This is a genomic window from Kitasatospora sp. NPDC034533 (genome assembly GCF_055575155.1).
Genome location: NZ_JBVITE010000007.1, coordinates 1 through 114592, shown reverse-complemented (window position 1 = coordinate 114592; position 114592 = coordinate 1). Strand labels below are relative to the sequence as shown.

Sequence of the window (114592 nt, the reverse complement as noted above, 5' to 3'; positions counted from 1 at the left end):
CGCCGGCCAGTACTCCAAGCCACGCTCCAAGTCGACCGAGACCCGCGACGGCGTGACCCTGCCGGTCTACCGGGGCGACTCGGTCAACGGCTTCGAGTTCACCCCCGAGTCCCGCATCCCGGACCCGGAGCGCCTGAAGCGGATGTACAACGCGTCCGCCGCGACGCTCAACCTGGTGCGCGCCTTCACCACCGGTGGTTACGCGGACCTGCGCCAGGTGCACGCCTGGAACCAGGACTTCGTCCGCAACTCGCCGGCCGGCCAGCGCTACGAGCAGCTCGCCCGGGAGATCGACAACGCCCTGGCGTTCATGAGCGCCTGCGGCGTGGAGCCGGAGGAGTTCAAGGCCGTCGAGTTCTTCTCCTCGCACGAGGCGCTGGTGCTCGACTACGAGACCGCGCTGACCCGCGTGGACTCGCGCACCGGCGAGCTGTACGACGTCTCCGGCCACATGGTGTGGATCGGTGAGCGCACCCGGCAGCTGGACCACGCGCACATCGAGTTCGCCTCGAAGATCCGCAACCCGATCGGCGTCAAGCTCGGCCCGACCACCTCGGTGGACGACGCGCTCGCCCTGATCGAGAAGCTGGACCCGGAGCGCGAGCCCGGCCGCCTGACCTTCATCACCCGGATGGGCGCGGGTAAGATCCGCGACCACCTGCCCACCCTGGTGGAGAAGGTCACCGCCTCCGGCGCCAAGCCGGTGTGGATCTGCGACCCGATGCACGGCAACACCTTCGAGGCCTCCAGCGGGCACAAGACCCGCCGCTTCGACGACGTCCTGGACGAGGTCAAGGGCTTCTTCGAGGTGCACCGCGCGCTCGGCACCCACCCGGGCGGCATCCACGTGGAGCTGACCGGCGACGACGTCACCGAGTGCGTCGGCGGCGGCGACGAGGTCCTGGTGGACGACCTCCACCAGCGCTACGAGACGGCCTGCGACCCGCGGCTCAACCGCAGCCAGTCGCTGGACCTGGCGTTCCTGGTGGCGGAGATGTACCGGGGGCAGTGAGCCCCGGCGCGCACCGGATGTGACGAAGGCCCCTCCGGATTCGGGATTCCCGAACCCGGAGGGGCTTCTTCGTGCCCGGATCGCCGGGTAAGGTGAGGCTTAGTGAACTAAGGCAAGCCTTAGTCAAGATCCACTCCGCTTCACCCCCGGGAGAGTCCGCGATGTACGTGTGCGTGTGCCATGCGGTCACCGAGGACCAGGTGAAGCGGGAGATCGACGGCGGTGCCAGCACCCCGCGCCAGATCGCCAAGGGCTGCAAGGCCGGCACCGACTGCGGGTCCTGCGTGCGCCGGATCCAGGCGATGCTCGGCGAGCACGGCGCCCGGCCCTGCCCGACCGCCCGGCTGGCCGCGAAGCTCGGCCTCGCGGACCCGGAGGTCCCGGTCCGGCAGGCCCCGGCCGCGGGGGCCGCTCCGGTGGTCCCGCTGCGGGCGGCCTGAGCCCTGGGCCGTGGCCCCGGGATGCCGGGCCCCTCAGGAGTCCGGCTGCTCGATGACCTGGGCCAGGTAGAGCGCCTCGCCGAGCTTCTCCAGCAGCTCCAGCTGGGTGTCGAGGTAGTCGATGTGGTGCTCCTCGTCGGCCAGGATGTCCTCGAAGATGTTCGCCGAGGTGACGTCGTTCTTGGCCCGCATCACCACGATCCCGCGCTTCAGCCGGTCGATCGCCTCGACCTCGATCTGGCGGTCCGCCTCGAACATCTCCTTGACCGTCTGGCCGACCCGGACGTGGAAGAGCCGCTGGTAGTTGGGCAGCCCGTCCAGGAACAGGATCCGATCGGTGAGGGTCTCGGCGTGCTTCATCTCGTCGAAGGACTCGTGCCGGGTGTACTTGGCGAGCTTCGTCCAGCCGAGGTTCTCCTGCATCTTGGCGTGCAGGAAGTACTGGTTGATCGCGGTCAGCTCGGCGGTGAGCTGCTCGTTGAGGAACTCGATGACCTCGGGATCGCCCTGCATGGTGATGCCTCCTGCACTCGTCCGGCCGTGGGTCCTGCGTCGGGTCCTGCGTTGGGGGTCCTGCGTCTGGGCATCCTGGCACCGCTTCGGGCGGAAATTCCAGTAAGTTCACACTCACTAGGACATGTGTCGGAATATCCGATTTGGGTGGGCGCGAATCCGCGCGAAGGGGCGCGCACCGTGGCCCGCCCGCCGTCTGTCACCATGGATCCATGGGTCAGTCGAAACACGAACCGCTTCCGTCGTCTGACCCGAGGCTCCCCCCGGGCCAGCGCGCGCAGCGCGGCTGGCCCGCCCTGCACTACGGGCCGGTGCCCCGCTTCAAGCCCCTGACCTGGGACCTCCAGGTGTTCGGCGCCACCGCCTCGGCGGAGAAGCACAGCTGGGACTTCGAGGCCTTCAACGCCCTGCCGCGCACCACCGTCGTCGCGGACCTGCACTGCGTGACCAAGTTCTCCGTGCTCGGCAACGAGTGGACGGGCGTGCCGGCCGCCACCGTGCTCGACCTCGTCCCCCCGGCACCCGGCGTCACCCACGTCATGGTCTGGGCCGAGTACGGCTACAGCGCCAACCTGCGGCTCGCCGACTTCGCCGACCCCCACACCCTGCTCGCCACCCACCGCAACGGCGAGGCGCTGACCGCCGAGCACGGCTTCCCGGTCCGGCTGGTGGTGCCCCGGCTCTACGCCTGGAAGGGCCCCAAGTGGGTGCGCGCGGTGGAGTACATGCGGGCCGACCGGCGCGGCTTCTGGGAGGAGCGCGGCTACCACAACCTCGCCGACCCCTGGCGCGAACAGCGCTACTCCTACCAGGAGGAGCCCGGCGACGGGCCGCTGCGCTGACGCCCGCCGCCGGCCGGAACGGCGAGAACTCCTAGAACAGCGAGAACTTCACCGTCACCACGCTGCGCTGCGGCCGCCGCTCGCCCGCCGCCGGCGACTGGCCGGACGAGGTGACCGCGCCGAACACGTCCCAGCCGCTGGTCTGCATGGTGAAGCCCGCCGCCTGGAGCGCCTTCTGCGCCTCGTCCTTGCTCATCCCGGTGACGTTCGGGACCGGCACCATGCCCTTGCTGACCACCAGCGAGACCGCGCTGTTCTCCTGCAACAGCTGCCCGGCGGCGGGCGAGCTGCTGATCACCGAGCCCTCGGGCACCGTGTCGTCGTAGGTCTCGGTCACGGTGCCCTTGATCAGCTGGGCGCCGGTGAGCGCCGCGGCGGCGTCGGCGGCGCTCTTGCCGGCCAGGTCCGGCACCGCGATCCGCTTGGGGCCCTTGGAGACGGTGACGGTCACGCTGTCGCTCTTGCGGGTGCGCGCGCCCACCCCGGGATCGGTGGAGATCACCTGCCCGGCCGGGACGGACTCGCTGAACGCCTCGACGAACCTCCCGTGCAGGCCCTCCTTGTCCAGCACCCGCTGCGCCTGCGCCCGGTCCGCGCCGAGCACGCTGGGCACCGAACCGTACAGCCCCTCGGAGATCCCGTAGGTGACGCCGCCGATCGCCAGCACCAGGGCGGTCGCCGCGGCCGTCCAGATCAGCGGCTTGCGGGGGAGGCGGCGCAGCAGGCCCGGTCGGCGGGGGCGCACCGGGGCCGGCTCGTCGTACGGGCGCGGCTCGGTGAGCAGCTGGTCCATCAGCTCGGCCGGCATGTCCAGCACGCTGGTGCGCTCCGTCGGCGGGGCGTCGGCGGGCCGCGGCTGGATCACCGAGGTCGGCTCGCTGGTCGGGTAGCGAGGGCTGGGCCGGGTGGAGGCGGGCGGCTCGGCGTCCAGCTCGGCCGGGGTGAGGGTGCGGCGGACCCGCTGGAGGGCGGCGAGCAGCTCGACCGCGTCGTACGGGCGGGCGTCGGCGGACCGGGCGCAGGCGCCGGCCACGATCGCGTCCAGGGCCGGGCCGACGGCGGGGGCGACCAGCGAGGGCGCCGGGACGTCCTCGTGCAGGTGCTTGTACATGACCTGGACGGGGTTGTCGCCGGTGTGCGGGCGGTGGCCGGTGAGCATCTCGTACAGCAGGATGCCGGACGCGTAGACGTCCACCCGCTGGTCGGTGGGGGCGTCCGGGAGGATCTGCTCGGGGGCCAGGTAGGAGACGGTGCCCAGGACCGTGCCGCCGGTGGCGGTGGTGGTCGAGGTGGGGGCGCCGTCGGCGGCGCCGAGCACCCGGACCAGGCCGAAGTCGGCGACCTTCACCAGGCCGCCCTCGGTGATCAGCACGTTCTCCGGCTTGACGTCGCGGTGCACCAGCCCAGCCCGGTGGGCGGCGCCGAGCGCGGCGAGCACCGGCTCCAGGACGTCCAGCGCGGCCCGGACGGAGAGCGCGCCCCGGTCGCGCAGCAGGTCGCGCAGGGTGCGGCCGGGCACGTACTCCATGGCGAGGAAGACGCGGCCGCCGTCCGCGCCCTGGTCGAAGACGTTGACCACGTTGGGGTGGGTGAGCTTGGCGACGGCCTTGGCCTCGCGGATGAAACGGGCGGTGAAGCCCTCGTCGCCGGCCAGCGAGGGGTGCATCACCTTGAGGGCGACCACCCGGTCCAGGCGGGTGTCGGTGCCCTTGTAGACGGTGGACATCCCGCCGGTCGCGATGCGCTGCTCGACCCGGTACCGGTTGTCGAGCAGGGTGCCGATCAGGGGGTCGTGCAATGCCATGTCCACCCGGCGAGTCTAGTGGCGGAGCGGCGGGCCGGGCCCGGAGGACACCGCCTCCGGGCCCGGCTGTGCCCGGCTTGTGACACGCCGGGGCCCACGGGCGGGCCTCAGAAGGCCGGGTGCTCCCGGGTGTCCAGGTCGGCGCGGCCGGCCATCGCGGAGGACGCCTCGGCGTGGAAGCGGCGCGGGATGCGCCCGGCCCGGTGGGCGAGCCGGCCCGCCTCGGCCGCGTGCCGCATCGCCTCGGCCATCAGCACCGGGTCCTGAGCGCGGGTCACCGCGGAGGCCAGCATCACCGCGGAGCAGCCCAGCTCCATCGCCAGCGCGACGTCGGAGGCGGTGCCGGCGCCCGCGTCCAGCACCACCGGGACGCCCGCGGCCTCCACGATCAGCTGGAAGTTGTGGGGGTTGCGGATGCCCAGGCCCGAACCGATCGGCGAGCCCAGCGGCATGATGGCCGCACAGCCGACGTCCTCCAGCTTGCGCGCCAGCACCGGGTCGTCGTTGGTGTACGGCAGCACGGTGAAGCCGTCGTCGACCAGGGTCTCGGCGGCGTCCAGCAGCTCGATCGGGTCCGGCAGCAGGGTGCGCTCGTCGGCTATCACCTCCAGCTTCACCCAGTCGGTGCCGAGCGCCTCGCGGGCCAGCCGGGCGGTCAGCACGGCCTCGCCCGCGGTGAAGCAGCCGGCCGTGTTGGGCAGCACGCGGATGCCGTTGCGGGTCAGCACGTCCAGTACGGAGCCCTGGGTGGAGGCGTCGACCCGGCGCATCGCGACGGTGGTCAGCTCGGTGCCGGAGGCGAGCAGCGCGCGCTCCAGGACCTCCAGGCTGGGGGCGCCGCCGGTGCCCATGATCAGCCGGGAGGAGAAGGTCGTCCCGGCGATGGTGAGCAGGTCGTCGGCCATGGTTCAGCCTCCCTGGACGGCGGTGAGGATCTCGATCCGGTCGCCGGCGCCCAGCGCCGTCGCGGACCACGAACTGCGGGGCACCACGGCCTCGTTGAGGGCGGCGGCGACGCCGGTGGGGGCGGCGCTGACGGTGGCCACCAGCTCGGCGAGCGTGGTCGTGGCGGGCACCCGGCGGGGTTCGCCGTTGACGGTCAGGGCGATCTCGGCCGAGGCGGTCTCGGTCCGGGCGGTCTCGGTCATGCGGAGGCCTTCGTCGTGGAGCGGTCGGAGGAGAAGCGCAGCGGCGTGAACGGCCTTGCCGGCTCGGGGACTTCGCCGGTGGCGAGGTACTCGGAGACCAGGTCCGCGGTCACCGGGGTGAGCAGCACGCCGTTGCGGTAGTGGCCGGTGGCGGCGACCAGCCCGGGCAGTGAGGTCGGGCCCAGCAGCGGGGCGTTGTCCGGAGAGCCGGGGCGCAGCCCGGCCGAGGTCTCCAGCAGCGGGATCTCGGTGATCCCAGGGACCAACTCGTGGGCGTCGCGCAGGAGTTCGTACACCCCGCCGGCGGTGACGGTGGTGTCGTAGCCCTGCTCCTCGGTGGTCGCGCCGACGACCAGCTCGCCGTTCTCGCGCGGCACCAGGTACAGGTGCCGGCCGCGGACCACGGCCCGGACGTTGCGGGAGAGGAACGGCCGGTAGGCCTTCGGGACGCGCAGCCGCAGCACCTGCCCCTTCACCGGGCGGATCGCGGGCAGCACCCCCTCGGGCAGGCCGGGCAGCCGGTGGCTGTGCGGGCCGGCCGCGAGGACGACCCGGTCGGCGGTGACGGTCTCCGAGGTGCTCAGCCGGGCGCCGGCGGCTCGGCCGTCCTCGACCAGCAGCTCGACGGCCTCGGCGCGGTGGACGGTGACGCCCGCGCGCTCGCAGGCGGCGAGCAGGGCGGTGAGCAGCCGGCGGCCGTCCACCTGGTGGTCGTTCGAGACGTGCAGTCCGCCGCGCACGCCGGGGGCGAGCATCGGCTCCAGCTTGCGGGCCTCCCGGCCGGTCAGCCAGGTCGAGTCCAGACCGAGCCGCTGGTGGAAGGCGTGCAGTTCGCGCAGTTCCTCGCGGTCGTCGGAGTCCAGCGCGACGGCGAGGGTGCCGCACCGGCGGTAGCCGGTGTCCGCGCCGCCGCTCGCCTCGGTGAGCTCGACGGCGAAGGCCGCGTACCGCTCGTTGGAGGCCATCCCGAGGCGCAGCAGCGGCTCCTCGCCGTACTGGAGCTCGGTGACCGGGGCGAGCATCCCGGCCGCGACCCGGGCGGCGCCGCCACCGGGGGTGGGGTCGACCACGACCACGCGCCGTACTCCGCGCTGGGCGGCGCGCCAGGCGACGGCGAGGCCGATGATGCCCCCGCCGATCACCAGCACGTCGGCACGGGTGCCTGGGGCCATGCGTGACAAAGTTGCTCTTCTCCCTTCGCCGGTATGACCCGGATCAGGTTCGGACGGTCGCGGGCCGTGCCAGCCCGCCTCTCAGCCCGGTACGCCGGGCTCCCGTGTGGTCATCCCACCTTAACGCCGGGGAGCGGCCCGGCCGAAGGCCCGTACGAAGGGTGGACGGGCGAGACGGCCCCGGCCGGAGGCCCGCGGCCCGGGCCCCTGCCCCGCCGTCCCGCGTTCCGCCCGGGACCGCGTCGGGCCCATCGCCAGGCCCCTGGCCCGCCCCCGGCCGGAGGACTGCCCGGGCGCGGTTGCGGGCTCGTTCCCTGCCCGGGCCCCTGCCCCGCCCGGGAGCGCGCCGGGCCCGTCATCCGGCCCCGGCCGGTTGGACTGCCCCGCGCCCCGGCCCTGGTCGCGGGCTCGTTCCCTGCCCGGGCCCCTGCCCCGCCCGGGAGCGCGCCGGCCCCGTCATCCGGCCCCGGCCGGTTGGACTGCCCCGCGCCCCGGCCCTGGTTGCGGGCCCGTTCCCTGCCTGGGTCCCTGCCCTGCCCGGGAGCCGCGCCGGGCCCCGTCATCCGGCCCGGCGCCCGCCCCGCCGGAGGCCCGCCCCCGCGCCCCGGCCCTGGTCGCGGGCTCGTTCCCTGCCCGGGCCCCTGCCCCCGAGGCCGGAGGCCGGTCCCCGCGCCCCGCCGCGGACGTAGGCCGGAAGTAGGGGTGGGCAGGGGGCGCGGGCCTCTGGGGCGGCCGCGGGCCGCTGAGTACAGTGACGGGCGTGGCAGAGCTGAGCGGGACGGATCAGGTGGTCGTTGTCGGAGCCGGGCTGGCCGGGGCCCAGTGCGCCCTCAGGCTGCGCCAGGGCGGCTGGGAGGGGCGGATCACGCTGGTCGGGGAGGAGCCGCACGCGCCCTACGACCGGCCGCCGCTCTCCAAGGACGTGCTGCTCGGCAAGGCCGACTCCACCACCCTGGGCATCGACTACCAGGAGCTCGGCATCGAGCTGCTCACCGGCCGCCGCGCCACCGGACTCACCCCCGGCGTGCTGCACACCGACGGCGGCGACCTCCCGTACGGCTCGCTGGTGATCGCCACCGGCGCCGTCCCGCGCGCCCTGCCCGGCGCCGAGCGGGCGCACCTGCTGCACACCGTGGACGACGCCCTGGCACTGCGCGAGCTGCTGCGCCCCGGGCTTCGGCTGGTGCTGGTCGGCGCGGGCTGGATCGGCGCCGAGGTGTCCACCGCGGCCCGCGCGGCGGGCTGCGAGGTGACGGTGGTCGAGGCCGGCCCGGCGCCGCTGCCCGGCGCGCTGCCGACCGAACTCGGTTCGGCGATGGCCGCCTGGTACGCCGAGGCCGGGGTCGAGCTGCGCTGCGGCGTCGGCGTGGCCGCCGTCGAGCCCGGTGCGGTGCTGCTGGCGGACGGCTCGCACCTGCCCGCCGACGAGGTGGTGGTCGGCATCGGAGCCCGGCCCGCCACCGGCTGGCTGGCCGGCTCCGGGGTCGAGCTGGACGCGACCGGCGCGGTGGTCGTGGACGGGCGGCTGCGCACCTCCGTGCCCGGGGTCCTGGCGGCCGGCGACTGCGTCAGCTACCCCTCGGCCCGGGCCGGCGGCCGGCTGGCCGTCCAGCACTGGGACCACGCCCTGAAGTCCGGGGAGGCGGTGGCCGCCTCCCTCCTGGGCGCGGACGCGCCGGCCTACGACCCGGTGCCGTACTTCTGGTCGGAGCAGTTCGGGCGGATGGTCCAGTACGCCGGACGGCACGCCGAGGGCGACGAACTGCTGTGGCGCGGCGGCCCCGGGGGGGCCGCCTGGTCGGTGCTCTGGCTGCGCGACGGGGTGCCGAGCGCGCTGCTGACCGTGGACCGCCCGCGCGACCTCGCCCAGGGGCGGAAGCTGATCGAGGTCGGCACCGCGCTGGACCGGGCCCGCGCGGCCGACCCCTCCGTGGCGCTGAAGGCGGCCGTGGCGTAGGGGCGTGTGCGCGCCGGGGCGTGGAGGTGGCAGTCTGGTGCCGTGAGTGAGATCGATGCCAAGACTGACGCCCTGGTCCCCGAGTGGCTGTACCTGCCCGACATCTCCGAACGGTGGGGTGTGCTGGTCACCGAGGTCCGCAACATGGTCAAGAAGGGTGACCTGATCGCCGTCCGCCGCGGCCCCAACAAGTCCCTTCAGGTCCCCGCCGCCTTCATCGACGAGGCCGGCCCGGTCAAGCACCTGGTCGGCCTGCTGACCGTGCTGCGGGACAGCGGCTTCTCCGACGAGGAGATCCTCGAATGGATGTTCACCGAGGACGAGTCGCTGCCCGGCACCCCGGTGCAGGCCCTGTGGGAGAACCGGGCCACCGAGGTCAAGCGCCGCGCCCAGGCCATGGCGCTGTGATGACCGGCCCCCGGGCCGGGCTCGCCGACGCCCGGCTCTACCTGTGCACCGACGCCCGTCGTGAGCGGGGCGACCTCGCCGAGTTCCTGGACGCGGCGTTGGCCGGCGGGGTGGACATCGTCCAGCTGCGCGACAAGGGCCTGGAGGCCAGGCAGGAGCTGGAGGCCCTGGAGGTCTTCGCCGACGCCTGCCGCCGGCACGGCAAGCTGCTGGCCGTCAACGACCGCGCCGACGTCGCCCACGCGGCCCGGCCGGACGTGCTGCACCTCGGCCAGGACGACCTGCCGGTGTCGGCCGCCCGGGCGATCCTCGGCGAGGACGTGCTGATCGGCCGGTCCTGCCACGCCGAGTCCGAGGTGGACGCGGCGATCGCCGAGCCCGGGGTGGACTACTTCTGCACCGGCCCGGTCTGGCCGACGCCGACCAAGCCGGGCCGCCCGGCGCCGGGCCTCGGCCTGGTGTCGTACGCGGCGAAGCAGGACACCGACCGGCCGTGGTTCGCGATCGGCGGGATCGACCTCGGCAACCTGGACGAGGTGCTGGCCGCCGGTGCCCGCCGGGTCGTCGTGGTGCGGGCCATCACCGCGGCGGAGGACCCGCGGGCGGCCGCCGCCGAGCTGTCCCGCCGGGTGCGCGCGGCCTGACCACCGCGGCCTGACCACCCGGGGTCCGGCCATCCCGGGTCCGGCCACGAGGGTCTGACCACCCGGGTGGCCGCCCCGGTCCGACCGCCCGGCCGGGGCCGCCGCCGTCCGTCAGTACTTGCGGACGGTGGCGGCCTCGGCCAGCGCCAGCAGCACCGCGCGGGCCCGCCCGTCGGCGAGCGGCGCCGCCTCCAGCGCGGCCAGCGAGTCCCGCATCAGCTCCTCGATCCGCTGCTCCACCAGCTCGGGCGCGCCGCTGCGGGCGACCAGCTCGCGCAGCCCGGTGACCTCCTCGGCCCCCAGGTCCGGCGCGCCGAGCCGCTCGTCCAGGTACCGGGCGTCGGCGGCCGGCAGGCCCCGCATCGCGTGCGCGACCAGCAGGGTGCGCTTGCCCTCGCGCAGGTCGTCCCCGGCCGGCTTGCCGGTGACGGCCGGGTCCCCGAAGACGCCGAGCAGGTCGTCGCGCAGCTGGAAGGCCTCGCCCAGCGGCAGCCCGAACGCCCCGTACGCCTCGACCAGCTCCGGCCCGGCGCCGGCCAGCAGCGCACCCACCTGGAGCGGCCGCTCGATGGTGTACTTCGCGGACTTGTAGTGCAGTACGGTCCGCGCCCGCTCCAGCGCGCCCTCGTCGGTCGAGTCGCCGGCCACCGGTTCCAGCACGTCCAGGTACTGGCCGACCATGACCTCGGTGCGCATCAGGTCGAACACCGGCTTGGCGGCCAGGACGGCGGCCGGCTCCAGGCCGGAGCGCAGGAACAGCTCGTCGCACCAGATCAGCAGCAGGTCGCCGAGCAGCACCGCGGCCGAGGCGCCGTACTGCTCGCGGTCGCCGCGCCAGCCGCTGTCCCGGTGCAGCGCCTCGAAGCGGCGGTGGACCGAGGGCAGGCCGCGGCGGGTGTCGCTGCGGTCCATCAGGTCGTCGTGCACCAGGGCGCTGGCCTGGAGCAACTCCAGGGCGGCGGCCGCGTTGGCGATCGCCTCGCCGGTGGCGCCCCCGGCCGGGCCGCCGGCACCGCGCCAGCCCCAGTAGCAGAAGGCCGGGCGCAGCCGCTTGCCGCCGTCCAGCAGGAAGTCGCGCAGCGCGTCGGCGGCGGGGACCAGCTGGGGCGAGATCTTGCCGAGCAGCACGGACTGGCCGTCCATGAACGCGGCGAGCGCGGTGTTGACGCGGGTGCGGACGTCCTCCGCGTCGATGGGGTTGACCGCACTGGGATGGGCAGGCCGGGCGCTGGGCGAGGTCACGATGGGGCTCCGCTGGTTGGTCTGGGGTGCAGCAAGCGTAGCGGGGAGGCGGGGAACGGGTGTGCGAGAAGCGCTGCCGGGGGTGCGGCGGGAGCGGCGGGAACGCGCAGCCGGGACGTACCGGAAGACCGTCCATCAGTTGTCTCGACAGGTGGAATCCGCCACCCGGCCCTTCCGCGGGCCGGATAGCCTGCCAACATGGCACTCGGCATCGCTTCGACGAGAACGGATCGCGCACTCACCGTGCGCGAACTCCTGGCGGCCGGCAAGCGCTCCTTCTCCTTCGAGTTCATGCCGCCGCGCACCGAGGTCGGCGAGCAGAGGCTCTGGGACGCCATCCGCCGGCTCGAACCGCTCGACCCCAACTTCGTCTGCATGACGTACGGCGCGGGCGGCTCCTCGCGCGAGCGCACCGTCAACATGGTCGGCCGGATCGCCACCGAGACCACGCTGACCCCGGTCGCCCACCTCACCGCGGTGGACCACTCGGTCGCGGAGCTGCGCAACATCATCGGCCAGTACGCCGACCAGGGCGTGCGCAACGTCCTCGCGGTCCGCGGCGACCCGCCCGGCGACCCGATGGGCGAGTGGGTCAAGCACCCGGAGGGCGTCACCTACGCGTACGAGCTGGTGGAGCTGATCAAGGGCATCGGCGACTTCTGCGTCGGCGTCGCGGCCTCGCCCAACATGCACCCGCGCTCGACCGACTGGGACGAGGACATCCGGCACTTCGTGGCGAAGATCCGCTCCGGGGCCGACTACGCGATCACCCAGATGTTCTTCGAGGTGGACGACTACCTGCGGCTGCGCGACCGGGTGGTCGCCGCCGGCTGCGAGGCGCCGATCATCCCGGAGATCATGCCGGTCACCAACGCCAAGCAGCTGGAGCGCTTCCCGCAGCTCAGCGGCTCGGCCTTCCCCGCCGACCTGGAGGCCCGCCTGCGGGCGGCCATCGACGACCCGGCGGCGCTGCGGGCCGTCGGCATGGAGCACGCCACGGCGATGTCCGAACGGCTGCTCGCCGAGGGCGCGCCCGGTCTGCACTTCATCACGCTGAACCACTCGACGGCGACGCTGGAGATCTACCAGAACCTGGGGCTGCACCAGCGCTGAGGGGCGGCCGGCGACCGGCCCGGGCGGGGGTCCGCCGGGCCGGTGCGCGGGCGTCTCCCCGGCACGTACGCCGGGTGTTCACGAGCCCGTCACCGTACCGGCGGTGGCGGGCTCGGTCGTGTGCGGCCGGTGTTCGAGGGCGGCGGGAACGCGATGCGGTACCCGGGCCGTTGAACCGGTACAGTCGCGGCACACGCGCGGCGTGGACGCGCGGGCACGCGACTGGAGGTAGCGGGCGGATGGGCATCGGATACCTGCTGCTGTGCGCCGCGTTGGCGGTGGTGGCGCTCTGGCTGCTCGCGGAGGTGCTGCTGCAGAACCGGGCGCCGCTGCACTGGCGGGTCCTGGCCCTGGCGGGCTTCCTGGGCGTGGCCGCCGGGATGGCCGTCGGGTCGGTCGTGGTGATCGGGGCCGGCGCCGCGCTGTTCGCGGTCGGCCAGACCTTCGTCACCCTCTCCGTCAAGCGCGGCCACCAGACCGGCTGGTCGCTGCGGAAGCCCGACGGCAGCCTCCCCGGTCCGCTCGCCAAGGTGCCGCTGCTCGGCGCCCTCACCGGCGGCACCGCCGCCGTGGCGGCCGTCGCGGTCGCCGAGGAGCGGGTCGGCGAGGTCAGCGCCGTCGAGGAGACCCCGGCCCCCGCGGCGCCGGTGCCCGACGAGGTGCCGGAGGTGGAGCAGACCGCCGCCTTCGAGATGCGGGAACTCGCCCAGGACGGCGTCTACGCCCCCGGGTACTACGAACAGCCGCAGGTCCAGCAGCAGCCCCAGGACCCGTACGCCACCGCCTACCAGGCCGGCTACGACCAGCAGCAGTGGCAGACCCAGCAGCAGCCCGCCTACGCCTACGACCAGCAGGCCTACGGCGGCTACCCCCAGCAACAGCAGGACCCGTACGGCGGCTACCAGCAGCAGGACCCGTACGCGGGCTACCAGCAGCAGCCGCAGGCCTGGGACCCGAACGTCCAGCAGCAACAGCAACAGCAACAGCAGCAGTGGCAGCCGCAGCCGCACCCCGAGCAGCACATCCAGGGCATCCCGCAGCAGCCGGTGTACGACGAGACCTACGGCTACCAGCAGCAGAACAACACCTGGCACCAGGGCTGACCGGGCCGCTCCGGGCCCTACGCCGGGCCGATCAGCCCGGCCGTGACGCAGGCCGACATGCCGACGCGGGCCAGGCCGCCGCCCGGGTGGGCGTTGCCGCCGATCAGGTAGAGGCCGGGGACGGGGGACTCGTTGGCGGCGTGCAGCCCCGCGTACGAACCGGCGAGCACCGGGCGGGCGACCGAGCCGAACAGCGCGCCGGTCTCCCGGCGGGTGTCCTCCGGGGTGCGCACGACCCGCCAGAGCACCCGCTCGCGCAGACCCAGGCCGGCCGCGTCGACGTGGGCGAGCAACCGGTCGGCGTAGCGGTCGGCGAAACCGGGGGCCGTCCAGTCGACGTCCTCCTCCTGCGCCGGGACGGTCGCCGTCAGCACCACGCTCTCGTGGGCGTCGTCGGGCCGCAGCGCCGGGTCGTCCGGGCGGAGCACCTGCACGGTGGGGCGCTCGCAGGGCGGCTGGGACAGGGTGAGGGCGTTCTCCTCGGCGGCCGGGTCGGCCGCGTGCACCACCGTCCGGTGCGCGGTGCCCTCGGGCCGGGGCCCGCGCAGCGCGAGCAGCACGCTGAACCGGCCGGGCACCTCGAACGGCTCCCACTCCTCGGCCGGCAGCCCCGGCCACTCGGCGATGCCGTGGCGGAACAGCGCGGCGGTGTCCATCGCCGAGACCACCAGGTCCGCGTCGATCCGGCCGTCCGCCGTCTCGACCCCGGCCGCCCGGCCGTCCGCCACGACCACCCGGGTGACCGGGGTGCCGAAGCGGAACTCGACCTCGCGCAGCTCGCAGCGCCGGTACACCGCGTCCGCCAGGGCGCGCAGCCCGCCCCGGACGTACCAGACGCCGAAGGACTGCTCCATGTACGGCAGCACGGTGGCCCCGGCCGGCGCCTGGCCCGGCAGCAGGCCGTACCGCAGCGCGGGCTCGCCCAGCAGGGCCGTCAGGCCCGGGTGGCCGCCGAGCTGCCGCCGGGCCACGTCGTCGAGGGTCCACGGGCGGGGGCGGCGCAGCCGGGCCAGGCCGGTGCGCGGCGGGACGGGGTACGGGTCGGTGCGCAACGGCTCCGGGTCGGCCGGGAGCGGCTCCTCCAGCAGCGGGCGGCGGGTGGCCTCCCAGACCGTCCGGCCGTGGTTCATCACCTCGCTCCAGCGGGCGCCCGCCCCGGCGCCGAAGGCCGCGTCCAGGGCCTGGCTGACGCCGCCGCGGGAGGCGTTGGGCAGGGTCACGGCGGTGCCGTCGGGGAACAGGTGCCGGCTCTCCGGGTCGACCGGGGCCAGCTCGACCAGCTGCTCCAGCGGCTCCTTGCCGGTCTTCAGCGCGAGGTCGCGGTAGACGGCCGGGAGGGAGAGCAGGCCGGGCCCGGTGTCGAAGGCGAAGCCGTCGCGCTCGTAGCGGCCGACCATGCCCCCGTACGTGCCGCTCGCCTCGCAGACCGTCACCCGGTGGCCGAGGGTCGCCAGCCGGGAGGCCGCCGCGAGCCCGCTCATTCCTGCGCCGATGACGACGATCTTTGCCATGGCCCCGATCCTAAGACCCGCCCTGCGCGCCCCCTGCCGCCGCCCGGGCGGCCCGGCGCTCGCGGCGGCGGGCCCGGAAGGCGCGGATCCTGCTGACCGCCAGCCAGACCAGCAGCAGACCGGCGGCCAGGACCACGGCGGCGACCGAGGCGGCCAGCCAGGGGTGGAAGATCGCCAGTGTGACCAGGCCGGCCACCGAGAGGTCCTCGGCCATGCTGACCACGATGTTGCTGAACGGCTCGGGGGAGGTGTTGACGGCCATCCGCAGCGAGGACTTCACCAGGTGGCTGACCAGCGCCGAGGTGCCGCCCGTCGCACCCGCCGCGACCTCGCTCAGCGAGCCCGGGTCGTGGCTCGCGATCAGCACGCCGACGGTGGCCCCGGCGATCGGCCGGATCACCGTGTGCACGACGTCCCAGAGGCTGTCCACGTACGGGATCTTGTCGGCCACCGCCTCCAGCGCGAACAGCACCGCCGCCGCCACCAGCACGTCCGTGCGCTCCAGCGCCTGCGGCACCGAGTCCGCGTCGGCGAACCTGCCCAGCAGGCCGAGCAGCAGCACCACCGCGTAGGCGTTGATGCCACTGGCCAGTCCGCTGGTGAAGATCAGCGGCAGGACCGTCATCGCGTCGTCCCCTCCTCGTCCGGCGGGCGCCGCCCCGGCCCCGCCGCCGTACCGTACCGGCACCCGGGACGCCGGGGCGGCGCCCGCCGGTTCCGGGAGCCGGGGGCGGCCTCCTGAGTACGGATACTCAGATCCACGGTTGAGTACCCCAGCGGATGGCCGCCGACCTGCGCGGACGGGAGAGTGGTGGCACCCGGGAGGGCGGCGCTAGACGCGCCGGGCCCCCGGGCGGCGGATCCCGTCCGTCTTCCGGCCGCGCAGGCGGCAGGAGGCGGTGGACGGACCGCCACGGGGCTGGTCACGGTCCCCGCACCGCCGGCACGGGGCGGCGGAGCGGGCCGGGGGGAGACCGGCCACGGGGGCAGTTCGCCACCGCCGACCGTGTGGGGGTCAGCGGAGCGACGGCACACGGCGGCGGCGCGGAACCGGGGGAGGGACCGCGCCCGCCGCCGCTACGCCGTGTCCCGGCTCCGGCCCGGCGGCGGCCCACGGGCCGGATTGTCAGTGGCGGCGTTCACGATGGCAGGGCACGGACCACCCTGTCCGCGCGCTGCCTCGGAACGGGGGAGACCATGACCGTCAGCCGTCCTGAGCCCGTCACCGCCCGCCTCCACTCCGCCGTCCCGCCACCCCCGCCCGGTCCGGCCGCCGTCCGATCCGCCGGGGCGGACGTCCACCCCGTGCTGCGCCGGGTCGCCGCGCCGCCGGCCGCCCTCGACCTGCTCGCCGACGCCCACCGCACCCTCGCCCGGGCCCGGGCCCTGGAGGACCCGCTGGAGCGCTACGCCGCCGCCCACCTGGCGGCGCTGCGCACGGTGGCGGCGGTCCTGGCCGTGCGCGGCCGCCCGGAGAAGAACCCGCGCCGCCGCAAGGCCATCCGCAGCGCCTGGGAGGTGCTGCCCGAGGTGGCCCCGGAGCTCGCCGAGTGGGCGCTCTACTACGGCGCCGGCGCCCGCCGCCGGGCCGCCGCCGAGGCCGGGATCCGGGATGCCGCCTCAGCCCGCGACGCCGACGACCTGATCCGCAACACGGCGCTCTTCCTGCGCCTGGTCGAGCGGCTGCTCGGCCTGCACGCCGCCCCGCCGGCGCCCCGGCTGCCGCCGGACGGCGCCGAGCGGCCGGGCGCGGGCGGCGCCCCGACCGGCCCGGCCCGGGGCCTGTCCGGTGGGCATCCGCAGGGCAGGCCCCAGCGAGGGCGTGTCTGACAATTCTCGCCGGGTGCGGCGTCGGGGCACGCACCTCGCCGCGTTGTCGTCGGTTGCCCATGGCCCCCAGCCTGGCGGCCGGGAGGTACCCCCACCTCCGCCTTGCGATGCACGCACCCCGACGCCGCACCCCGATCCGACGCGAGTTGTCAGGCACGCCCTAAGGTGGAGGCATCCTGATCGATCTGCACGTGCCAAGGAGCCCCACCTTGTACCCGACGCGTCCCCGCAGTGCCCTGCGTACCGCCGTGGTGTGGGAGGTGGTCCGGGCGGCCCTGGAGAAGCGGGCGGCCGAGCTGGACCGGCCGGTGCTCGACGTGGTCGACACCGGCGGTGGCACCGGGAACTTCGCCGTGCCGGTGGCCAAGCTCGGCCACCGCGTCACCGTGGTCGACCCGAGCCCGGACGCGCTGTTCGCCCTGGAGCGCCGGGCCGCCGAGGCCGGGGTGACGGAACTGGTGCGCGCCGTCCAGGGCGACACCCAGACCCTGCCCGAGCTGATCGCCCCCGGCAGCGTGGACGCGGTGTTCTGCCACGGCGTGCTGGAGGTCGTGGACGACCCGGCCGAGGCGCTCGGCAGCCTGGCCGGCACCCTGCGCCGGGGCGGCCTGGTCAGCCTGCTGGCGGCCAACCGCAACGGCGCCGTGCTGGCCCGCGCGCTGGCCGGCCACTTCAACGAGGCCCGCACGGTGCTCTCCGCCGCCGACGGCCGCTGGGGCGAGCAGGACCCGATGCCGCGCCGCTTCACCGGCGAGGAACTGGGCCGGCTGGCCGAGACCGCCGGTCTGCGGGTGGAGTCGGTGCACGGCGTACGGGTCTTCGCGGACCTCGTCCCCGGCGTCCTGGTGGACACCGAGCCGGGTGCGATGGAGGCGCTGCTGAAGCTGGAGGAGGCCGCCGCCGCGCAGCCCGCCTTCCACGCCGTGGCGACCCAGCTGCACCTGCTGGCCACCCTGGTCTGAGGCGCCCCACCGGCCCCGCGCGCCCCCGCACGCACCAGGCCGCCGCCGCACGGTCGCGCACGCCGTACGGCGGCGGTTCGCGCTCCGGCGGAGGGGCGGTTCCCCGGCCGTTCCCGCGGCCGTTTCCCGGGCGTTCCCGGCCCGTCCCGCCCCGTGCGGAGGCAGACCTTCCCAGGTCCGGGACGATTCCATCCGATCGGGCACTTGTCCGGGGCGTGGCGCGTTGACACCGGTGCGGCCGTCCCCGCTCGAAGTGGCCCGTCCCACGCGGTGCCGACCACTCCGTAACGGGCCCACGGACCGTATGATCTGGGTAAAGCCGGAAAGCATGACAGCCGGACGCGTGGGGCATATGGACGACACGGGCCGGGTCCCCCGCACGGGCGTCCGACCGTGTGCCCCACGGCTGATTGGACTTGCCTCCCCGACCGGGGTGGGCGGACCGGTCGCACCCGCGACCGACGAGTAGGAGGACTCCGTGCCGCTCTCGGAGCACGAGCAGCGACTGCTCGACCAGATGGAGCGAGCGCTGTATGCCGAAGATCCCAAATTCGCGTCGGCGCTCGAGGGATCCGGTATGCGCACCTACACCCGTCGGCGGGTGTACCTGGCCGTGGCCGGTTTCGTGATCGGGATCGGCCTGCTGATGGGCGGCATGGTCGTGCCGGACCAGATCTGGGTCAGCGTGGTGGGCTTCCTGGTGATGCTCGGGTGCGCGGTGTTCGCCGTGACCGGCTGGCGCCGCGGGCCCGCGGGCCAGGGAGCGGGGGCCCGTCCGGCCGCCGCGCCGCGCCGCAAGGCCGGGATGATGGACCGGGTGGAGCAGCGCTGGCAGCGCCGCCGGGACGAGCAGACCGGCGGGTTCTGAGGCCGGCGGACGGTCGACGGACAGCTGAGGAGCCGGGGTGGGCAGTCGGTCGACTGCCCGCCCCGGCTCCTTTGTCCGCAGGGGCTCAGGACCCCGGCGTGGACCGCTTGCGCCGACCCAGGACCCGCCGTCCCGGCGCCAGGACCGCCTCGACCGCCCGGCCGAGCCCGACGGAGACCGCCGTGCGGGCCGCCCGCACCGCGTCGGAGATCCGCCACCACAGCTGCGCCGAGGACGGCGGCAGCAGCAGCGCCCTGGTCCGTCCGGCCCGGTTGGCCGTCGCCCACAGCCCGCGCCGCACGGTGCGGACGTCGGCGGCCAGCGGCTCGGTGGTGAGCTGCCCGGGCGGGGCGTAGAGCACCCGCTCGGTGGCCAGCGCGAGCCGGCCGGTGGCCGCCGCGGAGTCCGCGTCCAGCTTCGCCCTCTCGGTGATCCGGCGGGCCGTCGAGCGCGGCGTACGTGACTCGTCCGGGGGAATTCCGAGGTCCCAGGCGGAGTCGATCAGCTCGTCCCAGACGGCCAGCACCTGGGCGTCCGTCAGCTCCGCCGGACCGCCCCCGCCGGGCCCGCGCCGTCCGGCGGCGCCCAGCCGGCGACGGCGGACGGCGGCGCGCCAGAACATCGGGGCGAGCAGCAGCGCGATCAGCCCGAGCACCACGGCGAGGGTGCCGAGCACCTGGCCGGAGAGCAGCCAGGACTTCTCGGCGGCCTGGCCGGCGGCCTTGTCCTGGGGGCCGCACTCGCCCAACCGGCGCTGCTTGGGGGTGCAGTCCGTGCTGGAGGTCGGCGCCGGGGCGGCCGAGGCGGTCAGCGGGGCGGAGGTCGCGTGCTGGGTGGGCGCGACGGTCGGGCCGCTCGCCGTGTCGGCGTAGCGGGCCGGGACGCCGCGGCTCGGGGTCGGCTCGAAGCGCAGCCAGCCGTAGTCCGCGAAGTACAGCTCGGGCCAGGCGTGGTACATCCGGCCGGTCACCGAGTAGACGTTGCCGCCCTTGCTGTCGCCGGGGGTGAAGCCGACGGCCACCCGGGCCGGGATCTTCAGCGTCCGGGCCATGGCCGCCATGGTGGAGGCGAAGTGCACGCAGAAGCCCCGGCGGTCGCGCAGGAAGACGGAGATGGCGTTGCTGCCGGTGCCGCCGTTGACCGCGGTGTCGTACGTGAAGTCGGGCCCGGTGAACCACTTGACCAGCGCCGTGGCCCGGTCGAAGTCGTTGTTCGCGCCGGCGGTGAGGCTTTTGGCCTGGGCGGCGACCTCCGGCGGCAGGTCGGCCGGGAGGGCGGTGTAGTGCTCCCTGATGTCCAGCGGCGCGGCGCCGGCGACGCGCAGCTCGGTGGCGGAGGGCCGCACGTTCAGGGCGTCGACCTGGTAGCGCAGGCCGCGGATCGCCTTGTCGTTGGTCGGCAGGACGGTGCGGGTGAGCGGGTCGATCTTCCAGTCGGAGCGGTTGGGGACCTGGACGGAGGTGGCCGGGTAGGGCATCGGCAGCCAGCTCCCCTGGAGCTGGTCGCTGATCTGGAAGTCGCCCTGGATCCGGGGGAAGTCGGACTTGTGCAGGCCCTCCGGGTTGGGCAGCGACACCGGGAGGTCGTTGACCGCGGTGCTGCCGAGCTTCCAGTTGGTGCCGTCGAACTGGTCGAGCGAGCCGGTCCGCAGGTAGGTCTCCGCGGCCAGGTCGCCGTCCATGCTGTACGTGAGCAGCTCCGCGTCGGTGGGCTTGACGATCGCGGCCTCCAGGCTGACCAGCGGGTCCAGGCTGGTCGTCAGACCGTTGCCGGAGCCCTTGCCGCTCGACCCGCCGGAGCCGGAACGCAGCAGCCCGGCGTCCCAGTGCGGCAGGACCACCGGCAGCAGCAGCGCCGCGGCCAGGGCCAGCACGCCGACCTGCCGGCCGCCCGGACTGACCCGGCCGGACTCCACCGAGTCGCGCGCGCCGCCGTAGAACACCCGGCCCCAGCGGGAGATCCGGTCCTGGCCCTCGGCGAACAGCAGCAGCAGGTAGCCGGCCGAGGCGACGGCGAACCAGACCCAGCTGCCGTGCTCCCCGGCCAGGCCGTTGCCGACCGAGTACAGCGCCAGCAGCGGCAGCCCGGCCAGTGCCGAGCGCCGGTAGGTCACCGCGACGGTGTCCACGGCGACGGTGATCAGGCCGATCGCGGAGACCAGGATCAGCCGCAGGCCGGCGGTGGGCGGAGCCGGGATGGCGTACTGCTGTATGTCGTCCACCCCGGCGGCGAAGACCTGGCTCAGCACCCGCATCGTGGACGGCCCGGGCAGCACCCCGCCGGCGCCGGCGAAGCCGAGCAGCATCAGCAGGAGCAGCACCAGCAGCTGCCCCACCGGCACCGTCCAGCGGTACAGCGGGGAGCGGCGCAGGCCCGCGCCGACCGCGGCGAGCACGGCGATCACCAGCAGGGCGTGGGTGAGCCAGCTGCGGGTGGTGAGCAGCGGCATCATGCACAGCGAGGCGAGCGCGGTGGCCAGCGCCGCGTAGACGGTCAGTTTCGCCCGGGTGGTCACGCGCCGGCCTCTTCTCGGTGGGGGGCGGTCGTCTTCCTGCCGTCGGCGGCGCGCCACAGGTCCGGGAGGGAGTCCCCGGCGCGCACCGGGATCACCGTCCAGCCGGACTCGCGCAGCTGCCGGACCCGGGCCCGGAACTCGTCGCCGCCGGTGTCCGGCGCGAGCATCCGCAGGCCGGCCCAGGTGCCGGAGTCCAGCAGGAAGACGACGGCGCCGCCGGTGCGGCTGCGCAGCCGGCCCAGCCGGGCGGCCTGGGTGTCGTCCAGCTCGCCGAGGACGGCGACCAGCAGGCCTTCGCCGCCGGAGCGCAGCGGGTCCTCGGCGCGGGAGAGGGTGCCGCCGTCGGACAGGTCGGCGACCGCGAGGGCGTCCAGGATCAGCCCGGAGGAGTCGGCGGCGGCGCCGTGGCTGCTGCCCGCGCCCGGAGCGGGCACGGTCTGGCCGGTGTCGGTGAGCAGCCTGGTCTGGTAGCCGCGCTCCAGCAGGTGCACGGTCACGGAGGCGGCGCAGCTGATCGCCCACTCGAAGGAGGAGGCGGGGCCGCTGCCCCGGTGGGCGATCTCCCGGGTGTCCAGCAGGACGGTGGCCCGGGCCTGCTGGGGCTGCTCCTCGCGGCGCACCATCAGTTCCCCGTACCGGGCGGTGGAGCGCCAGTGCACCCGGCGCAGGTCGTCGCCGGGCCGGTACTCGCGCAGGATCACGTCGTCGTCGCCGGCCAGCGCCAGGGTGCGGCTGTGGCTCTCGCCCTGGCCGATCCACTCGCCGCTGAGCCGTACCGCCGGCAGCGCCTGGACCTGGGGGACCACGGTGAGGACGTCGGAGGCGGTGAAGGCGCGGGCCACCTCGCACATCCCGAACGGGTCGGACAGCCGCAGCTGGAGCGGCCCGAGCGGGTAGCGGCCGCGCAGGTCGGAGCGGACCCGGTAGGAGACCTCGCGGTGGCCGCGCGGCTCGACCCGGTCCAGGACGAACCGCGGGCGCGGCCCGAGCACGTACGGGACCTTGTCCTCCAGCAGCAGCACCCCGGTGGGCACCCGGGAGATGTTGTCGACCCGCAGGTGGACCCGGGCCTCCTGGCCGGCGATCGCCCGGCGCGGGCTGAGCCGGCGCCCGCTGGCCACCCGGTAGCGGGTGTTGGCCACCACCGCCACGGCGGCCAGCGGCAGCGCGGCCAGCAGGACGCCGACGCGCAGCAGGGCGTCCTGGTCGAGCAGGTAGGAGCAGACCACCGCGGTGACCCCGGCGGCGAGGAAGGAGCGCCCCCGGGTGGTGAGGCCGCGGAACCCCGCCCGCAGCCCCGACGCCGAGTCGGACTGGGCCACCTCAGCCCCTCCGGACGGCCGGGCCGCCCTGCGGGCGCGGCAGCGGCAGCCGGGCGACCAGCTCGGCGACGATCTGCTCGGAGGTCCGGCGGCTGAGCTGGGTCTCGGCGGTCGGCATCAGACGGTGCGCCAGGACCGGGACGGCGAGGCGCTGGATGTCGTCCGGGGTGACGTAGTCGCGCCCGTCCAGCGCGGCGGCGGCGCGGGCGGCCCGGACCAGGTGCAGGGTGGCGCGCGGCGAGGCGCCCAGGCGCAGCTCGGGGCTGGTGCGGGTGGCGCCGACCAGGTCGACGGCGTAGCGGCGGACCGGGTCGGCGATGTGGACGGTGCGCACCAGGTCGATCAGCTTGAGGATGTCGGAGGCGTGCGCGACCGGCTGGAGGTCCTCCAGCGGGCTGGCGCCGGCGTGCACGTCCAGCATCGCGAGCTCGGCCTCGGGGCTGGGGTAGCCGATCGAGATCCGGGCCATGAAGCGGTCGCGCTGGGCCTCCGGCAGCGGGTAGGTGCCCTCCATCTCGACCGGGTTCTGGGTGGCCACGACCATGAACGGCGAGGGCAGTTCGTAGCTGGTGCCGTCGATGGTGACCTGGCGCTCCTCCATGGACTCCAGCAGCGCCGACTGGGTCTTGGGCGAGGCGCGGTTGATCTCGTCGCCGACCACGACCTGGGCGAAGATCGCGCCCGGGCGGAACTCGAAGTCGTGCTGCTGCTGGTCGTAGATGTTGGTGCCGGTGACGTCCGAGGGCAGCAGGTCGGGCGTGAACTGGATGCGGCGCACGGTGGCGTCGAGCGAGCGGGCGAGGGCCTTGGCCAGCATGGTCTTGCCGACGCCGGGCACGTCCTCCAGCAGCAGGTGGCCCTCGGCGAGCAGGACGGTCAGGGCGATCCGCACGGCCTCCGGCTTGCCCTCGATCACGCTCTCCACGTTGGCGCGGACGCGGTCGACGACCGCGGCGAGCTCGGGGAGCCCGACCTGCTGGAACCGGTGCGCCCTCTGCTGCTCGCCCCCCGCAGGACTGCCGAGTTCGGCCTGGTCGTTGTAGCTCGTCACCCGTTTACGCTCCCTGGCACCCTGTGCCCGCCCCGTCCCGAGGCCGGACCCCACCCCATGCTTGACGCGGCCTTCCCGGGGACGGTTCCGCGTCGGGATCCGGCGCCGGGAGGGTGGCCTGCGGCCCGGCCGCCCCAGGTGGTTCGGGGTCCGACCGGCAGGCGCATTCTCCCCTGAGGGATGACCAGAAGTCACCATTCGGACCCGTCCGAATGCCCTGACGCCCGGACGTCGTCGGCCGGGCCGGGCGGGGGCGGAGGACTCAGTGGATCTCGCGCAGCAGACCGGTGTGGACGTCGAAGACGAAGCCGCGGACGTCGTCGGTGTGCGGCAGGAAGGGAGAGGTGCGGACGCGCTGCATGGACTGGCGGACGTCGCCGTCCAGGTCGACGAAGGCCTCCACCGCCCACTGGGGGCGCTGGCCGACCTCCAGCTCCAGTTCGCGGCGGAAGTCCTCGGTCAGCCCGAGCAGGCCGCAGCCGGTGTGGTGGATCAGCGCGATCGACCGGGTGCCGAGGGCGCGCTGGCTGATGGTCAGGGAGCGGATGGTGTCGTCGGTGACGACGCCTCCGGCGTTGCGGATGACGTGGGCGTCGCCGAGTTCGAGGCCGAGTGCCGCGAACAGGTCCAGGCGGGCGTCCATGCAGGCCACCACGGCGATCTTCCGCACCGGGCGGGCGTCCATGCCGCCGTCCTGGAAGGTCACCGCGTAGGCGCGGTTGGCCGCGACGAAACGGTCGATGACGGAGGCTCTGGGAAGCTCGGCAGCGGCGGTCGGCGAGGGCCGGTCGGGAGTCACTGTCATGGTGGCGACGTTAGTGGGGATCGGGTCCCCGCGGTGGAGCGAGGAGCTACAGAACAGGGCGCCGGGATCGGGAGCATGACGACAACGGGAGGGGTCCGCCCCCGCCGTCGCGCCCCGGGCCGCACGGTGGCGGGCAGGGGGCGCGCGCCCGCCGCCGAAGGCCCCCGGCACGTACCGTCCTGCGGTCGGTCCGACGGCCGCGACCTGCGGTGATCCGTACCGCCGCCCGGGTGGTGCGCCGGAGCGGGCCATTGACTGGCAGGGTCCGCGCGATAGAGTGCGTGGCGCAGTGGAGCACACCCGCCGGGGCCCGTCAACGGGGCCTTCCCGGCCGGTGCGGCCCGGTCGACGCGGCCCGTGGCCTCCACCCGCTCCGTGCCCACCTGGCGCACCTTCCCCGGCGCCGGGCGGTCACGACCTTCCCCTTGAGCGGGCGGGGACCACGGGCCGCTTCGTCGTGCCGGGGCACGGTGGGCGAGAATGGGTCACAGCTCCCGGACGTCGGGCTGCTCCGCACCGAGGAAGGGCGCCACCGCGCATGACCACCAACGAACCGGGCCCCAAGCACGTTCCGGTGATGCTCCAGCGGTGCATGGACGCGCTGGCCCCGGCGATCTCGCGCCCGGGTGCCGTGGTGGTGGACGCCACCCTCGGCCTCGGCGGGCACAGCGAGGCGCTGCTGACCCAGTTCCCGCAGGTGCGGCTGGTCGCGGTGGACCGCGACCCGCAGGCGCTGAAGCTGTCCGGCGAGCGGCTGGCCCCGTTCGGCGACCGGGCCACCCTGGTGCACGCGGTCTACGACGAGATCCCCGAGGTGCTGGAGCGCCTGGGCATCGACCGGGTGGACGGCGTCCTGTTCGACCTCGGCGTCTCCTCGATGCAGCTGGACGAGGCGGAGCGCGGCTTCGCGTACGCGCAGGACGCGCCGCTGGACATGCGGATGGACCAGACCCGGGGGATCAGCGCGGCGGAGGTGCTGAACACCTACAGCCACGGCGCCCTGGCCCGGATCCTCAAGGTGTACGGCGAGGAGCGGTTCGCCGGGAAGATCGCCTCGGTGATCCTGCGGGAGCGGGAGAAGGAACCGTTCACCAACAGCGCGCGTCTCGTCGAGTTGGTGCGCAACGCGATTCCGGCGGCGACCCGCCGCACCGGAGGGAACCCGGCCAAGCGGACGTTCCAGGCGCTGCGGATCGAGGTCAACGGCGAGCTGGAGGTCCTGGACCGGGCGATCCCCGGGGCGCTGGACGTCCTCGCGGTGGGCGGCCGGATCGTGGTGATGTCCTACCAGTCGCTGGAGGACCGCCTGGTCAAGCAGTACTTCGCCGCCGGGGCGACCAACACCGCCCCGCCGGGGCTGCCGTTCGTCCCCGAGGAGCACCAGCCCTGGCTGAAGCTGATCACTCGCGGTGCCGAGCTGGCCACGGAGGAGGAGATCGAGGAGAACCGGCGCGCCGCGCCCGTGCGGCTGCGGGTGGCGGAGAGGATCAGGGACCGAAGCAAGCGGGGCTGACGAACCGGCCCGGCGGGGTCCGAAGGGCGGAGGAGAGCAGTGGGGCCGGTGGCCGGTGAGGTCCGGGCGGGGCGGGGAGGACTCCCCGGGCAGGGCAGGGCGCGGATCACGGTCCGGCCGGGGAAGCGCCCGGTACGGCGGCGCACACCGTTCGCGGTGCTCATCGTGGTGCTGCTGGCGGGCGGGCTGCTCGGCCTGCTGGCACTGAACACCGCGCTCAACGAGGGCTCGTTCGAGCTCTCCCGGCTACAGAAGCAGACCACCGTGGCGACCGACGAGCAGCAGAGCCTCCAGCACGAGATCGACCAGAACTCGGCTCCGGACGCGCTGGCCAGGCGCGCCGGCGAGCTGGGCATGGTCCCGGCCGGCGGGATGGCCTTCCTGGACGTCCCGAACGGCGGCAAGGTGCTCGGCACGCCCGGTCCGGCCCAGGACAGCCCGCCGGTGAAGCGCTCGACGGCCGAGCCGTGGCCCACGAAGTCCCAGCCCGGCGCCGCCCAGCCCGGTGCCGGCCCGTCGCCGGCCGCGCCGCAGCCGGGCGGTGCCCCCTCGCCGGCCGCGCCGCCGCCTCCGCCGCCGGCACCGACCCCGGCGGCGTCCGCCGGCGACTCGGTGATCCAGCTCAACCCGGTCTCGCCCGCCGCGGGCGCGAAGCCGAGCGGGGGTGCGGGCCGATGAGCACGCCACGCCAGCCCGGCGGGTCCGGCGGCGGCGACGGCCGCCGTCCGCTGCCCGGGGGCGCCGCGCCGCGCGGCCGGTCCGCCTCCGGGCGCAGCCAGCCCGCGAAGGGCCAGCCCGCCAAGGGACAGTCCGCGCGCGGCCAGTCGGCCTCCGGGCGCAGCCAGCCCGCGCAGGGCCGGCCCGCCAAGGGGCAGCCCGCCCGCGGCCAGTCCGCCAAGGCCCAGCCCGCGAAGTCGGCCTCGGCCGGCCGCACCCCTCGGGCGCCGCAGCAGCGCCGTCCCGAGGGCCGCCCGCCGGCCCGCAGCCAGGCGGCGGTGCGCCCGAAGAGCCGCCCGTCGCAGCGCGCCAAGACGCTCAGGCTGGCCGAGCCCAAGCGCCGGCTCCGGGTGATCACCGTGGCGCTGTCGCTGGTGTTCTCCGTCTTCGCCGGCCGCCTGGTGCAGCTCCAGCTGGTGGACGCCTCCGCGCTGGCCGCCGACGCCAACACCAACCGGTACCTGAACATCCCGATCACCGCCGAACGCGGCTCGATAACGTCCTCCGACGGGGTCGCGCTGGCGGCCACCGTCGACGCGTACGACATCACCGCCGACCCGGCGATGTTCACCCCGGAGGCGACCGGCATCCCGGACGCGCCGGAGCAGGCGGCCGCGCTGCTGGCGCCGATCCTCGGCGTGCCCAAGGAGAAGATCGCCGCGGACCTGCGCACCCCCAAGACCCGCTACAAGCGGCTCGCGGCCCAGCAGACCCCGGCCACCAAGAAGCAGATCAGCGACCTCAAGTCGAGCCTGGAGAAGCAGGCCGGCTCGCGGGCCTGCCAGGCCCAGAAGAAGCTGCTCGGCAAGCCCGCCGAGGAGGGCGGGCGCACCCGGGTGGACAACGAGTGCGCCAACCCGCTGGCCGGGGTGTTCAACCGGGAGACCCAGAAGCGGATCTACCCGGCGGACGGCCTGGCGGCCAACCTGGTCGGCTTCGTCAACGCCGAGGGCGAGGGCGCCGGCGGCCTGGAGCTCCAGTACCAGAAGCTGCTGGCCGGCAAGGACGGCCACAGCAGCTACGCCCAGTCCGGCGGGCGGCTGGTGCCCACCGCCGGGGGCTCGATGGACCCGGCCGTGCCGGGCAGCGACGTGAAGCTGACCATCAACCGGGACATCCAGTGGGCCGCCCAGCGGGCGATCGCCGACCAGGTGGCCAACTCCGGCGCGGAGAAGGGCTACGTGGTGGTCCAGGACGTGAAGACCGGCCAGGTCCTCGCGATGGCCACCGCGCCCGGCTTCAACCCGAACGACCTGAGCCTGTCCAAGCAGTCCCAGCTGGGCAACGCCGCCCTCCAGGACGCGTACGAGCCGGGCAGCACCGCCAAGCTGATGAGCATGGCCGCCGTCCTGGACTCCGGCAAGGCCACCTGGGACACCAAGGTCACCGTGCCCAACCGGCTGGTGAGGGCCGGACAGCAGTTCAAGGACGACGTCGACCACGACACCTGGTACCTGACCCTGGCCGGGGTGCTGGCCAAGTCCTCCAACATCGGCACCATCGAGGCCGTCGAGACCCTCGGCGGCGGTGACCAGTTGGAGGCCAACAAGGTCCTGGACGGCTACCTGCGCAAGTTCGGCGTCGCCCAGCCGACCGGCCTGGGCTTCCCCGGGGAGACCGCCGGCATGCTCAAGAAGCCGGAGGACCTGGTCGCCTCGGAGAAGTACAACATCGCCTTCGGCCAGGGCCCGATGCAGATGAACGCGCTCCAGGCCACCTCGGTCTACTCGACCATCGCCAACGGCGGGGTGCGGGTCGCGCCCAGCATCGTCCAGGGCGTCACCGACCCGAGCGGCAAGTACACGCCGAGCGCGCCGGGGGCACGGACCCAGGTGGTCAGCCCGGAGACGGCCAAGACCCTCACCTCGATGCTGGAGTCGGTCGTCGACGACGAGCAGGGCACCGGCGGCAAGGCCGCCATCCCCGGCTACCGGGTCGCCGGCAAGACCGGCACCGCGAACCGGGGCGCCGCCGACGGCAAGGGCTACGACGGCTACACCGCCTCCTTCATCGGCTTCGCCCCCGCCGACGCCCCCCGGTACACCGTCTCCTGCACCCTCCAGGGCCCGGTCAACGGCCACTTCGGCGGCCAGCTGTGCGGCCCGGTGTTCAAGCAGGTGATGGAGTTCACCCTGAAGACCATGCAGGTGCCGCCGAGCGGCAGCCAGGCGCCCAACCTGCCCGTCGACTGGAAGCCGTGAGCGAGCATGAGCAACGAACGGGACGGGCGGGACCACGGCGCGGCGGAGGGCCGGTTTGGCCCTGGGCACCCTTCGGCGGATAGCCTTCCCGCCGTGCCGAAACCCGATCAAACCACCGTGAGTCCGCCCCGCCCGACCGGGACCACCGCCCTGCCGCTCGCGAAGCTGGCCGCCGAACTGGGCCTGCCGCCCGTCGAGGGCGGCGCCGTCACCGGCGTCACCCACGACTCCCGCGCGGTCCGTCCGGGCGACGTCTACGTGGCCTTCCCCGGCGCCAACCACCACGGCGCGGCGTTCGCCGCCAAGGCCGCGGAGTCCGGCGCGGTGGCGGTGCTCACCGACCCGGCCGGCGCCGAGGTCGCCGCCGCCACCGGCCTGCCGCTGCTGGTCGTGGACCGCCCTCGGGCCGTCATGGGCGAGCTGGCCGCGATCGTCTACGGCCGCCCCTCGGAGGGGCTGCTGATGATCGGGCTGACCGGCACCAACGGCAAGACCACCACCTCCTACCTGGTCGAGGGCGGTCTGCGCGGCGCCGGGCGCCGCCCGGGCGTGATCGGCACCGTCGAGATGCGGGTCGGCGAGGAGCGGATCAAGAGCGAGCGCACCACCCCCGAGGCCACCGACCTGCACGCGATCCTCGGCGTGATGGCCGAGCGCGGCGCCGACGCGGTGACCATGGAGGTCTCCAGCCACGCCCTGGTCTTCGGCCGCACCGACGGGGTCGCGTACGACGTCGCGCTGTTCAACAACCTGACCCCGGAGCACCTCGACTTCCACCCGGACATGGAGGACTACTTCCAGGCGAAGGCCCGGCTCTTCCAGCCCGGCAAGTCCCGCCGCGGCGTGGCCAACCTGGACGACGAGTACGGCCGCCGGCTCGCCGCCGAGGCCGAGATCCCGATGGTCACCTTCTCCGCCACCGGCGCCGCCGAGGCCGACTGGCGGGCCGTGGACGTCAGGCTCGGCCCGGTCGGCTCGACCTTCACCGTGCTCGGCCCGGACGGTGCGAGGGCCGAGGCCTCCGTCCCGCTGCCCGGCCCGTTCAACGTCGCCAACGCGCTCGCCGCGATCACCGTGCTGGTCGTCGCCGGGCTGCCGCTGGAGCGGGCGGTGGCCGGCGTCGCCGCCGTCCCCGGGGTGCCCGGCCGGCTGGAGCGGGTGGACGCCGGACAGCCGTTCGTCGCCGTCGTCGACTACGCGCACAAGCCGGACGCCCTCCAGGCCGTCCTCGCCTCGCTGCGCGAGGTCACCGAGGGCCGGCTGCACGTCGTGGTCGGCTGCGGCGGCGACCGCGACCCGCACAAGCGCGGCCCGATGGGCGCCATCGCCGCCCGCCTCGCCGACACCGCCCTGCTGACCAGCGACAACCCGCGCAGCGAGGACCCGCTGGCGATCCTCGCCACCATGCTGACCGGCGCCGCGACGGTGCCCGAGGCCGAGCGGGGGGACGTCCTGGTCGTCCCCGACCGGGCCGAGGCGATCCGGCTGGCGGTCGCCCGCGCCGGGGCGGGGGACACCGTGCTCGTGGCCGGCAAGGGCCACGAACTCGGCCAATACGTACGAGACGAGATCCGCCCCTTCGACGACCGGGAGGTGCTGCACGAAGAGATCACGCGGAGCTCCGTCGCGCGGACCCCGGCCGCACGGGGCGACCGAGGAGTAGAGCAGCAGTGATCGCACTGACCCTCGCCGAGGTGGCCGCCGCCGTCGGAGGCACCCTGGACGGCGCCGACCCGGACGCCCTGGTCACCGGCCCGGTCGAGGTCGACTCGCGCAAGGTGGTCCCCGGCGGCCTGTTCGTGGCCTTCGTCGGCGAGCACGTGGACGGCCACGACTACGCGGCCAAGGCGGTCGAGGACGGCGCCGTCGCGGTGCTGGCCTCCCGCCCGGTCGGCGTGCCCGCCGTCCTGGTCGACAGTGTGGTGGAGGCGCTCGGCAAGCTCGCCCGCGCCGTGGTCGCCCGCGCCGAGGGCACCACCGTGGTCGCGCTGACCGGCTCGGCCGGCAAGACCAGCACCAAGGACCTGATCGCCCAGCTGCTCCAGCGCCTCGGCGACACCGTCTACCCGCCCGGCTCGCTCAACAACGAGATCGGCCACCCGATGACCGCGCTGCGGGTCGAGGCCGGCACCCGGCACCTGGTCATGGAGATGGGCGCCCGGCACAAGGGCGACATCGAGTACCTCACCTCGATCACCCCGCCCCGGATCGGCGTGGTCCTCAACGTCGGCACCGCCCACGTCGGCGAGTTCGGCTCGAAGGAGGCGATCGCCGAGGCCAAGGGCGAACTGGTCGAGTCGCTGCCCGCCGAGGGCGCCGCGATCCTCAACGCCGACGACCGGCTGGTGCGCGCGATGGCCTCCCGTACCAGGGCCAGGGTGGTCCTGTTCGGCGAATCACCGGAAGCCCACGTCCGGGCGGTGAACGTTCGCCTGGACGCCACCGGGAGGCCATCGTTCACGCTCACCACCCCGGCCGGTTCCGCGCCCGTGCAGCTGCGCCTGTACGGTGAGCACCACGTCTCGAACGCCCTCGCCGCCGCCGCGGTGGCGGTGGAGCTCGGGATGTCCGTCGACGACACCGCCGCCGCCCTGGGCGAGGCGGGTGCGCTGTCCCGCTGGCGCATGGAGGTCGTCGACCGGGCCGATGGTGTCACCGTCGTCAACGACGCCTACAACGCGAACCCCGACTCGATGCGGGCCGCGCTGCGGGCGCTGGTCTCGATGGGGGGCCGCGGCCCGGAGCGCCGCCGCACCTGGGCGGTGCTCGGCGAGATGCGGGAGCTCGGCGAGGAGAGCCTGGCCGAGCACGACGCCATCGGGCGGCTCGCCGTCCGGCTGGACGTCACCAAGCTGGTGGCGGTCGGCGGACGCGAGGCGGCCTGCATGGAACTCGGTGCGAGGAACGAAGGTTCGTGGGGTGAGGAGTCGGTGCTGGTGTCCGACGCGGACGCGGCGGTCGAGCTGCTGCGCAGTCAGCTGCGGCCAGGGGACGTGGTCCTGGTGAAGGCATCCCGTTCGGTGGGGCTGGAGAAGGTGGCCGAGGCCCTCCTGTCGGACGGTGTGGCCGAATAATGAAGCAGATCCTTTTCTCCGGGCTGATCGGCCTGGTCCTCTCGCTGGTCGGCACGCCCGCGCTGATCAAGCTGCTCGCCCGGCAGGGCTACGGCCAGTACATCCGCGACGACGGCCCCAAGGCGCACCACAGCAAGAAGGGCACGCCCACGATGGGCGGCATCGCCTTCATCCTGGCGACCCTGATCGCCTACTTCGCCACGAAGGCGATAACGGGCGAGAGCCCGACCGCCTCCGGGCTGCTGGTGCTCTTCCTGACCACGGGCCTGGGCCTGGTCGGCTTCCTGGACGACTACATCAAGGTGGTCAAGCGCCGCTCGCTCGGCCTGCGGGCCAAGGCGAAGCTGGCCGGCCAGTCCATCGTCGGCCTCGCCTTCGCCGTCCTGGCGCTCCAGTTCCACGACGACCGCGGTGTCAGCCCGGCCTCCGAGAAGCTGTCCTTCGTCCGCGACTTCGAGTGGTCGATCGGCCCGGTGCTGTTCGTCATCTTCGCGTACTTCATGATCGCGGCGACCTCCAACGGGGTGAACCTGACGGACGGTCTGGACGGCCTCGCCACCGGCGCCTCGGTGATGGCCTTCGGCGCCTACACCTTCATCGGCGTCTGGGAGTACGGGCAGAGCTGCGCCTACTTCTTCTCCGCGACCAGCGCCTGCTACGACGTCCGGGACCCGCTGGACCTCGCGGTGGTGGCCGCCGCGCTGATGGGCTCCTGCTTCGGCTTCCTGTGGTGGAACACCTCGCCCGCCAAGATCTTCATGGGTGACACCGGCTCGCTCGCCCTCGGCGGCGCCCTGGCCGGCCTCGCGATCTGCTCGCGCACCGAGCTGCTGCTCATCCTGCTGGGCGGCCTCTTCATGATCATCACCCTGTCGGTGATCATCCAGGTCGGCTCCTTCCGGATGACCGGCAAGCGCGTCTTCAAGATGGCACCACTGCAACACCACTTCGAACTCAAGGGCTGGAGCGAAGTCCTGGTCGTGGTCCGCTTCTGGATCATCCAGGGTCTGTGCGTCGCCATCGGCCTCGGCCTCTTCTACGCGGGATACCGGACCGGATGACGAACCCTGACTTCCCGAACCTGCCCGTCGCCGTCGCCGGGCTCGGCGTCTCCGGCATCAGCGCGGCGCGCGTCCTGCACGGCCTCGGCGCCCGGGTCACCGTGGTCGACGGCGGCAGCGGCGAGGGCCTCAGGGCCCGCGCCGCCGAGCTGGAGGCGCTGGGCGTCACCGTGCGGCTCGGGGACGGCGCGAGCCTGCCCGAGGGCACCGAGCTGGTCGTCACCTCGCCCGGCTGGGCCCCCGACAGCCCGCTGTTCGCCGCCGCCGAGGCGGCCGGCGTCCCGGTCTGGGGCGACGTCGAGCTGGCCTGGCGGCTGCGCAAGCCGCTGCCCGGCACCGGCGAGCCCGCCCCCTGGCTGGCCGTCACCGGCACCAACGGCAAGACCACCACCGTCCAGATGCTCGCCTCGATCCTCACCGCGGCCGGCAAGCGCACCGCCGCCGTCGGCAACGTCGGGGTCTCGGTGCTGGACGCGGTGCTCGCCGAGGAGCCGTACGACGTGCTCGCCGTCGAGCTCTCCAGCTACCAGCTGCACTGGGCGCCCTCGCTGCGACCGCACTCGGGCGCGGTGCTCAACCTGGCGCCCGACCACCTCGACTGGCACGGCTCGATGGAGGCGTACGCCGCCGACAAGGGCCGGATCTACGAGGGCAACACCGTCGCCTGCGTGTACAACCTGGCCGACCCGGCCACCGAGGCGCTGGTCCGCGAGGCCGACGTCGAGGAGGGCTGCCGGGCGATCGGCTTCGGCCTCGGCACGCCCGGCCCGTCGAACTTCGGCGTGGTCGACGGCCTGCTGGTGGACCGGGCCTTCGTCGAGGACCGGGCCAAGAACGCCGCCGAGCTGGGCGCCGTCTCGGACGTGAACCCGCCGGCCCCGCACAACATCGCCAACGCGCTCGCCGCGGCGGCGCTGGCCCGGGCGTACGGCGTCGAGCCGAAGGCCGTCCGGGAGGGCCTGCGGGCCTTCCGCCCGGACGCCCACCGGATCGCCGAGGTCGCCGTGGTCCGCGAGGTCACGTACATCGACGACTCCAAGGCCACCAACACCCACGCGGCGGCAGCCTCGCTGGCCGCCTACCGGCCGATCGTCTGGATCGCCGGGGGCCTGGCCAAGGGCGCGACCTTCGACGACCTCGTCCAGGACGCGGCCGAGCGGCTGCGCGCGGTGGTGCTGATCGGCCAGGACCGGGCGCTGATCCGAGAGGCGTTGGAGCGACACGCTCCGGATGTGCCGGTGATCGAGGCGGCCGAGGGCCAGACTGGCGCGGTGGCGATGGCGGAAATCGTTCGAACGGCCGCATCGCTCGCCCGATCGGGTGACACGGTGCTGCTGGCACCGGCCTGCGCCTCGATGGACATGTTCACCAACTACGGCGAGCGCGGCGACCTCTTCGCCGCGGCCGTCCGGGAGCTGGCGGGCGAGTAGTCGGGTCGGCGCGGGCGTCGGACGGAGAAAGTGAGCGGGGAGCGGTGGCGGGGCAGGGCAGAGCGGATTCCGGCGTCGTGAAGCGGGACGCCGCCGAGCCGATGAGAGTGATCTCCGCCACCACGACCAAGTACAAGTCGGCCGGTCCGCTGGGCCGGATCCGGGCCTTCCGGGCCCGGGTCCGGTACTGGCTGGACCGGCCGCTCACGCCGTACCTGCTGATCGTCGGCAGCACCCTGCTGCTGGTCGTGCTCGGTCTGATGATGGTCTTCTCGGCCTCGCAGATCCTCGCCCTGAACCAGCACCACACGGCGCAGTACTACTTCCTCAAGCAGCTGATCGCGGCCATCCTCGGCCTGGTCCTGCTGATCGGCTTCGCCTCCGTCCCGCTGGCGGTGCTGCGGGTGATCGTCTACCCGGTGATGATCGGGGTGATCGCCCTCCTCACCCTGGTCGCCATCCCCGGCATCGGGGTGCGGATCAACGGCAACCAGAACTGGCTGGATTTCGGCTTCTTCCAGTTCCAGCCGTCGGAGTTCGCCAAGCTCGCGCTGGTGCTCTGGGGCGCCGACCTGCTCGCCCGCAAGCAGAAGGCCGGCACCCTCAACTCGTGGAAGCACCTGCTGGTGCCCCTGGTGCCGGGCGCCCTGCTGCTGCTCGCGCTGATCATGTTCGGCGGCGACATGGGCACCTCGATGATCCTGGTGGCCATGGTGTTCGCGCTGCTCTGGATGGTCGGGGCGCCGCTGCGGCTGTTCGTGGCCACCGTCGGGGTCGCGGTGGTGGTCTGCACCGCCCTGGTGGTCACCGTCCCGCACCGGGCCGAGCGCCTGGGCTGCATAGGCGTGACCAAGCTCGATCCCGAGGGCGCCTGCTTCCAGGCCCTGCACGGCGTCTTCGCCTTCGCCAACGGCGGCGGCTTCGGCACCGGCCTCGGCGCCGGCGTGGAGAAGTGGGGCCAGCTGCCCGAGGCGCACACCGACTTCATCTTCGCCGCGACCGGCGAGGAACTCGGTCTGGTGGGGACGCTGTCGGTGCTCGGTCTCTTCGCGGCACTAGGCTACGCGGGTATCCGTGTGGCCATCGGTACGAAGGACCCCTTCGTCAGGTACGCCGCGGGAGCCGCCACCACCTGGATCATGGCGCAGGCCATGATCAACCTGGGGTCGGCGCTGGGACTGCTGCCCATCGCGGGCGTCCCGCTCCCGCTGTTCTCCTACGGCGGTTCCGCCATGCTGTCGGCCATGTCCGCGATCGGTGTGCTGCTGTGCCTGGCGCGCAGCACCTCGGGCGCGAAGGCGGCGCTGGCCGCCCGGAGCAAGAACTCCCGGATCAGGAGACAACTGGCCCGGGTGCTGCCACGACGACGAACCACAGCGCGCCCGGCCCCGGGGCCGGCACGCAGGGAGCGGTGAATTTCGGTGCATGTCGTACTCGCCGGCGGGGGGACCGCCGGTCACATCGAGCCGGCCATGGCCCTCGCGGATGCCCTCCGCAGGCACGACCCGTCCATCGGGATCACCGCCCTGGGCACCGAGCGCGGACTGGAGACCCGGCTGGTGCCCGAGCGCGGCTACCAGCTGGAGCTGATCCCGGCCGTGCCGCTGCCCCGCAAGCCCACCCCGGAGCTGATCACCGTCCCCGGCCGGCTGCGCGGCACCGTCCGGGCCGCCCAGGAGATCATCGAGCGGGTCAACGCGGACGCCGTGGTCGGCTTCGGCGGCTACGTCGCGATGCCCGCCTACCTGGCCGCCAAGCGGGCCGGGGTGCCGATCGTGGTGCACGAGGCGAACGCGCGTCCGGGCCTGGCCAACAAGATCGGCGCCCGCTACAGCGACTTCGTGGCGGTCTCCACGCCGGACAGCAAGCTGCGCGACTCCCGGTACATCGGCATCCCGCTGCGCCGGACCATCGCCACCCTGGACCGGGGCGCCGCCCGCCCGGAGGCCCGCCAGTACTTCGGCCTCGACCAGCGGCTGCCCACGCTGCTGGTCTCCGGCGGCTCCCAGGGCGCGCGCCGGCTCAACGAGACGGTCACCGCGATCGCCCCGCGGCTCCAGCAGTACGGCGTGCAGATCCTGCACGCGGTCGGCCCGAAGAACGAGCTGCCGCAGGTCGCCGACGTCCCCGGGATGCCGCCGTACCGCCCGGTGCCGTACCTGGACCGGATGGACCTCGCCTACGCGGCCGCCGACATGATGCTCTGCCGGGCCGGCGCCATGACGGTGGCCGAGCTGGCGGCCGTGGGGCTGCCCGCCGCCTTCGTCCCGCTGCCGATCGGCAACGGCGAGCAGCGACTGAACGCCCAGCCGATGGTCAAGGCCGGCGGCGGCCTGCTGGTGGACGACGCCGAGCTGACCCCGGACTGGGTGCTCCAGAACGTGCTGCCGGTGCTCACCGACCCGCAGCGGCTGTGGGACATGAGCCGGGCGGCCTCCGAGTTCGGCCGCCGGGACGCCGACGACCTGCTGGTCGGCATGGTCTACGAGGCGATCCAGGCCCACCGCGGCGGTCGCCGCCGTGGCTGACGGCCGGCTCGCCGATCCGCTGGAGGAGGAGCTGGAGGTGGAGGAGTCCGCTCCCCGCCTCCGGCTCTCCCGGCGGGGCATCGTGGTGCTGGGCGCGCTCGGCGCCGCGGTGCTCGGCGTGCTGGCCTGGCTGGTGTTCTTCTCCTCGGTGCTGGACGTGCGCACCGTCGCCGTCCAGGGCGCGGACGACGAGAGGCTGACGGCGGACCAGGTCCGCGAGGCGGTCGGCGGGCTGGGTGACGGCCCGCTGGCGCGGGTGGACCTGGACGTCGTCCGGCACCGGGTGGAGGCGATCCCCCGGGTGGCCAAGGCGGAGGTGTGGCGGGGCTGGCCGCACACCCTTCGGGTGAAGGTGGTCCAGCGCACGGCGGTGGCCGCCGTCAAGGGGGATGACGGCCAGTTCACCCAGGTCGATGCCGGAGGCGTGAGCTTCGCCACCGAGCCGGCCCCGCCGGAGGGCGTCCCGGTGGTGGAACTGCGGCTCAGTCAGCAGGCGACCGACGTCGACGGGGTGATCGACCGTTCGCAGCTGGTGAGGGGCGCGGTGGCGGTGGCCGCCGGGCTGCCGCAGGAGGTCGCCAAGCGGGCCGGTGCCGTGCTGGTGCGCTCCTACGACGACATCGAGTTGCAGCTCAGCGGGGGTGTGACGGTGCGCTGGGGGAGCCCGGAGCAGATCGACCGGAAGGCCCGGGTGCTGGTCGCGCTGATGAACCAGAAGGGTACGAACTTCGACGTGACGGCGCCCGAGGCGCCGGCGGTGTCGGGATGATCCGGTAGGTTCTCTGCCTGAGGGAGGGTTGACGCCTCGCAGTGTCGGCCCGACTCTTGGTGGTCACCCCCGGTTTCCTAAGCCGGCCGATGATCACATAGGCTCAAAAGAAAAAGGGAAGCTCGGCGTGTTCGTTGAAACGCGTGCCCGGAGCCACCTAGTGTCCTGTGTCACCAGCCTGTGTTTCCTGGTGACGTGACGGAGGCACAGCACTAACCCTAAAGGTCAAGTTTAGGGTTGGGGTCGGCGGTCGGCATTTCGGACATTCAGTCAGAAACCAGGCTCCCTACCCATCGACATCCGTCGGTACGGCCCCGCTCCGGGTCGGGCCGACCCGGAAATTCGAGGCGAGAGGCCTTCGACGTGGCAGCACCGCAGAACTACCTCGCAGTCATCAAGGTCGTCGGAATCGGCGGCGGTGGTGTCAACGCCATCAACCGGATGATCGAGGTCGGTCTCAAGGGCGTCGAGTTCATCGCGATCAACACCGATGCGCAGGCCCTCCTGATGAGCGACGCCGACGTCAAGCTCGATGTGGGCCGTGAACTCACCCGGGGCCTCGGCGCCGGCGCCAACCCCGAGGTCGGCCGCAAGGCCGCCGAGGACCACCGCGAGGAGATCGAGGAGGTCCTCAAGGGGGCCGACATGGTCTTCGTGACCGCCGGCGAGGGCGGTGGCACGGGCACGGGTGGCGCGCCCGTCGTCGCCAACATCGCGCGCTCCCTGGGCGCCCTGACCATCGGCGTGGTCACCCGTCCGTTCACCTTCGAGGGACGCCGCCGGGCCAACCAGGCCGAGGACGGCATCGCCGCCCTGCGCGAAGAGGTCGACACCCTCATCGTGATCCCCAACGACCGGCTGCTGTCCATCTCGGACCGCCAGGTCAGCGTCCTCGACGCGTTCCGCTCGGCCGACCAGGTCCTGCTCTCCGGTGTCCAGGGCATCACCGACCTGATCACCACCCCCGGTCTGATCAACCTCGACTTCGCCGACGTCAAGTCCGTCATGTCCGAGGCCGGTTCGGCCCTCATGGGCATCGGCTCGGCCCGCGGCGAGGACCGCGCCAAGGCCGCCGCCGTGATGGCGATCTCCTCGCCGCTGCTGGAGGCCTCGATCGACGGCGCCCGCGGCGTGCTGCTGTCCATCTCGGGCGGCTCCGACCTCGGCCTGTTCGAGATCAACGAGTCGGCCCAGCTGGTCAGCGAGGCGGCCCACCCCGAGGCGAACATCATCTTCGGTGCCGTCATCGACGACGCCCTCGGCGACGAGGTCCGGGTCACCGTCATCGCGGCCGGCTTCGACGGCGGGCAGCCGCCGGCGATCGTCCGCGACCCGGTGGTCAAGTCCACCGCCCCGGAGCGCCCGGCCACGCCGCCGGCCGCCCCGGAGCGCCCGGCCGGCCGTCCGTCGTACGGGAGCATCGGCTCGGTGACGTCCCGTTCGGAGGGCGAGGCCCCGGCCGCCGCGCCGAGCCGGACCGCCGAGGCCCCGACCACCACGACCGCCGCGGCGGTGCCGCCGCAGGTGCAGCCGGCCCGGCAGCCGTTCGTGGAGAGCCCGGCCGAGGAGCTTGACGTCCCGGACTTCCTTAAGTGATCGATCACGCGGTCCGCGCGGGTGCTCACTTCGCCTTCACCTCACGGTGGGGCGGGGTGAGCACTTCGCCGTACGGGGAGCTGAACCTCGGCGGCGCGGTGGGGGACGACCCGGCGGCCGTGCGGGAGAACCGGGCGCTCGCCGCCCGGAAGCTGGGGCTCGACCCGGCCGACGTGGTGTGGATGAACCAGGTGCACGGCGCCGAGGTCGCGGTGGTGACCGGGCGCCAGCCGCTCGGGCAGGCCCCGACGGTGGACGCGGTGGTCACCGACCGGCCGCTCGCGCTGGCGGTGCTGACCGCCGACTGCACCCCGGTGCTGCTGGCCGATCCGGTGGCGGGCGTGGTGGGCGCGGCCCACGCGGGCCGGCCCGGGCTGGCGGCGGGGGTGGTCCCCGCGGTCGTCCGGGCGATGGCCGGACTGGGGGCGGAGCCCGGCAGGATCACCGCCGCCACCGGCCCCGCGGTCTGCGGCCGCTGCTACGAGGTGCCGGCCGAACTGCGCGCCGAGGTCGCCGCGGTGGTGCCGGAGGCCTTCGCCGAGACGTCCTGGGGGACTCCCGCGCTGGACGTGGCGGAGGGGGTCGCGGCCCAGCTGGCCGCGGCGGGGGTCAAGGAGGTGGTGCGATCATCTGTCTGCACCCTCGAATCCGCCGATCACTACTCCTATCGCCGCGAGCGGCGCACCGGCCGGCTCGCGAGCTACGTCTGGTTGGGCTCTGATCACTGATGACGAACGACATCTACGGACCGTTCCCGGGAAGCCCCGAGTTCACTGCGGCGCTGACGGAGGGCCAGCGGGCCCGGTACGAGGAACTCGGCACCAACCTGGAGGTGGTCGAGCGCCGGATCGCGGACGCGTGCGCCGCCGCCGGGCGCGCCCGGGACGAGGTCACCCTGGTCGTCGTCACCAAGACCTACCCCGCCGAGGACACCGCGCTGCTGGCCGGGCTCGGTGTGACGGACGTCGCGGAGAACCGGGACCAGGACGCCGCTCCCAAGGCCGAGCAGTGCAGAAACCTTCCTCTTGACTGGCACTTCGTCGGCCAGCTCCAGACCAACAAGGTCCGCTCGGTCGTCCGGTACGCGAACCACGTGCACTCGGTGGACCGGCTGCGGCTGGTCGAGTCGCTCTCCGCGGCGGTGCTCAAGTCGGAGCGCCCGGAGCTGGGTTGCCTGGTCCAGGTGGCCCTGGACAAGGCGTACGGGGAGGGCGCGCACCGGGCGGGGGTCGCACCCGAGGACGTCGCGCAACTGGCCGACGCGATCGCCGACACGCCCGGGCTGCGCCTGGAGGGTGTGATGACCGTCGCTCCGCTGAGCGGTCCGCTGGCCGGAGATCCGGCCCGTGCATTCGATCGGCTGACGGAAATCGCAACCGCCGTACGAGCGGCCCATCCGGCTGCCACCATGGTCTCCGCAGGGATGAGCGGGGACCTTGAGCAGGCGATTGCCGCCGGGGCGACACATGTGCGCGTCGGAACGGCGGTACTCGGAGTGAGGTCACCCCTCAGGTAACGTCACCGGGTAGTAGATCAGACAGCAGGACAAAATAGGACAGAATCTAGCAGCTCTTCGGAGTGCTAGCGAACCGTGGATCGCAGCTCCGCGGCCCCACTCCGCGAGTTCTGACCGGCCGTCGGCCTGATGCACCGTCGTGGAGGGACCGCGGAATCCGCAGGCGGGGCCGTACGGCCCGGGCCGGAGCCGGTCCGTACGGAACGAGCGAAGCGAGCGACCATCAGAAGGTGCGCGCATCGCGAAGCCGCCGCCGAGCGCGAGCGAGGCGGCTATGAGCGGAGGAGACAGGAGCATGGCCGGCGCAATGCGCAAGATGGCGGTCTACCTCGGCCTCGTGGAGGACGAGACGTACGACGGCCAGGGGTACGACCCCGACGACGACTACGACGCGGACCCCGAACCGATCCGGACGGGCCAGCGGACCGAGGACATCCCCCGGCCGACCCCGGCCCCGGCGGCCGCCGCGCCCGCCCCGGTCTCCTCGATCACCCCGCAGCCGGTGCCCGCCGCGGTGCCGATCCGGCAGGAGACTCCGAGGATGGCCCCCGTGTCGTCCATCACACCCGAACGCCGCCACAACCTGGAGAAGAGCGCACCGGTGATCATGCCCAAGGTCGTGAACGAACGAGAGCCCTACCGCATCACCACGCTGCACCCCCGGACCTACAACGAGGCCCGTACCATCGGGGAACAGTTCCGCGGCGGTACCCCCGTGATCATGAATCTGACCGAGATGGACGACACCGACGCGAAGCGCCTCGTAGACTTCGCCGCTGGACTCGTCTTCGGTCTGCACGGCAGTATCGAGCGCGTGACACAGAAGGTGTTCCTGCTGTCGCCTGCTAACGTCGATGTCACGGCGGAGGACAAGGCTCGGATCGCCGAGGGTGGGTTCTTCAACCAGAGCTGACCCGGCCACGACTCCATGTGTGGATCTGATCAACAGTGGTTGGCGACAGGTGACGAGCGGCAGGCCCGAGGGATCGGGACCGGGGAGAGGGAAACGCGATGGACATCGTGTGGGCGGTGCTCTACTACGCCCTGACCGTCTTCCTGGTGTTCCTGCTCGTGCGGTTGGTGATGGACTGGGTCTTCCAGTTCGCGCGTTCGTGGCGGCCGGGCAAGGCCATGGTCCTGGTCCTGGAGGCCACGTACACTGTCACGGATCCGCCGCTCAAGCTTCTTCGGCGGCTGATTCCGCCGTTGCGTTTCGGGGGCGTGGCGCTCGACCTGTCCTTCTTCGTACTGATGATCATTGTGTATGTCCTGATCTCGCTTGTGCACCCCTAGTCGTAGGTGAGCGATGCGACAGGATGCCGGTGTGCCGACGATCACGTTGAGGTGAAGAGATGCCATTGACCCCCGAGGACGTTCGGAACAAGCAGTTCACGACCGTCCGCCTGCGTGAAGGCTATGACGAGGACGAGGTCGATGCCTTCCTCGACGAGGTCGAGGCGGAGCTGACCCGCCTCCTCCGGGAGAACGAGGACCTGCGCGCCAAGCTGGCCGCCGCGACTCGTGCCGCCGCGCAGAACCAGGCCAACCTGCGCAAGGAACCGCAGCAGGACGCTCCCCGACAGGGCGGCGCTCCGGTGCCCGCCGCCATATCCGGCCCGCCGGTGCCCGGCCAGCAGGGTCCGGGCGGCCCGCAGCAGATGGGCCCCGGTGGCCCGCAGCAGATGGGTCCGGGCGGCCCCCAGCAGCAGATGGGCCCCGGTGGTCCTCAGCAGCAGATGGGCAATCAGCCGCTCGGCCTGCCGGCCGGCTCCCAGCCGCAGCTCCCGGCCGCCGGCGGGCCGCAGCAGCAGATGAACCAGACCATGGGCGGTCAGCAGCAGCTGGTCCAGCCGATGGGCGGTCAGATGCTCCAGCCCATGGGCGGTCCCGGTGGCCCGCAGCAGATGGGCAACCCGATGGGCCAGGGCATGGGCCAGCAGCAGATGCAGCCGATGGGCGGCCCGATGGGCGGCCCGCAGCAGATGGGCGGCCCGATGGGCGCCCCGATGCAGCAGCAGGGTCCCGGTGGCGACAGCGCCGCCCGGGTGCTGGCGCTCGCTCAGCAGACCGCCGACCAGGCGATCTCCGAGGCCCGGTCCGAGGCCAACAAGATCGTCGGCGAGGCGCGCAGCCGTGCCGAGGGCCTGGAGCGCGACGCCCGTGCGAAGGCCGACGCGCTGGAGCGGGACGCGCAGGAGAAGCACCGCGTCGCGATGGGCTCGCTGGAGTCCGCGCGGGCCACGCTGGAGCGCAAGGTCGAGGACCTGCGGGCGTTCGAGCGTGAGTACCGCACGCGTCTGAAGTCGTACCTGGAGACCCAGCTGCGTCAGCTGGAGTCGCAGGCCGACGACTCGCTCGCTCCGCCGCGGATCCCCGCCACCGCGTCGCTGCCGCCGGCGGCCTCGTCGATGGCTCCGGCCGGTGCCGGCTCGATGAGCAGCGGCGCGCCGAGCTTCGGTGGCAACCAGCCGTCCTTCGGCGGCAGCTCGCCGTCGTTCGGCGGGAACAGCTCCTTCGGCGGCGGCTCCTCGGCGCCGAGCTTCGGTGGGCAGTCCAACGGTGGCAACAGCGGTGCGCCGCAGATGCAGCCGGCCGGGATGACCCAGCCGATGGCGGCCGTCCGTCCGCAGCCGCCGCAGCCGATGCAGCAGGCTCCGGCGCCGATGCGGGGCTTCCTGATCGACGAGGACGGCGACAACTGAGGTTGTAGCAGGACCTCCAGGGGCGCCCCCTTTCCGACCTCCGGGTCGGGGAGGGGGCGCTTCTTCGCGTTCGGGGGAGGGGCGCTCCGATCCGCGTCCGGAGCCGGGGGCAGGGCGTGGGGAACGGAAGAACCGCCGCCACCCCCGAGGGGTGACGGCGGTTCTGAGGGCCGGTCAGGCCTTGCGGAGCTGGAAGGCCAGGCCGAGGGACTCGTCGGCGAAGGTCTCGGACTCCCAGTCGGCGGCGCCGGCGGCGAAGTCGGTGGCGAGGACCTCCTCGGCGACGAGCGGGCCGTGCTCGGCGATCGCCTCGGTGGTCTCCTCCGAGGTGGCGCGCCAGCGCAGGACGATGCGGTCGGCGACGTCCAGGCCGGAGTTCTTGCGGGCCTCCTGGATCTGGCGGATGGCGTCGCGGGCGATGCCGAGGCGCTTGAGCTCCGGGGTGATGGCGAGGTCCAGGGCGACGGTGGCGCCGGACTCGTTGGCGACGGCCCAGCCCTCGCGCGGGGTCTCGGTGATGATCACCTCGTCCGGAGAGAGGGTGATCGTCTCGCCGTTCAGCTCGACGGAGGTCTCGCCGCCGGACCGCAGTTCGGCGGCCAGGCGGGCGGCGTCGGTGGCGGCGACCGCCTTGGCGACGTCCTGCACGCCCTTGCCGAAGCGCTTGCCCAGCGCGCGGAAGTTGGCCTTGGCGCTGGTGTCGACCAGCGAGCCGCCGACCTCCGCCAGCGACTCCAGGGTGGAGACGTTGAGCTCCTCGGCGATCTGCGCGCGCAGGTCGGCGGGCAGCTCCTCCCAGCCCTGGGCGGCGACCAGCGCGCGCGACAGCGGCTGACGGGTCTTCACGCCCGACTCCGCGCGGGTCGCGCGGCCCAGCTCGACCAGGCGGCGGACCAGCGCCATGTGCCGGGAGAGCTCGGTGTCGACCAGCGACTCGTCGGCCTCCGGCCAGGTGGCCAGGTGCACCGAGGCAGGGGCGTCCGGGGTGACCGGGACGACCAGGTCCTGCCAGACCCGCTCGGTGATGAACGGGGTGAGCGGGGCCATCAGGCGGGTGACCGTCTCCAGCGCCTCGTGCAGGGTGGCGAGCGCGGCGGCGTCGCCCTGCCAGAAGCGGCGGCGGCCGCGGCGGACGTACCAGTTGGACAGGTCGTCGACGAAGCCGGACAGCAGCTTGCCGGCGCGCTGGGTGTCGTACGCCTCGTAGGCCGCGTCGACCTCGCGGACCAGGGCGTTCAGCTCGGAGAGCACCCAGCGGTCCAGCTGCGGGCGGTCGGCCGGGGCCGGGTCGCCCGCCGAGGGGGCCCAGTTCGAGGTGCGGGCGTACAGGGCCTGGAAGGCGACGGTGTTCCAGTAGGTGAGGAGGGTCTTGCGGACCACCTCCTGGATGGTGCCGTGGCCGACCCGGCGGGCCGACCAGGGCGAGCCGCCGGCGGCCATGAACCAGCGGACGGCGTCGGCGCCGTGCTGGTCCATCAGCGGGATCGGCTGGAGGATGTTGCCCAGGTGCTTGGACATCTTGCGGCCGTCCTCGGCCAGGATGTGGCCCAGGCAGACGACGTTCTCGTAGCTGCTCCGGTCGAACACCAGGGTGCCGACCGCCATCAGCGTGTAGAACCAGCCGCGGGTCTGGTCGATCGCCTCGGAGATGAACTGCGCTGGGTAGCGCTTCTCGAACAGCTCCTTGTTCTGGTACGGGTAGCCGTACTGGGCGAAGGGCATCGAGCCCGAGTCGTACCAGGCGTCGATGACCTCGGGCACCCGGGTGGCGGTGCCGCCGCAGTCGCGGCAGGCGAAGGTCACCGCGTCGATGTACGGGCGGTGCGGGTCGAGGTCGCTCTGGTCGGTGCCGGTGAGCTCGGACAGCTCGGCGAGCGAGCCGACGCAGGTGAGGTGGCCCTCCTCGCAGCGCCAGATCGGCAGCGGGGTGCCCCAGTAGCGGTTGCGGCTGAGCGCCCAGTCGATGTTGTTGTTCAGCCAGTCGCCGAAGCGGCCGTGCTTGACCGTCTCCGGGAACCAGTTGGTGGCCTCGTTCTCGCGGATCATCGCGTCCTTGACGGCGGTGGTCCGGATGTACCAGGACGGCTGCGCGTAGTAGAGCAGCGCGGTGTGGCAGCGCCAGCAGTGCGGGTAGCTGTGCTCGTACGGCAGGTGGCGGAAGAGCAGGCCGCGCTCCTTGAGGTCCGCGACCAGGGCCTCGTCGGCCTTCTTGAAGAACTGGCCGCCGACCAGCGGGACGTCGGGGGCGAAGGTGCCGTCGCCGAGCACCGGGTTGACCACCGGCAGGCCGTACCTGCGGCAGGTCGCGAGGTCGTCCGCGCCGAAGGCGGGGGACTGGTGGACGATGCCGGTGCCGTCCTCGGTGGTGACGTAGTCGGCGGTGAGGACGTAGTGGGCGTTCTCGATCTCGACCAGGTCGAAGGGGCGGCGGTAGGCCCAGCGCTCCATCTCGGCGCCGGTGAAGGACTCGCCGGTGGTCTCCCAGCCCTCGCCGAGGGCCTTGGCGACCAGCGGCTCGGCCACGACGAGCTTCTCGTCGCCGTCGGTGGCCACCACGTAGGTGACCTCCGGGTGGACGGCGGCGGCGGTGTTGGAGACCAGGGTCCAGGGGGTGGTGGTCCAGACCAGCAGGGAGGCCTGGCCGGCCAGCGGGCCGCTGGTCAGCGGGAAGCGCACGAAGACCGAGGGGTCGACCACGGTCTCGTAGCCCTGGGCCAGCTCGTGGTCCGACAGGCCGGTGCCGCAGCGCGGGCACCAGGGGGCGACCCGGTGGTCCTGGACCAGCAGGCCCTTGTCGAAGATCTGCCGGAGCGACCACCACACGGACTGGACGTAGGACGGGTCCATCGTCCGGTAGGCCTCGTCGAGGTCGACCCAGTAGCCCATGCGGGTGGTCAGCTCGGTGAAGGCGTCGGTGTGGCGGGTGACCGACTCGCGGCACTTGGCGTTGAACTCGGCGATGCCGTACGCCTCGATGTCCTGCTTGCCGGAGAAGCCCAGTTCCTTCTCGACGGCGAGCTCGACCGGCAGGCCGTGGCAGTCCCAGCCGGCCTTGCGGGCGACGTGGTAGCCCTTCATGGTCCGGTAGCGCGGGAAGACGTCCTTGAAGACGCGGGCCTCGATGTGGTGGGCGCCGGGCATGCCGTTGGCGGTGGGCGGGCCCTCGTAGAACACCCACTCGGGGCGGCCCTCGGACTGCTCCAGGCTGCGCTGGAAGATCTTGTTGTCCTGCCAGAAGGACAGGATCCCGTGCTCCAGGGCGGGCAGGTCCACCTGCGCGGGAACGGCGCGGTAGAGCGGGGCCGCGCTCGGCGCGTCGTCGGAAGGGTCGTGGTGGGTGACGGGTCGGGAGCTCATCGCGGGCGTCTACCTCCGGCGGATGCTGGGACTGGATCCTCCGGAGGGACGAGACGGACCGGCCGCCCCGCGGTACCACCCTCCTTGGCCGCGGTACTGCGTTCGCGGCCCTCTTGTTTGGGCTTGCTGCCGGGTCTAGTGGGCCGCCGCGCTCGCTGCGCGGTGGCCGTTCTTCCGGCGGCTCCGGGGTGATCTTCCCGTCGTGCACGCCCCCGGGCTCACACCGTCCCCGGGTCGCTGGTGGCTGCGTACGTCGGTACTCGTCCCATCTGCGCCTTGCAGGGCAAGTGTATCGGCCGGGTGAGCCGGTTTGTCCAAAGCGTTTCGGGCGGGCGCTCCGGGGGCCTTCGGAGGGGGTGGTTAGGAAGGGGTGATCTGGGCACAAATCTCTGAGCGCACGGGGCGTGACGGTTGGGGCGGCTGCCTGGGTGGGAACGTTATGGGGCGTCGGTATGTCATGTTGTGACCGGTTTTGATCAGGATTATCGTTCCGGCACTGGAGGCCGCCGGGAACCGGCGGCTCGATTCGTTCGTAGATGGGGTCGAAAGCCATGGCTGAGAAGGGAACCGGCGCGGGCACCGCCACCAAGCGGGCACGCAAGGCCGTGGCGGTCGATCCAGGGGAGGGGACCGTGACCACTACCGCACCGAAGACCAGCACCGACACCGTCACCGTGCCGCGGGGCGCCGAGTCCGTGGACCCGGCCACGCTGCCGGTGCGGCCCGGCGAGGAGGCGTGGACCGCCGAGGAGGTCCACGAGCTCCACGACGAGCTGATCAGCGAGCTGGAGCGGCTCCGCAACGAGATCGACGCCGCCGAGGCGGCCATCTCCGGCCTGATGCGCGACTCCAACGACGGAGCCGGCGACGACCAGGTGGACGCCGGTACGAAGAACATCTCGCGGGAGAGCGAGCTGGCGCTGGCCAACAACGCGCGGGACAGCCTGGCCCAGACCGAGCGCGCGCTGGAGCGGCTGGAGGGCGTCGGCTTCGGCACCTGCGAGTCCTGCGGACAGGCCATCGGCAAGGCCCGGATGCAGGCCTTCCCGCGGGCGACGCTCTGCGTGCAGTGCAAGGCCAAGCAGGAGCGCCGCTGAACCGGGTGACCGGAGCGACGTGGGGGGTCGGGCTTGCCGTACGCTCGACCCCGTAACGTCGCCTGAGTAACGTCGTCTGACGCGTCCACGGACGCGGGCAGGCCGTCACCGGCCCACCACCCTCCCCCTGCGGCGCAGCGGGGGAGCTCCACCGGCAGCGGAGCGGATCATCAGTACGCAAGGTTCCCCCCAGACCCGGGACGACGCCGTCCCGCCCCCCGCCGATGCCGTGGAGGTGCCCGTGGCCGAACCGGCCGGGTCGGCCGAGCCGACCGAGCCGATCGAGGCGGCGTCCGAGGGCAGCACGGCCGTGGAGAAGCCCAAGGGCCCGCGCCGGGTCGGCGTGCTGCTGGTCGTCGCGGTGCTCGCGTTCCTGATCGACCTCGGCAGCAAGCTGCTGGTGGTCGCCCGGCTGGAGAACCACGCGGCGATCAAGGTGATCGGGGACGTCGTCACCTTCCAGGTGATCCGCAACTCGGGCGCGGCCTTCGGGATGGGGCAGGCGCTGACCGTCGTCTTCACAATGATCGCCTCGGCCGTCATCGTGGTGATCTGGCGGATCGCCCGGCGGCTCTACAGCCTGCCCTGGGCGCTCGCGCTCGGACTGCTGCTCGGCGGGGCGCTCGGCAACCTCACCGACCGGCTGTTCCGCTCGCCGGGCGTCTTCCGGGGGCACGTGGTGGACTTCATCTCCGTCCAGCACTTCGCGGTCTTCAACCTCGCGGACTCGGCGATCGTCTGCGGCGGGATCCTGGTGGTGCTGCTCTCCTTCCGGGGCAGCAACCCGGACGGGACCGTTCACCAGCAGGCCGAGAAGGCCGGGAAGCCGGAGTAGGCCGCCCGGCGGGGCCGTCCCCCCGGGTCGTCCGCCCGGTCGACCGGCGGCGGGGGCGGGTCGCGTTTCCGGCATACTCGTACGGGTGAGTACCGCAGCGCAGATCCGCAGCCTCCCCGTTCCCGACGGCCTGGAGGGCGAGCGTCTCGACGCCGCCCTGGCCCGGATGTTCGGCTTCTCCCGGACCAAGGCCGCCGAGCTGGCCGCCGACGGCAAGGTGACGCTCGACGGCGCCATGGCCGGCAAGTCGGACCGGGTGACCGCCGGATCCTGGCTGGAGGTCGAGATCCCGGCCCCCGCCGCGCCGGTGCGGATCGTCGCCGAGCCGGTCGAGGGCATGCGGATCGTCCACGAGGACGAGGACATCGTGCTGGTCGACAAGCCGATCGGCGTCGCCGCGCACCCCAGCCCGGGCTGGACCGGCCCCACCGTGATCGGCGGGCTGGCCGCGGCCGGGTACCGGATCTCCACCTCGGGCGCCGCCGAGCGCCAGGGCATCGTGCACCGGCTGGACGTCGGCACCTCGGGGCTGATGGTGGTCGCCAAGTCCGAGCGCGCGTACACCGACCTCAAGCGGCAGTTCCACGACCGGATCACCGAGAAGCGCTACCACACGCTGGTGCAGGGCCACCCGGACCCGCTGAGCGGGACGGTGGACGCGCCGATCGGGCGCCACCCCAGCTCGGACTGGAAGTGGGCCGTCACCCGGGACGGCAAGCCGTCCGTCACCCACTACGACCTGATCGAGGCCTACCGGGCCGCGTCGCTGATGGCGATCAAGCTGGAGACCGGGCGCACCCACCAGATCCGCGTCCACATGTCCGCGCTGCGCCACCCCTGCGTGGGCGACCTCACGTACGGCGCCGACCCGACGCTGGCCAAGCGGCTGGGGCTGACCCGGCAGTGGCTGCACGCGGTGTCGCTCGGCTTCGAGCACCCGGCGGACGGGCAGTGGGTCGAGTTCTCCAGCGAGTACCCGGCGGACCTGCGGAAGGCGCTGGACATCATCGCGGCGGAGAGCTGAGGTGCCCCTCGCGGTGATCCGGGCCGCCGAGGACGAGGCGGACCTGGAGCTGGTCCGGGCGGTCCGGCACGAGGTGTTCGTCGTCGAGCAGAACGTGCCGCAGGAGCTGGAGTACGACGAGTACGACGCGACCTCGGTGCACCTGCTGGCCGTCGGGCCCGACGGGGCCGGGCTGGGGACCGGGCGGCTGATCTTCGGTGAGCAGGCGCTGAAGCTGACCGGCGGCATCGGGGGGCGGGTGCTGCTCGGGCGGCTCGCGGTCGTCGCGGCGGCCCGGGGGACCGGGCTCGGGGCGGACCTCGTCCGGGCGATCGAGGCGGCTGCGGCCGAGCGCGGGGCCGTGGAGGTCGAGCTGCACGCCCAGGTGCAGGCGCTCGGGTTCTACGAGCGGCTCGGGTACGTGGCCGAGGGGCCGGTGTACGACGACGCGGGGATACCGCACCGGACGATGACGCGGGTGCTGTAGGTGTACCGGGTGGCGGGCCGCCGGTCGTGGGCCCGCCGTCCTCTGCCCCCGTGCCCCCGTCCGGGGCGCGGGGGTCTTCGTTCCGGGCCCGTGGGGCGGTGGCTTTATCGGACCCCTACTCGCACGGCGGATACGATCAACGGCCATGGAGTTCGGTGGGGCATGGCGTCGCTGGCGCGCCCGGGGCACGACGGTCAGACGCAGGGTGCTGGCGGGGGCGGTGGCCCTGGTGGCGGTGGCCGCGGGCGGTACCGCGACGATGGCGTCCGGCGGTGAGCGGGCGGTCCACCAGGAGGACCGTTTCCTCAGCATGCCGGAGACGCCCGGCAGCACCCAGCGGATCCAGCTGGACACCTCGTTCTTCACCACCCCCGGCGGCGGTCCGCGCCCGGCGGTGCTGCTGGCGCACGGCTTCGGCGGCTCCAAGGAGGGCGAGCGGGAGCGGGCCGAGCAGCTGGCCCGGCAGGGGTACGCGGTGCTGACCTGGTCGGCGCGCGGCTTCGGGCACTCGGGCGGCAGGATCGGGCTGAACGCGCCGGACCGCGAGGTCGAGGACGTCAAGCACCTGGTGGACTGGCTGGCCCAGCGGCCCGAGGTGCTGCTGGACGCGCCCGGCGACCCGAAGGTCGGCATCACCGGTGCCTCGTACGGCGGGGCGGTCTCGCTGCTGGCCTCCGCGTACGACCCCCGGATCGACGCGGTGGCCACCCAGATCACCTGGTGGAACCTGGCCGACGCGCTGTTCCCCCAGGGCGTGCGGGGCTCGGGCGCGGCCGACGGCGTGTTCAAGAAGCTGTGGGCCGGGATCTTCTTCACCACCGGCTCGGCCGGCGACCTCGGGCCCTCGGGCGGGGCGCCGAGGGAGGGCGGCGCCACCAAGCCGCGGGCGGGCGGTGCCCCGGTGGGCGGTGCCCCGGCGGACGGTGCCCCGGCGGACGGTGCTCAGGTGGGCGGTGCCCCGGCGGACGGCGCCCCGGTCGGCTGCGGGCGGTTCCTGGAATCGCTTTGCCAGATGTACGACCGGGTCGCCACCGCCGGGCACGCCGACCCGGAGGCCGTCGCGCTGCTGGACCGCTCCAGCCCGTCCTCGGTGGCGGAGCGGCTCACGAAGCCCACGCTCGTCGTGCAGGGGCAGCAGGACTCGCTGTTCCCGCTGGACCAGGGGGACGAGATCGCCCGGGCGGTGGCCGCCAACGGCGCGCCGGTCGCGGTGGACTGGTTCGCGGGCGGCCACGACGGCGGGACGGACACCAGCGCCCGGGTCGACGACCGGGTGACGGCCTGGTTCGACCACCACCTCAAGGGCCGGGCGAACGACACCGGGCCCGCCTTCCGGGTCACCCGCACCGGCGGGGTCGACTCCACCGGCTTCCAGGCCGTCCTGCGCGGGGCCACCGCCGACCGGTACCCCGGGCTGGGCGGGACGGACTCGCGCACCGTCGAGCTGACGGGCGGGGAGAAGACGATCGCCAACCCGCCCGGCGGCGCGCCGCCCGGGATCTCGACGCTGCCGGGCGTCGGCGCGCTCAGCCAGGCGGCCTCGCTGGGCGCGGGGCTGTCACTGGACTTCCCCGGGCAGAACGCCGCCTTCGACTCGGCGCCGCTGGACACGCCGCTGCACCTGACCGGGCAGCCGACCGTCCCGGTGCGGGTACGGGCGGACCGGCCGGACGCGGTGCTCTTCGCGAAGCTGTACGACGTCGGCCCGGACGGCAAGGAGGTGCTGCCGCAGCAGCTCGCCGCCCCGCTGCGGGTCACCGGCGCCGACGCCGGGCAGACCGTCACGGTGGCGCTGCCGGCCGTGGACCACACCTTCCCGGCCGGGCACCGGCTGCGGCTGGTGCTGGCGAGCACCGACCTGGCGTACGCCTCGCCCTCCGAGCCGGCCACCTACCGGATCGCTCCGGCCGGGGCGCTCACCGCGCCGACCGTCGAACAGCTGGTCACCGAGGCGGCGCCGCTGCCCTCGCGGACCTGGGTGCTGCCGCTGGTGGCCGTGGTGGTGGCCGTCGCGCTGCTGCTGGTGCCCCGGCTGCGGCGCCGCCCGGCGGCCTCCGGGCCCGGATTCGACCCGGAGCTGGCCGCGGTGCCGCTGCTGATCAGCGGCCTGAGCAAGCGCTACAAGGGCTCCCAGGACCGTTACGCGGTCAGGGAGTTGGGCTTCCGGGTGGAGCAGGGGCAGGTGCTCGGACTGCTCGGGCCGAACGGCGCGGGCAAGACCACCACGCTGCGGATGCTGATGGGACTGATCCGGCCGGACGCCGGGGAGATCCGGATCTTCGGGCACCTGGTGCGGCCCGGCGCGCCGGTGCTGTCACGGGTCGGGGCGTTCGTGGAGGGCGCCGGCTTCCTGCCGCACCTCACCGGGCGGGCCAACCTGCGGCTGTACTGGCAGGCGACCGGCCGCCCGGAGGCCGACGCGCGCTTCGACGAGGCGCTGGCCATCGCCGGACTCGGCGAGGCGCTGGACCGCGCTGTGCGGACGTACTCGCAGGGCATGCGGCAGCGGCTGGCGATCGCCCAGGCGATGCTGGGGATGCCGGACCTGCTGATCCTCGACGAGCCGACCAACGGGCTGGACCCGCCGCAGATCCGCGAGATGCGCGAGGTGATGATCCGCTACGCGGCCGGCGGGCGGACCGTGATCGTCTCCAGCCACCTGCTGTCCGAGGTCGAGCAGAGCTGCACCGACCTGGTGGTGATGGACCGCGGGCAGCTGGTCACGGCCGGCCCGGTCGGGGACATCGTGGGCGCCGGCGAGCTGCTGATGATCGGCATCGCCGGCCCGTACGACCCCGCGCCGGTGGCCGGGAAGGTGGCCGCGCTGGCCGGGGTCGGCTCGGCGCAGGCCGTCGAGGGCGGACTGCTGGTGCGCCTGGACGGGCTGACGGCCCGCGAGCTGCTGGCCGAACTGGTGCGGCTGGAAGTGCCGGTGGAGAGCGCCGGGCCGCAGCGGCGGCTGGAGGACGCGTTCCTGTCGTTGATCGGAGGTGGAGCGTGAGCGTCGTTCCTGCGGACCGCGCCGAGGCGGGGCACGAGGACCGGACGGAGGCGGCGGACCACGCGGCCGGGTACCGGGCGAGCCGGACGCTGCCGCTGCGGGTGGAGGCGGTGCGCCAGCTGCGCCGGCGCCGCACGATGGTGATCGGCGGGGTGCTGGCCGCCATGCCGTTCGTGCTGCTGGCCGCGTTCGAGATCGGCGGTACCCCGGGCCGTCCGGACCGCACCAGCTTCATCGAGCTGGCCACCGCCTCGGGGGCCAACTTCGCCGTCACCATGCTGTTCGTCGGCACCGGCTTCATGCTGGTCATCCCGGTCGCGCTGTTCTGCGGGGACACCGTCGCCTCCGAGGCCAGCTGGTCCTCGCTGCGCTACCTGCTGGCCGCGCCGGTGCCCAGGGCGCGGCTGCTGGCCCGCAAGTTCGCCGTCGGGTTGGCGTTCTCGGCGGTGGCGGTGGTGATGCTGCCCGCGATCGGGCTGGCCGTCGGCACGGCCGCGTACGGCTGGGGGGACCTCAAGCTGCCCGCCGGGGTCAGCCTGCCGGCCGGGGAGGCCCTGCCCCGGATCGCCATCGCGGTGGCCTTCGTGTTCCTCAGCGAGGTCGTGATCGCGGCGCTGGCGTTCTGGCTCTCCACGGTGACGGACGCTCCGCTGGGGGCGGTGGGCGGCGCGGTGTTCGCGTCGATCGTCACCGGGGTGCTGGACGTCGTCACCGCGCTGGGCGACCTGCGGCAGTGGCTGCCGGCGCACTGGCAGTACGCCTGGGCGGACGCCCTCCAGCCGCAGCTGGAGTGGGGCGGGATGGTGCAGGGGGTGTCGCTGTCGCTCTCGTACGCGGTGGTGCTGCTGGCGCTGGCGTTCCGGGGCTTCGCGCGCAAGGACGTGGTGTCGTAGGGGCCGGGCGGGCATGCGGGATCATGGGTGGGTAGCTGACCTCCCTGGTGAAGGACCCGAACCGTGGCCCAGATCGTCCTCTTCCACTCCGCCTACGGGCTGCGGCCCGCCGTGCGCGCCGCAGCCGACCGGCTGCGCGCCGCCGGGCACACCGTGCACACGCCGGACCTGTTCGACGGGCGGACCTTCGAGTCCGTCGAGGAGGCCCAGGAGTTCCAGGAGGAGCTCGGCGGCCGTGACGAGCTGCTGCGGCGGGCGGTGACGGCGGCGGCGCCGGTCTCCGAAGGCGGGCTGGTGTACGCCGGCTTCTCGCTCGGCGGCGCGGTGGCGCAGAACCTGGCGCTGGCCGACGAGAAGGCGCGCGGGCTGCTGCTCCTGCACGGCACCTCGGACCTGCGGGAGGACGCGGCCACCGAGATCCCCGTCCAGCTGCACATCGCGGAGCCGGACCCGTTCGAGCCGGAGGACTGGCTGAACGCCTGGTACCTGCGGATGCGGCGGGCCGGGGCGGAGGTGGAGGTGCACCGCTACCGGGGCGCCGGGCACCTGTTCACCGACCCGGAGCTGCCGGACTACGACGCGCGGGCGGCGGAGCGGGCCTGGGCGGCCTCGCTGGACTTCCTGGCGGAGCTGGACGACTGACGCGGTGAGCGTGGACCGCCCGCCCCGCCTGTTCGTACGGGGCCGGGCGGGCGGTCGGGCGGGCGGTGACGCTCGGGGCTACGCCGGCCGGTGCTTGATCATGGCGAACAGGCCGCCCTGCGGGTCGGAGACGACGGTCATCCGGCCCTGCGGCGTGTCGAAGGGCGGGACGAGGACGGTGCCGTTGCGCTTGACCAGGGCGTCCACGGTGGAGTCGACGTCGTCGACCGCGAAGTAGGTCAGCCAGTGCGCCGGGGTGCCGGGCGGGTCGTTGGCGAGCAGCGTGGCACCGCCCACCGGGCGGCCTCCGACGCGCAGCTCCCAGTACTGCTGCGCGCCCTCCACCGGCTCGAACTCGATGCCGAACGCCTCGCCGTAGAAGGCGGCGGCGGCCCCGGCGTCGCTGATGTGCAGCTCGTTCCAGATCACCGCGCCGGGCTCGTTGACGACCTCGGCGCCGAAGAACCCGCCCGGCTGCCAGACGCCGAACACCGCGCCCTGCGGGTCGGCGGCGATCAGCATCCGGCCGAGGTCGCCGACGTCCATGACCGGCGCGACCAGGGTCCCGCCGGCTCCGACGATCGCGTCCTGGGTGGCCTGGGCGTCGGTGGTGGCCAGGTAGCTGGTCCAGGCGGTCGGCGCGGCGGGGTCCATGGCCGGGCCGATGCCGGCCACGGGCTTGCCGTCGAGCTCGCAGACGGCGTAGCCGCCGAACTCGTCCGGGCCCGGCTGTCCCTGCCATCCCAGCAGGTCGCGGTAGAAGTCGAGGGCGGCCAGGTGGTCCCCGGCCATCAGGCCCACCCAACACGGGGTGCCGGTCGCGTAGGGGGAGGTGACTTCGGGCATGATCACCCTTTCTGGTGAGGGGTCTCTGCCGGTCACCCTCCCTTCGCGGGCGGCGGTTCGCCACTCGGGGGAGGTCGGGGTGCGGTCACCGGCCGGGTGCGGCGGGCTGCCGGCGGCGTCCGGGGGGCCGTGGAAGTGGCGTGGTGGTGGACTCCGTCAGCGAATGCTCGACGGGAATTCACACAACTGCCATGTGGCAGTTGTGCCACTTTCCTACTGTCGGTGGCACCCGACCACGCCCCCCGTGGTCAGATCCCGCACAGTGAGGGCCGCATGAACCACCAGGTGGGCGCCGACGCCCCGGACGCCATCGGCATCGTCCAGATCTCCGACCTGCACTTCCGGGACGCCCCCCGGGCCCGGGCGTTCGTCGCCCACGAGCCCGAGGACGGTCTCGCCGCCGTGCTCGCCCACGCGGCGCGGGCGATCGAGGAGTCCGCGGTGGTGATCGCCACCGGGGACCTGGCGGACCTCGGCGAACCCGCCTCGTACGAGCGGCTCGGCGAGGCGCTGGACGCCCTGCCCGTGCCGGTCTACTGCCTCGCGGGCAACCACGACCGCCAGGAGCCGCTCCAGGCCGTGCTGCCGCGCCCCAACGTGCACCTGGAGCCCGCCGTCCAGGTCGGGAACTGGCTGATGCTGCTCCTCGACAGCAACGCCCACGGGCGCGAGGCCTCGGCGGACGGCAGCTACCGGGACCGCGACGACCGGGTGCACAAGGCCTCGCACCCCGGCCTCACCCCGGTCGAGGCGGAGCGCGCCCGCGCGATCCTGGCGGCCACCCGGGCGGACCACGTCTTCCTGTGGCTCCACCAGCCGCCGCTGTCGGAGATGGTCCCGGGCGGCCGGGTCGACGGCGAACTCGCCCGTCTGGTACGGGACTTCCCCAAGATCAGGGCGATCGGGGCGGGCCACCTGCACGGTGACCTCTCCGGTGAGTTCGAAGGGCGCCCGGTCTACGTCTGCCCGTCCACGTTCATGAGCATCGACCCGCCAAACCGGGCCCTGGAGGGCCCCGGCTACCGCACCTACACGCTGCACTCCGACGGCCGGATCGAGACCGAGGTGCACGTCGTGCCCGGCCCGATGACCGACGCCCTGCGCACCGCCTCCATGCCGCCCTTCTTCAGCGAGCTGCTGACGGGGCGGGTCACCGTCGAGGAGCTCTCGGCGCTCAGCGACGCGGAGTTCGAGGAGCGGTACGGCGAGCCCCGGCCGGTGCGGCGGTAGTCGTCCGTCGCCTACACGGTGGGGGAGCGCGGCGGAGCGGGAAGTCGGCTGGTCCGACTTCCCGCTCCGGGCGCGGGCCGTCGAAGTCACTCGATCGGGGGATGGGGGGTGACCACGGTGGCGCCGGGAGCCAGGGCCGCCGCCACCCGGGCGAGGCGGTCCGCCGGCAGGGCGAAGCCCTTGGCCGGGTTGCGCGAGGAGTAGCGGCCGTCGTTGATCCGGTGGCCTTCGGCGGTCGTCGTCCAGTGCGTCGGGCCGTAGCGGTCCTGGCCTTCGAGCAGTGCCACCGCGAGCAGTCCGGGGTTCTCGGCGGCGGTCCGGGCGCGCAGCGCGGCGGCCAGGCGCTCGACGGCCGTGGGGGGCGTGGCCGCGTCGCCGAGCGCGGGGAGGAGGAGAAGCAGGCGGCTGTCGGCATCGGCGGTGCTGCCGCCGCCCGGGCCGCTGTCGGCGGCGCGGGCCAGCTCGGGCCAGGACAGGCCGGGGCCCGTGGAGTGGACGTCGTCCCGCGCGAGCACTTCGGCGCGGTCCCAGTCGGGGTGGTGGAGGAGGTAGTCGATGCCCGGGGCCTCCTCGTCGTTGCGGTAGACGACGTAGAGGCGACCGGCGGTGACCGGCACGGTGAACGTGGGCCAGTCGGCGCGTTCGGACAGCCGACGGTGGAACTCGTTCGCGGCGTCCTGGTGCGCGCCGAACAGGAGCTTCCTGGCTCCCGCGTTCCGCGCGCAGGAGCAGAGGTGCCCCAGCCAGAAGAGGGGGTCGTCGAGCACCTCGGGGAGATGGGCGAGAGGCCCGCCGTCGTAGCCGGGGAGCCGGTCCGAGTGCGTGTCCGCGCTGTTCGTCACGGGCCCATCATGCCGCCGCCCGGAGGCAGCCGGAGCCGCCCGGCGGACGCGGAGGCCGGGCGGGCGGCCTCACGGACGTCCGCGCCGTTGAGGGTGGTCCGCCGGGCCCCGCCGTCCGTGCGCCGGGGGCTGCCGGGCACCATGGAGTCCATGCGCTCCGACCACTACGCGCCGACGACCACCCTCGCCGGCCTCCTCCAGCGCGGCCGGGGCCAGGGCGCGCTGATCGCCGCCGAGGACCGCTCGTCGGTCGCCGGCCTGGTCTACGGCTGCATCCGCTGGGACTGGCGCTGGGACCGGCACGCCGACTCCCGGCACCTCTACCTCGCCCGGCTGGTCCGGGACCTCCGGCTCCCGCTCGGGCCCGTGACCGAGATGCTGGACGGCGACGAGGAGACCCGCGACCGGGCCGCCACCGTGCTCGACCTGCTGGCGCTCCGTGACCCGGAGCACGTCCGGGGGACGCTGAAGGCCACACCGGGCCCGGAGGGCGAACCGCCCGCCGAGCAGGACCTCCCCACCCTCCTCGCCGCACTCGAACACCACTGGGCGACCCAGACCTGGCGCGGCCCGGCCGCCCTCGCGCGCGGCCTCGCCCGGTTCGGCCCGGAGGCCGCCGGAGGCGCCTCCCTGCTGCGCCGCTTCTGGCTCGCCACCCCCCGCTCCTCCGAGCGCCCCGCCTACCTGGAGGCGCTCGCGGCGATCGGAGCCCCCGGCACGGCCGAGGCGTACGTCGAGTCGCTCTGGGACTGCGAACCGCGGGCCCGGCTCCTCGCCGTCGAGCACGCCCCCGACCGCCCCGGCGCGCTGCGCCGGATCGCCGAGCTCCGCGACGACCCGATCGAGGAACCCGGGGTCCGGGCGGCCGCCGGGGCGCGACTCGCCGGGCCGGCCTGGGGAGCCGTCGGCCACGCGAGGGAAGCCGCCCGAAGGGGGCTAGAGTAGACGGGTGAACGTGTGAGTGATGGTCCGGACCCCGAGAGGCGCTCCGGGCCACAGCCATTTCCAGGGTCGTTCCCCCCTGTGACCCGCACGTTCGCCGGCCCGCCAGACCAGCACCAGAGCCTCCGGAGGCCCCGCCTTGAGCGACCAGCCGTTCGCGCATCTGCACGTCCACACCGAGTACTCGATGCTGGACGGTGCCGCCCGGCTGAAGCAGCTGTTCAAGGAGGTCGAGCGCCTCGGCCAGACGCATGTCGCCATGACCGACCACGGCAACATGTACGGCGCCGCCGAGTTCCACAAGCAGGCCACCGCCGCGGGCATCACCCCCGTCATCGGCATCGAGGCGTACGTCGCCCCGGAGTCCCGCTCGAACACCAAGCGCATCCTGTGGGGCCAGCCGCACCAGAAGCGGGACGACGTCTCCGCGTCCGGCGCGTACACCCACAAGACCATCTGGGCCCGCAACAAGGAGGGCCTGCACAACCTCTTCAAGCTGACCTCGCGCTCCTACTCCGAGGGCTGGCTGGTGAAGTGGCCCCGGATGGACAAGGAGCTGATCTCCGAGCTGTCCGGCGGCCTGATGGCCACCACCGGCTGCCCCTCCGGCGAGGTGCAGACCAGGCTGCGCCTCGGTCAGTTCGACGAGGCGCTGAAGTCCGCCGCCGACTACCAGGACATCTTCGGCAAGGAGAACTACTTCCTGGAGCTGATGGACCACGGCCTCGACATCGAGAAGCGGGTCCGCGACGGGCTGCTGGAGATCAGCAAGAAGCTGGGCATCCCCCCGGTCGTCACCAACGACTCGCACTACACCACCGAGGCCGACGCCGGCGCCCACGACCTCCTGCTGTGCGTCCAGACCGGCAAGAACCTCTCCGACCCGGACCGCTTCCGCTTCGACGGCACCGGCTACTACATCAAGTCCGCCGCCGAGATGTACGCGCTGGACTCCTCGGACGCCTGGCAGGAGGGCTGCCGCAACAGCCAGCTCCTGGTGGCCTCCCGGGTCGACACCGAGGGCATGTTCAAGTTCAAGAACCTGATGCCCCGCTTCCCGATCCCGGAGGGCTTCGAGTCCGAGGCGGACTTCTTCAAGTCCAAGGTCTGGGAGGGCATGGACTGGCGCTTCCCGAACGGGTACGACGAGGAGCACAAGAAGCTCGCCGAGTACGAGATGGACACCATCATCCAGATGGGGTTCCCGGCGTACTTCCTCGTGGTCGCCGACTTCATCATGTGGGCCAAGAGCCAGGGCATCGCGGTGGGCCCCGGCCGTGGTTCGGCGGCCGGCTCGCTGGTCGCCTACGCGATGGGCATCACCGACCTCGACCCCATCCCGCACGGCCTGATCTTCGAGCGCTTCCTCAACCCCGAGCGCATCTCCATGCCCGACGTCGACATCGACTTCGACGAGCGCCGGCGCGGCGACGTGATCCGCTACGTGACGGAGAAGTGGGGCTCCGACAAGGTCGCCATGATCGTCACGTACGGCACCATCAAGGCGAAGGCCGCCATCAAGGACTCCTCGCGGGTCCTCGGCTACCCGTACGCGATGGGCGACCGGATCACCAAGGCGATGCCGCCGGACGTCATGGGCAAGGGCATCCCGCTGTCCGGCATCACCGACCCCTCGCACCCGCGCTACAGCGAGGCCGGCGAGATCCGCAGCCTGTACGAGAGCGACCCGGACGTCAAGAAGGTCATCGACACCGCGCGCGGCATCGAGGGCCTGATCCGCCAGCCCGGCGTGCACGCGGCCGGCGTCATCATGTCCGCCGAGCCGCTGACCGACCACATCCCGGTCTGGACCCGGCACACCGACGGCGTCACCATCACGCAGTTCGACTACCCGACCTGTGAGGGCCTCGGCCTTCTCAAGATGGACTTCCTCGGCCTGCGCAACCTGACGATCATGGACGACGCCGTCAAGGCGATCGAGAAGAACAAGGGCATCAAGATCAACCTGCTTGATCTGCCCCTGGACGACAAGCCGACCTACGAACTCCTCGCCCGCGGCGACACGCTCGGCGTCTTCCAGCTCGACGGCGGCCCCATGCGCTCGCTGCTGCGGCTGATGAAGCCCGACAACTTCGAGGACATCTCCGCCGTCCTGGCGCTGTACCGCCCGGGCCCGATGGGCGTCAACTCCCACACCAACTACGCGCTGCGCAAGAACGGGCAGCAGGAGATCACCCCGATCCACCCGGAGCTGGAGAAGCCCCTGGAGGAGGTGCTCCGGCCGACGTACGGCCTGATCGTCTACCAGGAGCAGGTGCAGAAGGCCGCGCAGATCCTGGCCGGCTACTCGCTCGGCCAGGCGGACCTGCTGCGCCGCGCCATGGGCAAGAAGAAGAAGGAGATCCTGGAGGCGGAGTTCGTCCCCTTCCAGAAGGGCTGCCGCGAGCGCGGCTACTCCGACGAGGCCATCCAGGCCGTGTGGGACGTCCTGGTCCCCTTCTCCGGGTACGCGTTCAACAAAGCGCACACCGCCGGGTACGGGCTGGTCTCGTACTGGACGGCGTACCTCAAGGCGAACTACCCGGCCGAGTACATGTCCGGGCTGCTCACCTCCGTCAAGGATGACAAGGACAAGTCCGCGGTCTACCTCAACGAGTGCCGCAAGATGGGCATCCAGGTGCTGCCGCCGGACGTCAACGAGTCGGACTCGGACTTCACCCCGCACGGTGACACCCTGGTCCGCTTCGGCCTCACCGCCATCCGCAACGTCGGCGGGCCGGTGGTCGAGTCGATGATCCGGACCCGGAAGGCGAAGGGGAAGTTCGCCTCGTTCCCGGACTTCCTGGACAAGGTGGAGTCGGTGGTCTGCAACAAGCGGACCGTCGAATCGCTGATCAAGGCCGGCGCCTTCGACTCGCTCGGGCACACCCGCAAGGGGCTCAGCGCGCAGTTCGAGCCGATGATCGACAACGTCGTCGGGGTGAAGCGCAAGGAGGCCGAGGGGCAGTTCGACCTCTTCGGCGGCGACGCCACCACGGACGAACCGAGCTTCGGGCTGGACGTCGTGTTCTCCGAGGAGGAGTGGGAGAAGTCCTTCCTGCTCGCCCAGGAGCGGGAGATGCTCGGCCTGTACGTCTCCTCGCACCCGCTGCACGGCATCGAGCACGTGCTCGCCGACAAGGCGGACTGCGCGGTCGCCGACCTCGCGGACCGGCCGGACGGGACGATCGTCACCATCGGCGGCATCATCTCGGGCCTCCAGCGGAAGATGACCAAGCAGGGCAACGCCTGGGCGATCGCGACCGTCGAGGACCTGGCGGGCTCGATCGACTGCATGTTCTTCCCGGCCAGCTACCAGCTGGTGTCCTCGCAACTGGTCGAGGACGCGATCGTGTTCGTGCGCGGCAAGCTGGACAAGCGGGAGGACGTGCCGCGGCTGATGGGGATGGAGCTCTCCGTCCCCGACCTGTCCAACGCGCACGCCGAGGCGCCGATCACCATCAACATCCCGAGCGGGAAGGTCACCCCGCCGCTGGTGGCCCGGCTCGGCGAGGTGCTGGGGAGCCACCGGGGGACCACCGAGGTGCGGGTGCGGCTGGAGAGCCGCAACAAGACGACGGTGCTGCGGCTGGACCGGCACCGGGTCAAGTCGGACCCGGCGCTGTTCGGGGACCTGAAGCAGCTGCTCGGGCCGAGCTGCCTGGTGGTGTAGCGCCGCCGCTGCGGGGCCTTCGAGGGCCCGGGGTGCCGCCACGGCGCCCCGGGCCCCTCGCGTCGTCGGGGGCCGCCGCGCTCGCGCGCGGGTGCCGACGCCCGTCCTCGGACGCCGGTGCCCGGTGCTCAGGCGCCGCTGCCCAGGCCCGGCGGGACCGCCGAGTGCAGCGCCGAGACGAAGGCCGAGATGGCCGGGTGGGAGCCGGCGCCGGCGCGGAAGGCCGCGCGGGTGCGGCGGTACATCGGCAGGCGGGTGAGGACGACGCCGGGCGGGGGAGCGGCCGCGCCCAGGTGGGGGACCAGGGCGACGCCCTGGCCGGTGGCGACCAGGGCCAGCACGGTGGTGAAGTCGTCGATCTGGTGCCGGACCCGGGGCGCGAAGCCCGCCGCCTCGCAGGCGCGGACGGCCATGGTGTGGCAGAGGGTGCCGGGCGGCGACATGATCCACGGCGCTTCGCGCTGCTCGGCGAGGGCACCGGGGGCGCGGGCGGCCAGGTACATCGGCTCGGTGAAGACCGGGCGGGTCACCGCCAGGCCGGGCTCCGGGTCGGTCGGGACGAGGTCGTACTCGTGCACCAGCGCCACGTCCAGCTCGCCCGCCCGCAGCGCCGCGCCGACGGCGGCCGGGTCCACCTCGGTGACCATCGGCTCCAGCCCGGGGTGCCAGCCGGCCAGCTCCGCGAGCACCGCGGGGATGATCGCGCGGGCCGCCGACGGGTAGGTGCCGATCCGCAGCGGACCGGCCAACCCGCGCTTGGTGTGGGCGAGTTCGGCGCCCGCCTGCTCCAGCAGGGCGAGCACCGCCTCGGCGTGCCGGACCAGTCCCAGCCCGGCCGGGGTGAGGGTGACCCGACGCCCGGTGCGCTCCAGCAGCGGGACGCCCGCCTCCTTCTCCAGGACGGACAGCTGCTGGGAGACCGCCGAGGGGCTGAAGGAGAGCGCCTCGGCGACGGCCGCGATGGTGCCGAGGTGGGCGAGTTCGCGCAACAGGCGCAGGCGTCGGACGTCCAGCATCAGCCCAGGTTAGGCCCTTCCCGTGGGATCGGAGCCACCGAGCATCGGCTCAGCTTACGAGAAGCGTCGGAAATGTGAACTGGACCTGGGTGATCGATCGGCCGCAGGATCGTCGGCATGGAACTGAAGGGCATCTACGTCCCCCTGATCACCCCGTTCGCCGCCGACGGCTCGGTCGCCCTGGACGCGCTGGAGAAGCTCGCCCACGAGGTGCTGGACGCCGGGGCGGCCGGACTGTGCGCCCTGGGCACCACCGGCGAGCCGGCCGCGCTGACGGCCGAGGAGAAGGACGCGGTGCTGGACGTCGCCGCGGCCGCCTGCGCCGCGCGCGGGGCCCAGCTGCTGGTCGGCGCCTCCGGCGGGGACACCCGGGCCGTCGGCGAGGCGCTGGCCGCGCTCGGCGCGAAGGTGCCGGGGGCGGCGGCGCTGGTCACCACCCCGTCCTTCGTCCGGGCCGGGGAGGCCGGGACGGTCGCGCACTTCCGGGCACTGGCCGCCGGCAGCCCGCTGCCGCTGGTCGTCTACCACATCCCGTACCGCACCGGGCAGCAGCTCTCCACCGCCGCGCTGCGCGAACTCGCCGCGATCGACGGCGTGGTGGGCGTCAAGTACGCGACCGGCGGGTTCGACCAGACGGCCGCCGAGCTGCTCGCCGACGCCCCCGAGGGCTTCGCGTTCCTCACCGGCGAGGACGCCTACCTGTCGCCGATGCTGGCGCTCGGCGCGGCCGGCGGCATCCTCGCCTCCTCGCACCTGGCGACCGCCCGGTTCGTGGAGCTGGCCGAGGCCTGGCAGGCCGGGGACGTGGCGCGGGCCCGGGCGCTCGGGCACCGGCTGACCGGCCTGGCGCTGTCCGCCTTCACGGCGCCGAACCCGTCGGTGACCAAGGGCGTGCTGCACGCCCAGGGCCGCATCCCCACCCCGGACGTACGGCTGCCGCTGCTGCCGGCCGGGGAGGCGGAGGTCCGCGCCGCACTGGCCCTCGCCAGTGGTCTGGACCGGTAGGGCGCGTCCCGGGAGCGCTCTCACAGCGTGGAACACCAGGTCGCCCCACCCGCGTGACAAGGCATGATGGGCAGAGTGCGGCTGTGAACAGCACCATTCAGAGGAGTAGTCGGAGATGAAGATCGGCATTGTCGGTGCCACCGGCCAGGTCGGCGGCGTGGTCCGCGAGATCCTGGCGGAGCGCGCGGGACTTCCCGGTGGAATCGGCCCGGTGGAGCAGCTGCGGCTGTTCGCCTCGGCCCGTTCGGCCGGGCGCACGCTGCCCTGGCAGGGCGGCGAGGTCACCGTCGAGGACGCGGCCACGGCCGACTACACCGGCCTGGACATCGTGATCTTCTCGGCCGGCGGCTCGACCTCCAAGGCCCTGGCGCCCAAGGTCGCCGCGGCCGGTGCCGTCGTGATCGACAACTCCTCCGCCTGGCGCCGCGACCCCGAGGTCCCGCTGGTCGTCTCCGAGGTCAACCCCGAGGCCATCGCGGACCGCCCCAAGGGCATCATCGCCAACCCGAACTGCACCACCATGGCCGCCATGCCCGTGCTGCGCCCGCTGCACGAGGAGGCCGGGCTCGCCGCCCTGGTCGTCTCCACGTACCAGGCCGTGTCCGGCAGCGGCGTGGCCGGTGTCGCCGAGCTCCAGGACCAGGCCGCCAAGGTCGTGGAGGCCGGTGCCGCCGCTCTCGCCCACGACGGCGGTGCCGTCGAGTTCCCCGAGCCCAAGGTCTACCGGCGGCCGATCGCCTTCAACGTGGTGCCGCTGGCCGGCTCCGTCGTCGAGGACGGCTCCAACGAGACCGACGAGGAGCAGAAGCTCCGCCACGAGAGCCGCAAGATCCTCGGCATCCCGGAGCTGAAGGTCGCCGGCACCTGCGTGCGCGTCCCGGTCTTCTCCGGCCACTCGCTCCAGATCAACGCCCGCTTCGAGCGCCCGATCAGCCCCGAGCGCGCCGTCGAGCTGCTCAGCGGCGCCCCCGGCGTCGAGCTGTCCGACATCCCCACCCCGCTCCAGGCCGCCGGCCGGGACCCGAGCTACGTCGGCCGCATCCGGGTGGACGAGACCGTGGACAACGGCCTGTCGCTGTTCGTCTCGAACGACAACCTGCGCAAGGGCGCGGCGCTGAACGCCGTCCAGCTGGCCGAGCTGGTCGCCGCCGAGCTCAAGGGCTGAACACACCGTCCACCGGTCGGAACACGGCCGCGTGACCTCGGGCGGGCCCCGTCGTTGTACGGGGCCCGCCCTCGCGTTTTTTTGCGTTGCGTTGGTGCGGCCTTTGCGGTAGCGGGACGACCGGGGAGGTTCGGCAGGCGAACCGCGGGTAGAAGGTGACCCAACGATCGGGCGGGCACCCGGGGGCCCCTCACCTCGGCACGCCCGGCCGAACGGTCGGCCGCCACGGCCGAACCGACCCACCCGACAGCTTCCGAGGGCGAGCGAAAAGAGGTGCGCGATGGACCGCTGTGTCGTCCTGGTGGACGCCGGATACCTGCTGGGCGCCGCCGCCAGCCTGCTCGCAGGGGATCCGTCCCGCTCCAAGGTCACCGTGGACCACACGGCCCTGATCGCCGCCCTGCGCGAGCGCGCCGAAGCCGAGACCGGGCTGCCGCTGCTGCGGATCTACTGGTTCGACGCCGCGCCCGACCGGCGCCCGATGCCCGAGCACCGGCGGCTGCGGGTGCTGCCCCGGGTCACCGTACGGCTCGGCGCCCTCACCCGGGCCGAGGGGCGCTGGGTGCAGAAGGGCGTGGACGCCGCGATGCACGCCGAACTCTCCGAGCTCGCCCGCAACCGGGCCTGCGCCGACGTCGTGCTGGTCACCGGGGACGGGGACCTGCTGCCCGGCATGATGACCGCCAAGGAGCACGGCGTGGCCGTCCACCTGTGGGCGCTCCAGGCCGCCGACGGCGACTTCAACCAGTCCGAGGACCTGGTCGGCGAGGCGGACGAACGGCGGGTCCTCGACCGGGAGTGGATCAAGGGGTCCTTCTCGCTGCGGGAGCACTCCAGCCTCTTCCCGGCCCCCGGGGCCCGGCAGGAGATCGCCAAGATCCTCGCCGCCCCGCCGGCCGCCCCACCCGCCGCGCTGCCCACCGTGGTGCCGCCGGTGGTCCGCCCGGTCGCCGCCGAGACCGCCCCGGCCGGCCCCGTCCCCGCCGCCGACGGGCGACCCCAGCCGGCGGCCGCGCTCAAGGTCGTCCCCACCCCCAAGGACCTGGCCGGACGGACCTCCTCGGTCACCCCCGTCACCCCGGTGGCCAACGGCGCCAACGGGCACGGCGCGCACGGCGTGAACGGCCACACGGCCGCCGTCCAGGCCGGGCCGGTGCTGCGCTGGTCCTCCGACCGCGGCTGGGTGGACCGGCCCGCCCCGGAACCCGCCGTCACCGCCGGCGACAGCCTGCCCACGCTCGCCCAGCTCACCACCGCCGAGCAGCGCTGGGCCGACCGCGAGGAGGACATCACCTCCATCGGCGGCGACGCCCACGAGGTCGGGCAGGTCTTCGCCCGCCGCTGGAGCGAACGGATCGGCGACACCGAGAGGCTCACCGTGCTCTGGCCCGACTACCCGCGCATCCCGCACCGGGTGGACGGCGAACTGCTGCGCTACGCCGCCCGCTTCGGGCTGCTGGCGCACAAGGACGACCAGATCGACGAACACGACCGCTACGCCATCCGGGCCGGGTTCTGGAAGGAACTCGCGGCCCGGGTGCCGGGCGGGACGATGGTCGTCGACGACTGAGCCGGGGCGGCCCGGCGCCCCCGGGCGGGACCTGCGAAGACGCGGGCCGGGCCCCCTTGTCCGGTTCGCCCGTATGAGCGCGTAGAGTCTTCGGTCGTGAACGAGACGGCGGGGCGAGCACCCGAGGAACCCCTGCCGTGCGTGGCCGTGCGCGACCTGGTCAGGACCTACCGCGGCGGGCGCGGCGCGGCCGCCACCGAGATCCGGGCCAACGACGGCATCAGCCTCACCGTCCACCGGGGCGAGATCTTCGGACTGCTCGGACCGAACGGCGCCGGCAAGTCGACGCTGGTCCGTCAGCTCACCGGCCTGCTGCGCCCCGACTCCGGCTCCGTCGAGCTCTTCGGCCACGACATCGTGCGGCACCCCGAACGGGCCGCCCGGCTGCTCGGCTACCTCGGGCAGGAGTCCACCGCGCTGGACGAGCTGACGGTGGCGCTCGCCGCCGAGACCACCGGACGCCTGCGCGGCCTCACCCGGGCCGGGGCCCGCGACGCCGCCGCCGAGGTGCTCGCGGAACTCGGGCTGGAGGCGATCGCCACCCGGCCGCTCGCCAAGCTGTCCGGCGGACAGCGGCGGCTCGCCTGCTTCGCGGCCACCCTGGTCGGGGACCGGCCGCTGCTCGTCCTGGACGAGCCGACCACCGGCATGGACCCGGTCGCCCGGCGCGCCGTGTGGAGCGCCGTCGACCGGCGGCGCGCCGAGCGCGGGACGACGGTGCTGCTGGTCACCCACAACGTGATCGAGGCGGAGACGGTGCTCGACCGGGTCGCCGTGGTGGACGACGGCCGGGTGATCGCCTGCGACACGCCCGGCGGGCTCAAGGCGCTGGTGGACGGCGACGTCCGGCTCGACCTGGTGTGGCGGGACGAGGCGCCGCTCGGCGTCCCCGCCGTCGCCGCGCTGGGCGAACGGGCCGAGCGCACCGGCCGCCGCTGGACCGTCCGCACCACCCCCGAACAGGCCCGCGAACTGGTCGCCGCCGTCACCACCGGCCCGGCCTTCGCCGCGCTCGACGACTTCACCCTCGCCACCCCGAGCCTTGAGGACGCCTACCTCAAGCTGGGCGGCCGCCACGGAGGACTGGCCAAGTGACGCTGCTCTCGGCGCCGGAGACCCTCCGGTCCACGGGCACCCCCGCCCCGCTCGCCCCCGCCGCCCGGCTGCTGCCGGCGCTCGCGGCCGTGTACCGGGCGCAGCTCGCCCGGGCGCGGGTGGCGCGCATCCCGCTGCTGTTCGTGGCCACCTTCCAGTCGGTGGGCATCCTGGTGATGATGCGCGGGGTGGTGGACGCCGGGCAGACCTCCGAGGCGCGGTCGGTGGTCGCCGGGTCCAGCGTGCTGGTGGTCGCCTTCGTCGCGCTGAACCTGCTCGCCCAGTACTTCGGCAGGCTGCGGGCCACCGGCGGGCTCGACCACTACGCCACGCTGCCGGTGCCGGCCGCCTCGGTGGTGCTGGGCGCGGCCGCCGCGTACGCCTCCTTCACCCTGCCCGGGACGATCGCCACGGCGGCGTTCGGGGCGGTGATGTTCGGGCTGCCGCTCGGCCAGCTGTGGGTGCTGCTGGCGGTCGTGCCGCTGGCCGGGGCCGCGCTGTCCGGCCTGGGGGCGGCCTGCGGGCTGCTGGCGCCGCGGCAGGAGATCGCCACCATGCTCGGGCAGCTCGGGATGTCCGCCGCCCTGCTGCTGGGCGTGCTGCCGGTGGACCACCTGCCGCAGCCGGTGCAGTGGCTGCGGGACCTGCTGCCGTCCACGTACGGGGTGGACGCCTTCGCCCGGACGTTCGCGCCGGACCCGGACTGGGCCGCGGTGCTCGGGGACCTGGCGGTCTGCGCGGGGGTGGGCGTGGTGTCGCTGGCCGTCGCCACCTGGGCATACCGGCGGGCCGTCTCCCGGTAGGCCCGCGCTCCGTACGGTGGTGGGCCGTCCGCGGGGCCGTCGTGACACGATGGGGCCTGTGACCGTACCGAACACACCTCCGGATCCCGCTCCCGTCGACGCGCAGGCGACGGGACCGGGCGCAGCGCCCGACCCGTTCGCGCCGCCGCTGGGGGCCACCGCCCTCCGGGACGGGGCGGCCCCGCTGGGCCGGCGGCTGCTGCCCGAGGTGCGGATCGGGGCGGGCATCGTCGTCGCCAGCCTGGTGGCCGGACTGGTGATGGCCGTGCTGTGGGCCTGGCTGGCGCCCAAGGTGCCGCTGGTGGTCGACGGCGACCGCGTCCTCTACGGCGACCCCGAGGGGGAGCAGCGGGCCGGGGCCGACGCGGTGTTCGTGCTGATCGGCCTGGGCGTCGGGATCGTGACCGCGCTCGGGGCCTTCCTGCTGACCCGGCGGCGCGGTGGCGGCATCGCGGTCGCGGCGGGGCTGGCCGTCGGCGGGCTGCTCGGCTCGATCGGGGCCTGGCGGATCGGCCGGTGGCTCGGGCCGAGCGACGACCTGATCGGCGAGGCCCGGCGGGTCGGGGACGGCGGGCACTTCGACGCGAGCATCGACCTGGGCGCGCTGGGGGCGCTGCTGGTCTGGCCGATGGCGGCGATGGTGGTGCTGCTGCTGCTCTCGGCGGCGTTCGGCAAGCGGGAGGAGGACCCGCCGCCGTACTGGGCACCGGTGGAGAAGGCCCGGGCGGGGGCGCCCGGGGCGGGGGCCGCTGCGGGGGTGCCGACGGGGCCGTGGAGCGGGCCGCCGGCCGGGGGTTTCGAGGCGGAGCAGAAGTAGGTCCGTAGCCCGGTGCGGGGCGGTTGCGCGCGGCCCCCGCGCCCCTCGGGGTGGCGCCGGTCAGCGGGCGATGGCGGCGGTGCGGGCGTCGGTGAGGGCGATGAGGTCGGCGGGGGAGAGCTCGACTTCGAGGCCGCGGCGGCCCGCCGAGACGTAGACGGTGGGGTGGGTGAGCGCGCTGGCGTCGACGACGGTGCGCAGCGGGCGGCGCTGGCCCAGCGGGGAGATCCCGCCGAGGACGTAGCCGCTGCTGCGCTCGGCGGCAGCCGGGTCGGCCATGGCGGCGCGCTTGCCGCCGACGGCGGCGGCCAGGGCCTTGAGGTCGAGCTGCCCGGAGACCGGGACCACGCCGACGGTCAGGGTGCCGTCCACGTCGGCGACGAGGGTCTTGAAGACCCGCTCCGGGGCGATGCCGAGGACCTCCGCGGCCTCGCCTCCGTACGAGGCGGCGGCCGGGTCGTGGTCGTACGCGTGCACGGTGAAGGCGACGGCGGCGGCTTCCAGGGCGACGGTGGCCGGGGTGCCCTGGCCGCCCTTCCTGGTCTTCTTGGCCATGGGGTTCCTCGGTCCTCGGTCAGTTGGGGCTGAAGCGCTGGCGGGTGAGGTCGGCGGCGGGCAGCGAGGGCAGCCAGCTGAGGACGGCGGTCTCGCGGCGCAGCAGGTCGAGTTCGGAGCGCAGCCGCTGGGCGGTGTCGGGGCAGGCGAGCAGCTCCTGCTTGACCGGGGTCTCGAACACCGAGGCGGCGGCGACCAGGTAGGAGAGCACCTGCGGGTCGTCCGGCAGTTCCTGGCGGCCGACGGTGCTGGCCTCGCGGGCGCCGGCCAGCCGCTTCTGGTAGACCCGGAACGCCCGCTCGACCTCGGAGGCCAGCGCGCCGGAGCCCTCGCCGGGGCGCTCCTCGATCGTCTCGACCTCGCCGGTCAGGTACGGGCCGGAGACGTCCACCGAGCGCAGCCGGAACCGGGTGGTGCCGGTGACCAGCAGCTCGTAGCGGCCGTCCGGCTGGGGCTCGACGGAGGCGATGTCGGCGACGCAGCCGATGTGGAAGAGCGCCTCCAGCGGGTCCCCGGTGACGGTGCCCAGGCCGGCCAGCGGACCGGCCGGGCCCTCCTCGGGGCGGACCGGCGCGGTCTCCCGGCCGTCCCTGATCGCGAGCACGCCGAACCGCCGGGGCGCGTCCTCGGGCTGTTCGAGCAGGTCGGCGACGAGACGGCGGTAGCGCTCCTCGAAGACGTTCAGGGGCAGCACCAGGCCCGGGTAGAGCACGGTGTTCAGCGGGAAGAGCGGCAGCCGTTCTGTCACGGCCGACAGCGTAGTTCCCCGGACGGGGGCCTTGTCGCGCGGTCGGCGCGCTCAACCGCGCTGGAGCATCCTGGTGGCGCCGGTGACGACGGTGGAGGCGAGCAGCCAGCCGATGACGACGAGCCCGGCGGAGATCCACTGGCCGAGGCCGCCCGGGTTCCAGCCGCCCTGGTTGAGGTCCACGATCGGCAGGAGCTGGTTGAGGGTGTACAGCACCGGGTTCCAGTGCGGGCGCTCGTCGGCCTTGAGCGGTTCCAGGGGGTGGGTGGCGAACCAGAGGCTGCCGAGGGCCCAGGCGAGCAGCAGCCACAGGCCGGCCCGGCCGGGGCGGTAGCCGTAGCCGACGGTGGCGTCCTGGACCGCGCCCCAGACCCGGGCGGGCAGCGGCAGGGTGCGGCGGCGCCGGCGCTGCTTGGCGTAGAGCACCTCGCGGGCGTCGTCGTCGGCGCCGTCGCGGCGCAGGGCCGCGGCGAGCTGCTCGTAGGACTCGGGCTGGAAGTCCACCGAGGAGCCCTCCAGCCAGGCGATCCGCTGCCGGACGGTGAACGTCCCGATCGGGCGCAGGTTCTCGTAGACGAAGCCGGTGAGGCCCAGGTGCCTGCCGAGCGGCCAGGACTGGGGCCTGTCGACCAGGTTGCCGACCCGGGCCCGGGACAGCGAGACGGTGCCGGTGGGGCGGAAGTCGCAGGAGAAGCGCAGCTCGGGGGTCTGGATGCGGCGCAGCGAGAGCTCGTCGTCACCCTCCAGGTGGAACTCGCCGGAGATCAGGCAGGCTCCCTCGAAGCGGCTGTCGGAGAGCCGGACCTGCCCGAAGGCGCGGAACGGGGTGATCGGGCCGTCGGGCGGCGGGACCTCGCCGTAGCCGGAGCCGTAGTAGCCGCGGGAGCCGGTCCAGCCGCCGTCGGCGGAGCCGGTCAGGTAGAGGGTGTGGCCGACGGTCACCCGGACGGCGTTGAGGCAGGTGCGGTTCTGCGCCCGGTCGGCGCGCAGCTGGGCGCCGCGCAGCGAGAGCCGGCCGCCTATCCGGGCGGTGCGGATGCTCAGCTCGCCGTTGGAGACCAGGCGCTCGGCCTCGAAGTCCTGGTTGACGGTGATCCCGTCGGCGGAGACGGCGCGCCCGAAGCGGTCGCCGCCGACGACGGACTGGTTGAGCAGCAGGTCGGTGCCGATCTTGGCGTCGGTGAGCCGGAGGCCCTCGGGGAGGCGGCAGCGGGCCAGGTGGAGGTCGCCCGTGGTGGCCAGCCGGGAGGCCTCCAGGCGGGGGATCAGGCAGTTCACGAAGCGCATGGTGGGGGCCGAGGCCTCGGAGACCAGGACCTTCTGCTCGAAGCGGCACTCGTGGAGCTCGATGTAGTGGCCGATGGCGGCACCGGCCAGGTTGAGCGCCTCGGTGACGAACGCGCCGCTGAGCCGCAGCGAGGCGACCCGCCCGGGCGCGGGCCGCGGACCGGCCAGCAGCAGGCGGGCGAGCACCTCGGCGCGGACGGTGCGCTCGGGGCCCCAGACGGCGTCGCCGAAGGGGTCGTCGGTGCCGGCCGCCCCCGTTCGCAGGTCGAGGATCCGGCCCTGGCGGTAGGCCTCCCAGAGCCTCCGCTCGGCCTCGTTCCACCCCTCCGGAGCGTGCTCCGCCATGGTTTCCCCCGTCCCCCGGTAGTCTCGCCTTTCGTATCACGGACTGAAATGCGGGACCACCGGTTCCGGCCACTCCTTACACTGGGTGGCGTGATCTCTCGAATCGACCTCCGCGGCTCGCTGGACGACCCGCGTGACCTGCTGCCCCGTGCCGAGTTCGACGTCGCGGCCGCCCTGGAGAAGGTGCGGCCGATCGCGGAGGACGTACGCCATCGCGGGGTCGCGGCGCTGATCGAGATCACCGAGCGCTTCGACGGCGTCCGGCTGGAGTCGACCAGGGTCCCGGCCGAGCAGCTGACCGCCGCCCTGGAGACGCTGGACCCGAGGGTGCGGGCCGCGCTGGAGGAGTCGATCCGCCGGGCCCGCGCCGTGCACGCGGACCAGCGGCGCACCGGGCACACCACCCAGGTGGTGCCGGGCGGCACGGTCACCCAGCGCTGGGTGCCGGTCGAGCGGGTCGGCCTGTACGTGCCGGGCGGGCTGGCGGTCTACCCGTCCTCCGTGGTGATGAACGTGGTGCCGGCCCAGGAGGCCGGCGTCAAGGGCGTCGCGGTCACCTCGCCGCCGCAGAAGGAGTTCGGCGGCCGCGTCCACCCGACGATCCTGGCGGCCTGCGCGCTGCTCGGCGTGGACGAGGTCTACGCCGTCGGCGGCGCCCAGGCGGTCGCGATGTTCGCCCTCGGCACCGAGGAGTGCGCGCCGGTCGACATGGTCACCGGCCCGGGCAACATCTACGTGGCCGCCGCCAAGCGCTACTTCGCCGGCCGGATCGGCATCGACTCCGAGGCCGGCCCGACCGAGATCGCCGTCCTCGCCGACGACAGCGCGGTGCCCTCCGACGTCGCCGCCGACCTGATCAGCCAGGCCGAGCACGGCCCCACCTCCGGCTCGGTGCTGGTCACCGACTCCCGGGCGCTGGCCGACGCCGTCGAGGCCGAGCTGGCCGTGCAGGTCGCCAGGACCAAGCACGGCGAGCGGGTGGCCGAGGCACTGGGCGGCCGGCAGTCCGGCATCATCCTGGTCGACGACCTGGACCAGGGCCTCGCCGTGGTCAACGCCTACGCGGCCGAGCACCTGGAGATCCAGACCCGCGACGCCCACGCGGTCGCGGCCCGGGTCGTCAACGCCGGCGCGATCTTCATCGGCCGCTGGACCCCGGTCTCGCTGGGCGACTACGCGGCCGGCTCCAACCACGTGCTGCCCACCGGCGGCTGCGCCTGCCACTCCTCCGGGCTGTCGGTGCAGACCTTCCTGCGCGGCGTCCAGGTCGTCGAGTACGACCGGGCGGCGCTCGCGGACGTCGCCGCCCACGTGGTGACCCTGGCGAATGCCGAGGACCTGCCGGGGCACGGTGACGCCATCAAGGCCCGCTTCGACTGGACGGTGCCCGGCTCGTGAACGCTGTGACCCGCATCGACGACCTCCCCATCCGCGACGAACTGCGCGGCCAGTCCCCGTACGGCGCGCCGCAGCTCGACGTGCCCGTCCAGCTGAACACCAACGAGAACCCGTACCCGCTGCCCGAGGAGCTGGTGGCCCGGATCGCCGAGCGCGTCGCCGAGGCCGCCCGCGGGCTGAACCGCTACCCGGACCGGGACGCGGTCGAGCTGCGCGAGGGCCTCGCCGCCTACCTCGGGAAGACCACCGGCTTCCCGGTCGGGCGCGAGCAGGTGTGGGCCGCCAACGGCTCCAACGAGGTGCTCCAGCAGCTGCTCCAGACCTTCGGCGGCCCCGGCCGCAGCGCCCTCGGCTTCGAGCCCTCGTACTCGATGCACGCGCTGATCTCCCGGGGCACCGGCACCGCCTGGATCTCCGGGCCGCGCAACGACGACTTCACCATCGACGTGGACGCCGCCGTCGCGGCCATCGCCGAGCACCGGCCGAACGTGGTCTTCGTCTGCTCGCCGAACAACCCGACCGGCACCGCCGTCGGGGCCGACACCGTGCTGCGGCTGTACGAGGCCGCCCAGTCCGCCCGGCCCAGCCTGGTGGTGGTCGACGAGGCGTACGTCGAGTTCTCGCACCGCGCCTCGCTGCTGCCGCTGATCGAGGGCCGCCCCAACCTGGTGGTCAGCCGCACCATGTCCAAGGCCTTCGGCGCCGCCGGGCTGCGCCTGGGCTACCTGGCCGCCGACGCGGCCGTGGTGGACGCCGTCCAGCTGGTGCGCCTGCCGTACCACCTGTCGGCCGTCACCCAGGCCACCGCGCTGGCCTGCCTGGAGCACACCGACACCCTGCTCGGGTACGTCGGGCGGCTCAAGCAGGAGCGCGACCGGCTGGTGGACGCGCTGCGCGCCATGGGCCTGGAGGTCACCGACTCGGACGCCAACTTCGTCCAGTTCGGCCGCTTCGCCGACACCCACGCCGTGTGGCGGGCCATCCTCGACCGGGGTGTCCTGGTCCGTGACAACGGGGTCCCCGGGTGGCTGCGCGTCACCGCCGGCACGCCCGCAGAGAACGACGCCTTCCTGGACGCCGTCCGTTTCGTGATCAAGGAGCTCTAACCCCATGTCCCGCATCGGACGCGTCGAGCGCACCACCAAGGAGACCTCCGTCCTGGTCGAGATAGACCTGGACGGCAGCGGCAAGACCGACATCTCCACCGGCGTCGGCTTCTACGACCACATGCTCGACCAGCTCGGCCGGCACGGCCTGTTCGACCTCACCGTCAAGACCGACGGCGACCTGCACATCGACACCCACCACACCATCGAGGACACCGCCCTCGCGCTCGGCGCCGCCTTCAAGCAGGCGCTCGGCGACAAGGTGGGCATCTACCGCTTCGGCAACTGCACGGTGCCGCTGGACGAGTCGCTCGCCCAGGTCACCGTGGACCTCTCCGGCCGGCCGTACCTGGTGCACACCGAGCCCGAGGGCATCGCGCCGATGATCGGCTCGTACGACACCACGATGACCCGGCACATCCTGGAGTCCTTCGTGGCCCAGGCGCAGATCGCGCTGCACGTCCACGTGCCGTACGGGCGCAACGCCCACCACATCGTGGAGTGCCAGTTCAAGGCGCTGGCCCGGGCCCTGCGCTACGCCGCCGAGCGCGACCCGCGCGCGGCCGGAATCCTCCCCTCGACCAAGGGTGCGCTGTGAGCAACACCGCGATGATCCTCATCTTCGTCGGCCTCTTCCTGGCCGGCGGAGTCATCTCCTTCTGGAAGCAGAAGCAGTCCAAGAGCGTCATCCTGGTGCTGGCCTTCGGCTCCGTCATGTGCCTGGCCTCCGGCCTGATGCGCCTGTAGCCGGCGCCCGTGGACCAGCGCCCCAGACCCCGCCGTAGATAAAGACTGGACACCTGAACATGGGCAAGAACGTCGTCGTCCTCGACTACGGCTCCGGCAACCTGCGCTCGGCGCAGCGCGCCCTGGAGCGGACCGGGGCGGACGTCACGGTCAGCTCCGACTACGACACCGCGATGGCCGCGGACGGCCTGCTCGTCCCCGGCGTCGGCGCCTTCGAGGCCTGCATGCGCGGGCTCAGGTCCGTCCGCGGGGACTGGATCATCGGCCGCCGGCTCGCCGGGGGCCGCCCGGTCATGGGCATCTGCGTCGGCATGCAGATCCTCTTCGAGAAGGGGGTCGAGCACGGCGTGGAGACGGCCGGCTGCGACGAGTGGCCGGGCACCGTGGAGCCGCTGGAGGCCCCAGTCGTCCCGCACATGGGCTGGAACACCGTGGACGTGCCCGAGGGCAGCCGGATGTTCGCCGGCCTCGACCCGGAGACCCGCTTCTACTTCGTGCACTCCTACGGGGTGCGGCACTGGGAGCTGGAGACCCACAGCGCGCGGATCAACCCGCCGCTGGTCACCTGGGCCACCCACGGGCAGCCGTTCGTCGCGGCCGTCGAGAACGGCCCGCTGTGGGCCACCCAGTTCCACCCCGAGAAGTCCGGCGACGCCGGCGCCGCCCTGCTGACCAACTGGGTCAACACCCTCTGACTGTCTGAGAGTTGGATCTGATGAGCCTCGAACTGCTGCCCGCCGTCGACGTCCGGGACGGTCAGGCCGTCCGCCTGGTCAAGGGCGCCTCCGGCACCGAGACCTCCTTCGGCGAGCCGCTGGCCGCCGCCCTCGCCTGGCAGAACGCCGGCGCCGAATGGCTGCACCTGGTCGACCTCGACGCCGCCTTCGGCACCGGCAGCAACTACGAGCTGCTGCGCGAGGTCACCGGGCAGCTGGACATCAAGGTCGAGCTGTCCGGCGGCATCCGCGACGACGAGTCGCTCGCCCGCGCGCTCGCCACCGGCTGCACCCGGGTCAACCTCGGCACCGCCGCCCTGGAGGCCCCGGAGTGGGTCGCCAAGGCCATCGCCGAGCACGGCGACAAGATCGCCGTCGGCCTGGACGTGGTCGGCACCACCCTGCGCGGCCGCGGCTGGACCCGCGACGGCGGCCAGCTCTTCGACGTGCTGGCGCGCCTCGACCAGGAGGGCTGCGCCCGCTACGTCGTCACCGACGTCAACCGGGACGGCACCCTGACCGGCCCCAACCTCCAGCTGCTGCGCGACGTCTGCGCCGCGACGGACAAGCCCGTGGTCGCCTCCGGCGGCGTCTCCTCGCTGGACGACCTGCGGGCGATCGCCTCGCTGGTCGGCGAGGGTGTCGAGGGCGCCATCGTGGGCAAGGCACTCTACGAGCAGAAGTTCACCCTCGAAGAGGCCCTGGAGGCGGTTTCCGGATGACGGACGGTCGGATCGTACGCGGCAGGGTCGGTGGATTCTCCCCCTGGGAGGACGAGTTCGGCTACTCCCGGGCGGTCGCCGCGGGCGACCACGTGCACGTGGCCGGCTCCACCGCCTGGGTGGACGGCCGGATCGAGCACGAGGGCGACCCGTACCGGCAGACCCTCGCCGCGTTCGGCGTCGGGCTCACGGCCCTGGCCGCGTACGGTCTGACCGCGGACGACGTCATCCGCACCCGGATGTACATCACCCACGTTCGCGACGCCGAGGAGGTGGGCCGTGCCCACCGCGAACTCTTCGGCGCCGCACGCCCGGTGGCCACCATGGTGGTGGTCGAGGGCCTGATCGACTCCCGGATGATGGTCGAGGTCGAGATCGACGCGTACCGCTCCGGGCTGGCAAAGACCCTGGAAGACCTGAAAGCCCCGGAAGGCGAACAGCCGTGACCCTCGCAGTACGTGTCATCCCCTGCCTGGACGTGGACGCCGGGCGGGTGGTCAAGGGCGTCAACTTCCAGAACCTGCGCGACGCCGGCGACCCGGTCGAGATGGCCAAGCTCTACGACGCCGAGGGTGCCGACGAGCTGACCTTCCTCGACATCACCGCCTCCTCCGGCGACCGGGAGACCACCTACGACGTGGTCCGCCGCACCGCCGAGCAGGTGTTCATCCCGCTGACCGTCGGCGGCGGCATCCGCGCCGTCGAGGACGTGGACAAGCTGCTGCGGGCCGGCGCGGACAAGGTCGGCGTCAACACCGCGGCGATCGCCCGCCCGGAGCTGGTCCGCGAGATCGCCCAGCGGTTCGGGCGGCAGGTGCTGGTGCTCTCGGTGGACGCCCGGCGGTGCCCCGAGGGCACCGAGACGCCGTCCGGCTACGAGGTCACCACCCACGGCGGACGCCAGGGCACCGGTCTGGACGCCGTCGAATGGGCGGGCCGCGCGGCCGAGTTGGGGGCCGGCGAGATCCTGCTCAACTCGATGGACGCGGACGGCACCAAGGACGGCTACGACCTGGAGATGATCCGGGCCGTGCGCGCGGCCGTCTCGGTGCCGGTGATCGCCTCCGGCGGGGCGGGCAAGCTCGCGGACTTCGCCCCGGCCGTCGAGGCGGGCGCGGACGCGGTGCTGGCCGCCAGCGTGTTCCACTTCGGGGACCTGCGGATCGGCGAGGTCAAGGGCGCGCTGCGGGAGGCCGGGCACCCCGTCCGCTGAACGGCCGAACGGGGCCGCCGTCCGCTGAACGGCCGAACGGGCCCGCCGTCCGCGCTCCGGACGGCGGGCCCGTTGCGTCCTCGCCCGGTCAGGCCTGGTTCGGGTCGCCCTTGATCAGCGCGAACGGGGCGCCGTTCGGGTCCGCGACCCAGGCGATCCGCCCGACGCCCTTCACGTTCTCGGGCCCCATCAGCACCGTGCCGCCGGCCGCCGTCGCCCTGCCCACCCGGTCGTCCACGTCCGCGGCGGCGAAGTACGGCGTCCAGGCGGAGGGCTGCTCCGGCGACATGGTCGGGGCGATGCCGCCGAAGCCGGCCGCCTCCTGGTCGCCCTTCGCGGTCGAGACCACCCGGTAGCTCATCCCCGGCGACGGCTCGAAGTTCTCCACCCGCCAGCCGAAGATCTTCTCGTAGAAGGCGAAGGCGACCTCCGGGCCGGAGGTGTGCAGCTCGGCCCAGACCAGGGCGCCCTCCTCCGAGACGGCGTCCAGGCCCTTGGTGTCGCCCGCCTGCCAGATGGCGAACTCGGCGCCCTGCGGATCGGTGAGCGCGGCGAACCGGCCCTCCCGCATGACGTCCGTCGGCGGCACCCGCACCGTGGCGCCGGCCTGCTCGGCGGCCTTCACGGTGGCGTCCGCGTCCTCGGTGCGGAAGTAGGTGGTCCAGGCGGACCGCGACCCCGGGTCGAGGTTGCCGAGGGCGCCGACGGTCCTGCCACCCAGCTGGAGGAACCCGTAGCCGCCGGCCCCGGGAACCTCCAGGAAGCTCCAGTCGAACACCTTGCCGTAGAACCCGGCGGTGGCGCGGATGTCCGGGCTGCCCAGATCGATCCAGCAGGGCGAGCCGATGGGGAAGTCGGTGGTGATCATGGAAGGGTGCCCCTTCGACGGAGAGTGACCGGCCTGCCCGGATCGGACCCCGGCCCCCTGCGAGTCTGCACCCGGTCCCCGCCCTCCGCAGCCGGAGAGGGACGAGGGCCCGCCCGTCGGGGCGGGCCCGTGCCGTTCTCAGCCCCCGGTCCTGTGCCAGGTGCGGGCCGGCGAGGAGATGCTGTTGTAGCCGCTCCCGCCGTCCCAGTAGACCCGCAGCTCGGTACGGTAGGTGTGCCCCTCCTTCGGGAGCGTGATGTAGCCGTCGTAGTACTTCTGGCCGGTGGCGCAGCGGTGCGCCAGCTGCCAGTTCTCGCCGGTGGTGGTGTCCCAGAGGTGGATCACGACGTTGCAGGCGGCGGACGCGAAGTTGGTGTCCGCGCTGGCGGAGATGACGGCGTCGGTCATCTCGATGCACGCGTCCTTGGTGCCGTCGCTGACGCACTCGCGGCCGCGCACGCCCGCCGCGGCCGAGCCCGCGGTGGCGATCCCCAGCCCTCCGGCCAGCACCGTGGCGGCCACGGTGGTGACGGCGGCCCGCTTGATCCTGTTGCTGAACAAGATGTCCCCTTCGGTGATCTGTCGACTGGTCACCGATCCTGGTGGGAGCCGATCAAGATCCGATCAAATCGTGGCGCCCCCTCGTTGATCGGACGGCGGTCGAGGTCCGGACGCACCGGCGGACGTCCCTACTCCGGCGGCAGCGGCAGGACGTGGCGGAGGGCTTCGAGGGCGTCCGGGGCGCCGTCGGCGGTGAGGGTGGCGCGGGCGCCCCGGCCGTAGACGAAGAGGACGAGTTCGGCGGGTTCGCCGGTGACGTGGACGGTGGGGGCGCCGGCCGGGCCGACGGTGAGGGAGCGGCCGTCCGGGTGGGTGAGGGTCAGGCGGACGGGGGAGCGGCGGCCGGCCTCCAGGCGGGCGATGAGGGGGAGGCGGCGCCACAGGGCCTCGGCGCGGCCGGGCGGCACGGGCCGGCTGGTCCAGTCCTCGGCCGCGCGCGCGACGTCCTCGGCGTGGACGTAGTACTCGACGGTGTTCGCCGCCTCGTCGGCGCCGGGGAGGGCGAACGGGGAGTACACCGGCGGGCCGGCGCGGAAGAGCCGCACCAGCTCCTCGTACGGACGCTCGGCGTAGGCGTCCTGCACCCGCCGCGTCCAGTCGGCCAGGGCGCCGACCCGCAGGCCGGCCGCGGCGTCGGGTCGGCGCTCGCGGATGACCAGGTGGGCGGCGAGGTCCCGGGTCGTCCAACCGGCGCACAGCGTGGGGGCGTTCGGCCCGGCGGCGGTCAGGAGTTCGGCGAGGCGGTGGCGTTCGGCGAGGGCGTGGTTCGACATGGCGTCAGCCTAGGGGGCCGGGCGCCGGGTGAGCCGTCTTCGGGCGGCCTCCGCGTCCGAGCCGTCTTCGGGAGGCCTCCGCGTCCGAGCCGTCTTCGGGCGGCCTCCGCGTCCGACCTCCTCAGAAGTCCCGGTGGACGGGGCGGGAAACGCGCCTGGCCGGAGGAGCCGAGTGTCGGCTCCTCCGGCCAGTTCGTCACGTCAGGCGGTCAGCCGCCCGTGCTGAAGTGGTCTGTCAGATGCGCTCCTCGTGGGTACGCCACTCGTTCCCGGGGTCGCACGGCTCCGGCGGACAGGGCTTCGGCGGGCACGGCTCGGGCGGGCAGGGCTCGGGCGGGCACTTCTTGCTGTCCTCGACCGTGATCGCCACGCACGGGCAGTCCTTGGTCAGCTCGACCTTGGTCACCGGGTTCTTCGGCAGCTCGTAGCCCTCCGGCGCGGAGACCTCCTGCCAGTAGTACGTGCCCAGCGGCAGGTTGTCCGCGGAGCAGACGCCGTCGGCCCCGGTGGTGCAGGGCGCGCCCACCTTGGTGTCGGGGTCGGCACCGGTGGTCTGGAGGCCGGGGATGCCGTTGGTCTCGCGCCACAGCTGGAAGACGGCGCCGGCCAGCGGCTGTCCGGTCTCCGCGTCGACCTTGGTGACGCTGGTCGAGCCGGGCTGGGTGGCGGTCTTGGTGTCCTTGACGGTGACGGGGACGTTCTGTCCGTTGGTGTCGAGGACGACGGTGGTGACGGAAGGCTGCGGGAGGTCGTAGCCGGGAGGGGCCGCGGTCTCCTGCCAGTAGTAGGTGCCCAGCGGCAGGTCGGTCGCGGAGCAGACGCCGTTGGCGGGGGTGGTGCAGGGTGCGCCGACGGGGGTGTCGGGGTTGGTGCCGGTGGTCTGGAGGCCGGGGATGCCGTTGGTCTCGCGCCACAGCTGGAAGACGGCGCCGGCCAGCGGCTGCCCGGTCTCCGCGTCGACCTTGGTGACGCTGGTCGAGCCGGGCTGGGTGGCGGTCTTGGTGTCCTTGACGGTGACGGGGACGTTCTGGCCGTTGGTGTCGAGGACGACGGTGGTGACGGAAGGCTGCGGGAGGTCGTAGCCGGGAGGGGCCGCGGTCTCCTGCCAGTAGTAGGTGCCCAGCGGCAGGTCGGTCGCGGAGCAGACGCCGTTGGCGGGGGTGGTGCAGGGTGCGCCGACGGGGGTGTCGGGGTTGGTGCCGGTGGTCTGGAGGCCGGGGATGCCGTTGGTCTCGCGCCACAGCTGGAAGGTGGCGCCGGCCAGCGGCTGTCCGGTCTCCGCGTCGACCTTGGTGACGCTGGTTGAACCCGTTTGAACGGGGGTCTTGATGTCTTCGACGATGACCGGGACGTTCTGTCCGTTGGTCTCGATGACGACGGTCGTGACCGGTTGGGTGGGCAGGTCGTAGCCGGGAGGGGCCGCGGTTTCCTGCCAGTAGTAGGTGCCGAGCGGCAGGTCGGTCGCGGAGCAGACGCCGTTCGCGGGGGTCACGCAGGGCGAGCCGACGGGGGTGTCAGGGTTGGCACCGGTGGTCTGGAGGCCAGCGACGCCGTTGGTCTCGCGCCACAGCTGGAAGGTGGCCCCGGCCAGCGGCTGCTGGTTCGCGGAGTCGACCTTCGTCACGCTGGTCGAACCCGTTTGAACGGGCGTCTTGATGTCTTCGACGATGACCGGGACGTTCTGTCCGTTGGTCTCGATGATGACGGTCGTGACCGGCTGGGTGGGCAGGTCGTAGCCGGGGGGAGCGGCGGTTTCCTGCCAGTAGTAGGTGCCGAGCGGGAGCCCGGTGGCGGAGCAGACGCCGTTCGCGGGGGTCACGCAGGGCGAGCCGACCGGGGTGTCAGGGTTGGCACCGGTGGTCTGGAGGCCCGGCACGCCGTTGGTCTCGCGCCACAGCTGGAAGGTGGCCCCGGCCAGCGGCTGCTGGTTCGCGGAGTCGACCTTCGTCACGCTGGTCGAACCCGTTTGAACGGGCGTCTTGATGTCTTCGACGATGACCGGGACGTTCTGTCCGTTGGTCTCGATGATGACGGTCGTCACCGGCTGGGTGGGCAGGTCGTACCCGGGAGGCGCCGCGGTCTCCTGCCAGTAGTACGTACCCAGCGGCAGATCGCTGGCGGAGCAGACACCCGTGTCAGGGGTCACGCAGGGCGAGCCGACCGGGGTGTCAGGGTTGGCACCGGTGGTCTGGAGGCCGGGGATGCCGTTGGTCTCGCGCCACAGCTGGAAGGTCGCGCCGGCCAGCGGCTGCTGGTTCGCGGAGTCGACCTTCGTCACGCTGGTGGACCCCGCCGGGACGACGGTCTGGGTGTCCTGGACCGTGACCGGGACGTTCTGTCCGTTGGTCTCGATGACGACGGTGGTCACCGGCTGGGTGGGCAGGTCGTAGCCGGGAGGCGCCGTGGTCTCCTGCCAGTAGTAGGTGCCCAGCGGCAGCCCGCTCGCCGAGCAGACCCCGGTCGCCGGGGTGACGCAGGGTGCGCCGACGGGGGTGTCGGGGTTGGTGCCGGTGGTCTGGAGGCCCGGCACGCCGTTGGTCTCGTGCCACAGCTGGAACACCGCCTCGGCCAGCGGCCGGCCGGTGACCGAGTCCACCTTGGTGACGCTGGTGGAACCGGTCGGTGCGACCGTCTTGGTGTCCTGGACGGTGACCGGGATGTTCTGCCCGTTGGTGTCGAGGACGACGGTGGTCACCGAGGGCTGCGGGAGGTCGTAGCCGGGAGGGGCCGCCGTCTCCTGCCAGTAGTAGGTGCCGAGCGGCAGGCCGTCCGCCGAGCAGACCCCGTTGGCGGGGGTGGTGCAGGGCGAGCCGACGGGGGTGTCGGGGTTGGTGCCGGTGGTCTGGAGGCCGGGGACGCCGTTGGTCTCGTACCAGAGCTGGAAGGTGGCGCCCGCCAGCGGCTGGCCGGTGGCGGCGTCGACCTTCGTGACGCTGGTGGACCCCGTCGGGGCGACGGTCTTGGTGTCCTCGACGGTCACCGCGACGTTCTGCCCGTTGGCGTCCAGCTCGACGGTGGTCACGTTGAGCTCGGGCCGCTCGTATCCGTCGGGCGCGGAGACCTCCTGCCAGTAGTAGGTGCCCAGCGGCAGGCCGTCCGCCGAGCAGACGCCGCTGGCCGGGGTGGTGCAGGGCGAGCCGACGGGGGTGTCCGGGTTGGCGCCGGTGGTCTGGAGGCCGGGCACGCCGTTGGTCTCGTGCCACAGCTGGAACACGGCGCCCGCCAGCGGCTGCCTGGTCCCCGAGTCGACCTTGGTGACGGTGGTGGAGGCCGTCGGGGCGACGGTCTTGGCGTCCTCGACGGTGACGGCGACGTTCTGCCCGTTGGTGTTCAGGACGACGGTGGTCACGTTGAGGTCGGGCAGTTCGTAACCGGGGGGAGCCGCGGTCTCCTGCCAGTAGTAGGTGCCGAGCGGGAGCCCGGTGGAGGAGCAGACGCCGCTGGCCGGGGTGGTGCAGGGCGGGCCGACGGGGGTGTCGGGGTTGGTGCCGGTGGTCTGGAGGCCGGGCACGCCGTTGGTCTCGTGCCACAGCTGGAACACGGCGCCCGCCAGCGGCTGCCCGGTCGCCGCGTCGACCTTGGTGACGCTGGTGGAGCCGGTCTCGACGACCGGGCTCCTGACGTCGGGGACGGTGACCTGGGCGTTCTGCCCGTTGGTGTCGAGCACGACGGTCGTCACCGCCGGGTCCGGCAGCTCGTAGCCGGGCGGGGCCGCGGTCTCCTGCCAGTAGTAGGTGCCCAGCGGGAGGTCGCTCACGGAGCAGACGCCGTCGGCCCCGGTGGTGCAGGGAGCGCCCACCTCGGTGTCCGGAGTGGTTCCCGAGGTCTGGAGGCCGGGGACGTTGTTGGTCTCCCGCCACAGCTGGAAGGTCGCGCCCGCCAGCGGCTGCCCGGTGACGGAGTCGACCTTCGTCACGGTGGTCGAGGCGGTGGGGACCGCGGTGCCGCAGTCCGGGAGGTCGCCGTCGAACGGGTAGGCGTGGAACTCGGAACCGGTCATCCCGCCACCGGAGTTCTGCACCAGCGAGCCCGTGGTGAAGAACCGCCCGTTGAAGCCGGGCATGCCCATGGTGGAGGTGCTGGCCGGGTTGCCCACCAGCGCGCTGCCCTGGAACTGTCCCGAGCCGATGAAGCTGACCGACGTCGCGGTGGGGAAGTTCCACAGCAGCCGCTCGCGCAGCTGGTTCCAGGGGTCGGTGTCCTCCAGGCTGCCGCTGTAGGTGTTGATGACGCGGGCGCCGCCCACGAGGTTGACCAGGACCGTCGCGTTCGCGGGGATGCCGGCGAACGCGATGCCCTGCTGGCCGCCGCCGTTGCCGACGAGGTCGAAGTCGACGTTGAAGACCTGGAGCGCGGAGGTGCCGTCCCCGGTGAACAGGGTCTGGTAGCCCTGGTTGACGGCCGTTCCGGTCGCCGGGCGGGGCGTGCCGATCCCGGCGTAGCACTCGCTCGCCGACTGGAGCTCGCCGCGCAGCGGCCGGTAGGCGGTCACGGCCTGGGGGTCCTGGATCACCGTGCCGGCGATGGCACCCGTGACCGTGCCCGCGTGGCGGACGACGCCCCCTTCCGCCAGGAGCTCCTGGCCAGGGGCGATGGTGATGTCACCGCCGGTGGTGAGGAAGTCGGCGCCGTCCGGCGGGGGGACGCGGGAGCCGGCTCCGACGATGCCGACGTTGAAGACGGAACTGGCTCCGGCGGCTTTGGCCATGTCGAAGTTTCCGAGGGTCACCACGTGCCCCTCGGCCTCCGCGGCCGATTCCCTGACGTCGTAGTCGCCGCCGACGAAGATGTTGACGGCGTCGTCACGGCCCGCGAAGGGGCCGTTGTTGACCGGCGGGAACACCGCCGGGCAGTCCGCGCCGAGGCACGGCCCGAGACCGCCGGGAAGGCCGGCCGCGTGGGCGGCCGACGGTTCGATGAGCGACATTCCGAAGGGCACGAGTGCCAGGGTCAGGGCGGTGCTCATCGCCCTGCCGAATCTGCGTCTCCAGGTGACGGCGGTCACCCGGTCCTGACTAGACTTCACCTCAGTCCTCTCACCAAGTGGACACAAGCGCTCGAATTCTTCTGGGCCGTGGCGCCGGGCCGCCGAGGCTCGCAGGTGATGTCGTTCGAACGCCGAGGCGAAGGCACCCGATCGGTTGTACGGGTGCTCGGCCGGGCCCGCGCGTCCCCGTCCGGGCGGGCGCGCGGGTGCCGGTGAGAGGGCCTACGGGTGGAGGTTCCCGGTGAGCTTGGCGCCGCCCTGCTTGTTGCTGCCGGTCAGGGCGCAGGTGTAGTCCCGCCAGCCCTGCTGGTAGTTGACCATCGCCGGGCCGAACTGCCGGCCGTAGTAGGTCTTCCCGTCGGTCTGACGGGCCTTGGCGGCGGCCTCGGCCTCCTTGCAGCCGTCCCGCATGGCGAGGGCGACCTGGATCTCGCCGGTCAGGCCGTCGGCCAGCTTGAGGTCGGCGATCACCTCGCCGTCGTGCTCGCCGGCGCAGGGGCGCTCCTCGGCCTTGGTGATCACCGGGCTCAGCTGCGGGTGGTCGAAGCACGCGCCGACCGGGAAGAAGGCGTACGGCGGCTGCGGCTTGGCCGGGGTGGGTGTCGGCGTGGGCGTCGGGGTCGGGGTGGCCGTGGGGGAGGGCGGGGGCGGTGAGGCGGCCGGCTTCCCGTCGTCCGGCCAGAGCACCGCGGTGGCCACCACCGCGAGCAGGACGACCAGCACGGCGGCGACGGTGAGGACCAGGCCGCGGGACGGACGGGAGGCGGCGGCTGCGGGCGGCGGCTGCTCGGAGGTCATGGCCACGAGAATGGCCCACCCGGCCCCCGCCCGGCAGGCGGTTGGCCGAAATCACCCCCGTACGGGACGGCCGGGACCGCCCCGGCCGCCGGACGACCCCGCCGGAGGCGTGGGGGCGGGCTGACACAATGGGCCCATGTCCACCACACCCACCACCCCCGGCACCACCGCCCTCGCCCCCGAGATCGCCGCCCGGCTCAAGCGCACCGAGGACGGGCTGATCCCGGCCATCGCCCAGCAGTACGACACCGGCGAGGTGCTGATGCTCGGCTGGATGGACGACGAGGCGCTGCACCGCACCCTCACCACCGGCCGCTGCACCTACTGGAGCCGCAGCCGCCGGGAGTACTGGGTGAAGGGGGACACCTCCGGCCACGTCCAGGCGGTCAAGTCGGTGGCCCTCGACTGCGACGGCGACACCCTGCTGGTCAAGGTCGACCAGACCGGCGCGGCCTGCCACACCGGCGACCGCACCTGCTTCGACGCCGACGTGCTGCCGCTCGCCTGACCGCGGCGCGCGCCCGGTCGCAAGAACCCCGCCCCACCCGCACCACCCCGTCCGACTCCGGAACCCCGCAAACTCCAGAAGGTGCCGCCCAGCATGGATCTCGAAGCCTTCCGCAAGCTCGCCGTCGACACCCGGGTCATCCCGGTCACCCGCAGGCTCCTCGCGGACGGCCTCACCCCGATCGGCCTCTACCGCAGCCTCGCCGAGGAACGCCCCGGCACCTTCCTGCTGGAGTCCGCCGAACAGGGCCGCAGCTGGTCGCGCTACTCCTTCGTCGGAGTGCGCAGCGCCGCCGCGCTCACCGTCGGCCCGGACGGCGGGGCCCGCTGGCTCGGCGCCCCGCCGGTCGGCATCCCCACCGGCGGCGACCCGCTGGAGGTGCTGCGCGCCACCCTGGCGGCACTGCACACCCCGCGCCGGGAGGACGACGGCCTGCCCCCGCTCACCGGCGGCCTGGTCGGCTACCTCGGCTACGACATCGTCCGCCGGCTGGAGAAGCTGCCCGACCTCAACCCGGACGACCTGGGCCTGCCCGAGCTGACCCTGCTGCTCGCCACCGACCTCGCGGTGCTCGACCACACCGACGGCACCGTGCTGCTGATCGCCAACGCCGTCAACCACAACGACCTGGCCAGCGGCGTCGACGAAGCCTGGGCGGACGCGGTGGCCCGGCTGGACGCGATGGAGGCCGAGCTGGCCAAGCCGGTCGACCCCGGCCTGGCCACCTTCACCCCGGCCGGCCCCGGCGAGGTCCGCTCGCCGTTCGGCGGCGAGCCCTACCGCGCCGCCGTGGAGGTGGTCAAGGAGCGGATCCGGGCCGGCGAGGCCTTCCAGGTGGTGCCCTCGCAGCGCTTCGAGGCGCCCTGCCCGGCCTCCGCGCTGGACGTCTACCGGGTGCTGCGCACCACCAACCCCAGCCCGTACATGTACCTGTTCCGCTTCCCCGGGCCGGACGGCGGCTCCGAGGGCGGCTTCGACGTGGTGGGCTCCAGCCCGGAGGCGCTGGTCAAGGTCACCGACGGCGAGGCGATGCTGCACCCGATCGCCGGCACCCGGCACCGCGGCGCCACCCCGCACGAGGACGCGGACCTGGCCGCCGAACTGCTCGCCGACCCCAAGGAGCGGGCCGAGCACCTGATGCTGGTGGACCTCGGCCGCAACGACCTCGGACGGGTCTGCGAGCCGGGCAGCGTCGAGGTGGTCGACTTCATGCAGATCGAGCGCTACAGCCACGTGATGCACATCGTGTCGACGGTGACCGGCAAGGTCGCCCCCGGGCGGACCGCCTTCGACGTGCTGACCGCCTGCTTCCCGGCCGGCACCCTCTCCGGCGCGCCCAAGCCGCGGGCGATGCGGATCATCGAGGAGCTGGAGCCCACCCGCCGCGGCCTGTACGGCGGCTGCGTCGGCTACCTGGACTTCGCCGGGGACTCGGACACCGCGATCGCGATCCGCACCGCGGTGCTGCGCGAGGGCACCGCGTACGTGCAGGCCGGCGCGGGCGTGGTCGCCGACTCCGACCCGTACGGCGAGGACGCCGAGTGCCGCAACAAGGCGGCCGCCGTGCTGCGGGCCGTCGCCACCGCCAATACGCTGCGGACGCCGGAACTGTCCTGAGACGCGAGGGAGGCCGCCGGGATGCCCGAGGTGCCGTACGACGAACTGCGCTGGGAGGTCGTGCGCGGCGCCGCCGGACAGCTCGGCGAGCAGCCGGCCGGCCACGGCCGGGTGCTGTCGGGGGTCGCGGTCGACTTCCCGGCGGCCCCCGGCGGCCCCGCCCCGGAGGGCGCGGCGGTGTTCGCCCCCGACGTGGCGGTGCTCGCCCGGGACGCCGTCCGCGGCGAGCGGGGCCGGTTCGGCGCGGCCGGGGTGGAGGCCGTGCTGGAGGTGGCCCGGCCGGGACTGGAGCGGGCGGCGAGGGCGTACGCCCACGGCGGCGTGCCGGTGTACCTGGTGGTCGACCCCACGGCGGCGGTCTGCACCGTGCACACCGCGCCCTCGCCGGACGGGGTGTACCGGGAGGCCGAGCGGGTGCCGTTCGGCAACGACGTGTTCCTCCCGCTCGGCGGCCGCACGGTGGTGCTGCGCACGGACGAGTTCCCCACCCCGGGTGCGGAGCCGGGTGTCGGCCGGGGGATAGTGGACGGGTGACCGCTGAGCAGACCCCCGCCCCCGCCACCTCCAGCCGCCGCACCCTCGGCGTGATGCTGCTGCTGACCGTGCTCAGCGCCGTGCTGGTGCTGACCGCGGCCGGGCGGACCTGGGCCGAGGGCCGGGCCGGCACCCTGGACGTGTCCGTCACCGGCGGCAAGATCTCCGAACTGCCCGGCGGGCTGGCCCTGGTGGGCCTCGCCGCGGCGGTCGCGGTGTTCGCGGTGCGCGGCGCCGGCCGGCTGGCGGTCGGCGCGCTGACCCTGCTGGCCGGGCTCGGCGCGGCCGCCGCCGCGGCCGCCGGGGCGGGGGACACCGGCGCGCTGGACGGCGAGGCCGCCGCCAAGCTGGCGCTGACCGGCTCGGCGGCCACCGAGGTCTCGCACACCGGCTGGCCTTGGGTCGCGGTGGCCGGCGGACTGCTGCTGGCCGTGGCCGGACTGCTCACCCTGCGCCACGGCCGGCGCTGGCCGGCCATGGGCAGCCGCTACGAGGCGCCGACCCGCAAGGCCCCGGCGAAGACCGACACGCCCGGTGACCTGTGGAAGGCGCTGGACCGCGGCGAGGACCCGACGGCCGTCTGAACGGCGCGTGTGACGCGATAGACCCGCCACCCCCTTTGGGCCGCCGGTGTGTGGCCCGGCACAATGGAACCCGTCAACCCGCCGGCGGCCCCGCAGGCCCGGCCGGGCCCCGAGAGCCAAGGAGCACCATTCAGATGGCAGCAGCAGCACACGGTCACACCACCGCCGCCTGGACCGGCGTCGTCATCTCCTTCGTCGGTTTCTGCGCCGCGGGCGTCGCGATGATCCTGCCGTCGGTGCTGTTCGTCTGGGTCAGCCTGGCGGTCGTCCTGCTCGGCGGCGTGGTCGGCAAGGCCATGTCGATGGCGGGGCTGGGCAAGCAGCCGAGCGTCAACGTCTACAAGTCGGCCGAGGAGCAGCTCGCGGCCCGTGAGGCCCGCGCCGCCGTCGCCGCCTGACGCGGGGCTCGTCGCACCACACGTTTGTCGTACATCGGAACGGCGGGCGCGCCACGCCCGCCGTTTCGTCGTGTCCGGGCCCGGCACGGGCAGAATCGGGGCGTGAACGCCGCCCCCACCGCCTCCGCCCCGCCGCCCGTGCTGCGCCGGCTGAGCCCGCCGCTGACCGCGCTGGCGGCGGTGGCCGTCCCCACCGCGTACGTCGCCCTGGTGGACCCGAACGTCCCCGGGCACTACCCCGAGTGCCCGTTCCTGACCGCCACCGGCTGGTGGTGCCCCGGCTGCGGGGGTCTGCGCTGCGTCCACGCGCTGACCCGCGGGGACCTCACCGGGGCCCTGCACGACAACGCCGTCGTGGTGCTGCTGGCCGGGGTGCTGGGGGTGCTCTGGCTGCGCTGGGGCTGGGCCGCGCTGACCGGCGGGCCGCCGCCCAGGATCGTCGTCGGGGCCCGGCGCTGGGCGCTGATCGCCTTGCTGGTCCTGGTGTTCACGGTGGTGCGCAACTCGCCGGTCGGGGCGGGGCTGGCGCCGCCGCTGGTCTGACCGGCCGGCGGGCCGCTGCGGCCCGGCCACGGCCCCCGGGCGTGCCCGAGGACGGCCGGGGAACCCGTGCAGAACCGGTGAACCCGCAGCTGAGGGCCGCCGGAGCCGGCGTCCGGTCCGCGAGACGGGGGCGGAACCGGTGCGCCCGGCGCCCCGGGGTGCCGATACCATCGAAGGGCCGGTGGGCCGCTGCCCGCCGACTCGCGCCGACCAACTGGCTGAAAAGATGGGGGCTCCTGAGTGAGTGTGCTCGACTCGATCATCGAAGGGGTCCGCGAGGACCTCGCCGAGCGGCAGGCCCGGGTCTCCCTGGACGAGCTCAAGGCGCTGGCCGCCAGGGCTCCGGAGGCCAAGGACGGCGTCGCCGCCCTCCGGGGCGACGGGGTGCGGGTGATCTGCGAGGTGAAGCGCTCCAGCCCGTCCAAGGGCGCGCTGGCCTCGATCGCCGATCCGGCCGCCCTGGCGGTCGACTACGCGGCCGGCGGCGCCGCCGCGATCAGCGTGCTGACCGAGCAGCGCCGCTTCGGCGGCTCGCTGGCCGACCTGGACGCCGTCCGCGCCGCGGTGGACACCCCGCTGCTGCGCAAGGACTTCATCGTCACCGCCTACCAGCTGTGGGAGGCCCGGGCGCACGGCGCCGACCTCGCGCTGCTGATCGTCGCGGCCCTCGACCAGCCGGCCCTGGTGTCGCTGATCGAGCGCGCCGAGTCGATCGGCCTCACCCCGCTGGTCGAGGTGCACGACGAGGAGGAGATCAAGCGCGCGGTGGACGCCGGCGCCCGGATCATCGGCGTCAACGCCCGCAACCTCAAGACGCTCGAAGTGGACCGCAACACCTTCGAGAACGTCGCCCACGCCATCCCGGACGGCATCGTCAAGGTCGCCGAGTCCGGCGTGCGCGGCCCGCTGGACGTGATCAACTACGCCAACCTCGGCGCCGACGCGGTGCTGGTCGGCGAGGCCCTGGTGACCGGCAAGGACCCGCGGGCCGCGGTCGCCGACCTGGTCGCCGCCGGGGCCCACCCCGCCGTCCGGCACAAGGACTGACGCCGCCCGATGAAGATCGCCGCCCGACTCGCCCCCGGTTGCCGCCCGCGCGGCTGCCGCGCGCCCGCGCGCCGGGTGCTGGGGCGCCGGGTGCGGTACGTCATCGGCTGCGAGCCCGGGCAGGTGCCGGGGCGGCGATGGCGGGTGACGTCCGGCTGACCGGCCGAAGGACCGGGGCAGCCGACCAGACGTCATCGTCGTCCATCTTCGTCAAGGGAAACCACACCATGTCCGAAAAGGACTACCTGCCCGGTGCCCAGGTGCCGGACGCCCGAGGCTACTTCGGCGCGTACGGCGGCCGCTTCATCCCCGAGGCGCTGGTCGCCGCGGTCGAGCAGGTCGCCGAGGAGTACGAGAAGGCCAAGGCCGACCCGGCGTTCGCCGCCGAGCTCGACGGGCTGCTCAAGGACTACACGGGGCGCCCGAGCCCGCTGACCGACGTGCACCGCTTCTCCGCCGAGGCGGGCGGGGCGCGCGTCCTGCTCAAGCGCGAGGACCTCAACCACACCGGCTCGCACAAGATCAACAACGTGCTGGGCCAGGCGCTGCTCACCAAGCGGATGGGCAAGACCCGGATCATCGCCGAGACCGGCGCGGGCCAGCACGGCGTGGCCACCGCCACCGCCTGCGCGCTGTTCGGCTTCGACTGCACCATCTACATGGGCGAGGTCGACACCGAGCGCCAGGCGCTCAACGTGGCCCGGATGCGGATGCTCGGCGCCGAGGTGGTGGCCGTCAAGTCCGGCAGCCGCACGCTCAAGGACGCCATCAACGAGGCGTTCCGGGACTGGGTCGCCAACGTGGACTCCACCCACTACCTGTTCGGCACCGTGGCCGGGCCGCACCCGTTCCCGATGATGGTCCGTGACTTCCACCGGGTCATCGGCGTGGAGGCGCGGCAGCAGGTGCTGGACCGGACCGGGCGGCTGCCCGACGCGGTCGTGGCCTGCGTGGGCGGCGGCTCCAACGCGATGGGGATCTTCCACGAGTTCATCCCGGACGCCGGGGTGCGGCTGCTCGGCTGCGAGGCCGCCGGCGAGGGGGCCGACACGCCCCGGCACGCGGCCACGCTGACCAAGGGGGACCCGGGGGTGCTGCACGGCTCCCGGACGTACGTCCTCCAGGACGAGGACGGGCAGACCATCGAGTCGCACTCGATCTCGGCCGGGCTGGACTACCCGGGCGTCGGGCCGGAGCACGCCTGGCTGAAGGACACCGGGCGGGCGGAGTACCGGCCGGTCACCGACGACGCCGCGATGCGGGCGCTGCGGCTGCTGTCCCGCACCGAGGGCATCATCCCGGCCATCGAGAGCGCCCACGCGCTCGCCGGGGCGCTGGAGCTGGGCCGCGAGCTCGGGCCGGAGGCGACCATCCTGGTGTCGCTGTCCGGGCGCGGGGACAAGGACATGCACACCGCGGCCGAGTACTTCGGGCTGTACGACGAGAAGGCCGGCTCGGGCGACAGTTCCGCCGAGGGGGGTAAGTGATCATGGCGAGCAAGCTGAGCGGTGTCCTGGCGGCGGCCAAGGCGGAAGGCCGGGCCGCGCTGATCGGCTACCTGCCGGCCGGGTTCCCGACCGTGGACGGCGGCATCCGGGCCGTCGAGGCGCTGATCGAGGGCGGCTGCGACGTGGTCGAGGTCGGCCTGCCGCACTCCGACCCGGTGCTCGACGGGGCGGTCATCCAGACCGCGGACGACATCGCGCTGCGCGGCGGGGTGAGGATCAAGGACGTGCTGCGGACCGTCCGGGAGGTCGCCGCCGCGCACCCCGCGGCCGCGGTGCTGGTGATGACGTACTGGAACCCGGTCGACCGCTACGGGGTGGCCCGCTTCGCGGCCGACCTGGCGGCGGCGGGCGGGGCCGGCTGCATCCTGCCGGACCTGCCGGTGGAGGAGTCCGAGGAGTGGCGCAAGGCGGCGGACGAGCACGGGCTGGACACCGTGTTCGTGGTCGCCCCCAGCAGCAAGGACGCCCGGCTGGCGGAGGTCACGGCGGCGGGCAGCGGCTTCGTCTACGCCGCCGCGGTGATGGGCGTGACCGGCACCCGGTCGGCCGTCGGCTCGATGGCGGAGGACCTGGTCGCGCGGACCCGGGCCACCACCGACCTGCCGGTCTGCGTCGGGCTCGGGGTCTCGGACGCGGCGCAGGCGGCGGAGGTCGCGCGGTTCGCCGACGGGGTGATCGTGGGATCGGCGTTCGTCAAGCGCATCCTGGCCGCGGGCGAGGACGAGGCGGCGGCGCTGGACGCGGTGCGGGCCCTGGCCGGGGAGCTGGCCTCGGGCGTGCGCCGGCACTGACGGGACACGCCCAGGCGGCCCCCCGCTCCTTCGGGAGCGGGGGGCCGCCTGCGTTCGGGCGGGCTTCGAAGCGGGGGGTGGACCCGAACGGGTGAACAAGGGGCGGGGACACGCATCGGCCGGGGTTGGGGACCGTTGAGTGGAGGGACGAGTGCACGGACGTGTGCGGGGGGTGACGGGGGCGAGCGGGAAGGGGTGAGCCGGTGGCTGGTCTCCAACGGGCCGTGCTGCTGCGGGCGGCGGCGGCCGGGGTGGCACTCGGCTGCGCGGTCGGGGTGCACACGGAGGTGGGGCACGCCCTGGCCAAGCGGGGGGCCGAGCGGGCGGAGCGGGAGGCGGTGGCCTGCGCGGAGGCGGCCCGGCACCCCGAACTGTTCGAGGCGGGGTGGCTGACGGGGTGTCGATGACGTACGGGCGTTCGGACCATTCGGACGGAACGTCACTCATCCGGCTTAATTCCTGAATCCGGAGGAACCACCCCTCCGTCCGCGCGGTTCCTCAGGGAGTGAACGAGTATCCCGAGGGGGTTTCCCTGATGGCCGCGCAGCCCGGTGGCCCCGCGCCCACGCCCGCGGCGCGGCGACCGGTGCCCGCCTGGAGCGAGTGGCTCGGCACCGCCGTCCGGCTCGGCCTCGCGGTGGTCTGGGGGTGGGCCGGACTGGCCAAGGTCTCCGATCCGGCGGAGGCCGCCCAGGCCGTCCGGGCCTACGAGATCCTGCCCGAGGGCCTGGTCAAGCCGATCGGCTACGGCCTGCCCTTCCTGGAGCTGGCGCTCGCCCTGCTGCTGGTGGTCGGCCTCGGCGTCCGGCTGGTCGCCGGGGTCTCCGCGCTGCTCCTGCTCGTCTTCATCGCCGGGATCGCCTCCGCCTGGGCGCGCGGCATCTCGATCGACTGCGGCTGCTTCGGCGGCGGCGGGCACGTCGACGAGTCCCGGACGGAGTACCTCCAGGAGATCCTGCGCGACACCGGATTCCTGGTGCTGGCCGGGTGGCTGCTGTGGCGGCCCCGCACCCGGCTGTCGGCCGACGGCTGGCTGGCGAGCTGACCCCCACATCCCTGCACCCGACGAAGGCTCCCCGACCGTGGATGTCAAGGCAATGAGCGAGAAGAACCGAGAAGGCAAGCGCACCGCCCGCGAGCGGATGCTGGAACAGCGGGCGGCCGAGGAGGTGTCCTCCCGGCGCAGGAAGAAGCTGGTCGTCGGCGGCTCCGTGCTCGCCGTGATCGCCGCCGCCGTGATCGCCGGCGTCGTGGTGCAGAACCAGCGCTCCAAGCCGGAGACCCCGGTCGCCGCCCCCGCCGGGACGATCGGCGACAAGAACCTGGTCATCCCGGTCGGCGCCGGCAACGCCCCCTCCGTCCTCACCGTCTACGAGGACCCGCGCTGCCCCGCCTGCGGCACCTTCGAGCGCGAGTTCTCGGCGACCATCGACCAGCTGGAGGACGCCGGGAAGATCTTCACCAACTACCACATCGTGTCGTTCATCGACCGGGCCGTGCCGGGCAAGGGCTCCAGGACGGGCGCCAACGCGCTGGGCTGTGCCCAGGACGCCGGGCACTTCCGGGACCTCCACGACGTGCTGTACCGCAACCAGCCGGACGAGACCAACGACGCCTTCGGCGACAAGGCCGTGCTGCTGAACCTGGCCAAGCAGGTCAACGGCCTGGACACCCCCGGATTCCAGTCCTGCGTCAAGGACAACAAGTTCGGCGGGTGGGTCTCCGCGGTGCAGCAGGACTTCGACAAGTCCAGCTTCAAGTCCACCCCGACGGTGCTGCTCAACGGCCAGCCGATCTACCCCAGGAACGGCGGCGGCGAGGAGATCACGCCGGCGAACCTGGTGAAGTGGGTGGACGCCGCGAACGAGGGCAAGCAGCTCGGCACGGCGGGCTCGCACGGACAGACGCCGGCCCCCACCAGCACCGCTTCGGAGGCCAACAACCCGTCGCCGAACGCCGGCTGAGCCCACCACGCCGCGCCGCCCCCTCCCCGTCCGGAGGGGGCGGCGCCGTCCCGTTGTTCGGATTCTGTGACCCCGGAGGTGTCCGACGGGGCCGCCGGACCCTGTAGCGTCGGAACCGCCATGGATATCGCCTACATTCCCAGCCCGTCGCGGGGCGTCCTGCACCTCGGACCGATCCCGCTGCGCGCTTACGCCTTCTGCATCATCCTCGGTGTCCTCCTCGCCGTCTGGCTCGGCAGCAGGCGTTGGGTCGCCCGGGGCGGTGCCAAGCACACCGTCGGCGACATCGCGGTGTGGGCCGTGCCGTTCGGCCTCGTCGGCGGACGCCTCTACCACGTGATCACCGACGGCGGCCGACTGTACTTCGCCGACGGGAAGAACCCCTGGGACGCCCTCAAGATCTGGCAGGGCGGCCTCGGCATCTGGGGCGCGATCACGCTGGGCGCGGTCGGCGCCTGGATCGGCGCCCGCCGGCGCGGCGTGCCGCTGCCCGCGTACGCCGACGCCATCGCGCCGGGCATCGCGCTCGCGCAGGCGGTGGGCCGCTGGGGCAACTACTTCAACCAGGAGCTCTACGGCCGGTCCACCACCCTGCCGTGGGGCCTGGAGATCCACAAGACGCTGCCCGGCGGCGAGGTCGAGCAGGGCGTCTACCACCCGACCTTCCTGTACGAGTCGCTCTGGTGCGTCGGCGTCGCGCTGCTGGTCATGTGGGCGGACCGCCGCTTCGAGCTGGGCCACGGCCGGGCGTTCGCGGTGTACGTGGCCGCGTACACCGCCGGCCGGTTCTGGATCGAGTGGCTGCGCATCGACGACGCGCACGTCTACTTCGGCCTGCGGCTGAACGACTGGGTGTCCATCGCGGTGTTCCTCGGCGCGGTGGCGTACATCGTGATCGTGGGCAGGAAGCGGCCCGGGCGGGAGGATCCGGCGAGCATCGACCCGGCCGCGCGGGCGGAGCAGGACGCCGAGGACGGCGACAAGGGCGTGAAGGTGGCGAAGTCGGCCGGGGAGAAGGCCGACGGGATGACCGGCGGGAAGCCGGTGACGACCGCCGAGGCGGCCGGAAAGGACGCCGGGAACCCGATCTGACCTGGGCCTTCCCCCATCGGGGCCACCCCTCGCGAGGCTCGCGAAGGGTGGCCCCGATGGTGTTCGGACAGCCTTACTTTGCTGGAAATGCCCAGGTCAGCCCAGCTACGGTCAAGGCGGACGAACCGACACAGGAGGGGAACGACGATGAGCGCGATCACTGTGGAGCCCGACGCCGGACACCAGCCCCGGATACCCGCGGCCGACCACCACCGGGACGTCAACGGGGGCTGGCTGCGCCCGGCCGTGTTCGGGGCGGTGGACGGGCTGGTCTCCAACTTCGCCCTGATGACCGGCGTGGTCGGCGGCGCGGTGTCCAACGGGACGGTGATCCTCACCGGGCTGGCGGGCCTGGCGGCCGGCGCCTGCTCGATGGCGGCGGGGGAGTACACCTCGGTGGCCTCGCAGCGGGAGCTGGTGCAGGCCGAGATCGAGGTCGAGCGGCTGGAGCTGACCCGCAACCCGCACGGCGAGCTGGCCGAACTGGCCCAGCTGTACGTCTCGCGCGGGGTGGACCCGGAGCTGGCCCACGAGGTGGCCCGGCAGCTGTCCGCGGACCCGGAGCTGGCCCTGGAGGTGCACGCCCGCGAGGAGCTGGGCATCGACCCGACCGACCTGCCCTCGCCGCTGGTCGCGGCCGGCTCGTCATTCCTGTGCTTCGCGCTCGGCGCGCTGCTGCCGCTGCTGCCCTACCTGCTGGGGGCGACCACGCTGCTGCCCGCCCTGCTGCTGGCCGCCGCCGGGCTGTTCCTCTGCGGCGCCGTGGTGGCCCGGGTGACGGCGCGCAGCTGGTGGTTCAGCGGGCTGCGGCAGCTGGTCCTGGGCGGGGCGGCGGCCGGGGTGACCTACCTGCTCGGGTGGCTGATCGGCGGGCACCTGGGATGAGCCGGAGGTATGCATGACTATGCTGCCGAGTGCGTGACGTTTCACACATGAGGGTCCGGCGACGCCTGGCCTAGTCTCATCATCCGGGCCGCCGCGCCGCGGATTCCCATCCGCGGGCGGGCTCCCGGAATGGATTCGCAGGCGGCCGTGACCGGCTTCCGTAACGGCCGGGTTCCGCCCCTGTTTCGGGCCGCGGACGGTTGGGCACAATCGTCGGGACGCGCACCGCGGCGCGTCCTCCCCCACACCTTCTGACCTGCGCGGCGTCCCGCCATCCGGACGGATATTCCGCTTCTCAGGGTCATGGGCATCATGTAACTTGCACCCACGCACCACCGCATCAGGGCCAGCGTCGTCCCTACTTGCACCAACTTGCCGAAAGACGACGACGGGAGAGCCGATGCTGTCCGCATCCACGCACTCCGCCAACGAGCCCCAGGCCGGCGCCACCCGCCGGCCGTACGCGCTCGTGCCGGATGCCCGACCTGCTGCGCAGGGCCTGTACGACCCGCGGAACGAGCACGACGCCTGTGGCGTCGGCTTCGTCGCCACGCTCACCGGCATCGCCGACCACACCATCGTCGAGCAGGCGCTGAACGTCCTGCGCAACCTGGAGCACCGCGGCGCCACCGGCGCCGACCCGGACTCCGGCGACGGCGCCGGCATCCTCACCCAGATCCCGGACGCCTTCCTGCGCGGGAAGGTCCCCTTCGAGCTCCCGGCGGCCGGGTCCTACGCCGTCGGCATCGCCTTCCTGCCGGACGAGGACGCGGCGGACGCCGCCGCCGTCGCGCGGATCGAGGGCATCGCGGCCGAGGAGGGACTGACCGTCCTCGGCTGGCGCGACGTCCCGGTCACCCCGGACCTGCTCGGCGCCGCCGCGCGCGGTGTGATGCCGCGCTTCCGGCAGGTCTTCCTGTCCCAGGGGGAGAAGGCCGGGATCGAGCTGGACCGGATCGCCTTCGTGGTCCGCAAGCGCGCCGAGCGTGAGGCCGGGGTGTACTTCCCCTCGCTGTCCGCGCGCACCATCGTCTACAAGGGCATGCTGACCACCGGCCAGCTCGAACCCTTCTTCCCCGACCTGTCGGACCGCACCTACGCCTCCGCCATCGGCCTGGTGCACTCGCGGTTCTCCACCAACACCTTCCCGAGCTGGCCGCTCGCCCACCCGTACCGCTTCGTCGCCCACAACGGCGAGATCAACACGGTCAAGGGCAACCGCAACTGGATGCGCGCCCGGGAGTCGCAGCTCGCCACCGACCTGATCCCGGGCGACCTCAGCCGGATCTTCCCGATCTGCACCCCGGACCACTCCGACTCCGCCTCCTTCGACGAGGTCCTGGAACTGCTCCACCTCGGCGGCCGCTCGCTGCCGCACTCGGTGCTGATGATGATCCCGGAGGCGTGGGAGAACCACGCCACCATGAGCCCGGCCCGCCGCGCCTTCTACCAGTACCACTCCAACCTGATGGAGCCCTGGGACGGCCCGGCCTGCGTCACCTTCACCGACGGCACCCAGATCGGCGCCGTGCTCGACCGCAACGGCCTGCGCCCGGCCCGGTACTGGATCACCGAGGACGGCCTGGTCGTCCTCTCCTCCGAGGTCGGCGTGCTCGACATCGACCAGGAGAAGGTCGCCAGGAAGGGCCGCCTCCAGCCCGGCCGGATGTTCCTGGTGGACACCGCCCAGGGCCGGATCGTCGAGGACGAGGAGATCAAGTCCGCCCTCGCCGCCGAGCACCCGTACGAGGAGTGGGTGGCCGGCGGTCAGATCCAGCTCGCCAAGCTGCCCGAGCGCGAGCACATCGCCCACACCCACGCCTCCGTCACCCGCCGTCAGCAGACCTTCGGGTACACCGAGGAGGAGCTGCGGGTCATCCTCGCGCCGATGGCGCGCACCGGCGCCGAGGCCCTCGGCTCGATGGGCACCGACTCGCCGATCGCCGCGCTGAGCGAGAAGCCGCGCCTGCTGTTCGACTACTTCGTGCAGCTCTTCGCCCAGGTCACCAACCCGCCGCTGGACGCCATCCGCGAGGAGCTCGTCACCTCGCTGCTGTCCAACCTCGGCCCCGAGGGCAACCTGCTGGCCGCCGAGGCCGCCTCCTGCCGCTCGGTCGGCATCACCTTCCCGGTGATCGACAACGACGAGCTGGCCAAGCTCGTCCACATCAACGCCGACGGCGACCAGCCCGGCCTCAAGGCCGTCACGCTCTCCGGCCTCTACAAGGTCGCCGGCGGCGGCGAGGCCCTGGCCTCCCGGCTCGCGGCGATCGCCGCCGAGGCCGACGCCGCCATCGCCGACGGCGCCCGGATCATCGTGCTCTCCGACCGGCACTCCGACGCCGAGCACGCCCCGATCCCCTCGCTGCTGCTCACCTCGGCCGTCCACCACCACCTGATCCGCACCAAGCAGCGCACCCAGGTGTCGCTGCTGGTCGAGGCCGGCGACGTCCGCGAGGTGCACCACGTGGCGCTGCTGATCGGCTACGGCGCCGGGGCGGTCAACCCGTACCTGGCCATGGAGTCGGTCGAGGACCTGGTCGCCCAGGGGGTCTTCATCCAGGGCGTCGAGGCCGAGAAGGCGATCAAGAACCTGATCAAGGCGCTCGGCAAGGGCGTGCTCAAGGTCATGTCCAAGATGGGCATCTCCACCGTCGCCTCCTACCGCGGCGCCCAGGTCTTCGAGGCCATCGGCCTCTCCCAGGACCTGGTCGACGGCTACTTCGCCGGCACCACCACCAAGCTCGGCGGCATCGGCCTGGACGAGATCGCCAGGGAGACCGCCGCCCGGCACGCCAAGGCCTACCCGGCCTCCGGCATCCCGGCCGCGCACCGCGCGCTGGAGATCGGCGGCGAGTACCAGTGGCGCCGCGAGGGCGAGCCGCACCTGTTCGACCCGGACACCGTCTTCCGCCTCCAGCACTCCACCCGCAACCGCCGGTACGACATCTTCAAGCAGTACACCGACCGGGTGAACGAGCAGTCCGAGCGCCTGATGACGCTGCGCGGCCTGTTCCAACTGGACGGGCGCGGCCGCGCGCCCATCCCGGTCGAGGAGGTCGAGCCGGTCTCCGAGATCGTCAAGCGCTTCTCCACCGGCGCCATGTCGTACGGCTCGATCTCGCGCGAGGCCCACGAGACCCTCGCGATCGCGATGAACCGCCTCGGCGGCAAGTCCAACACCGGCGAGGGCGGCGAGGACCCGGACCGCCTGTACGACCCGGAGCGCCGCTCGGCCATCAAGCAGGTCGCCTCCGGCCGGTTCGGCGTCACCTCCGAGTACCTGGTCAACGCGGACGACATCCAGATCAAGATGGCCCAGGGCGCCAAGCCCGGCGAGGGCGGCCAGCTGCCCGGCCACAAGGTGTACCCCTGGGTCGCCGGCACCCGGCACTCCACCCCGGGCGTCGGCCTCATCTCGCCGCCGCCGCACCACGACATCTACTCGATCGAGGACCTGGCGCAGCTGATCCACGACCTCAAGAACGCCAACCCGGCGGCCCGCATCCACGTGAAGCTGGTCTCCGAGGTCGGCGTCGGCACGGTCGCCGCGGGCGTCTCCAAGGCGCACGCGGACGTCGTCCTGATCTCCGGCCACGACGGCGGCACCGGCGCCTCCCCGCTGACCTCGCTCAAGCACGCCGGCGGACCCTGGGAGCTCGGCCTCGCCGAGACCCAGCAGACGCTGCTGCTCAACGGGCTGCGCGAGCGCATCGTGGTCCAGACCGACGGCCAGCTGAAGACCGGCCGCGACGTGGTGATCGCCGCGCTGCTCGGCGCCGAGGAGTTCGGCTTCGCAACCGCCCCGCTGGTGGTCTCCGGCTGCATCATGATGCGCGTCTGCCACCTGGACACCTGCCCGGTCGGCGTCGCCACCCAGAACCCGGTGCTGCGCGAGCGCTTCACCGGCAAGCCCGAGTTCGTGGTCAACTTCTTCGAGTTCATCGCCGAGGAGGTCCGCGAGATCCTGGCCTCGCTGGGCTTCCGCTCGATCGAGGAGGCCGTCGGCCGCGCCGAGCACATCGACGCCCGGGCCGCGATCGACCACTGGAAGGCCGCCGGGCTCGACCTCGCCCCGCTCTTCCACGTGCCGGCGCTGCCCGAGGGGGCGGCCCGCCACCGCACCACCACCCAGGACCACGCGCTCGACAAGGCCCTGGACAACCGGCTGATCGAGCTCGCCGAGGACGCGCTGGAGCGCGGCGAGAGCGTCCGCATCCAGCTGCCGATCCGCAACGTCAACCGCACCGTCGGCACCATGCTCGGCCACGAGGTGACCAAGCGGTACCGCGGCGAGGGCCTGCCGGAGGGGACCATCGACGTCACCTTCACCGGCTCCGCCGGGCAGTCCTTCGGCGCCTTCCTGCCGCGCGGCGTGACCCTGCGGCTGGAGGGCGACGCGAACGACTACGTCGGCAAGGGCCTGTCCGGCGGCGTGATCGTCGTCCGCCCGGCCCGCGAGGCGGCGGCCATCGGCAACGACGCCCAGAACCACGTCATCGCCGGCAACACCATCGGCTACGGCGCCACCTCGGGCCGCATCCACCTGCGCGGCAAGGCCGGCGAGCGCTTCGCCGTCCGCAACTCCGGCGCCACCCTCGTCGTCGAGGGCGTGGGCGACCACGGCCTGGAGTACATGACCGGCGGCCGGGTCGTCGTCCTCGGCGAGACCGGGCGCAACCTCGCGGCCGGCATGTCCGGCGGCATCGCGTACGTCCTCGACCTGCGCCCCGCCAACGTCAACGACGGCATGGTGGGCATCGAGGCCCCCACCGCCGCCGACCGCGACTGGCTGCGCGAGGCCGTGCAGCAGCACTACGAGGAGACCGGCTCCACCGTCGCCGCCGAACTCCTGGCGGACTGGGGCAGCGGCGTCTCCCGCTTCTCCAAGATCATGCCGACCGACTACAAGGCAGTGCTCGCCGCCAAGGACGCCGCTGAGCGCGATGGCCTCTCCGAGGCCGAGACCACCGCGAAGATGATGGAGGCGGCTAATGGCTGACCCCAAGGGCTTCCTGACCACGCCCAAGCAGCTGGCCGAGCGGCGTCCCGTGGACGTCCGCATCCGGGACTGGAACGAGGTCTACGTCGAGCGCAGCCTGCTGCCGATCATCACCAAGCAGGCCGGCCGCTGCATGGACTGCGGCATCCCGTTCTGCCACAACGGCTGCCCGCTCGGGAACCTCATCCCCGAGTGGAACGACCTCGCCTACCGGGACGACTTCACCGGCGCGATCGAGCGGCTGCACGCCACCAACAACTTCCCGGAGTTCACCGGCCGCCTGTGCCCGGCTCCGTGCGAGTCCGCGTGCGTCCTCGGCATCAACCAGGACGCGGTGACCATCAAGAACGTCGAGGTCACCATCATCGACAAGGCCTGGGACCGAGGCGGGGTCACCCCCCAGGTGCCCGAGCGGCTGTCCGGCAAGACCGTCGCCGTGATCGGCTCCGGCCCGGCCGGCCTCGCCGCCGCCCAGCAGCTCACCCGGGCCGGGCACACCGTGGTGGTCTACGAGCGGGCCGACCGGATCGGCGGACTGCTGCGCTACGGCATCCCCGAGTTCAAGATGGAGAAGCGCCACATCAACCGCCGCATCGAGCAGATGCGGGCGGAGGGCACCCGGTTCCGCACCGGCGTCCACGTCGGCGAGGACATCACCGGGCAGCAACTGCGCGAGCGCTTCGACGCCGTGGTGGTCGCCGCCGGCGCCACCACCGCCCGCGACCTGCCGGTGCCCGGGCGCGAGCTCAAGGGCATCCACCAGGCCATGGAGTACCTGCCGCTGGCCAACAAGGTGCAGGAGGGCGACTTCGTGGAGTCGCCGATCAGCGCCAAGGGCAAGCACGTGGTCGTGATCGGCGGCGGCGACACCGGCGCGGACTGCGTCGGCACCGCCCACCGCCAGGGCGCGGCGTCCGTCACCCAGCTGGAGATCATGCCGCGGCCCGGCGAGGAGCGGCCCGGCCACCAGCCGTGGCCGACCATGCCCATGACGTACAAGGTCACCTCCGCGCACGAGGAGGGCGGCGAGCGGATCTACTCCGTCAGCACCACCCACTTCAGCGGCGACGAGGACGGCAACGTCCGGGAACTGCACCTGGTCGAGGTGGAGTTCAAGGACGGCCGGTTCGAACCCGTGCCGGGCACCGAGCGGGCCATCCCGGCCCAGCTGGTCACCCTGGCCATGGGCTTCACCGGGACCGACGTCCGGAACGGGCTGGTCGAGCAGCTGGGAGTGGACCTCGACGCGCGCGGTAACATTGCCCGCGACGGCCGGTTCGCCACCAATGTCGATGGCGTGTACGTCTGCGGAGACGCCGGCCGAGGCCAGTCGCTGATCGTCTGGGCCATCGCGGAGGGCCGTTCGGCCGCCGCCGCGGTGGACAGGTACCTGGGCGGCAAGACCCCGCTTCCCGCCCCGATCCGGCCCACGGACCGCCCCCTGGTGGTCTGACGGACGGACGGTCCGACCGGCCCCCACCGAACGCCCGGCGCCGCATCGCCGGGAGCTCAACCCGCTGCTCCCGCCAGTGTCGCCGGGCCAACGCGGTCTCCTGGCGCCTGCCCTCTTCCCCGACCAGTTGGAGGGCGGGCGCCGTCGCGTCCTGCCAGGCGTTCCGTGGCGCTCCGTTGCGTCCCGTGGTGCCCGGGACCGGAGAAGCCGCTTCCGGACCGGCGTCAACTCTCGGACAAACAAGCGGAGTTGCCCGCCTCCCCGAGCGGTTCCCGATCGATGGGCTGTTGTTCGTCGGTGCCAGGTGGCAGACTGCCGCCGACGGCCGGGGGGCTGGTCTAGCGCGGAGGATGACGTCGATGGGCACGACTCAGGCAGGCGGGGGCGCCACCGTACGGCGCCTGCAGCTCGGCACCCAGTTGCGCAAGCTCCGCGAGGCCAGAGGCGTCAGCCGGGAGGAGGCCGGGTACTCGATCCGGGCCTCCGAGTCCAAGATCAGCCGGATGGAGCTCGGCCGGGTCGGCTTCAAGGAGCGCGACGTGGCCGACCTGCTCACCCTCTACGGGGTCGAGGCCGAACACGAGCGCGCCGGCGTCCTCGGACTGCTGCGCGACGCCAACACCAGCTCCTGGTGGCACGAGTACGGCGACGTCCTGCCCGGCTGGTTCCAGAACTACCTGGGGCTGGAGGAGGCCGCGGCCGAGATCCGCAGCTACGAGGTCCAGTTCGTCCACGGGCTGCTCCAGACCGCCGACTACGCCCGCGCCGTGGTCACCGCCGGCTGCCACGCCGCCGGCCCGGAGGAGATCGACCGCCGGGTCGACGTCCGGCTCAAGCGGCAGGCGGTGCTGACCGGCGAGCGCGCGCCGCAGCTGGTCGCCGTGCTGGACGAGGCCGCGCTGCGCCGCCCCTGGGGCGGGCCCGAGCAGATGCGCGGCCAGCTGGACCGGCTGCTGGAGCTCGGCGAGCTGCCCAACGTCCGGCTCCAGGTGCTGCCGCTGGGCAACGCCGGGCTGAGCGCGGAGAGCGGCGCCTTCACCGTCCTGGGCTTCGCCGAGGCCGAGTTGGCGGACGTGGTGTACCTGGAGCAGTTCACCACCGCGCTCTACCTCGACAAGCCCGCGGAGGTGGCCGAGTACCGGCAGGCGATGGACGATCTGGTCGCCGACAGCCTCAGCCCGGAGAAGACCCGGGATCTGTTGCACGAGGTACGCCAGGAGCTTTAATACGTCAGTACGATGAGATCCCATCAGGTCGGTGCATGAGAGGGATCAGATGTCGTACTTCTCCGAGTTGGCGCTGCAGTACATCGACGGCGAGTGGCGCAGTGGCAGCGGCTCCTGGGACATCGTCGACGTCGACCCCTACACCGGGGACAAGCTCGCCGCGATCACCGTCGCCACCACCGCCGAGGTCGACCAGGCCTACCGCGCCGCCGAGCGCGCCCAGAAGGAGTGGGCGGCCACCAACCCGTACCGGCGGCGGGTGGTCTTCGAGCGCGCGCTGCGGCTGGTGGAGGAGCGCGAGCCGGAGATCGTCCAGGCGATCATGGCCGAACTCGGCGGCACCGCGCTGAAGGCGGGCTTCGAACTCTCCCTGGTCAAGGACGTGCTGCGGGACTGCCTGCACCAGTCGGTGGCCCCCGAGGGCCGGCTGCTGACCTCGCCCGCCCAGGGCCGGGAGAACCGGCTCTACCGGCTGCCGGTCGGCGTCGTCGGTGTGATCAGCCCCTTCAACTTCCCGCTGTTCCTGGCCCTCAAGGCCGTCGCCCCGGCCCTCGCGCTCGGCAACGGCGTCGTCCTCAAGCCGCACCAGGAGACCCCGGTGGTCGGCGGCGGACTGATCGCCAAGATCTTCGAGGACGCGGGCCTGCCGCCCGGCCTGCTGAACGTGGTGATCACCGACATCGCCGAGATCGGCGACAGCTTCATCGAGCACCCGGTGCCCAAGGTGATCTCCTTCACCGGCTCCGACCGGGTCGGCCGGCACGTCGCCACCGTCGCCGCCGGGCACTTCAAGCGGACCGTCCTGGAACTCGGCGGCAACAGCGCGCTGATCGTGCTGGACGACGCCGACGTCGACCACGCCGTGGACGCCGCGGTGTTCAGCCGCTTCGTCCACCAGGGGCAGGTCTGCATGGCGGCCAACCGGGTGCTGGTGGACCGGGCCGTCGAGGCCGAGTTCACCGAGAAGTTCGTCGCCAAGGTGGCCTCGCTCACCGTCGGCGACCCCAGGGACCCGGCCACCCACATCGGCCCGCTGATCAACCCCGTCCAGGCCGACTCCCTCAACGCCCAGGTCGACCAGGCCGTCGCGGCCGGCGCCACCGCGCTGCTGCGCGGCCCCAAGGTCGGCAGCCTGATGGGCCCGGTGGTGCTCAGCGGACTGCCGCAGGACGCGCCGATCCTGCGCAACGAACTCTTCGGCCCGGTGGTGCTGCTGGTGCCCTTCGACGGCGAGGACGAGGCCGTACGGATAGCCAACGACACCCCGTTCGGGCTCAGCGGCGCGGTGCACACCGCCGACGTCGACCGCGGCGTGAAGCTCGCCCAGCGGATCGAGACTGGCATGATCCACGTCAACGGCGGCACCATCGCCGACGAGCCTGGCGTCCCCTTCGGCGGCGAGAAGAACTCCGGCGTCGGCCGCCTCAACGGCGAGGCCACGGTGGAGGCCTTCACCACCGTGAAGTGGATCTCCGTCCAGCACGAGCGCGCCGTCTTCCCCTTCTGACCCGCGGAACCCCGGAACGGCCCGGGCCCCGGCGAATCCGCCGGGGCCCGGGCCGTCAGGAGGGGAAGCGGACCAGGCCGCCGGTCAGAAGACCGGCTGGCCGGCCCGGACGAGGCGCCAGGAGTCGGTGAAGAAGTCGGCGGGGTCGATGGTGCCCTTGGCCTTCACCCAGGCGATCATGGTGTTGCGGATCTCGTCGGAGTCCGACCAGACCACCTTCGCCTTGGCGACGTGCGGGAAGTTGCCGCCGCCGTTGGCGCGGTAGTTGTTGACGGCGAGGACGAACTCGGCGGCCGGGTCGATCGGCTTGCCCTGGAAGGACAGGTTGACGATCCGCTGGCCCTTCGGCTGGGCGATGTCGATGTCGTAGCTCAGGCCGTAGACCGAGTCGTAGTTGTAGTCCGGGGTGGCCTCGGCGTTGGTCAGCTTGTCCTTGTCGACCGCCGCGTCCGGGGCGAGCTGGTTGTAGTACTTCGCCGAGTACTCCAGGTAGTCCTTGAGCTGGGCGCCCGTCAGGACGCGGGCCTCCAGGGTGTTCTCGTAGATGTACAGGCCCGCGGCGTCGCGCAGCTTGACCTGGCCGGCCGGGATCAGCGCGGTGCGGTTGAACGGGGCGGCCTGGGCCAGCACCGGGAGGTTGGCGTACGGCCCGCCCGCCAGCGCGGCCTTGACCTGGTCCGCCTGGACCTTGCCGATCAGGTCGATGATCGGGGTGGCCCGGAACGGGGCCTCGGCGATCGACAGCGCGATCTTGCCGGACCCGATGACCTGGTTGACGTACGCCACGACCTTCTTGTGCTGCTTGGCGACCGCCTTGGTGATCTCCGGGTTCTCCGGCACCGTGTTGGAGTTCAGCAGCCGCGAGGAGAGCGAGGTGACCGTCCAGGCACCGGCCGCGAACTCGGCCTCGAAGTCGAAGCAGGTCAGGCGCTGGCCGTAGCAGAGCGGCTCGGAGAGCACGACCGTCTTGCCGGTCTTCTTGTTGACGACCAGGCGCTGCGGGATCTCCTTGTGGGCGTGGCCCACCAGCACCGCGTCGATGCCGGGGACGGTCGCCGCCAGCTCGACCGCGGCGTTCTCGGCCCACGGCAGCTGGTCGCCCCAGGTCGTCGCCTCGTCGCAGCCGGTGTGCGCCGAGACCACGACGACGTCCGCGCCCGCCGCCTTGACCTTCGGCACCCAGGTGGCGGCGGTCTCGACGATGCCCGGGAAGACCATCTTGCCGCTGACGTTGGCCTTGTCCCAGATAGCGATGCCCGGGTTGGTCAGGCCGAGGATGCCGACCCGCAGCGGCCGGCCCTCGCCCAGGTGCAGCTCCTTGATCACGAAGGGCTTGAAGGCCGGCTTCTCGTTCTTCGCGTACAGCGCGTTGGCGCCCAGCAGCGGGAACTCCAGCTGCTCCTCGTAGGCCCTCAGGAGCGGGATGCCGTAGTTGAACTCGTGGTTGCCGAGCGCGGCGGCGTCGTACTCCATGAGGTTCATGGCGACGGCCATCGGGTGGTCCGGCACGGTGTCGGCGTCGCTGAGGATCGAGTCGATCCGGGCGTAGTAGTAGGACAGCTGGGTGCCCTGGATGGTGTCACCGGAGTCGATCAGCAGGCAGCGGTCCCAGCCCTTCTCCTCGCGCACCTGGTTGGCCAGGGTGGAGATCTTGGCGAGGCCGACCGCGTTGTGGGCCTTGTCGGTGTACTCGGCGTCGGTGAAGTAGTCCCAGTTGAGCACCCGGCCGTGGAGGTCGGTGGTGCCCATGACGGTGAAGGCCTGCTTGCGCGGCTTGCGCTGCGGGCCCTTGGCGGCCGCCGTGTCCGGCTGGGCCGCCGCGGCGGAGGGGGCGGCGGCCAGGGTGGCGCCACCGGCCAGGGCGGCGCCGGCGGCGGTGGCGGCGGACCGGGTGACGAAGTCACGGCGGTTCAGGGGCATGGACGACTCTCCCGAGTGGGCGACGGCGGATGGGCCGTCAGCTGGTGTGCGTGAGCAAGAAGTACGCGTCCCCGCATCGACGCGCGTAGAGGGACGCGCGTAGCAGTGTGCCGTGCGGGCCGGGGTGCTGGATAGTCCCCGAACCTGTCCGGGAGGTGAGATCTTGGCGACTCGTTCGTGACGGGAACGGGGGAGGTGTGGGGTGACGGGGCCGGCCCCCCGGAGGACGGATCAGGACAGTTCGCCCACCAGCCGGTCGATCTCCCGGCCCAGCTCGACCGCCGGGTCCGGGGCGTCCGGGCCCGCCCAGGGCTGCCAGGTCCGCGCCCGGAGGTAGCCGGCCACCGCGACCGGCAGCCGGTGCCGGACGATCCGCTCCGCCACCGGGCCCGGCCCGGCCGTGCGCAGCGCCGCCAGCAGGCCGTCCACGCCGGCCGAGGGCGGCAGCGGCACGCCGCCCAGGTAGGCGGCCAGCTCCTCCAGCTCCGGGTCGGGCGCGGGGGGCCGTGCCGGGGGCTGGACGGACGGCTGGACGGGTGGTTGGACGGGCGGCTGGGCCGGGGGCGCGGCGGAGAGCTCCGCGGAGACCTCCGCGAGGAGGGCCGCGACGCCCTCCTCGGGGTGCCCGGAGGCCGCGCTCCCCGGCGCCGGCGCCGGAGCCGCCTCCCGGCGGGCCGCCGGGGCGGGCGTCAGCAGCGCGCCCACCCCGTACAGTCCGGCCACGACCCCCGGCCACCAGGCCCCGCCCAGCCCGGCGAAGTGCAGCCCCAGACCGACCGCGCCGCCCGCGCAGCCGACCAGGTTGCGGGTCGACTCCAGGTAGCGCAGCGTCCGGGCGCCGAGGCCGTCGCCGCCAGTGCCACGGCCGCCGCCACCGGCTCCGCCACCGCCCCTGTCACTGGTAGCCACGGATCTCCTCGAACACCCCGTCCAGCGACCCCGTCCCGTCGAACAGCTTGCCGCCGCTGAGGTCCGCGATCCCCTGGAGCTGGCTCACCGCCGCCTCCCCGAACTTGATCGGGAACACCGGGATCGCCTTCTCCCCGGGCGGCAGCCCGTCGTGGAACCGCTTGAACTCGGCGTCCGTCGCCCCGGCGTTGCTCTCCCCGTCGGTCATCAGCACGATCGAGGTGAACCGGTCGTCACCGGCCGCCGCCTGCTGGCGCTCGATCACCTTGTACGCCTCCTCCAGAGAGGAGTACAGCGCCGTCCCGCCCGAGGCGGCCAGCGACTGCACGTCCGCGTCGATCGAGGCCAGCTCCGCCTCCGGGCCCGGCTTGCCGCCGGAGGCCGGCACCACGTGGGTCCTGGTCCACTTCACCGCGGAGGCGAAGGAGAGCAGCGTGATCTCCTCGCGGTCCCGGAAGCGGCGCACCCCGCGGGTGTCGTCCGCGCCGGTCAGCCGGCCCAGCGCGCTCTTCAGCGCGGCGATCCGCGAGCCCTCCATCGAGCCCGAGGTGTCCAGCACGTACACCGTCCGGGACGGGCGGCGCAGCTCGTTCTGGTACGCGGCCAGCAGACCGTCCGCGACCTCCCGGGTGCCCGGGAACGGCAGCTCCCGGCGGCGCTCCGAGGGCAGCCCGGCGGCGGGGGACGCGCCCGCCGTCACCGGGCGGCGCAGCGTCGTCTCGGAGATGCGCTTCTGCACGTCCTCCTTGAGCAGGTAGGCGGTCAGCCGCTGGAAGGCGTCGCGCTGGTCCGGCGCGGCGGAGGACATCAGCGAGAGCGGGTAGTCCGCCGACACCACGCCGTCCACCGGCCGTACCACCGTCAACTGCTGCTGCGGCGGCAGCGTCCGGTTCAGCGACAGCAGCACCGACTCGTAGTTCACCAGCGCGCTCACCGTGCCCGACTCGGCCCGGGTGTACGCCTGCGCCAGCCAGCCCGAGGAGCCGGAGGTCAGCTTCTGGCCCTTGAAGAACTCCTTCAGCTGCGGGCCCGCCTTCTGCACGTCCGCGTCGGTCAGCGCCGCGCCCGCGCCGGAGAAGGCCGACGCCACCGCGACCAGGGTGGAGAAGCCCGAGTTGGACCGGGACGGGTCGGCCATCCCGTACGGCAGCCGGCCGGCCGCGGCCGCCTCGCCGACCTGCGCCCAGGTGACCTTGGAGCCGTCGCCCCAGCCGAGTTCGCCGAGCACCGAGGAGCGCACCCCGATCGCCACCGGCGAGACCATCACCGGGGTCTCGGAGATCACCTTGGACCGGCCGGCCGGATCGAGCCGCAGGTACTGGTCGGACGGGAACCACACGGCGTCGTACTTGCCGTCGGCCCGGCCCGAGGAGACGGTGTCCGCGCCGTCCAGGGTGCCCGTCCAGGAGAACTGCACCGTCACCCCGGTGGCCTTCCGGGCGTCCTCCAGGACCGGTGCCAGGTCCTGGAGTTCACTGCCGGCCAGGACGCGCAGCACTCCGGGGCGGGCGGTCTCGGCGGGCGGGCCGCTCGGGTCCGGGGCGGGCTTGGGGTCGGAGGTGCAGGCGGTCGCCGCGGCGAGGGCGGCGGCCAGCGCGGCGGCGAGCAGGCCGCGGCGCTTCGTCGGGCTGGTCACTTGGTCCCCTTCGCCGCGGCGGTCAGCTTGGTCAGGTTGTCCAGCGACGGCAGGGTCGCCTGCTTGATCCTGGCCGCGGTCAGGTCGGGTGCGAAGGTCGGCCGGCGGTCCCGCATCAGCTTCGCGAAGGCCTCCGGCTCGGCCTGCGGGCGCAGGCCGTACTTGGCCTCCAGGGAGCGCAGCGTCGCGTCGTTCTGGAGGACGTCGGCGAGCTTGCGGCCGTTGTCGGTGTGGGCCACCACGGTGTGGTCCGAGTAGACCGTGGTGTCCGGGTACAGCACCACCATGTCCCCGGTGGGCTTGCCCTGGAGCGGCAGGGCGGCGGCCTGCGACTCGTACGCGAAGATCAGCGGGCTGCCGATCCCCGCACCGAAGTCCCGGAACGGCTCGTCGCTGCTGCTCTTCTGGATGCCCTGGAGCGAGTTGGCGGTGTGCAGGACGTCCCTGACGGCGGCGACGCCGGTGTCGTCCGACACCACCTGGTGGTTGTTGGCGACGTAGGAGAGCAGCGCGAGGTACATCGCGCCGGAGGACGAGCTCTCCGGGTCGGTGGTGGTCACGAAGAGCTGGCCGGACAGCTCGGGGTGCTCGCGGGCCCCGTCCAGGTCCTCCCATCTGCGGTTGCCCTTCAGGGCGTTGACGTACTCGTCCATCCGGAACGTCCAGACGCCGGTGCCGGGGTCCACGTCGGCCAGCTTGTTCCTCTTCAGCACCTGGGCCACCGGCTCGTGGGCCACGATCACCAGCGGCGAGTAGAACGGCACCAGGGGGGAGTCCTGCAACTTCCAGATCCGCTGGATCTCCCGGGCCGGCGCCGCGCTCGCGGGGAAGGCGAAGTCCAGGCCCGGGGTCTTCTCCGCCTGGTCGCTCATCCGCCAGGAGCCCGTCGAGTCCGCCCGGACGTCCAGCCCCTGCTTCGCCAACTCGGCCCTGACGTCCTGGTCTTCGAAGAAGGCGCGTTTCTCCGAGCCGATCAGGCCGGTGACGGTGACCGTCTTGGCGGCCTCCGGTTCGGGGATCAGCGCGTAGGCCACCCCGCCCAGCAGGGCCAGGGCCGCCACCACCCCCAGAGCGCGTTTCATGCCGAACGCCTCCCCCTCGTCCGCTACTTCGTCCGGGTGGTCACCCGGGGCCGCCCGGGCAGCGCCCGGGGGTGACGAGCGTCCCGCCGGGCGGGGAGCGGCGGCGGAAGCGGCGGTGAACCGGGGGTGAACAGCCCTTCACGGAATCGTATTGACGGACGGGCGCGGGTGACGGACGGGAGGGGGCGCGGACGGCGTGCGGGAGGGGCGCGGACCGGGGCGTTCGCGCGCCGGTCCGAGTGTGTGTCAGATTGTTCAACTCGCCTTACCGCAAAGGTCATCCCGCAGTCCGGACCCGCGTCGTGGTTACGCGCCGGTAATGCCTAGTCTCAGCACTATGCGCCGAGCAAAAATCGTCTGTACCCTCGGGCCCGCCACCGACTCGTACGACCAGATCAAGTCCCTGGTCGACGCCGGGATGGACATCGCCCGATTCAACCTCAGCCACGGCTCGCACGCCGAGCACGAGGAACGCTACCGCCGCGTCCGCAAGGCCGCCGACGAGACCGGCCGCAGTGTCGGCATCCTCGCCGACCTTCAAGGCCCGAAGATCCGCCTCGACACCTTCGCCCACGGGCCGGTACTTCTCGAACGCGGCGACGAGTTCACCATCTCCACCGACAAGGGCGTCGTGGGGGACAAGGACATCTGCGGAACCACCTACTCCGGACTCGCCGGCGACGTCGGCCGCGGCGAACGCATCCTGGTCGACGACGGCCGGGTCACCCTGGAGGTCGTCGCCGTCGACGGGCCGCACGTGCGCTGCCTGGTCATCGAAGGCGGCCTGGTCTCCGACCACAAGGGCCTCAACCTCCCCGGCGTCGCCGTCTCCGTCCCCGCGCTCAGCGACAAGGACGTCGCCGACCTGCGGTGGGCGCTGCGGACCGGGGCCGACCTGATCGCGCTCTCCTTCGTCCGCAGCGGGCGGGACATCGAGGACGTCCACCGGATCATGGCGGAGGAGGGGCGCCACGTCCCGGTCATCGCCAAGATCGAGAAGCCGCAGGCGGTGGAGAACCTGGAGTCCGTCGTCGACGCCTTCGACGGGATCATGGTGGCCCGCGGCGACCTGGGCGTGGAGATGCCCCTCGAACAGGTCCCGCTGGTCCAGAAGCGCGCCATCAAGCTGGCCCGCCGCAACGCCAAGCCGGTCATCGTCGCCACCCAGATGCTCGACTCGATGATCAACGCCTCCCGGCCGACCCGGGCGGAGGCCTCGGACGTCGCCAACGCCGTCCTGGACGGCACGGACGCGGTGATGCTCTCCGGGGAGACCTCGGTCGGCAAGTACCCGGTGGAGACGGTCAAGACCATGGCCCGGATCGTCGAGGCCGCCGAGACCGACATCCTGGCGGGGGGCCTGTCGCCGCTGACCGTCGGCGGCAAGCCCCGCACCCAGGGCGGAGCCGTCGCCCGCGCGGCCGCCGAGATCGGCGACTTCCTCAACGCCAAGTACCTCGTCGCCTTCACCCAGTCCGGCGACACCGCCCGCCGGCTCACCCGCTACCGCTCGCCGATCCCGGTGCTCGCCTTCACCTACGAGCCGGCGGTGCGCAGCCAACTCGCCCTCACCTGGGGGGTGGAGACCTTCCTCGGCCCGTTCGCCCCGACCACGGACCAGATGGTCGAACAGGTCGACGCGGCGCTGCTGTCGCTCGGCCGTTGCCAGAAGGGCGACATCGTCGTCATCACGGCCGGCTCGCCCCCCGGCCTGGCGGGCTCCACCAACCTCGTCCGCGTCCACCACGTGGGCACGTTGGACGTCTGAGCGCCCCTCGGCGGGGGGGGGGGGGGGGGGGGGGGGGGGGGGGGGGGGGGGGGGGGGGGGGGGGGGGGGGGGGGGGGGGGGGGGGGGTGGGGGGGGGGGGGGGGGA

The 114592-nt window shown here is 73.3% G+C and carries 100 protein-coding genes and 1 riboswitch (1 of these 101 cut by a window edge); of the genes, 71 read left to right on the top strand and 29 right to left on the bottom strand.

Annotated elements, in window-relative coordinates:
- Together ACZ55U_RS07795 and ACZ55U_RS07790 are read left to right on the top strand one after the other, a co-directional pair.
- Nucleotides 1–1012, top strand: partial view of a class II 3-deoxy-7-phosphoheptulonate synthase gene (locus tag ACZ55U_RS07795; protein ID WP_380696168.1) — the 3' portion only. The gene continues 338 nt to the left of window position 1, outside the view; 1012 of the gene's 1350 nt are visible here — the last part of the coding sequence; its start codon lies off the left edge, out of view; the stop codon is at nt 1010–1012.
- Nucleotides 1013–1173: 161 nt separating this feature from the next.
- A complete protein-coding gene (locus ACZ55U_RS07790) occupies nt 1174–1452 on the top strand; it encodes a (2Fe-2S)-binding protein (protein ID WP_465523530.1) in 279 nt (92 codons plus the stop codon).
- Between the two features lie 33 nt (nt 1453–1485).
- Here the strand turns inward: ACZ55U_RS07790 and bfr are convergent, their stop codons facing one another.
- Nucleotides 1486–1965, bottom strand: coding sequence for a bacterioferritin (bfr, locus tag ACZ55U_RS07785; RefSeq protein WP_465523528.1), 480 nt, complete (start codon nt 1963–1965; stop codon nt 1486–1488).
- 212 nt (nt 1966–2177) lie between these two features.
- On the opposite strand from bfr, the gene ACZ55U_RS07780 reads away from it, so the two are divergent.
- A complete protein-coding gene (locus tag ACZ55U_RS07780; protein WP_465523526.1) occupies nt 2178–2807 on the top strand; it encodes a sulfite oxidase-like oxidoreductase in 630 nt (209 codons plus the stop codon).
- 31 nt (nt 2808–2838) lie between these two features.
- Here the strand turns inward: ACZ55U_RS07780 and pknB are convergent, their stop codons facing one another.
- From pknB to thiO, 4 genes are all read right to left on the bottom strand, one after another.
- On the bottom strand, nt 2839–4611 hold the full coding sequence (pknB, locus tag ACZ55U_RS07775) for a Stk1 family PASTA domain-containing Ser/Thr kinase (RefSeq protein WP_465523699.1): 1773 nt from the start codon (nt 4609–4611) through the stop codon (nt 2839–2841).
- 107 nt (nt 4612–4718) lie between these two features.
- Nucleotides 4719–5516: a thiazole synthase gene (locus tag ACZ55U_RS07770; protein ID WP_465523524.1), complete on the bottom strand. Its 798-nt coding sequence runs from the start codon at nt 5514–5516 to the stop codon at nt 4719–4721.
- A 3-nt stretch (nt 5517–5519) separates the two neighbouring features.
- Complete coding sequence (gene thiS / locus ACZ55U_RS07765; protein ID WP_465523522.1) at nt 5520–5759, bottom strand: sulfur carrier protein ThiS; 240 nt, start codon at nt 5757–5759, stop codon at nt 5520–5522.
- Entirely contained in the window at nt 5756–6931 is a 1176-nt protein-coding gene (gene thiO, locus ACZ55U_RS07760; RefSeq protein WP_465523520.1) for a glycine oxidase ThiO, read from the bottom strand. Before thiO ends, thiS begins: the two co-directional genes overlap by 4 nt.
- A gap of 3 nt (nt 6932–6934) precedes the next feature.
- Nucleotides 6935–7047, bottom strand: a riboswitch (TPP riboswitch).
- 635 nt (nt 7048–7682) lie between these two features.
- On the opposite strand from thiO, the gene ACZ55U_RS07755 reads away from it, so the two are divergent.
- From ACZ55U_RS07755 to thiE, 3 genes are read left to right on the top strand one after another with little or no spacing between them, the layout of a single operon-like run.
- Entirely contained in the window at nt 7683–8888 is a 1206-nt protein-coding gene (locus ACZ55U_RS07755) for an NAD(P)/FAD-dependent oxidoreductase (protein ID WP_465523518.1), read from the top strand.
- 42 nt (nt 8889–8930) lie between these two features.
- Nucleotides 8931–9296, top strand: coding sequence for an Rv2175c family DNA-binding protein (locus ACZ55U_RS07750; RefSeq protein WP_465523516.1), 366 nt, complete (start codon nt 8931–8933; stop codon nt 9294–9296).
- On the top strand, nt 9296–9940 hold the full coding sequence (thiE, locus tag ACZ55U_RS07745; protein ID WP_465523515.1) for a thiamine phosphate synthase: 645 nt from the start codon (nt 9296–9298) through the stop codon (nt 9938–9940). The genes ACZ55U_RS07750 and thiE overlap by 1 nt, the downstream gene beginning before the upstream one ends.
- Before the next feature lie 111 nt (nt 9941–10051).
- On the opposite strand, the gene ACZ55U_RS07740 is transcribed toward thiE, so the two are convergent.
- On the bottom strand, nt 10052–11182 hold the full coding sequence (locus ACZ55U_RS07740) for a polyprenyl synthetase family protein (protein ID WP_465523513.1): 1131 nt from the start codon (nt 11180–11182) through the stop codon (nt 10052–10054).
- A 198-nt stretch (nt 11183–11380) separates the two neighbouring features.
- On the opposite strand from ACZ55U_RS07740, the gene metF reads away from it, so the two are divergent.
- Both metF and ACZ55U_RS07730 read left to right on the top strand, forming a co-directional pair.
- Nucleotides 11381–12295, top strand: coding sequence for a methylenetetrahydrofolate reductase [NAD(P)H] (metF, locus tag ACZ55U_RS07735; RefSeq protein WP_465523511.1), 915 nt, complete (start codon nt 11381–11383; stop codon nt 12293–12295).
- Nucleotides 12296–12534: 239 nt separating this feature from the next.
- Nucleotides 12535–13398 (top strand): hypothetical protein, encoded by an 864-nt coding sequence (locus tag ACZ55U_RS07730; RefSeq protein WP_465523509.1) that lies wholly within the window; start codon nt 12535–12537, stop codon nt 13396–13398.
- 17 nt (nt 13399–13415) lie between these two features.
- Here ACZ55U_RS07730 and ACZ55U_RS07725 read toward each other — a convergent pair whose 3' ends face one another.
- Together ACZ55U_RS07725 and ACZ55U_RS07720 are read right to left on the bottom strand one after the other, a co-directional pair.
- Nucleotides 13416–14909, bottom strand: a complete 1494-nt coding sequence (locus ACZ55U_RS07725; RefSeq protein ID WP_465523507.1) for a phytoene desaturase family protein — start codon at nt 14907–14909, stop codon at nt 13416–13418.
- 10 nt (nt 14910–14919) lie between these two features.
- The gene (locus ACZ55U_RS07720) at nt 14920–15534 is read right to left on the bottom strand and encodes a DUF4126 domain-containing protein (RefSeq protein ID WP_465523505.1); all 615 of its coding nucleotides are present in this window, start codon (nt 15532–15534) and stop codon (nt 14920–14922) included.
- 572 nt (nt 15535–16106) lie between these two features.
- Between ACZ55U_RS07720 and ACZ55U_RS07715 the strand changes: the two genes are divergently transcribed.
- The 3 genes from ACZ55U_RS07715 to ACZ55U_RS07705 all read left to right on the top strand — a co-directional run bounded on the left by ACZ55U_RS07715 (nt 16107) and on the right by ACZ55U_RS07705 (nt 18569).
- Nucleotides 16107–16739: an SAV_6107 family HEPN domain-containing protein gene (locus ACZ55U_RS07715; RefSeq protein WP_465523503.1), complete on the top strand. Its 633-nt coding sequence runs from the start codon at nt 16107–16109 to the stop codon at nt 16737–16739.
- A gap of 209 nt (nt 16740–16948) precedes the next feature.
- Complete coding sequence (locus tag ACZ55U_RS07710) at nt 16949–17701, top strand: methyltransferase domain-containing protein (RefSeq protein ID WP_465523501.1); 753 nt, start codon at nt 16949–16951, stop codon at nt 17699–17701.
- Between the two features lie 478 nt (nt 17702–18179).
- The gene (locus tag ACZ55U_RS07705) at nt 18180–18569 is read left to right on the top strand and encodes a DUF3040 domain-containing protein (RefSeq protein ID WP_465523499.1); all 390 of its coding nucleotides are present in this window, start codon (nt 18180–18182) and stop codon (nt 18567–18569) included.
- An 85-nt stretch (nt 18570–18654) separates the two neighbouring features.
- Here the strand turns inward: ACZ55U_RS07705 and ACZ55U_RS07700 are convergent, their stop codons facing one another.
- The 4 genes from ACZ55U_RS07700 to ACZ55U_RS07685 all read right to left on the bottom strand — a co-directional run bounded on the left by ACZ55U_RS07700 (nt 18655) and on the right by ACZ55U_RS07685 (nt 24262).
- Nucleotides 18655–21084, bottom strand: a complete 2430-nt coding sequence (locus ACZ55U_RS07700; protein ID WP_465523497.1) for a transglutaminase TgpA family protein — start codon at nt 21082–21084, stop codon at nt 18655–18657.
- Nucleotides 21081–22406, bottom strand: a complete 1326-nt coding sequence (locus ACZ55U_RS07695; RefSeq protein WP_465523495.1) for a DUF58 domain-containing protein — start codon at nt 22404–22406, stop codon at nt 21081–21083. Before ACZ55U_RS07695 ends, ACZ55U_RS07700 begins: the two co-directional genes overlap by 4 nt.
- Before the next feature lies 1 nt (nt 22407).
- Nucleotides 22408–23331, bottom strand: a complete 924-nt coding sequence (locus ACZ55U_RS07690; RefSeq protein WP_465523697.1) for an AAA family ATPase — start codon at nt 23329–23331, stop codon at nt 22408–22410.
- Between the two features lie 388 nt (nt 23332–23719).
- Entirely contained in the window at nt 23720–24262 is a 543-nt protein-coding gene (locus ACZ55U_RS07685; RefSeq protein WP_465523493.1) for a beta-class carbonic anhydrase, read from the bottom strand.
- A 538-nt stretch (nt 24263–24800) separates the two neighbouring features.
- On the opposite strand from ACZ55U_RS07685, the gene rsmH reads away from it, so the two are divergent.
- From rsmH to ACZ55U_RS07605, 16 genes are all read left to right on the top strand, one after another.
- Entirely contained in the window at nt 24801–25775 is a 975-nt protein-coding gene (rsmH, locus tag ACZ55U_RS07680) for a 16S rRNA (cytosine(1402)-N(4))-methyltransferase RsmH (protein ID WP_465523491.1), read from the top strand.
- Nucleotides 25776–25931: 156 nt separating this feature from the next.
- The gene (ftsL, locus tag ACZ55U_RS07675) at nt 25932–26453 is read left to right on the top strand and encodes a cell division protein FtsL (protein WP_465523489.1); all 522 of its coding nucleotides are present in this window, start codon (nt 25932–25934) and stop codon (nt 26451–26453) included.
- The gene (locus tag ACZ55U_RS07670; protein WP_465523487.1) at nt 26450–28693 is read left to right on the top strand and encodes a peptidoglycan D,D-transpeptidase FtsI family protein; all 2244 of its coding nucleotides are present in this window, start codon (nt 26450–26452) and stop codon (nt 28691–28693) included. The genes ftsL and ACZ55U_RS07670 overlap by 4 nt, the downstream gene beginning before the upstream one ends.
- Before the next feature lie 6 nt (nt 28694–28699).
- Nucleotides 28700–30367 carry a UDP-N-acetylmuramoyl-L-alanyl-D-glutamate--2,6-diaminopimelate ligase gene (locus ACZ55U_RS07665; protein WP_465523485.1) on the top strand — a complete coding sequence of 556 codons (1668 nt, stop codon included), beginning with the start codon at nt 28700–28702 and terminating at the stop codon, nt 30365–30367.
- Nucleotides 30364–31767 (top strand): UDP-N-acetylmuramoyl-tripeptide--D-alanyl-D-alanine ligase, encoded by a 1404-nt coding sequence (locus ACZ55U_RS07660; protein WP_465523483.1) that lies wholly within the window; start codon nt 30364–30366, stop codon nt 31765–31767. Before ACZ55U_RS07665 ends, ACZ55U_RS07660 begins: the two co-directional genes overlap by 4 nt.
- A complete protein-coding gene (mraY, locus tag ACZ55U_RS07655; protein WP_465523481.1) occupies nt 31767–32828 on the top strand; it encodes a phospho-N-acetylmuramoyl-pentapeptide-transferase in 1062 nt (353 codons plus the stop codon). The genes ACZ55U_RS07660 and mraY overlap by 1 nt, the downstream gene beginning before the upstream one ends.
- Entirely contained in the window at nt 32825–34258 is a 1434-nt protein-coding gene (murD, locus tag ACZ55U_RS07650; RefSeq protein ID WP_465523479.1) for a UDP-N-acetylmuramoyl-L-alanine--D-glutamate ligase, read from the top strand. The genes mraY and murD overlap by 4 nt, the downstream gene beginning before the upstream one ends.
- Before the next feature lie 101 nt (nt 34259–34359).
- Nucleotides 34360–35673: a putative lipid II flippase FtsW gene (gene ftsW, locus ACZ55U_RS07645; RefSeq protein ID WP_465523695.1), complete on the top strand. Its 1314-nt coding sequence runs from the start codon at nt 34360–34362 to the stop codon at nt 35671–35673.
- A gap of 6 nt (nt 35674–35679) precedes the next feature.
- Nucleotides 35680–36786 (top strand): undecaprenyldiphospho-muramoylpentapeptide beta-N-acetylglucosaminyltransferase, encoded by a 1107-nt coding sequence (gene murG, locus ACZ55U_RS07640; protein WP_465523477.1) that lies wholly within the window; start codon nt 35680–35682, stop codon nt 36784–36786.
- Nucleotides 36779–37555 carry a cell division protein FtsQ/DivIB gene (locus tag ACZ55U_RS07635; protein WP_465523475.1) on the top strand — a complete coding sequence of 259 codons (777 nt, stop codon included), beginning with the start codon at nt 36779–36781 and terminating at the stop codon, nt 37553–37555. Before murG ends, ACZ55U_RS07635 begins: the two co-directional genes overlap by 8 nt.
- A 363-nt stretch (nt 37556–37918) precedes the next feature.
- Complete coding sequence (gene ftsZ / locus ACZ55U_RS07630) at nt 37919–39151, top strand: cell division protein FtsZ (protein ID WP_465523473.1); 1233 nt, start codon at nt 37919–37921, stop codon at nt 39149–39151.
- Nucleotides 39148–39879, top strand: a complete 732-nt coding sequence (gene pgeF, locus ACZ55U_RS07625; protein WP_465523471.1) for a peptidoglycan editing factor PgeF — start codon at nt 39148–39150, stop codon at nt 39877–39879. Before ftsZ ends, pgeF begins: the two co-directional genes overlap by 4 nt.
- A complete protein-coding gene (locus tag ACZ55U_RS07620; RefSeq protein ID WP_465523469.1) occupies nt 39879–40667 on the top strand; it encodes a YggS family pyridoxal phosphate-dependent enzyme in 789 nt (262 codons plus the stop codon). The genes pgeF and ACZ55U_RS07620 overlap by 1 nt, the downstream gene beginning before the upstream one ends.
- 295 nt (nt 40668–40962) lie before the next feature.
- A complete protein-coding gene (locus tag ACZ55U_RS07615; RefSeq protein WP_380702320.1) occupies nt 40963–41580 on the top strand; it encodes a cell division protein SepF in 618 nt (205 codons plus the stop codon).
- 98 nt (nt 41581–41678) lie between these two features.
- On the top strand, nt 41679–41960 hold the full coding sequence (locus tag ACZ55U_RS07610) for a YggT family protein (protein WP_030060143.1): 282 nt from the start codon (nt 41679–41681) through the stop codon (nt 41958–41960).
- 59 nt (nt 41961–42019) lie between these two features.
- The gene (locus ACZ55U_RS07605) at nt 42020–43369 is read left to right on the top strand and encodes a DivIVA domain-containing protein (RefSeq protein ID WP_465523467.1); all 1350 of its coding nucleotides are present in this window, start codon (nt 42020–42022) and stop codon (nt 43367–43369) included.
- A 174-nt stretch (nt 43370–43543) separates the two neighbouring features.
- Here the strand turns inward: ACZ55U_RS07605 and ileS are convergent, their stop codons facing one another.
- Nucleotides 43544–46726 (bottom strand): isoleucine--tRNA ligase, encoded by a 3183-nt coding sequence (gene ileS, locus ACZ55U_RS07600; protein ID WP_465523465.1) that lies wholly within the window; start codon nt 46724–46726, stop codon nt 43544–43546.
- 551 nt (nt 46727–47277) lie between these two features.
- On the opposite strand from ileS, the gene ACZ55U_RS07595 reads away from it, so the two are divergent.
- The 7 genes from ACZ55U_RS07595 (at nt 47278) to ACZ55U_RS07565 (ending at nt 54684) form a co-directional block, all read left to right on the top strand.
- Nucleotides 47278–47823: a TraR/DksA family transcriptional regulator gene (locus ACZ55U_RS07595; RefSeq protein WP_380702329.1), complete on the top strand. Its 546-nt coding sequence runs from the start codon at nt 47278–47280 to the stop codon at nt 47821–47823.
- A gap of 241 nt (nt 47824–48064) precedes the next feature.
- Nucleotides 48065–48658: a signal peptidase II gene (lspA, locus tag ACZ55U_RS07590; RefSeq protein ID WP_465523463.1), complete on the top strand. Its 594-nt coding sequence runs from the start codon at nt 48065–48067 to the stop codon at nt 48656–48658.
- A gap of 85 nt (nt 48659–48743) precedes the next feature.
- The gene (locus ACZ55U_RS07585) at nt 48744–49682 is read left to right on the top strand and encodes an RluA family pseudouridine synthase (protein WP_465523461.1); all 939 of its coding nucleotides are present in this window, start codon (nt 48744–48746) and stop codon (nt 49680–49682) included.
- Nucleotide 49683: 1 nt separating this feature from the next.
- Complete coding sequence (locus ACZ55U_RS07580; protein WP_465523459.1) at nt 49684–50148, top strand: GNAT family N-acetyltransferase; 465 nt, start codon at nt 49684–49686, stop codon at nt 50146–50148.
- Between the two features lie 145 nt (nt 50149–50293).
- Nucleotides 50294–53149 carry an alpha/beta fold hydrolase gene (locus ACZ55U_RS07575; protein WP_465523457.1) on the top strand — a complete coding sequence of 952 codons (2856 nt, stop codon included), beginning with the start codon at nt 50294–50296 and terminating at the stop codon, nt 53147–53149.
- A complete protein-coding gene (locus ACZ55U_RS07570; RefSeq protein ID WP_465523455.1) occupies nt 53146–54042 on the top strand; it encodes an ABC transporter permease in 897 nt (298 codons plus the stop codon). Before ACZ55U_RS07575 ends, ACZ55U_RS07570 begins: the two co-directional genes overlap by 4 nt.
- Before the next feature lie 63 nt (nt 54043–54105).
- The gene (locus tag ACZ55U_RS07565; protein ID WP_465523453.1) at nt 54106–54684 is read left to right on the top strand and encodes a dienelactone hydrolase family protein; all 579 of its coding nucleotides are present in this window, start codon (nt 54106–54108) and stop codon (nt 54682–54684) included.
- Nucleotides 54685–54762: 78 nt separating this feature from the next.
- Here ACZ55U_RS07565 and ACZ55U_RS07560 read toward each other — a convergent pair whose 3' ends face one another.
- Nucleotides 54763–55530: a VOC family protein gene (locus tag ACZ55U_RS07560; RefSeq protein WP_465523451.1), complete on the bottom strand. Its 768-nt coding sequence runs from the start codon at nt 55528–55530 to the stop codon at nt 54763–54765.
- Nucleotides 55531–55803: 273 nt separating this feature from the next.
- Here ACZ55U_RS07560 and ACZ55U_RS07555 point away from each other — a divergent pair, with 273 nt between their 5' ends.
- On the top strand, nt 55804–56760 hold the full coding sequence (locus ACZ55U_RS07555; protein ID WP_465523449.1) for a metallophosphoesterase: 957 nt from the start codon (nt 55804–55806) through the stop codon (nt 56758–56760).
- 86 nt (nt 56761–56846) lie between these two features.
- Here the strand turns inward: ACZ55U_RS07555 and ACZ55U_RS07550 are convergent, their stop codons facing one another.
- The gene (locus ACZ55U_RS07550) at nt 56847–57602 is read right to left on the bottom strand and encodes a hypothetical protein (protein ID WP_465523447.1); all 756 of its coding nucleotides are present in this window, start codon (nt 57600–57602) and stop codon (nt 56847–56849) included.
- Nucleotides 57599–57754 (bottom strand): hypothetical protein, encoded by a 156-nt coding sequence (locus tag ACZ55U_RS07545; RefSeq protein ID WP_465523445.1) that lies wholly within the window; start codon nt 57752–57754, stop codon nt 57599–57601. Before ACZ55U_RS07545 ends, ACZ55U_RS07550 begins: the two co-directional genes overlap by 4 nt.
- Between ACZ55U_RS07545 and ACZ55U_RS07540 the strand changes: the two genes are divergently transcribed.
- Both ACZ55U_RS07540 and dnaE read left to right on the top strand, forming a co-directional pair.
- Nucleotides 57753–58547, top strand: a complete 795-nt coding sequence (locus ACZ55U_RS07540) for a hypothetical protein (RefSeq protein WP_465523443.1) — start codon at nt 57753–57755, stop codon at nt 58545–58547. The genes ACZ55U_RS07545 and ACZ55U_RS07540 overlap by 2 nt on opposite strands.
- A gap of 136 nt (nt 58548–58683) precedes the next feature.
- Complete coding sequence (dnaE, locus tag ACZ55U_RS07535) at nt 58684–62217, top strand: DNA polymerase III subunit alpha (RefSeq protein WP_465523441.1); 3534 nt, start codon at nt 58684–58686, stop codon at nt 62215–62217.
- Nucleotides 62218–62345: 128 nt separating this feature from the next.
- Here the strand turns inward: dnaE and ACZ55U_RS07530 are convergent, their stop codons facing one another.
- Nucleotides 62346–63233, bottom strand: a complete 888-nt coding sequence (locus tag ACZ55U_RS07530; RefSeq protein ID WP_465523439.1) for a LysR family transcriptional regulator — start codon at nt 63231–63233, stop codon at nt 62346–62348.
- Nucleotides 63234–63350: 117 nt separating this feature from the next.
- Here ACZ55U_RS07530 and ACZ55U_RS07525 point away from each other — a divergent pair, with 117 nt between their 5' ends.
- The 6 genes from ACZ55U_RS07525 (at nt 63351) to ACZ55U_RS07500 (ending at nt 69688) form a co-directional block, all read left to right on the top strand.
- Nucleotides 63351–64238: a dihydrodipicolinate synthase family protein gene (locus tag ACZ55U_RS07525; protein ID WP_465523437.1), complete on the top strand. Its 888-nt coding sequence runs from the start codon at nt 63351–63353 to the stop codon at nt 64236–64238.
- 115 nt (nt 64239–64353) lie between these two features.
- Entirely contained in the window at nt 64354–65403 is a 1050-nt protein-coding gene (locus tag ACZ55U_RS07520; protein WP_465523435.1) for an aspartate-semialdehyde dehydrogenase, read from the top strand.
- A gap of 280 nt (nt 65404–65683) precedes the next feature.
- Nucleotides 65684–66973: an NYN domain-containing protein gene (locus ACZ55U_RS07515; protein ID WP_465523433.1), complete on the top strand. Its 1290-nt coding sequence runs from the start codon at nt 65684–65686 to the stop codon at nt 66971–66973.
- A gap of 96 nt (nt 66974–67069) precedes the next feature.
- On the top strand, nt 67070–68068 hold the full coding sequence (locus ACZ55U_RS07510; protein WP_465523431.1) for an ABC transporter ATP-binding protein: 999 nt from the start codon (nt 67070–67072) through the stop codon (nt 68066–68068).
- Nucleotides 68065–68871, top strand: a complete 807-nt coding sequence (locus ACZ55U_RS07505; RefSeq protein WP_465523429.1) for an ABC transporter permease — start codon at nt 68065–68067, stop codon at nt 68869–68871. The genes ACZ55U_RS07510 and ACZ55U_RS07505 overlap by 4 nt, the downstream gene beginning before the upstream one ends.
- 58 nt (nt 68872–68929) lie before the next feature.
- Nucleotides 68930–69688, top strand: a complete 759-nt coding sequence (locus ACZ55U_RS07500; protein ID WP_465523427.1) for a hypothetical protein — start codon at nt 68930–68932, stop codon at nt 69686–69688.
- A 60-nt stretch (nt 69689–69748) separates the two neighbouring features.
- Here the strand turns inward: ACZ55U_RS07500 and ybaK are convergent, their stop codons facing one another.
- From ybaK to ACZ55U_RS07485, 3 genes are read right to left on the bottom strand one after another with little or no spacing between them, the layout of a single operon-like run.
- Entirely contained in the window at nt 69749–70243 is a 495-nt protein-coding gene (gene ybaK, locus ACZ55U_RS07495) for a Cys-tRNA(Pro) deacylase (RefSeq protein WP_465523425.1), read from the bottom strand.
- A 19-nt stretch (nt 70244–70262) separates the two neighbouring features.
- Nucleotides 70263–70991 (bottom strand): LON peptidase substrate-binding domain-containing protein, encoded by a 729-nt coding sequence (locus ACZ55U_RS07490; RefSeq protein WP_465523423.1) that lies wholly within the window; start codon nt 70989–70991, stop codon nt 70263–70265.
- A 51-nt stretch (nt 70992–71042) separates the two neighbouring features.
- Nucleotides 71043–72623 carry an oxidoreductase gene (locus ACZ55U_RS07485; RefSeq protein WP_465523421.1) on the bottom strand — a complete coding sequence of 527 codons (1581 nt, stop codon included), beginning with the start codon at nt 72621–72623 and terminating at the stop codon, nt 71043–71045.
- A gap of 90 nt (nt 72624–72713) precedes the next feature.
- Here ACZ55U_RS07485 and hisD point away from each other — a divergent pair, with 90 nt between their 5' ends.
- From hisD to hisF, 8 genes are read left to right on the top strand one after another with little or no spacing between them, the layout of a single operon-like run.
- The gene (hisD, locus tag ACZ55U_RS07480; protein ID WP_465523419.1) at nt 72714–74021 is read left to right on the top strand and encodes a histidinol dehydrogenase; all 1308 of its coding nucleotides are present in this window, start codon (nt 72714–72716) and stop codon (nt 74019–74021) included.
- A gap of 5 nt (nt 74022–74026) precedes the next feature.
- Nucleotides 74027–75127 carry a histidinol-phosphate transaminase gene (locus ACZ55U_RS07475; protein WP_465523693.1) on the top strand — a complete coding sequence of 367 codons (1101 nt, stop codon included), beginning with the start codon at nt 74027–74029 and terminating at the stop codon, nt 75125–75127.
- A gap of 4 nt (nt 75128–75131) precedes the next feature.
- Nucleotides 75132–75725, top strand: a complete 594-nt coding sequence (hisB, locus tag ACZ55U_RS07470; protein WP_380697988.1) for an imidazoleglycerol-phosphate dehydratase HisB — start codon at nt 75132–75134, stop codon at nt 75723–75725.
- The gene (locus tag ACZ55U_RS07465) at nt 75722–75874 is read left to right on the top strand and encodes a hypothetical protein (protein ID WP_363381818.1); all 153 of its coding nucleotides are present in this window, start codon (nt 75722–75724) and stop codon (nt 75872–75874) included. Before hisB ends, ACZ55U_RS07465 begins: the two co-directional genes overlap by 4 nt.
- A gap of 59 nt (nt 75875–75933) precedes the next feature.
- Nucleotides 75934–76569, top strand: coding sequence for an imidazole glycerol phosphate synthase subunit HisH (gene hisH / locus ACZ55U_RS07460; RefSeq protein ID WP_465523417.1), 636 nt, complete (start codon nt 75934–75936; stop codon nt 76567–76569).
- 20 nt (nt 76570–76589) lie between these two features.
- Nucleotides 76590–77312, top strand: coding sequence for a bifunctional 1-(5-phosphoribosyl)-5-((5-phosphoribosylamino)methylideneamino)imidazole-4-carboxamide isomerase/phosphoribosylanthranilate isomerase PriA (priA, locus tag ACZ55U_RS07455; RefSeq protein ID WP_374119975.1), 723 nt, complete (start codon nt 76590–76592; stop codon nt 77310–77312).
- Nucleotides 77309–77758, top strand: a complete 450-nt coding sequence (locus ACZ55U_RS07450) for a RidA family protein (RefSeq protein WP_465523415.1) — start codon at nt 77309–77311, stop codon at nt 77756–77758. Before priA ends, ACZ55U_RS07450 begins: the two co-directional genes overlap by 4 nt.
- Nucleotides 77755–78525, top strand: coding sequence for an imidazole glycerol phosphate synthase subunit HisF (gene hisF, locus ACZ55U_RS07445; RefSeq protein ID WP_465523413.1), 771 nt, complete (start codon nt 77755–77757; stop codon nt 78523–78525). The genes ACZ55U_RS07450 and hisF overlap by 4 nt, the downstream gene beginning before the upstream one ends.
- An 88-nt stretch (nt 78526–78613) precedes the next feature.
- On the opposite strand, the gene ACZ55U_RS07440 is transcribed toward hisF, so the two are convergent.
- From ACZ55U_RS07440 to ACZ55U_RS07420, 5 genes are all read right to left on the bottom strand, one after another.
- Nucleotides 78614–79393, bottom strand: a complete 780-nt coding sequence (locus tag ACZ55U_RS07440) for a VOC family protein (protein ID WP_465523411.1) — start codon at nt 79391–79393, stop codon at nt 78614–78616.
- A 138-nt stretch (nt 79394–79531) separates the two neighbouring features.
- A complete protein-coding gene (locus ACZ55U_RS07435) occupies nt 79532–79954 on the bottom strand; it encodes a hypothetical protein (RefSeq protein ID WP_465523409.1) in 423 nt (140 codons plus the stop codon).
- A 128-nt stretch (nt 79955–80082) separates the two neighbouring features.
- Nucleotides 80083–80727 (bottom strand): TIGR03085 family metal-binding protein, encoded by a 645-nt coding sequence (locus ACZ55U_RS07430; RefSeq protein WP_465523407.1) that lies wholly within the window; start codon nt 80725–80727, stop codon nt 80083–80085.
- A gap of 235 nt (nt 80728–80962) precedes the next feature.
- Entirely contained in the window at nt 80963–85693 is a 4731-nt protein-coding gene (locus ACZ55U_RS07425; RefSeq protein WP_465523405.1) for a SpaA isopeptide-forming pilin-related protein, read from the bottom strand.
- 243 nt (nt 85694–85936) lie between these two features.
- The gene (locus ACZ55U_RS07420) at nt 85937–86512 is read right to left on the bottom strand and encodes a hypothetical protein (RefSeq protein WP_465523403.1); all 576 of its coding nucleotides are present in this window, start codon (nt 86510–86512) and stop codon (nt 85937–85939) included.
- 136 nt (nt 86513–86648) lie between these two features.
- Between ACZ55U_RS07420 and hisI the strand changes: the two genes are divergently transcribed.
- The 19 genes from hisI (at nt 86649) to ACZ55U_RS07325 (ending at nt 107171) form a co-directional block, all read left to right on the top strand.
- Nucleotides 86649–87020, top strand: a complete 372-nt coding sequence (gene hisI, locus ACZ55U_RS07415) for a phosphoribosyl-AMP cyclohydrolase (RefSeq protein ID WP_465523401.1) — start codon at nt 86649–86651, stop codon at nt 87018–87020.
- 93 nt (nt 87021–87113) lie between these two features.
- Nucleotides 87114–88637 carry an anthranilate synthase component I gene (locus tag ACZ55U_RS07410; RefSeq protein WP_465523399.1) on the top strand — a complete coding sequence of 508 codons (1524 nt, stop codon included), beginning with the start codon at nt 87114–87116 and terminating at the stop codon, nt 88635–88637.
- 21 nt (nt 88638–88658) lie between these two features.
- Nucleotides 88659–89171, top strand: coding sequence for a Uma2 family endonuclease (locus ACZ55U_RS07405; protein WP_465523397.1), 513 nt, complete (start codon nt 88659–88661; stop codon nt 89169–89171).
- Complete coding sequence (locus tag ACZ55U_RS07400) at nt 89168–89755, top strand: TIGR02234 family membrane protein (protein ID WP_465523395.1); 588 nt, start codon at nt 89168–89170, stop codon at nt 89753–89755. The genes ACZ55U_RS07405 and ACZ55U_RS07400 overlap by 4 nt, the downstream gene beginning before the upstream one ends.
- A 134-nt stretch (nt 89756–89889) precedes the next feature.
- Nucleotides 89890–90153, top strand: coding sequence for an HGxxPAAW family protein (locus tag ACZ55U_RS07395; protein WP_465523393.1), 264 nt, complete (start codon nt 89890–89892; stop codon nt 90151–90153).
- A 102-nt stretch (nt 90154–90255) separates the two neighbouring features.
- Nucleotides 90256–90696 carry a DUF2752 domain-containing protein gene (locus tag ACZ55U_RS07390; protein ID WP_465523391.1) on the top strand — a complete coding sequence of 147 codons (441 nt, stop codon included), beginning with the start codon at nt 90256–90258 and terminating at the stop codon, nt 90694–90696.
- Nucleotides 90697–90936: 240 nt separating this feature from the next.
- Entirely contained in the window at nt 90937–91743 is an 807-nt protein-coding gene (gene trpC, locus ACZ55U_RS07385; RefSeq protein WP_465523389.1) for an indole-3-glycerol phosphate synthase TrpC, read from the top strand.
- A gap of 9 nt (nt 91744–91752) precedes the next feature.
- Complete coding sequence (gene trpM / locus ACZ55U_RS07380) at nt 91753–91902, top strand: tryptophan biosynthesis modulator TrpM (protein WP_188296911.1); 150 nt, start codon at nt 91753–91755, stop codon at nt 91900–91902.
- 68 nt (nt 91903–91970) lie between these two features.
- Complete coding sequence (gene trpB / locus ACZ55U_RS07375; protein WP_465523388.1) at nt 91971–93230, top strand: tryptophan synthase subunit beta; 1260 nt, start codon at nt 91971–91973, stop codon at nt 93228–93230.
- Nucleotides 93231–93232: 2 nt separating this feature from the next.
- A complete protein-coding gene (gene trpA / locus ACZ55U_RS07370; RefSeq protein ID WP_465523387.1) occupies nt 93233–94042 on the top strand; it encodes a tryptophan synthase subunit alpha in 810 nt (269 codons plus the stop codon).
- A 203-nt stretch (nt 94043–94245) separates the two neighbouring features.
- Entirely contained in the window at nt 94246–94449 is a 204-nt protein-coding gene (locus ACZ55U_RS07365) for a hypothetical protein (protein ID WP_465523386.1), read from the top strand.
- Nucleotides 94450–94577: 128 nt separating this feature from the next.
- Nucleotides 94578–95087 (top strand): MauE/DoxX family redox-associated membrane protein, encoded by a 510-nt coding sequence (locus ACZ55U_RS07360; protein WP_465523385.1) that lies wholly within the window; start codon nt 94578–94580, stop codon nt 95085–95087.
- Nucleotides 95088–95139: 52 nt separating this feature from the next.
- A complete protein-coding gene (locus ACZ55U_RS07355) occupies nt 95140–96006 on the top strand; it encodes a DsbA family protein (RefSeq protein WP_465523383.1) in 867 nt (288 codons plus the stop codon).
- Nucleotides 96007–96126: 120 nt separating this feature from the next.
- Nucleotides 96127–97098: a prolipoprotein diacylglyceryl transferase gene (gene lgt / locus ACZ55U_RS07350; protein ID WP_465523381.1), complete on the top strand. Its 972-nt coding sequence runs from the start codon at nt 96127–96129 to the stop codon at nt 97096–97098.
- Between the two features lie 147 nt (nt 97099–97245).
- Nucleotides 97246–97983, top strand: coding sequence for a VIT1/CCC1 transporter family protein (locus ACZ55U_RS07345; protein WP_465523379.1), 738 nt, complete (start codon nt 97246–97248; stop codon nt 97981–97983).
- Nucleotides 97984–98383: 400 nt separating this feature from the next.
- On the top strand, nt 98384–102985 hold the full coding sequence (gene gltB / locus ACZ55U_RS07340) for a glutamate synthase large subunit (protein ID WP_465523377.1): 4602 nt from the start codon (nt 98384–98386) through the stop codon (nt 102983–102985).
- Nucleotides 102978–104438: a glutamate synthase subunit beta gene (locus tag ACZ55U_RS07335; RefSeq protein WP_465523375.1), complete on the top strand. Its 1461-nt coding sequence runs from the start codon at nt 102978–102980 to the stop codon at nt 104436–104438. The genes gltB and ACZ55U_RS07335 overlap by 8 nt, the downstream gene beginning before the upstream one ends.
- 359 nt (nt 104439–104797) lie before the next feature.
- Nucleotides 104798–105664 (top strand): helix-turn-helix domain-containing protein, encoded by an 867-nt coding sequence (locus tag ACZ55U_RS07330; protein WP_465523373.1) that lies wholly within the window; start codon nt 104798–104800, stop codon nt 105662–105664.
- A 49-nt stretch (nt 105665–105713) separates the two neighbouring features.
- Nucleotides 105714–107171, top strand: coding sequence for an aldehyde dehydrogenase family protein (locus ACZ55U_RS07325; RefSeq protein ID WP_465523371.1), 1458 nt, complete (start codon nt 105714–105716; stop codon nt 107169–107171).
- Nucleotides 107172–107255: 84 nt separating this feature from the next.
- Here the strand turns inward: ACZ55U_RS07325 and ACZ55U_RS07320 are convergent, their stop codons facing one another.
- The 4 genes from ACZ55U_RS07320 to ACZ55U_RS07305 all read right to left on the bottom strand — a co-directional run bounded on the left by ACZ55U_RS07320 (nt 107256) and on the right by ACZ55U_RS07305 (nt 112718).
- A complete protein-coding gene (locus ACZ55U_RS07320; RefSeq protein ID WP_465523369.1) occupies nt 107256–109091 on the bottom strand; it encodes a bifunctional metallophosphatase/5'-nucleotidase in 1836 nt (611 codons plus the stop codon).
- A 231-nt stretch (nt 109092–109322) separates the two neighbouring features.
- The gene (locus ACZ55U_RS07315; protein ID WP_465523367.1) at nt 109323–110000 is read right to left on the bottom strand and encodes a hypothetical protein; all 678 of its coding nucleotides are present in this window, start codon (nt 109998–110000) and stop codon (nt 109323–109325) included.
- Nucleotides 109987–111636: a VWA domain-containing protein gene (locus tag ACZ55U_RS07310; protein ID WP_465523365.1), complete on the bottom strand. Its 1650-nt coding sequence runs from the start codon at nt 111634–111636 to the stop codon at nt 109987–109989. The genes ACZ55U_RS07315 and ACZ55U_RS07310 overlap by 14 nt, the downstream gene beginning before the upstream one ends.
- A complete protein-coding gene (locus tag ACZ55U_RS07305; protein WP_465523363.1) occupies nt 111633–112718 on the bottom strand; it encodes a hypothetical protein in 1086 nt (361 codons plus the stop codon). Before ACZ55U_RS07305 ends, ACZ55U_RS07310 begins: the two co-directional genes overlap by 4 nt.
- Nucleotides 112719–113055: 337 nt before the next feature.
- On the opposite strand from ACZ55U_RS07305, the gene pyk reads away from it, so the two are divergent.
- Nucleotides 113056–114486, top strand: coding sequence for a pyruvate kinase (pyk, locus tag ACZ55U_RS07300; RefSeq protein WP_465523361.1), 1431 nt, complete (start codon nt 113056–113058; stop codon nt 114484–114486).
- Nucleotides 114487–114592 lie beyond the last annotated feature (106 nt).

Coding starts and splice junctions, on each gene's coding strand:
- ACZ55U_RS07790 (WP_465523530.1), top strand. CDS start 1,174: ATGTACGTGTGCGTGTGCCATGCGGTCACCGAGGACCAGGTGAAGCGG.
- bfr (WP_465523528.1), bottom strand. CDS start 1,965: ATGCAGGGCGATCCCGAGGTCATCGAGTTCCTCAACGAGCAGCTCACC.
- ACZ55U_RS07780 (WP_465523526.1), top strand. CDS start 2,178: ATGGGTCAGTCGAAACACGAACCGCTTCCGTCGTCTGACCCGAGGCTC.
- pknB (WP_465523699.1), bottom strand. CDS start 4,611: ATGGCATTGCACGACCCCCTGATCGGCACCCTGCTCGACAACCGGTAC.
- ACZ55U_RS07770 (WP_465523524.1), bottom strand. CDS start 5,516: ATGGCCGACGACCTGCTCACCATCGCCGGGACGACCTTCTCCTCCCGG.
- thiS (WP_465523522.1), bottom strand. CDS start 5,759: ATGACCGAGACCGCCCGGACCGAGACCGCCTCGGCCGAGATCGCCCTG.
- thiO (WP_465523520.1), bottom strand. CDS start 6,931: ATGGCCCCAGGCACCCGTGCCGACGTGCTGGTGATCGGCGGGGGCATC.
- thiE (WP_465523515.1), top strand. CDS start 9,296: ATGACCGGCCCCCGGGCCGGGCTCGCCGACGCCCGGCTCTACCTGTGC.
- metF (WP_465523511.1), top strand. CDS start 11,381: ATGGCACTCGGCATCGCTTCGACGAGAACGGATCGCGCACTCACCGTG.
- ACZ55U_RS07730 (WP_465523509.1), top strand. CDS start 12,535: ATGGGCATCGGATACCTGCTGCTGTGCGCCGCGTTGGCGGTGGTGGCG.
- ACZ55U_RS07725 (WP_465523507.1), bottom strand. CDS start 14,909: ATGGCAAAGATCGTCGTCATCGGCGCAGGAATGAGCGGGCTCGCGGCG.
- ACZ55U_RS07720 (WP_465523505.1), bottom strand. CDS start 15,534: ATGACGGTCCTGCCGCTGATCTTCACCAGCGGACTGGCCAGTGGCATC.
- ACZ55U_RS07715 (WP_465523503.1), top strand. CDS start 16,107: ATGACCGTCAGCCGTCCTGAGCCCGTCACCGCCCGCCTCCACTCCGCC.
- ACZ55U_RS07685 (WP_465523493.1), bottom strand. CDS start 24,262: ATGACAGTGACTCCCGACCGGCCCTCGCCGACCGCCGCTGCCGAGCTT.
- rsmH (WP_465523491.1), top strand. CDS start 24,801: ATGACCACCAACGAACCGGGCCCCAAGCACGTTCCGGTGATGCTCCAG.
- ACZ55U_RS07670 (WP_465523487.1), top strand. CDS start 26,450: ATGAGCACGCCACGCCAGCCCGGCGGGTCCGGCGGCGGCGACGGCCGC.
- ACZ55U_RS07665 (WP_465523485.1), top strand. CDS start 28,700: ATGAGCAACGAACGGGACGGGCGGGACCACGGCGCGGCGGAGGGCCGG.
- mraY (WP_465523481.1), top strand. CDS start 31,767: ATGAAGCAGATCCTTTTCTCCGGGCTGATCGGCCTGGTCCTCTCGCTG.
- murD (WP_465523479.1), top strand. CDS start 32,825: ATGACGAACCCTGACTTCCCGAACCTGCCCGTCGCCGTCGCCGGGCTC.
- ftsW (WP_465523695.1), top strand. CDS start 34,360: ATGAGAGTGATCTCCGCCACCACGACCAAGTACAAGTCGGCCGGTCCG.
- ACZ55U_RS07620 (WP_465523469.1), top strand. CDS start 39,879: ATGACGAACGACATCTACGGACCGTTCCCGGGAAGCCCCGAGTTCACT.
- ACZ55U_RS07615 (WP_380702320.1), top strand. CDS start 40,963: ATGGCCGGCGCAATGCGCAAGATGGCGGTCTACCTCGGCCTCGTGGAG.
- ACZ55U_RS07610 (WP_030060143.1), top strand. CDS start 41,679: ATGGACATCGTGTGGGCGGTGCTCTACTACGCCCTGACCGTCTTCCTG.
- ACZ55U_RS07605 (WP_465523467.1), top strand. CDS start 42,020: ATGCCATTGACCCCCGAGGACGTTCGGAACAAGCAGTTCACGACCGTC.
- ileS (WP_465523465.1), bottom strand. CDS start 46,726: ATGAGCTCCCGACCCGTCACCCACCACGACCCTTCCGACGACGCGCCG.
- ACZ55U_RS07595 (WP_380702329.1), top strand. CDS start 47,278: ATGGCTGAGAAGGGAACCGGCGCGGGCACCGCCACCAAGCGGGCACGC.
- ACZ55U_RS07575 (WP_465523457.1), top strand. CDS start 50,294: ATGGAGTTCGGTGGGGCATGGCGTCGCTGGCGCGCCCGGGGCACGACG.
- ACZ55U_RS07560 (WP_465523451.1), bottom strand. CDS start 55,530: ATGCCCGAAGTCACCTCCCCCTACGCGACCGGCACCCCGTGTTGGGTG.
- ACZ55U_RS07555 (WP_465523449.1), top strand. CDS start 55,804: ATGAACCACCAGGTGGGCGCCGACGCCCCGGACGCCATCGGCATCGTC.
- ACZ55U_RS07540 (WP_465523443.1), top strand. CDS start 57,753: ATGCGCTCCGACCACTACGCGCCGACGACCACCCTCGCCGGCCTCCTC.
- ACZ55U_RS07545 (WP_465523445.1), bottom strand. CDS start 57,754: ATGGACTCCATGGTGCCCGGCAGCCCCCGGCGCACGGACGGCGGGGCC.
- ACZ55U_RS07530 (WP_465523439.1), bottom strand. CDS start 63,233: ATGCTGGACGTCCGACGCCTGCGCCTGTTGCGCGAACTCGCCCACCTC.
- ACZ55U_RS07525 (WP_465523437.1), top strand. CDS start 63,351: ATGGAACTGAAGGGCATCTACGTCCCCCTGATCACCCCGTTCGCCGCC.
- ACZ55U_RS07520 (WP_465523435.1), top strand. CDS start 64,354: ATGAAGATCGGCATTGTCGGTGCCACCGGCCAGGTCGGCGGCGTGGTC.
- ACZ55U_RS07515 (WP_465523433.1), top strand. CDS start 65,684: ATGGACCGCTGTGTCGTCCTGGTGGACGCCGGATACCTGCTGGGCGCC.
- ybaK (WP_465523425.1), bottom strand. CDS start 70,243: ATGGCCAAGAAGACCAGGAAGGGCGGCCAGGGCACCCCGGCCACCGTC.
- ACZ55U_RS07485 (WP_465523421.1), bottom strand. CDS start 72,623: ATGGCGGAGCACGCTCCGGAGGGGTGGAACGAGGCCGAGCGGAGGCTC.
- hisB (WP_380697988.1), top strand. CDS start 75,132: ATGTCCCGCATCGGACGCGTCGAGCGCACCACCAAGGAGACCTCCGTC.
- hisH (WP_465523417.1), top strand. CDS start 75,934: ATGGGCAAGAACGTCGTCGTCCTCGACTACGGCTCCGGCAACCTGCGC.
- priA (WP_374119975.1), top strand. CDS start 76,590: ATGAGCCTCGAACTGCTGCCCGCCGTCGACGTCCGGGACGGTCAGGCC.
- ACZ55U_RS07450 (WP_465523415.1), top strand. CDS start 77,309: ATGACGGACGGTCGGATCGTACGCGGCAGGGTCGGTGGATTCTCCCCC.
- ACZ55U_RS07440 (WP_465523411.1), bottom strand. CDS start 79,393: ATGATCACCACCGACTTCCCCATCGGCTCGCCCTGCTGGATCGATCTG.
- ACZ55U_RS07430 (WP_465523407.1), bottom strand. CDS start 80,727: ATGTCGAACCACGCCCTCGCCGAACGCCACCGCCTCGCCGAACTCCTG.
- ACZ55U_RS07425 (WP_465523405.1), bottom strand. CDS start 85,693: ATGAGCACCGCCCTGACCCTGGCACTCGTGCCCTTCGGAATGTCGCTC.
- ACZ55U_RS07420 (WP_465523403.1), bottom strand. CDS start 86,512: ATGACCTCCGAGCAGCCGCCGCCCGCAGCCGCCGCCTCCCGTCCGTCC.
- hisI (WP_465523401.1), top strand. CDS start 86,649: ATGTCCACCACACCCACCACCCCCGGCACCACCGCCCTCGCCCCCGAG.
- ACZ55U_RS07410 (WP_465523399.1), top strand. CDS start 87,114: ATGGATCTCGAAGCCTTCCGCAAGCTCGCCGTCGACACCCGGGTCATC.
- ACZ55U_RS07405 (WP_465523397.1), top strand. CDS start 88,659: ATGCCCGAGGTGCCGTACGACGAACTGCGCTGGGAGGTCGTGCGCGGC.
- ACZ55U_RS07395 (WP_465523393.1), top strand. CDS start 89,890: ATGGCAGCAGCAGCACACGGTCACACCACCGCCGCCTGGACCGGCGTC.
- trpM (WP_188296911.1), top strand. CDS start 91,753: ATGAAGATCGCCGCCCGACTCGCCCCCGGTTGCCGCCCGCGCGGCTGC.
- trpB (WP_465523388.1), top strand. CDS start 91,971: ATGTCCGAAAAGGACTACCTGCCCGGTGCCCAGGTGCCGGACGCCCGA.
- trpA (WP_465523387.1), top strand. CDS start 93,233: ATGGCGAGCAAGCTGAGCGGTGTCCTGGCGGCGGCCAAGGCGGAAGGC.
- ACZ55U_RS07360 (WP_465523385.1), top strand. CDS start 94,578: ATGGCCGCGCAGCCCGGTGGCCCCGCGCCCACGCCCGCGGCGCGGCGA.
- ACZ55U_RS07355 (WP_465523383.1), top strand. CDS start 95,140: ATGAGCGAGAAGAACCGAGAAGGCAAGCGCACCGCCCGCGAGCGGATG.
- lgt (WP_465523381.1), top strand. CDS start 96,127: ATGGATATCGCCTACATTCCCAGCCCGTCGCGGGGCGTCCTGCACCTC.
- ACZ55U_RS07345 (WP_465523379.1), top strand. CDS start 97,246: ATGAGCGCGATCACTGTGGAGCCCGACGCCGGACACCAGCCCCGGATA.
- gltB (WP_465523377.1), top strand. CDS start 98,384: ATGCTGTCCGCATCCACGCACTCCGCCAACGAGCCCCAGGCCGGCGCC.
- ACZ55U_RS07335 (WP_465523375.1), top strand. CDS start 102,978: ATGGCTGACCCCAAGGGCTTCCTGACCACGCCCAAGCAGCTGGCCGAG.
- ACZ55U_RS07330 (WP_465523373.1), top strand. CDS start 104,798: ATGGGCACGACTCAGGCAGGCGGGGGCGCCACCGTACGGCGCCTGCAG.
- ACZ55U_RS07325 (WP_465523371.1), top strand. CDS start 105,714: ATGTCGTACTTCTCCGAGTTGGCGCTGCAGTACATCGACGGCGAGTGG.
- ACZ55U_RS07320 (WP_465523369.1), bottom strand. CDS start 109,091: ATGCCCCTGAACCGCCGTGACTTCGTCACCCGGTCCGCCGCCACCGCC.
- ACZ55U_RS07305 (WP_465523363.1), bottom strand. CDS start 112,718: ATGAAACGCGCTCTGGGGGTGGTGGCGGCCCTGGCCCTGCTGGGCGGG.
- pyk (WP_465523361.1), top strand. CDS start 113,056: ATGCGCCGAGCAAAAATCGTCTGTACCCTCGGGCCCGCCACCGACTCG.